This is a genomic window from Roseovarius marisflavi (assembly GCF_900142625.1).
GTDB classification, from domain to species: domain Bacteria; phylum Pseudomonadota; class Alphaproteobacteria; order Rhodobacterales; family Rhodobacteraceae; genus Roseovarius; species Roseovarius marisflavi.
On record NZ_FRBN01000016.1, the window covers coordinates 1 to 82154 of the forward strand.

An 82154-nucleotide genomic window follows, 5' to 3' on the forward strand; every position below is an offset into this window, starting at 1 on the left:
CTGGGCGTGCTGGACGTCACCCACAAGGGCCTGCATATCGAGGAGCTGGCCCCGGGCGTCACCCGCGAAGACATGATCGCCGCAACCGAGGCGACCATCGTCTGATCCGACACATTATATATAGGGACCTGTCAGGTGCCTTTGGCCGGACCGGGATTTTTCCTGGCCCGGCCTTTTTATGGCGATGGCACCGACCTAGTTCATCGCCAGATTAAGAGCGCAGGCATCGGTGATCAATTCGGGCCGTGTTTTGCACAGGCCCCGCGCCACCTCGTAAGCGGCCAGAACCTTAGGCACATAATCGCGGGTCTCGGCATAGGGCGGCACGCCTTTGTGGGTTTTGACCGCGTTCTCGCCGGCGTTGTATCCGGCGAGCGCCATCAGGGCGTCGCCCTCGAATTCGCCCAGCAACCAGTCAAGATAGGCCACACCGCCCTTGATGTTCTGATCCGGCAGCATGGCGTCGGTCACGCCAAAGCGGCTGGCGGTGGCCGGCATGAGCTGCATCAGGCCCTGGGCCCCGGCGCCACTGATCGCATCAACGCGCCCGCCTGATTCAACCGCAATCACCGCAAGCACCAAGGCGGGCGACACCCGCGTGCCAATGGTTTCGCGCAGGATATGCCCCCCCTCGGCCAGGGCGATATCCTGCAACACCTGAAGGCGCGGCGCAGTGATCCTCTGGCCACTGGGCGGATTGGTGAGTTGGTCAAAGGCCGCGCGCAAGCGTGCGGGGGCATCTGCACTTAACTCTGGCGGCACCAGATCCCAAAACCAGCTATATGTCGCCGTGCGCGGCACCGGGGCATCGCCATTCTTCGCGGGTGCCTCTTTGGGGGGAACTTCGCTTTGCGGTTCGATCTGAACATTGATTCGTCGCTTGACCCCAGCGGCGGGCGGCTTCTGACGTTTGAAGGTAAATTCGGGAAATGGCGGCGGATCACCGGCCTGCACCGATAAAGGCCAGACTAGAATCGCGGCGATTCCCAAAAACTTAATGATTTTCATTGCGGGCTCTGCTCTGCCTCTGATTTATTGGCCACAGTATCGCAAAAGTACCTAATTTAAGCCAGTATTGTATTCGAAAGATCAGCCCTCTTGGCGTTAATTTCGCCATAATCACTATCGTAAAAGTAGTTTTGCTATTTTTATGAGTTTTAAATTTTTTATATTTCAATGACTTAAATAATTTCTTTCCTATTTGTTAATCTTCACAAAAATCGCTTTAATGCTGCCCAAATCCCGCCCGATTTCACTGGCTATATTAACTCATACCACGACGGTAGCCGGCCATTAAAACACGACGGGCCCTACACCGAAGCGGTTGTTTAAACTGAGCAAACTGATCCTTTGGAGGGACACACAATGATTAAATTTTTCAAAAACTTCTCGAAAGACGAAGACGGTGCCGTAACAGTTGACTGGGTCGTTCTGACCGCAGCCGTTGTTGGTCTGGGTGTTGCTGGTGTGGCTTCGGTCAACAACGGTATCACCGGTCTGGCAAGTGCGATCGGTAGCGAAATGTCGGGCACGACGGTCACTGATCTGGGCACGCTGGGTCAGTAATTCGACCCAGGTCCGGCCCCGCCGGACCACCCCCAATACCAATGGCCACGGATGCAAATCCGTGGCCATTGGCGCATCTGACACTCACCCGGCAAGCCCATCCCAGTGAATGAGCGCGAGATCGCCGCCCTGCGTCCCTGTTTTTGACACAATCCCCCGATATTCAGAACTTTGATTTCGGTGACATCACCGGACAACAGGTTTCGACGGAAAGGAAACACCATGCGTTTGGTATTCGGATTGGTACTCATGCTCGGCCTTGGGCTTGCGGGCTTTGCCGTATACATGGCCAAATCATATATTCAGGGCTATCAGACCCAACTGGCGCTGGAACGCAAGCAACGCGCGCCAAACATTGAAACAGTTGACGTCTACGTTGTCACCCGCCCGGTAAAGTATGGCGAGCCACTGGATAAAACCGCTGTTCGCCTGGCCGCCTTCCCCAAGGAAACGCTTCCAGAGGGGGCGTTCACCTCGCCCGAAGACCTGTTCCCGCAAGGCGAAGACACGCCGCGCACCGTTCTTCGCGGTATGGAAACCAACGAGATTGTTCTCGCCGTCAAAGTAACCGAACCGGGCAAAGCAGTCGGCATCACATCACAGCTTGAACGCGGCATGCGTGCCTTTGCGATCAAAGTGGACGTGACAAGCGGCGTATCAGGGTTTTTGCGCCCCGGTGACACGGTCGACATCTACTGGACCGGCAGCGTCGGATCGAGCGATTTGCGGACCGCAGAGAATTCAAGAGGCGATGTGACCAAGCTGATTGAAACAGGTGTCAAGCTGATCGCTGTAGATCAGGTCACAAATAGCGACATGACCGAAACCACAATTGCGCGCACGGTCACGGCCGCGGTTCGCCCGCAACAGGTTGCCGCCCTTGCACAGGCCCAATCCTCGGGGCGCCTCTCTTTGTCGCTTGTCGGCGCGCTTGATGACACGGTCGCCGAAGCGGTCGAAGTTGACCAGACACGTCTCTTGGGCATCACCGCCAAAGCGGTGGAAAAGCAAGCCCCGGTCGAAGAGAGCTGCACCATTCGCACCCGCCGCGGCGCTGAGGTGATCGTAACCGCAATTCCCTGCACCAATTAAGCCAGGCAAATACGAATCAAAAAGGGCATCCCGGCAGGGGTGCCCTTTTTTGCTTGTCGCAGCTATTTCGTCACAGCGCGGATAAATCTGAATAAAAACGCATTGATTCTTGAAAAAAAAACCGAACTGCCGCAAAGTGTCTGGAAGCACGGGCATCAAGACCCGATTAATGAGGCGTGATCGGAAAGGCAGGTCACATGAAAATTACGAGCTACTTATGGGCGGCTGTCGCCGGGCTCTCCTTTGCAGTGGGCCCTGTTGTGCCCGCCGCACAGGCCGAGTCCCTCCGAGTGGTGCGCAACGGAACCGGCAGCAATCTGAGTGTACCGATGAACAGGGCCATCGTCGTGGAAAGCGACGTGCCCTTTGCCGAACTCAGCATTGCAAATCCGGCTATTGCCGATATTTCAACCTTGTCGGACCGCTCCATCTACGTGTTGGGCAAGTCGCCGGGGCGGACAACGCTTACTCTTCTGGACGGCACCGGGCGGCTAATCACCAATATCGACGTGCACGTCAGCGCCGATATTTCTGAATTCAAAGAACGTCTGCGCCAGATTTTGCCGGGCGAAGCGATCGAGGTGCGTACCGCCAATGACGGGATCGTCATGTCGGGCACCGTATCAAGCATCTCGCGCATGGAGCGCGCGCTTGATCTTGCCGAACGTTATGCCCCCGAACGGGTGTCGAACCTGATGGCGGTTTCGGGAAAACAGCAAGTCATGCTGAAGGTTCGGTTTGCCGAGATGCAGCGCAGCGTTTCAAAGGCGCTGTCAAGCTCGCTGTCGATTGATGCACGTGGTGGCGGGCTTGGGGTTATTGGCGGCACCAACACCACAAATACACAAGGCGGAATCCTTAACACACTGACCGGTGCCGTTCCGGGCGAAAGCGAGAAGAACGCCGCGTTTGCCTTTGGGTTTGATGTGGGGTCCGTCGAAGTCGGTATCTTGCTGGAAGCTCTGGAAACCAAGGGCATGGTGCGCACACTGGCCGAGCCGAACCTGACCGCATTGTCGGGCCAGGAAGCCACGTTTTTGGCCGGTGGCGAATTTCCCGTGCCAGTGCCACAGGATAGCGACACGACCACGATCGAATACAAGCCCTTTGGGGTCGAGCTGAACTTTGTGCCGCGCGTTGTTGAAGACGGGATCATCAATCTTGAGCTGGCCGCCGCAGTATCCTCGCTTGATACGGCCAATGGTCTTGTTGCCAACGATCTGATCGTGCCGGCCTTCCGACGCCGCGACACTTCGACGACAGTGGTGCTGCGTGACGGCGACAGCTTTGCAGTTGCCGGGCTGTTGCAGGACGATTTCCGCGATAATAACGGTCAGGTGCCGTGGTTGGGCGACATTCCCATTCTGGGCTCCCTGTTCCGCAGCGCCGATTATCAGCGCTCGCAAACCGAGCTTGTTATCATCGTATCGGCTCATTTGGTATCCCCGACACGTGGCGAGGCGCTTGCCCTGCCCACCGATCGGGTCCAGATTCCGAGCGAGAAAGACCTGTTTCTCAATGGCCGCGTCGCAAAGGACCAGAAATCTAAAGGACCGGCTGGCGAAGTTGCCAAGCAGGATTTCAGCGGCTCTTACGGCTATGTCATGGATTGATCGAAAGGCTGGGGCAATGAAACATCTTATAGCAATCGCAGGTCTCGTCGCCGCCTCTGCCTGTTCACAACAGGGCGACGTGTACCGCTCATACAGTGAAGCTGGCTCCTTGGTGGATGGCGGTAACTTTGGCGAAGCCAATATGAACAACCACTTGGTCATGACCGGCGAGAAAAGCTATGTCTACGACCTCTCGAACCGATTTTCCAATGAGGTGCTGAGCACTGTCAACTTTGCCTTCAACTCGGCACAGCTTGACAATGGTGCGCGTGACACCCTGCGCGAACAGGCCAATTGGATCCGCCAGTTTCCCGAAGTGCGTTTTCGGGTTTACGGCCACACCGACGCAGTGGGATCGAACCGGTATAACAAAACTCTTGGCATGCGCCGCGCGCAGGCGGTGGTGTCCTTCCTGTCGTCCCAGGGCATTAGCCGCTCTCGCCTAGAAGCTGTTGTATCCTTTGGCGAGACACAGCCGCTGATCGTGACGCAGGGCCGCGAACGTCGCAACCGGCGGACCGTAACCGAAGTGTCAGGTTTTGTCGGGTCGGATCCGATTATGATGGACGGTAAATATGCCGAGGTGGTTTACCGCGAATACATCAATAGCGCCGTACCCAAATCTGCCCTCACGGTGGTTAGCGACGGCGGCAGCAGCGAGTAACGGTATACCGCAATTCTCCCTGTTCGGCATAGCCGGGCCAACTGAAACCCGCCCGAATTGGGCGGGTTTTTTGTGTCTTAAGACCGCACAATTACGATCTTTTGGCCTAAATGTCGCCAAGATTTGCAGCCATCTTCAGTCAGTAATGAGCGTTCCCAGAAAGATGGGGCGCCACGCAGATCTCATGGCTTTGCCATGTCTCGCGGGCAATTCCGCGAGCCCTGCATGGCGATGGCAGTAACAGGACCGATTAAATGAGCAGCATTGTGCTAAAACAACCCGAACCCAGCCCGATCATCGCCTGCACAATCAGTCGCGACGTGCAGAATTTCGACCTTTTGATTGAAGATATGGAAACCACCCTTGGCGAAAACTGGGGTGACCTTGGATTTGCCGAGGCTTTGGCCTTTCTCAATCAACCCGAAGCCGATTCTCTGGAGTTTGTGGCCGTTGCCATCGACGAAACCGACGAGGATGACCTCGTCATGTTGGGCGAAATCATCAGCCTCGCCAAGAAAAAGGGCATTAAAGTCATCTTAATCGCCGAAGATGTCAGCCCGGCGGCCCTGCATCAGCTGCTGCGTCAGGGAGCCGATGAATTTGTGCCCTACCCGCTGCCGGAAAACGAATTGAAATCCGCTATCGAGCGCCTGCAGAAATCCGAACCGGCAGCGCCAAGCGCAGCCCCGGTTGCGATTGACCGCGCAACCGAGGGCACCGGCGTTCTTTTGGCCGTGCAGGGTCTGGCCGGGGGCACCGGGGCGACGACGCTTGCGGTCAATCTCGCTTGGGAGTTGGCGAATGTCGAAAAAGCGAATCCCCCCAAAGTTTGCCTGTTGGACTTCAGCCTGCAATTCGGATCGGCCGCGACCTTCCTTGATCTGCCGCGCCGCGAGGTTGTGTTTGACATGTGGTCGGACACGGACGCCATGGATGACGATGTCTTCCGTCAGGCGCTTGTGTGCTTTGAGGAAAAGCTTTGGGTGTTGACCGCGCCCAAGGACATAATTCCGCTGGACATGGTCACATCTGAGGATGTCAACAAAGTGCTTGAAGTCGCGCGGCGGCATTTCGATTATGTGATCGTCGACATGCCCACCACACTGGTGCAATGGACCGAAGCGGTGTTGAACGCCTCGCAAATCTATTTTTCAACCGTCGAGCTGGATATGCGCTCGGCGCAAAACGCGCTGCGAATGAAGCGCGCGCTGCAATCAGAAGAATTGCCGGTTGAAAAACTGCGGTTCTGCCTGAACCGGGCCCCGAAATTCACCGATCTGAACGGCAAAAGCCGGGTGAAACGCATGGCCGAGAGCCTCGAAATCAGTATTGACCTATTATTGCCAGATGGTGGGCGGGCGGTTTGCCAAAGCTCGGATCACGGCCTGCCACTTGCCTCTGCGGCGGCCAAGAATCCGTTACGTCGAGAAATTTCCAAACTGGCCAACTCTTTGCATGAGCTGGGTAAAAGCGACGCAGAAGCCGCATAGAAAAGGGTCTGAAACCAATGTTTTCCCGTTATAAAAAACCTGCGGCAACCAAGGCCGGCACCAATTTGAAACCCGTCGAAGAACCCAGGACCGCGCCAATCGAAGACGCGGCTTCGGTGATGTCGTTTCGCAAACCTTTGCCAGTGGCGCCCGCCGCCGCTGTCGGCGCGGATAAAGAACGCAAGCGCAAGGACCGGATCAGCGAGATCAAGATCGAACTGCACCGCGCGCTTCTCGACAACCTCAACCTTGCCGCGCTTGATACCGCGACAGAGGATGACCTGCGCGCCGAAATAAGCTCGATCGCGAGGGAAATTCTTGAGGAAAAAGGCATCGTCCTCAACCGCGAGGATCGCGTGACCCTCACGCAGGAGCTTTATGACGAGGTCAAAGGCCTTGGCCCGCTTGAAACGCTGCTGAAAGACGACACGGTCAACGATATTCTCGTCAATGGCCCGCATCAGATTTTCGTGGAACGCGCCGGCATCCTGAGCCTGAGCGATGTGACCTTCAAAGATGAAAAGCATCTGATGCGGATCATCGACAAGATCGTTTCGGCAGTGGGTCGGCGGGTGGATGAATCCAACCCCTACGTTGACGCCCGTCTTGCCGATGGATCGCGTTTCAACGCCATGGTGCCGCCGGTTGCGGTCGACGGAAGCCTGGTGTCGATTCGGAAATTCAAGAAGGACAAGCTTGGCATCGACGATCTGGTCAGATTCGGCGCCTTCTCGGAAGAGATGGCCGCCTATTTACAGGCCGCTGTTGCCACCCGCCTCAACGTGATCGTGTCCGGCGGGACCGGCTCTGGTAAAACGACCACGCTGAACGCCCTGTCGTCCTTCATCGACAATGACGAACGCATTCTGACCATCGAAGACACCGCCGAACTTCAACTGCAACAAATCCACGTAGGACGGATGGAAAGCCGCCCGCCCAACGTGGAAGGCAAAGGCGAGGTTTCGCCCCGCGACTGCTTGAAGAACGCCCTGCGGATGCGCCCGGACCGGATCATCGTGGGGGAAACGCGCGGCGAAGAGGTGATTGACATGTTGCAGGCCATGAACACCGGCCACGACGGATCAATGACCACGATCCACGCCAACAACCCCCGCGACGGCATCAGCCGCCTGGAAAACATGGTCGCCATGGCCGGGATCGAAATGCCGCTCAAGGCCGTGCGCTCTCAGATCGCCTCGGCTGTGAACCTGATCGTTCAGGCCAGCCGCCTTCAGGACGGCTCGCGCCGGATGACCTCGATCACCGAAATAACCGGGATGGAAGGCGATGTGATCTCGATGCAGGAAATCTTCCGTTTCCAGCGCGTCGGCCTGAGCCCGGACAACAAGATCATCGGCCATTTTACCGGCACTGGCGTGCGCTCGAACTTTACAGAGCGGTTCCGCCTGTGGGGTTATGACCTTCCGCCTCATATCTTTGAACCCATCGCAGCGGAGTAACGCAGATGACCATCAGCGCAGAACCAATTATTTACGGCCTGATTTTCATCGGTGTGCTGGTCCTTGTCGAGGGCCTGTACCTGACGGTGTTTGGCCGCTCGATCAGCCTTAACAACCGGGTCAACCGCCGACTTGAGATGCTGGACAAGACCGGCAACCGCGAAGAGGTAATGGAAAAACTGCGCAAAGAGATGCAGCAGCACCTCAAGGCGCGCAAAATTCCGCTCTACTCGATCCTGTCGGCCAAGGCCCAAAAGGCCGCGATCGCCTTTACGCCCAATCAGCTGATGATGCTGATGGTGGGGGTCAGCGTGCTTGCGTTTCTTGGCCTGACGATTGGCACCGAAACCGCCATTCCCGTGCGCATCGCGGCGTCGATCGGGATGGGTGTTGGTGGCATTTTCACATGGATCAACATGAAGGCGAACAAACGCATGGGCATGCTCGAAGAGCAACTGCCCGATGCGATCGAACTCATGGTGCGCTCGCTTCGGGTGGGCCATCCGTTTTCCGCCGCCATCGGGATCGTCGCGACCGAGGTGTCTGACCCTCTGGCCACCGAATTTGGCATCATCGCCGACGAGGCCGCCTATGGTCGCGACATGGGCGAGGCCCTCAAGGACATGGCCGAGCGCCTTGATATGCAGGATCTGCGCTTTCTGGCGGTCGCCGTGACCATCCAGCAGCAATCAGGTGGTAACCTTGCTGAAATCCTTGCCGGTCTTGCCAAGGTGATCCGCTCGCGCTTTCGTCTGTTCCGCCGCGTCAAGGCGATCACCGCCGAGGCGAAATGGTCGGGCAAATTCCTGTCGGGCTTTCCGATCCTGGCGCTGATCCTCATTCAGGTGATCAAGCCTGATTACTATGACGAAGCGATGCTTCACCCCTACTTTATTCCCGCCACGCTGATCGTGGGTGGCTTTCTCGTGCTCAACCTGATCGTCATGCGCGCGCTTGTGGACATCAAGGTCTGAAAAGGAACATCCCATGAAACTTCTGACCCTGTTCACTGACGTCCTGACCGGCGCGCTTGGCCCCTTTGGCCCGATCATCGCGGTCGGCGCGCTTGGTGTGATGCTTATCCTCGTGACCGTTCCGATCATGCTCAAGCAAAAGCAGGATCCGCTTAAGAAGCTGAAAAACGCAAATTCAAACAAGAGCGATACGCCTTCTTCTGCCAACCTGCGCAGCGGCACGCGCAGTGTGAAGCTTGATAGATACGCGAGCTTTCTTGAGCCGCAGGATGAAAAGCAGCTGTCGCAGATGCGCCTGACGCTGATGCAGGCAGGATATCGCCACAAGGATGCGGTGCGATATTTCCACTTTGCCCAATTTGCGCTTGGCATCGGCCTTTTGCTCGTGGGCGTGATATATTTCGTTCTGGTCAAATCCGATGATGACCTTTCAACCCAACAGACGCTGATGTACATTCTCGGGCCGGGCGGTGTTGGCTACATGCTGCCAAAATACTGGGTTACAAAACGCCAGCAACAGCGCCAGGAAGAAATCACCGACGGCTTTCCCGACAGCCTTGACATGATGCTTGTCTGTATCGAGGCGGGCCAGTCGATGGATCAGGCGATCATTCGCGTCTCAAACGAAATCCGCGCCTCTTATCCCGCCCTGGCCGATGAATTCCAGATCGTCTCGCTGCAAATCAAGGCCGGGCGCGACAAGGCCTCGGTTCTCAACGAGATGGCCGAACGCTGCGGTGTACAGGATATTTCAAGCTTTGTGACGGTTCTGGTGCAATCACAGACCTTTGGCACCTCGGTCGGTGAGGCGCTGCGCGTCTATGCGGCGGAAATGCGTGACAAACGGGTCATGCGCGCCGAAGAAAAAGCCAACAAGCTTCCGACAAAGATGACACTCGCCACGATGATGCTTACAGTACCACCATTGCTGATCATTCTGGTTGGACCGTCCGCTCTGGGTATTATGAAACTCTTCGAGATGGCGGGCAAATAAACGGGGCACGATGACATCACGGGCGGGGGTATTTCTGGCGTTTTTTCTGGCTTTGGTCGGCTGTTTCGAGCCTGAACCACCAGAGAGCCCTTATGCACCGGGCCTTGTGCCGGGTGGAGAGGCGGTCGACGCGGTGATCGTCGGCCACCGCCTTATGGATGCGGGCGAATTCGAGTTGGCCCAAAAGGCCTATACCCGCGCCGCCGTGACCCAGGGCATGACGGCCGATATTCTCGCCGGACTTGGCAGCGCCAATCTGGGGCTTGGTCGCCTTGCAACAGCAGAGAGATTACTGCGCAAGGCCGTCGCAAAAGACCAGGCCTCGCCTGAAATCTGGAATAACCTGGGCGTTGTTCTGGTGGAAAAGCGCGAATATGTCGAAGCTGAACAGGTTTTTCGTCGCGCTTACGCACTGGATGATGGCGAAAGTGACTCAATTCGCGACAATTTGCGCTTAGCGCTCGCAAAATCTGAAAATTCCGGCTATGCTGAAGTGCAAGAGCAAGACTATAAATTGGTACGGCGGGGCAGTGGCGACTATCTGGTCCGCAAGATACCATGACGAGGCAGCGGCAGTAAAAGGACGCAAAAATGCGCCACCCTATCCTGATTTCCCTTTGCGTGACGGGCGTATTCGCCCTGTCTGCGTGTGAGCAGTCCACCGAAAATGACGTTGATCGCGCCTTTCAGAGCATCAATGTCGTGGATGAATCCAACCTCAATGACGTGATGCTGGCAGCTGCCGACCCAAATGAGGCGGTGTCTTACTTTCAGCGCGCAATCGGCGAAAAACCCGACCGCGTCGATCTGTTGCGCGGACTTGGCAAATCCCTGATCCGCGCCAAGCGCCACACCGAGGCGGTGAGTGTCTGGACGAAAGTGGCCGAGCATAAAGATGCCACGAATGACGACCGCGTCGATCTGGCCGACGCCCTGATCCGCAACAACGAATGGGAGCGCGCCGACAAGGTTCTGGACGCCATCCCCCCCACATTCGAGACCTTCAAACGCTATCGCCTTGAAGCAATGATTGCCGATAGCAATCAGGAATGGAAAAAGGCCGACAGTTTCTATGAAATCGCCGCTGGCCTGACGACGCGGCCCGCTGGCGTGATGAACAACTGGGGCTATTCCAAGCTGACGCGCGGCGACTATCCCGGCGCAGAGCGGCTTTTCTCGGATGCGGTCCGTCAGGACCCGGCCCTGTTCACCGCCAAGAACAACCTTGTTCTGGCACGCGGTGCGCAGCAGAAATACTCGCTTCCGGTATTGTCCACCAATCAGTCAGAGCGCGCACAACTGCTTTACACGCTTGGACTTTCGGCGATCAAGCAGGGCGACACAGCGATTGGCAAAGGCCTGTTGCGTGACGCGATAGAGACCCATCCCCAGCACTTCGAGGAAGCCGTGCGAAGCCTGCGCGCTCTTGAAGCAAACGTGTCAAACTAGGCAGGGGTACCAAATGTCACTTCAGATCACGGCCCAGGCGGCGCTTTGGTTCCTGCCCTTCGTTTTGCCGGTCTGTGTCTGGGTCGCGCTTAGCGATCTGCGGGTTATGAAAATTCCCAACACAGCGGTGCTGACACTGGCGGGAATCTTTGTGGTGATCGGGCTGATTGCGCTGCCGATGTCAGTCTATCCCTGGAGATTCGCGCATCTGGCGGTAATGCTTGCGGTCGGGATCCTGGCCAATGCCGTCGGAGCCATGGGCGCGGGGGATGCCAAATTTATCGCCGCCGCCGCCCCCTTCGTGGCGCTTGGCGATCTCCCCATGTTGGGGGTCCTCTTTTCCGCCACGCTTCTGGCCGCTTTTGTCACGCATCGCATCGCCAAATACAGCCCCCTGCGGCGCCTTGCGCCAGACTGGCAAAGCTGGTCCGTGGGCAAAAAATTCCCGATGGGCTTTGCCCTCGGCGCCACTCTGGCGATTTATTTGGGGCTTGGCGCGCTCTACGGGGCGTAAAGCGTCGCCTCTGCCGCACCCCTGCCCGAGGCTTTCCTTAATTTTTGCACCTTTGCGCGGCATGCTTGTGCCAAGACCTGTCCGCTTTCGCGCGGGATGGGGGAAAACAGCATTCAGGCGCAGAACAGGTACATCACATGAACATGCAAGTCAGCACCGGCGTTCAGCCCCCCCCCCCCCCGAGCAGCATCGAGGATATGCAGCTTCCGGTGGTGATGATGCGGGATATCCTGCTCAAGACCATGTTCCGCAAGAACCTCGACCTTGTGTCGGAAGTGGCCGTCGCCATCTGTCTGCCGCGTGCGGTGACGCAGGAACTGATCGATATGGCGCGGGTCCAGAAGCTGCTTGAAGCGACGGGTACGTTGAATGCGAATTCCGGTGGTGAAATGGGCTATCAGCTAACCGATGCCGGCAAATCCCGCGCACTTGATGCGCTTAGTCAGTCGGAATATTTCGGCGCCATGCCGGTGCCTCTGGCGGTCTACCGCGAACAGGTCAAACGCCAGTCGATCCGCAACATCCAGATCACCCGCGATCAGTTGACCAACGCGATGGGCCATCTGATCCTGCCCAACAGCCTTCTGGATCACCTCGGGCCTGCGGTCAGCGCCGGGCGCTCGATCCTGATGTATGGTCCTCCGGGCAACGGGAAATCCAGTATTTCCAATGGCATACGTGACGCGATGGGGGATAAGATCTATGTGCCGCGCGCGATTGAATATTCCGGCCAGGTAATCACGGTTTATGACCCTATCGTGCATTCCTCGGCCGAGGTCGAGATTGATGACCCCAATAGCCTGCGCCGTCGCCGCACCTTTGACACGCGCTATGTGCGCTGTGAACGCCCGACCGTGATCACCGGTGGTGAACTGAGCCTCTCGATGCTTGATCTGGTCTATAACCCCACCGCGCGCACCTATCAGGCGCCGCTTCAGCTCAAGTCGACCGGCGGCATTTTCATCGTGGATGACCTTGGCCGTCAGGCCGAACCGCCGCAAAGCCTTGTGAACCGCTGGATTGTTCCGCTTGAGGAAAGCAAGGATATCCTGGCCCTGCAATCGGGCGAGAAATTCGAGGTGCCGTTTGATACGCTGGTGATTTTCTCGACCAACTTCCACCCGAATGAGATTTTCGATAAAGCCGCCCTGCGCCGGATTTTCTACAAGATCAAGATCGACGGGCCATGCCAGCAGGATTTCCTGAAAATCTTTGCCATGGTCGCGCGTAAAAAGGGAATGCCGCTTGACGAGGCGGCGCTGATCCATCTGATCAAGGAAAAATACCCGACGATCGACAATGTCTACGCCAACTATCAGCCGGTCTTTTTGATCGACCAGATGATCTCGATCTGTGAGTTCGAGGGCATCCCTTATCAGATGTCCCCCGACTTGCTTGATCGGGCCTGGGCCAACATGTTCGTCAAGGAAGAAGAGATCGCTCACTGAGATCACAACAAGAACGGCGCAACCACATCTGGATGCGCCGTTGTTTGCCGACTTAACAGTCAGAAATCCCATCGCAGACCAACACGCACGGCATGCTGCGTGACCTTGACCGGCATACTTACGGCCGGAAAAGCAGGGGCCAGAGTCCCCCTGGACTTGCCGTAATCGGTGTACCGATACTCGGTCCGCAGCGACAGGTTGGTGGCAATGCGCGTATCGATACCCGCTCCGATCGTCCATCCGTCCAATTTGTCGCTATAGCCGTTGGTCGGCGTTGCAGCAGGGCCACCGCGGAAATCAAAATCCCCGTAGGCGTAGCCGCCCGTCGCATAAAACAGAGCCGGATTGGGGCCCAGATTCCCAGCATAGCCGACAACGGCCCGCACGGACCCCTGCCAGTTCAACTCAGACCGCCCCGCCGATGTGGCACCGGTCAGATTAGTATAAGACCCCGACGCTTCGCTGCCCTCGAAATCCACCTCAGCGCCGTAAACCATCTGCCCTGACTGAACGGCATACCCGGCAAATGCACCATAAAGCGCGCCGTCCGGGCTGGAATTGCCAGAGGGCGCCCCATTGCTATAGCTGTGCTTCGCGTCAAGATCGGTATAACCAAGCGCAAGGCCACCATAAAATCCATCCCAAACCTGCGCCGAAGCCAAACAGGGCATGGCAGAGATGAACGCACTCAGAACCAACTGTTTAGGGGTCAGTTTCATGATAGTTCCTCCAGATAATTTGCGCTTTCATGCGTGATTTTTGGTCACAGCGCGACTCGACAACTCCTAAGCTCCCATAGCCGGGCATTTTAATATTTTGGGATCACAGCTTTTTGACATTAACCAATCCCGTATAAAACGATTTGGGTCTGCAATCGTTTGTATCCGGGGCATTTCCATCCACGACGATGCATTCTAATTTTCCGGAATGACTCACCTCCCCGATCTGTTTCAGTCCTGGTTCAACGCCCGTGGGTGGTCCATTCATCCGCACCAGCAAACCGTGCTGGCGCGCGCCGATGCGCCCGCGACCCTGCTGATTGCGCCGACCGGCGGGGGCAAGACGCTGGCCGGTTTCCTGCCGACACTGGTTGATCTGGCCGAGGGTCCGCATGCCGGGCTTCACACGCTTTATATCTCGCCGCTCAAGGCGCTTGCGGCCGACATCAAGCGCAACCTGACCGCGCCCGTCGAGGACATGGGCCTTGCCATCCGGGTTGAGGATCGCACCGGCGACACCTCGGCACACGCCAAACGCCGTCAGCGTGCTGACCCGCCGCATATCCTTTTGACCACCCCGGAAAGCCTTGCCTTGATGGTCTCTTACGAGGATGCACCGCGCATTTTTGCCGGACTCAAGCGGGTGGTGATTGATGAAATTCACGCCCTCGCAGAAAGCAAGCGCGGCGATCAGCTCATGCTGACGCTGTCACGGCTGGAGGCGCTTTGCCCCGGCCTGCGTCGCGTCGGCCTGTCGGCCACGGTCGAAGACCCGCCCGCGCTTGCGCGCTATCTTGCGCAGGGCGGAAATCGCTGCGACATCCTGTTGGCCGACCCCGGCCCTGCCCCGGATATTTCGATGCTGGAACTCGCCGATCCGCCGCCCTGGTCGGGCGGTGGGGCCGCCTATGCGATCCCGGCAGTGCTTGATCAGATCAAGCGGCACAAGACCACGCTGATCTTTCACAACACCCGCGCGCAGGCGGAAATTTTCTTTCACAATCTGTGGCTTGCCAATGAAGACGGCCTTCCCATCGCGATCCATCACGGCAGCCTTGACCGCGCGCAGCGCAGCCGCGTCGAAGAGGCGATGACCCGCGGCGAGCTGCGCGCGATTGTCTGCACCGGAAGCCTTGATCTCGGCATCGACTGGGGCGATGTCGATCTTGTCATTCAGGTCGGCGCGCCCAAGAACGTCAAGCGTCTGGTCCAGCGGATCGGACGCGCCAATCACCGCTATAACGCGCCGTCCAAGGCGCTTTTGGTGCCCGCCAACCGCTTTGAAGTGGTCGAATGTCTGGCCGCGCTTCAGGCGGTGCGCGACCATGATCTTGATGGCGAGGCGCGCAGGCCGGGGCCGCGCGACGTGCTGTGCCAGCATATCCTGATCCGGGCCTGTGCCGGGCCGTTTGACGCCGACGATCTGTTCACCGAGGTCACCGGCGTTGGTGCCTATGCGGGGCTGACGCGGGCCGAGTTTGACGCCTGCCTGGAGTTTTGCGCAAGCGGCGGTTATGCCCTGCGCGCCTATGATCAATGGCAGCGACTGTTGCAGCGTGCCGATGGGCAGTGGCAATTGCGTGATCCGCGCAGCGCGCGCCTGATCCGCATGAACGTCGGCACCATTCAGGATAGCGACACCCTCAAGGTTCGGATGAAGCGCGCGCGCGGCGGCAAGCCCCTTGGCGAGGTCGAAGAGGCGTTTGCCGCCACGCTCAGCCCCGGTGACACCTTCCTGATCGGCGGCCAGATCGTGCGCTTTGAGAGCCTGCGCGAGATGGTGGTCGAGGTCAGCCGCGACGCGGGCCGCAAACCAAAGATCGCGACCTTCACGGGCACCAAATTCGCCACATCGACCCAGCTTTCAGAGCGTATTCTTGCGCTTCTCGCACAGCCCGACTGGCCCGGTTTACCAGAGGTGATCCGCGACTGGCTGCACCTGCAGAGGCGCGTGTCAGAGATGCCGAAGGCGGGGCATCTGCTGGTTGAGAGTTTTGCCCATGACGGGCGCGAACAGACCTGTATTTACGGCTTTGCCGGGCGCAATGCGCAGCAAACGCTTGGCCTGCTGGTGACCAAACGGATGGAAGAGCTTGGCCTTGCGCCGCTTGGTTTTGTGGCAACGGATTATGCCACGCTGATCTGGGGTCTTGAGGCGGTGACCGACGCAGCGCCTTTGTTTGACGCCGCGAGCCTGCGCGTCGGCTTTGAGAGCTGGCTTGCCGGCAACGCCGTGATGAAACGCACGTTTCGGGCCTCGGCGACGATCGCGGGCCTTATTCAGCGCAACAGCCCGAGCGCGCGCAAGAGCGGGCGACAGGCGGTAATGTCGTCGGATATCCTCTATGATACGCTGGTGAAATATGACCCCGGTCACCTCTTGCTCGATATCACCCGGCAAGAGGCCATGCGCGGCCTGGTCGATTTTGGCCGCATCGAAGAGATGCTGGCGCGGATTGAGGGGCGCATCACCCACAGGCGGCTGGCGCGGGTAAGCCCGCTTGCAGCTCCGCTCTTCCTTGAGGCCGGACGCACCCCGGTCAAAGGCGCCGCGGAAGAGCGGCTTTTGGCCGAGGAAACCGCGCGGCTGATGCAGGCGGCGGGGCTGGCGGGGTGATCGCGGCGCTTTCGCGCGGCCGCCTGTCAGGGCGGACAAGCACGCCCGATGACGCGCCGCCCTTGCAATGACACGCACATCTCGCCACCAAGGGGGCATGGACGGTTATGCTTTCACTCTTGCCGGGGCCGAATTGACGGCGCTGGCCTCGGGTGCGCTCTATTGGGATGCGCGCAATTTGCTGTGCGTGTCTGATCTTCACCTCGGCAAGGCAGAACGGCGCGCGCGCTTGGGCGAGCCACCGCTGCCGCCCTATGAAACCCGCGATACGCTAAGCCGATTGGAAAGCGATCTGCGCCAGACCGGGGCCAGCACGCTGATCTGCCTTGGCGACAGTTTTGATGACAGCGCCGCGGCGGCGGCCCTGCCCGAGGCGGAAAAGCTATGGATCGCCAAGCTTCAGGCGGGGCGACGGTGGGTCTGGATCGAGGGCAACCATGATCCGGGGCCGGTCGATCTTGGCGGCGCGCATATGGCCGAATTGCCGGTGCCGCCGCTGGTCTTTCGCCATATCGCCCGTCCCGGCCAGTGCGGCGAGGTGTCGGGGCATTATCACCCCAAGGTCCGGCTTGCCCTGCGCGGGCGCAGCCTGAGCCGCCCGGCGTTTCTGCTGGACAGCAACCGCGTGATCCTGCCGGCCTATGGCACCTATACGGGCGGCCTTTACAGCCACGACGAGGTGTTGAGCACGCTCATGCGGCAAGAGGCCCTTGCGATTTTGACCGGGCCGATGGTGCATGCCACACCAATGCCGCGCCATAACACGCATCGGCCCTGACAGGCCGCCTCGTGTCATTCAAGCAGCCCTGCCTCGAGAAGGCGCGGACGGTATTTGCGGCTGACGGGGACGCGGTCACCGTTGCGCAGGATGACGAATGTCTTGTTTGCCCCGGCCTGCTCGACCCCGACAACCGCAGAGAGTGCCACCCAATGCGAGCGATGGGTGCAGATGCCTTCGATCGGGTCCATTTCATCAATCGCGTCCCCAAGCCGAAGGCGGAGCGTTTCGACCCCGCGATCGGTCGAGACCTCGACGAAATGATCATTGGCAGACAGGCGCATGATTTCGACATCCTCCAGATCAGAGAGCCGCCGATGCAGGCGCGAGATTGGCACCTCTTCCCGCGCATCGCGACGATATCCCGACGGCTGTTCCAGGCCGATCTGGCGGCGCAAGACGAAGATGCCCCAGGCAATCACTAAGATGTTGAGCGCAATACTTGGAAGGCGCAGCTGGTGCAGATCAAGAACCGGATCCATCCAGGCACGCAACCCCCAGATCAGCGGTGCCAGAATGACGCTCACCATCAGGCCCGCGCCGAGGTCAAACAGGATCGGGCGTCGCTTGCCGAACACTGTAGCCATGGTGGCGCGACTTAGGTAGGCGATCACCAGAGCGCTGAAAGTCGCCATGCTCCAATAGGCGGATCGCGTCACAAGAGGCATGGTTTCATAGGTGCCAAAGGGCCCGGCAATGACAGCAACAGCAATAGAGACCGCGACCGTGAACAGGGTCACGGAGGAACAGAATGTAGAAAACGTTTCCACCAAATGGTTTCGAAAGTCAGACCAGTTCAACTCATTCCCCTTATCACACATTACCACCTATGCATGTATCAGCCGTCACTTGCTTTTCCAATAAAGGACCGTGACATCCCGTCACTTTATCGTCATCGTAATAACGCAATGTAAGCAATGGGAATTAAAGCCAGAATGTCCCCTGACATCGCAGACAAAATTCGCAGCAGCTTTGCCGCGCAGAGCATGATGCAGACCCTGGGCGCAACGCTTGGCAGCCTCTCGGCGGGCCATGTCGAGATTGAAGCGCCGATTTTATCGACAAGCCGCCAGCAGCACGGATTTGGCCATGCCGGTCTGACCTTTGCCATCGGCGACAGCGCGGCGGGCTATGCCGCACTGTCCGTCATGCCAGAAGGGTTCGAGGTTCTGACCACCGAGATGAAGATCAACCTTTTGGCCCCGGCCAGGGGCGACGCCCTGATTGCGCGTGGCGCGGTGGTCAAGGCCGGGCGCCGCCTTGTGATCGTGCGCGCGGATGTCTTTGCGCTTGAAGGCGACAAGGAAACCCATATCGCGATGATGACCGGCACGATGATGCCAGTGCCGCGCAGCTAGCCATACCAACGCCCCCTTTCCCCTGTCAGTGCGATCCGCTAAGCCTGCGGGGACGCATCCAGCCAAAGGCCAGCCCATGAAACCCGTCCGCCTGCTTACCGGTATCCTGACCGTCGGCGGCTGGACGCTGCTTAGTCGTTTGTTGGGCTTTGTGCGCGATGTGATGATCGCAAGCTATCTTGGCCCCGGCGTGATGATGGACAGCTTTGTCGCCGCCTTCCGTCTTCCCAATATGTTTCGCCGCTTCTTTGCCGAGGGCGCGTTCAACGCGGCCTTCGTGCCGATGTTTTCCAAGCGGCTTGAGGCCGATGAGGATCCGCTTGGCTTTGCCTCACTGGCGATCTCGGGCCTTGGGCTTGTTCTTTTGGCGCTGACCGGGCTTGCGCTGGTGTTCATGCCGGCCCTTGTCTGGGCCACGGCAGAGGGGTTTGTCGGCGATCAACGCTTTGATATCACGGTTGATTTCGGGCGCATCGTCTTTCCCTACATCCTGTTCATCTCGCTGGCCGCGCTCTTGTCGGGGACGCTTAATGCGGCCGGGCGCTTTGCCGCCGCTGCCGCCGCACCGGTGCTTTTGAACGTGATGCTGATCGCGGCGATGACCGTCGCGGCGCTTGTGGGCGGCAAGGTTGCCACGGCGCTTGTCTGGGCCATTCCCTTTGCCGGCGTGGCGCAGCTTGTTCTGGTCTGGCAGGCCGCAAGCCGCGCGGGTTTGCATATCCGCCCGGTGCGCCCGCGCTGGACGCCCGCGATGTCGCAACTGGTGCGCGTCGCCGTGCCCGCCGCCCTTGCCGGGGGGGTGATGCAGGTCAACCTTCTGGTCGGCCAACAAGTCGCCTCGAATTACGACAAGGCGGTGAGCTGGCTTTATTCAGCGGACCGGCTCTATCAATTGCCGCTTGGGGTGGTCGGCATCGCGGTGGGCATCGTGTTGTTGCCCGATCTGTCGCGACGCCTGAAGTCGGGCGATGACCGCGGTGCGCGCATGGCCCTGTCGCGCGCGGGCGAGTTGTCGCTGGCCCTCACCGTGCCCTGTGCCCTGGCGCTTATGGTGATCCCGCTTCAGCTTGTGGCGGTGCTGTTTGAACGCGGCGCCTTTGGCAGCGATGACAGCGCGGCCACCGCCCTTGCCGTGGCGATTTACGGCCTCGGCCTGCCCGCCTTTGTGATGCAGAAAATCCTGCAACCGCTGTTTTTTGCCCGCGAAGACACCAAGAGCCCGTTTCGCTATGCGGTTGTGGCGATGATCGTGAATGCGGCCCTTGCCATCGGCCTTGCGATATGGATCGGCTGGATCGCGGCGGCCTTTGCCACCACGCTGGCCGGGTGGGTCATGGTCTGGCAGCTGATGCGCGGCGCGCGCGCCTTTGGCGATGTGGCCCGGTTTGATAGCCAGTTTTATCGCCGCCTTTGGCGGATCGTGCTGGCCTCTGCCCTGATGGGCGTGGTGCTTTGGGGCGGCGGCGTTCTGCTTGGGCCGCTGTTCGCGATCGGCGGCTGGCGGTGGCTGGCGCTTTTGGTGCTGCTGGTGGCAGGGGGGATCTCCTACGGTGCCTTCGGCCAGATGCTCGGCGCGTTCCGCCTGTCGGAAATCCGCAGCACCCTGCGCCGCTCTCCGCCCTAGTCGTGCCGGATCTTGGCGCGGATTTTCGACCAGCCGCCGGGGCTTAGGAAGAACGACGCCAGAAACCCGGCGCCAAAGCCCGAGACATCCGCGATCCATGTGCTGCTGCCGCCAAACAACAGGGCAAAGGTCAGTTGAAGCAGCATCAGAATGCCAATCAGGCTAAAGGCGCGCGATTGATTGGCGCCAAGCTGTCCCAGGCGAAGCCACATCAGATAGGTAAAGCCGCCGATCAGGCCATAGACCCCCGGAAAGGCGCCGATAAGCCAGGGCTGATCGCTGACGGTGAGACCATAAACCGCCGCGCCCGTGACCGAGCAGAGGACGAAGAGCACCAGAACCGCCCATTGGCGAAACACCTCGCCAATGAATTTGCCCATCGCCAGAAGCAGGACGCCGGAAAACAGCGCGTGGGTAAAGCTGCTATGGACAAAGACATAGCTGAAAAAGCGGCGAAGGTGCTCGGCGGGAAATATCTGATTTTGCAGCATCCACGCCATGATGTCGCTGTTAAAGCCGTAATCCTCGATCGCCGCAGAGCGCCAGCCGACGGCCTCGGGGCCGCCGACAAACCCGCGCGCACCAAGCGAAAAAATCGCCTCGACGCCGACGATAACAAGGAAAAGCGCCACTACAACCGGCGGAACCGGGTTGACGGGGCTTTCGTTTACGGGGTCTGACATGCCTGCTCTCCTTGACGGGGCTTTGACGCATGGGTAAGCGAGGCAGGCGAAGAAATCCAGACGGAGATGACATATGACCGAAGCAGGCTTCACACCGCGGGTCTTTTCGGGCATTCAGCCCTCGGGCAACCTGCATCTTGGCAATTATCTTGGCGCGCTCAAGCGCTTTGCCGATGCACAGAACAAGGGCATTCCGTCGATCTATTGCATGGTCGATCTGCATGCGGTCACCGTCTGGCAGGACCCGGCCGAACTGCGCCACTCCACGCGCGAGCTTGCGGTCGGCTTTATCGCCTCGGGGCTTGACCCGGAAAAATCCATCCTGTTCAACCAGAGCCAGGTCGCCGAACATTCACAGCTTGCCTGGATTTTCAATTGCGTGGCGCGCATGGGCTGGATGCAGCGCATGACCCAGTTCAAGGACAAGGCGGGCAAGAATGCGCAGAATGCCTCGCTTGGGCTGTTTGCCTATCCCGCGCTGATGGCGGCCGATATTCTGGCCTATCACGCCACCCATGTGCCGGTCGGCGAGGATCAGAAACAGCATCTCGAACTGACCCGCGACATCGCGGCCAAGTTCAACAATGATTTCGGCGTTGATTTCTTTCCGATCACCGAGCCGGTGATCGAGGGCACCGGCACGCGGGTGATGTCGCTGCGCGATGGCTCGAAGAAGATGTCGAAATCCGACCCTTCCGATATGAGCCGCATCAACCTGACCGATGATGCCGACACGATTGCCAAGAAAATCCGCAAGGCCAAGACCGACCCGGAGCCGCTTCCCTCCGAGGTGAAGGGGCTGGAAGAGCGCCCCGAGGCGCGCAATCTGGTGAATATCTATGCCGCTCTGGCCGATATGAGCGTCGATCAGGTGATGGCAGAGGCCGGCGGCAAGGCGTTTTCCGAGTTCAAGCCGATGCTCGCCGATCTTGCGGTTGAAAAGCTGGCGCCGATTTCTGGCGAAATGTCCCGGCTGATGACTGATGTGTCCGAGATCGACCGTATCCTTGGCAACGGCGCGGACCGCGCCCGCGCCATCGCCGCGCCGATCCTGCGCCAGACCTATGAGATCATGGGCATGGTCGGCCCGCGCGAGGTGTGACAGCCGCTCGTCAGCCCAGATCGGGCGCGGTCTTGGCAAATGTATCGTGCGCCTGCATGGCCCCCCACCACTCGGCGATGCCGGGCACCGACATGACCTCGCCCGCGTCCGGCGTGAGCGAGACATAAAACATGATCGGCCCAAGGAAATAATCCGCCAGCGTCGGTGCATCGCCCGCCAGCCATTTGGCCTCGCCCTTGTTCTCCATCAGCAGCTTCAAAAGCTTTTCCGACGCCGCAAGCGCGGCCTCGCGCGCCTCTCCGTTCTGCCCGCCGATGAAATCAGGAAACAGGTGATAGCCCGCCACGCCCACAAGCGCGCCATAGCCATAGCTGTCGATCAGGCCAATCGCCTCATTCATGCGCGCGCGCTCCTTGGCATCATTGGGGATCAGCGCCGGTTCCGGCGCGATATCCTCAAGATAGCGGCAGATCGCATCGGTCTCGCGGATGCGCAGCCCGTCGATATCCATCACCGGCACCTTGCCAAAAGGATGACGCGCCAGATGCTCGGGCTGGCGCGGCTCGCCCGCCAGAACATTGACCGGCACCTGATCGTATTGCATGCCCTTATCGGCCAGAACCATGCGCACGGTGCGCACATAGGTTGACCCGTCAAAGCCGTAGAGCGTTGGTTTATCTTTCATTTCTCCCTCCCTTTCACTGGACCATATTGCAGCGGGCGCATATCATATGCCTTGCCCTCTTCAGTCCCGGCCCAAAGATAGAAGGGGACCACGCCACGCGCAAATCAATCCGTCTTGAGGCCGGATTTCAAAGCGATCGACGCCCCGCGCCCGCCACCGCTTGACCTTGCCCGCGCCGCGCCGCACTCTGCTGCCAACCCTGTCCTCAAAAGGCCCGCCATGACCCCCGAAGAGATTGCCAGACTGCCCTATCGTCCCTGCGTCGGCGTCATGCTGACCAATGCCGAGGGCCATGTTTTTGTCGGCCAGCGGATCGACAATGAAACCGCCGCCTGGCAGATGCCGCAAGGCGGGGTTGATCCCGGAGAGGCAGCCCGCGACGCCGCTCTGCGCGAATTGTGGGAGGAAACCGGCGTTACGGCCGACAAGGTGCGGATCGAGGCGGAAACTGCGGATTGGATTCCCTACGAACTTCCGCATGACCTTGTGCCGCGCCTCTGGAAGGGACGCTATCGCGGGCAGGCGCAGAAATGGTTTCTACTGCGCTTTCTGGGCACCGACAGCGATGTGAATATCATCACCGATCACCCCGAGTTTTCAGAGTGGCGCTGGTTGCCACCCCAGGATCTTGAGGCCAATATCGTCCCCTTCAAACGCAAGGTTTACGCCCGCGTTCTGGCCGAGTTCGGCCCGTTGCTGTGATCCGCGCGGCGCTTATTGGCGCGCTGTGCCTGACGGCGGGACCGGGGCTTGCGCTGTCGTGCATGGCGCCGGATGTGGCGAAAACCTATGCCCGCGCGGCCGAGGCCGACGAGAGTTATGTGGTGGTGCGGGGTCGGCTGACCTTTGATGCCACGCAACTGCCCAAGACCGACTGGCAAAACCAGCAAGCCACGCCGCCTCATACCCCGATTGCGGCCCGGATCACCGGACAAGCCCTGTCACTAACGGGGTTCGATCTCCCGTTTGAACGCGACATCACCCTTGATGTGCAATGTTTCGGCCCCTGGTGCGCAGGCGCTGCCACTGAGACCGACTACCTCGGCTTTCTCGAACAACGCGAAACTGGCTACGTGCTGGTGCTTGATCCCTGTGGCGGCATGGGCTTTGCCAATCCGACGCCCGAGATGCTGGACCGGGTCAAAACCTGTTTCCAAGGCGGGCCTTGCGTGTTAGGTGACACTCATTATTACAGTGATACCGGAAGACCCAAGATGAAGCCGAATATAGGCGGATGGGCCTTGTAAATAAGGGGTATCGGCATGCAAACGGGCGGCGTGGACGGGCGCTGGTGAAGTTTACAGTGAATGATAAAAACGGGGCGAAAATGGCGATTGGGGCGATTTTCGGGGCGTGTGGGGACGCAGGGTGCAAAACGCGCGAAACCCTATCAAAATATGATTTAACGGGCTGTCAAAGGGGTGTTTTGGGGGCTGTTAAGGGGGCTGAGAGAGGTCCGGAACTGCGAAGTGAGCCGCGCAGTTCGCAGATGACTTCGCAGAAAGAGATTACCGTTTTAATATCAGAGGTATGGCATTTTCAGCCTGACGCATGATGACGCGCGAACTGCGAAGTGATTTTCAGCGTTGAAGGGCGCTATCGCCGGAAAGGTACTGGGCGAAGCGGCGCTGATGCCAGCGCAGCGGTTCGATGTCATCCGAGCCTATGGCGCGGGCAACCTGATTGTGGCAAATCAGGTCGAGATAGCGCATGATCGGCCGCTCTCTTGCCTCGATCGACAGGACCTCGGCGCGCATTTCGCGCAGGTCATCCGGCGTTGGATCGCCACGCATCGCGAGGATGCGTTCAAGCGAAAGAAACTCTCCGGCAAGACCGTTGTGCTGGCGCGCCTTCACTCCGAGACGCAGCACCTGGTCAAGGGCCTGCATCCCTGCCACGGCAGCGCCCGCCAGGAGCGGAACCCACGCCGACGATTGTGCCAGAAGCGCGACAACAACAGACGAGCCCGCCAGGAGGGAGAGCGCCGAAAAGGTGTTTGACCAAGCCTCAAAAAAACGCTCGCGCAGGCGATGATAGCGCACCGAGCGTTGCAGATGACAGCTCAGGTCGTGGCGTTCTTCGTCGACGGTCATGTGACCTATCCTTCTTCTTCGCCCTGCCCCCTGTCCGGCTTGCACGCGGGGGCGGGACGGGTGGGTGATACGTCGAACCCGCCACGCTTGCCCTCGCTGTAATCGAGGCTGTCGTTGCGCGTGTTGTTCGACGGTGTCTGGTGCTTGCCGTCATCGCGGGACGGTCTGGCCGGTGTCTTTCTGTCTACCATATCGGTGGGCTCTCTTTCATATGAAGTTAACGCGCCGCGCGGGGATCACCACGCATGCGCTGACCAGACAATCTCGCCGAGGATGCGCAGGCGGTTCATGTCGTCGCCACGGCGGGTCTCGGCGGGGTGGGTCGGGTTGTCCGAGGTCAGAACGATCAGCTCGTTCTCGACGAGATCGAGGCGTTTGACGCGGGCGCTTCCGTCGATATCGACCAGGGCATAGACATGACGGTTGCGGATGGCGGTGCGGCGCTCGTCGATCATGACGAGATCACCGTCGTGCAAGGTGGGCGCCATGCTGTCGCCGGTGACGGTGAGAAGGCAGACGCTGGCGGGTGAGATGTCACGCTCGCGCAGCCAGTCGCGGCGGAAGGCGAGCGCGCCTTGCAGGCTGACATCGCCATTCTCGGCCCCCGCTCCGGCGGCAAGGCGGGCGTCAACCCAGGGGATCGGGGCATAATCGGCCCCGTCGAGAGACACAATATATATAGGGCCGGTTTCGCGCGGCGGACCGATGTAGAATTCGAGGCCGAGGGCGCGGGCAAGATCCTTTAAACTGGAGTACGGCGTATCGCGACCTGATTGAATACTCCTTAGAACTCCAACAGAAACGCCCAAATCGCGGGCATAAGGCCTGAGCCCTTTCTCTTTGATGCCCTCCTTAATCATCGCAAAAAGAGGCTCTTCGTCAATGTGTGCTGCGAATCGTGTCATGATGAGCACGTCCGGCATAATTTGCACCCTAACAGAGGTGCTGGCGGCTCACACAAGTCGAGCGATCTCGACTGTGTCGCGCCTGAGCACCGGAAGTGGAGACACTTACCGGAGACTTAAATTGCGCGGACCAAACGGATCGCGCCGCCACAGGATATCAACTGAGAGGGTCGAGGCGTCGCTCGCATGGTTCGATGCGAACTGGCCCGAGGACCTTGCCTGGCCGACCGATATCCCCCGTCCCTCCAATAAGGAGGACGCGGCGTGATCCGGCCCCATGTGCGGGCGGAAATCGACGCGACGCGCGCCGCCCTGGCGCGGTTGCGGCTGGTGGCGCAGCGGGTGTGCCTGCCGCCCAGAAAGCCCGCAGCGAGTGCGAAGCAAGCGACGACGGGCGCAGCGATGATCGCGCTTGATGACGCCTATACGGCGGCGACGGGCACTGTCCTCACCCTGAATAACGCGCCGATGAGGCAGCTGCTTTGGTTCGGAAACTATCGAGCGGTTCACAAGACAGGCCCCGGAGTGAGGTGGACCGTCATCATGGCGCTTTACCGGCTCCGCTACGGTCAAAACGGATGCCGTCCGAACACGCTGGAAGCCGCAATCGTCTATTTCAGCGCGATTTGGCCGGAGGGGGCGATCTGGTCGGCCTCGGTCGCGCGTCCCACCTCAGTGAGAAGGAGTGTTTCGGCATGAGCGGTATCAATCACGAAAGCGACCAGCCCAGTCGTGAAGATCTTGGTTGGGAGGCCGTCGGGTTTGTCGATCCTGAGGCTGCGCGAGAGATTGCGCGCGAGTGGAAGGCGTCACGAAACCGGAAGCGCAAGGCGCGCACACCGCTGCGCCAACTGCCGCGCGTCATGATACCTTTCGAGGGGGTCAGGCGTTGTATTGATGCAGTGCGATTTCCCACGCTGATAGTGGGGCCGGAGCTGGAGAAATTGCTGTCGCGACATGTCGAGCGGCTTGACGGTATCGCTTGCCCCTCACGTCTGCAACGATGGCTGCTTGGCCGCCTTCATGGAGGCCCTCGATGCCGAGGGCGAAATCACCTTTTCCGAAGGCGAGGCCGAAGGCCGCACGCTGAGCTTCGCCGAGGAGGCGCGGGAAATCGAGCAATCAATGGAGATCGACAATGGCTAACCCCGGAATGTTCATCAAATCCTACACCGCAGAAGTCGCCATCCCCGGACGCACTATCGTCAAGTTCGGCGCATCGGGCGGCGTGGTGCCTGCAACAGTCGCCACCGACGCCGCCATCGGCATCACCGATCAGCTCGACGGGGCTGTGGTGACGTACGGTGCGTTCCTCGATTTGCAACAGTCCGTCTCGGGCCGTGAGGGCAGCAGCTACACTGCGGTCGTATCCACAAAGAAGAACCTGGCCTGCCGGATCAAGGGCCTGCCCGTCGAGATCAAATCCGTCTACGGGCTTGGATATAGGCTCCGAAAGTTGGAGCCGGAATGGGATTGGCGGCAGGAGGATTACAAGTGATGGGATCATGGCATTCAGTTGCCCCTTAAATGCACTTTGAACGCCTGCCTCAAAAAATCGGTTGCTGCAATCTTCGCTGTAATTCACTGCAAAATAGATTGTCACGCTACATTGCGCGCCTGCGACACCCTGAAGGCCGCTTTCCACACGGCAGGACTCGAAAAAGAACAAAACGTGAATATAATGCAGATCAGCCCACTGATCCCTGAAAGATTCGCGCGATCCCATGTCCTTTGCCGAACTCTCTGCCATTTCCAACTTTACCTTTCTCAACGGGGCCGCACACCCCGAGGAGTACATGCATCGCGCGGCGGCGCTTGGCCTCACGGCGCTTGCCATTGCCGACGAAAATTCGGTGGCCGGGATCGTGCGGGCCCATAGCGCGGCGCGCGAAATTGCACGGCAGGTCGGCGAGCGCCACAAGATCGAGACCCGCGATGGTCCGATCGGCCCGGCCCCGCCCGTGGCCCCCGCCGCGCCTCCGGCATGGGCCACCACCCCGCGCCTTGTGCCCGCCGCGCGGCTGGTGCTCGTCGAGGGGCTTGTGCTGACTGCCCTGCCCTATGATCGTGCGGGCTGGGCCAATCTCTGCCGCCTGCTCAGCCTCGGGCGGTTGCGCTGCAAAAAGGGCCGGTGCGAGTTGCGCCTTGATGACCTGCTGGCGGGGGCCTCGGGGCTTCACCTTTTGCTACATGCGCCACAAACGCAGCAGATGCCGCGCGGCGCGGATGACTGGCAGCAACAGGCGAAACGGCTGACGCGCCGCCTTGGCGGGGATATGCACCTTGTCCTCGCCCCGCTTTATGACGGGCAGGATTGCGCCCGCTTTGACCGGCTCGCAAGGCTGGCGCAGCGGTTGAACCTGCCCACGCTCGCCTCTGGGGTGCCGCTCATGCATCGCGGGCAGCGGCGCAGGCTTGCGGATGTGCTGAGCGCAATCCGGCTCGGCACACGGGTGGATGATCTTGGCCACGACGCCCTGAGCAATGCCGAGCGGCGCTTGCGCTCGGGCGCTGAAATGCGCCGTCTTTTCAAGGGGCACACCGAGGCCGTCGCGCGTGCAGGCGCGCTTGCCGCGCGGCTGACCTTTTCGCTGGATGAGCTGCGCCATGAGTATCCCAGCGAGGTCGCAGAGGGCGAAACACCAACAGGCCGCCTGCGCCGTCTGGCGCTTGAGGGATTGGACTGGCGCTATCCTTGCGGCGCGCCAGAGCGCGTGCGCGCCTTGCTCGAGCACGAATTGCGCCTGATCGGCAAGCTGCGGTACGAGCCCTATTTCCTGACCGTGAATGACGTCGTCGCCTTTGCCCGCTCGCGCGGCATCCTGTGTCAGGGACGTGGTTCGGCGGCGAATTCGGTGGTGTGCTATTGCCTTGGCGTGACCTCGGTCAGCCCCGAAATCGGCACCATGGTGTTCGAGCGTTTCGTCTCCGAGGCGCGCGACGAGCCGCCCGATATCGACGTCGATTTTGAACATGAGCGCCGCGAAGAGGTGATCCAGTGGATTTATCAGCGTTACGGTCGCCACCGCGCCGGGCTGTGCGCCACCGTGATCCATTACCGCGGCAAACGTGCGATCCGCGAGGTCGGGCGCGCGATGGGCCTGTCGGGCGATCTGATTGCCGCGCTCTCCTCGCAAGTCTGGGGTTTTGGCAGCGATGGCGCGCTGACGCCGGACCGGCTGCGCGAGATCGGCCTTGACCCCGAGGACCGCCGCCTCGCGCTCACCCTGACCCTGGTGCAGGAGATCATCGGCTTTCCCCGCCACCTGAGCCAGCATGTCGGCGGTTTTGTCATCACCCAGGGGCGGCTGGATGAGCTGGTGCCGATTGAAAACGCCAGCATGGAGGACCGCACCGTCATTTGCTGGGACAAGGATGATATCGACGCGCTTGGCATTCTCAAGGTCGATGTGCTGGCGCTTGGCATGCTGACCTGTATCCGTAAGGCGTTTGATCTTTTGGCCGAACATCACGGCGCGCGCTATACGCTGGCCAGCCTGCCGCAAGAGGACAGGCCGGTCTATAACATGCTGTGCCGCGCCGACAGTCTTGGGGTGTTTCAGGTGGAAAGCCGCGCGCAGATGAATTTCCTGCCGCGCATGCGCCCGCGCTGTTTTTACGATCTGGTGATCCAGGTGGCGATCATCCGTCCGGGCCCGATCCAGGGCGATATGGTGCATCCCTTCATCCGGCGGCGCAATGGCGAAGAGGCGACCAGCTTTCCCTCGGATGCGCTTGGCAAAGTTCTGGGCAAGACACTTGGGGTGCCGCTGTTTCAGGAACAGGCGATGCAGATCGCCATCATCGGCGCGGGCTTTACCCCCGAAGAGGCCGACCGCCTGCGCCGCTCGCTCGCCACCTTCAAGCGCCACGGCAATGTGTCCGAGTTTCGCACGCGGTTTTTGCGCGGGATGCTGGCCAATGGCCATGACATGGATTTCGCCGAGCGCTGTTTTTCGCAAATCGAGGGCTTTGGCAGCTATGGTTTCCCCGAAAGCCATGCCGCCAGTTTCGCGCTTCTGGTCTATGCCAGTGCCTGGTTGAAATGCCACCATCCGGGGCTGTTTGCCTGCGCCTTGCTGAATTCTCAGCCGATGGGGTTTTATGCCCCGGCCCAGATCGTGCGGGATGCGCGCGAACACGGGGTGAGCGTGCGCCCGGTCTGTGTGCAGGCGAGTTACTGGGACAATGTGATGGAACCCGACGGGCGCGGCGGGCTGGCGCTTCGGCTTGGGTTTCGCCAGATCCGGCGGCTGGCGCAGGACGATGCCAGTTGGCTTATCGCGGCGCGCGGCAATGGCTATATCACGGTCGAGGACGTCTGGCGGCGCGCCGGGCTGGCGCCGAGTGCGCTGGCGCGGCTGGCCGAGGCCGATGCCTTTGCCGCCCTCGGGTTGAGCCGCCGCGAGGCGCTCTGGCAGGCCAAGGCGCTGCAGGGGGATGCGCCGTTGCCGCTCTTTGCCCGCGACATCGACGGCGAGGCAATTGACGAGCCGCTGGCGCATCTGCCCCGGATGTCGGAGGGCGAAGAGGTGATCGAGGATTACGTCGCCCTGCGCCTGACGCTTCGGGCGCATCCGGTGGCCCTGTTGCGTGACATCCTGACCCCGCCGGGCGGGTGAAGGCAAAAGCGGGGCACTGCCCCCATCCAGGAAAATTCGGCGAATTTTCCTGGACTCCCCCGGAGTATTTTTTCCAAGAAGAAGGCAGACCCGCAAAAAGCCGCGTAATTCGCCCTCGCACCTTATGGCCAAGTCTCATATAACCCCTGCAAACATTCATAGGAGTCGCCCCATGACCGGAGAATTGTCGCCCATCGACAAGGCAAAATTCGTCGCTGCCAAGCGGTCTGTCGATTATGTTGAAGACGGCATGCGGGTCGGTCTTGGGACCGGCTCGACGGCGGCCTGGATGGTTCGATGCCTGGGTGAAATGGTGCGTAATGACGGGCTCCGCATCAAAGGTGTGCCGACCTCGACACGCACCGCCGAGCTGGCGCGCGATGTCGGCATCGAGGTGATCAGCCTTGACGAGGCGAAATGGCTTGATGTGACGATTGACGGCGCGGATGAGTTTGACGGCAATCTCAACCTGATCAAGGGCGGCGGCGGCGCGCTTTTACAGGAAAAGATCGTGGCCACCGCCAGCGATCAGATGATCGTGATCGCGGATGTCGGCAAGGAGGTGGAAAGCCTTGGGTCTTTCCCGCTGCCGGTCGAGGTGATCCCGTTTGGCTGGCAAACCACCAAATCGCTGGTCGAAGAGCTGCTGATTTCGATGGATGTGCTGGGCCGCGATGCGACCCTCAGGATGAACGGCGAGCGCCCGTTCATCACCGATGAGGGCAATTACATTATCGATCTGCATCTTGGGAGGATCGGCAATCCGCATCAATTGTCGATGGCGATGAATCAAATGCCGGGGGTGGTTGAAAACGGGCTGTTTCTGGATATCTGCGATGTGGTGATCCTTGGGTTTGGCGATGGCCGGGTGGAAACGCGCGACATCAACGAGGGCACCGTTGAAGAGGACCGGCTCGATTTCGTCGAAACCGACAACCTTTTCACCGATATGAACGACTAACATCCGGGGGCGGCATGACATTCGACTATGATCTTTTCGTGATCGGCGGCGGCTCGGGCGGGGTTCGCGCGGCGCGCGTGGCCGCACAGGGCGGCGCAAAAGTGGCCCTGGCCGAAGAAGACCGCTATGGCGGCACCTGCGTGATCCGCGGTTGCGTGCCCAAAAAGCTGATGGTGTTTGCCTCGGAATATCCCGCAGCGATTGCCGATGCGCAGGCCTATGGCTGGACCGTGCACGCCGGGGGCTTTGACTGGTCGGTGTTTCAAGGCAAGTTGCATGCCGAGTTGGACCGGCTTGAAAATGTCTATCACGGCATTCTCAAGACCAACGGCGTCGAGAGTTTCGATGCGCGTGCGCGCCTCGTCGATCCGCATACGGTCGAACTCTCGGATGGCAGCCGCAAAAGCGCCAAGCACATCCTGATCGCCACCGGCGGGCGCCCGGTAAAGCTCGACCTTCCGGGGGCAGAGCACGCCATCACAAGCAACGATATTTTCCATCTTGAGAGCCTGCCGAAATCCATTCTGATCATCGGCGGCGGCTATATCGCCTGTGAATTCGCCTGTATTCTCAACGGATTGGGCGTAAAGGTGACGCAATTTTACCGCGGTGCACAAATCTTGCGGGGCTTTGATGAAGAGGCGCGCGGGCTTGTGTCCGAGGAGATGATCCAGTCGGGTGTGAACCTGCACCTCGGCACCAATATCGTCGATATGGTCGAGGAGGAGGGCGGCTATCGCGTGACCTCGACCAACGGGAGCGAAGAGGTGTTCGAGCAGGTCATGTTCGCCACAGGGCGCGCGCCAAACACCGAGGATCTCGGCCTTGAGGCGGCGGGCGTGAAAACCGGGCGCAAGGGCGAAATCCTGGTCGATGAGTATAGCCAGACCGGCGTGCCGTCGATCTATGCGATTGGCGATGTGACCGACCGGGTCAACCTGACGCCGGTCGCGATCCGCGAGGGCATGGCCTTTGTCGAGACCGTGTTCAACGGCAATCCTACGCCGGTCGATCATGACCTGATCCCGACCGCGATTTTCACCCAGCCCGAGATGGGCACCGTCGGCCTTTCCGAAGAGACCGCGCGCGAGCAGGAACCGATCGAGGTCTATGCGACCTCGTTCCGCCCGATGCAGACCGCCTTTGCCGAGCGCCCCGACCGGGTGTTGATGAAACTCATCGTCAGCCAGAAAACCCGCAAGGTTCTGGGCTGTCATATTGTCGCGCCGGGCGCAGGTGAAATGATCCAGCTGGCCGGCATCGCGGTCAAGATGGGTGCCACCAAAGAAGATTTCGATCGCACCGTTGCGGTGCATCCGACCATGTCGGAAGAGCTTGTCACAATGAAAACACCGGTCCGAACGGGTTGATTTTTCGCCTTTACTGCACAGGTAGATAACAACGTCGTCTAAGACGGAACAAAAAGGGAAGAGATGCATGGCTGGAAATTCTGGCGGCCCATGGGGCGGCGGCGGAAACTCGGGCGGGAACGGCGGCAATGATGACCGCAACCGCAACAGTGGTGGCGGGCGGCGCCCGCCAGAAGGCGGACCGCAATTGCCCGAGATTGACGACCTTGTCCGCAAAGGCCAGGATCAGCTGCGCGTTTTGATGGGCGGGCGCGGTGGCGGCGGCACCGGGGGTGGCTCTGGTGGCGGCGATGGCGGCCCGCAATTGGGCAAGGGCACGATTGGCCTTGCGGTGCTTGGCGCGGTGGCGCTCTGGGTGTTTGCCAGCGTTTACACCGTGAAGCCCGAAGAACAGTCGGTCGAGCTTTTCCTTGGGGAATATTACAAGACCGGCAATCCCGGTCTTAACTTTGCCCCCTGGCCATTTGTCAGTGCCGAAGTGATCAATGTCACCTCGGAACGCACCGAAGAGATCGGTCGCGGACAAGGCGCACGCAATGACGGTCTTATGCTGACCACGGATGCCAATATTGTCGATATCGATTTCCAGGTGGTCTGGAACATTTCTGACCCCTCCAAGTTGCTGTTCAACATCCGCGACCCACAACAAACCGTTCAGGCGGTGTCTGAATCGGTGATGCGTGAAATCATCGCCGCCTCGAATCTGGCGCCGATCCTCAACCGTGATCGTGGTGTCATCGCCGATACGGCGATGGAGAACATCCAGGCCACGATGGACGAGTATGATAGCGGTATCCGGGTCGTCCGGGTCAACCTTGAAAAGGCCGACCCGCCCCGCGACGTGATCGACAGCTTCCGTGAAGTGCAGGCCGCTGAACAGGAACGTGATCGCCTGCAGCGTCAGGCCGATGCCTATGCCAACCGCGTTCTCGCCGAAGCCCGCGGTGAAGCGGCGCAGACACTGGAGCAATCCGAGGGCTATCGCGCCCGCGTTGTCAACGAGGCCTCTGGTGACGCCAGCCGCTTTACCTCGGTTCTGACCGAATACAGCAAGGCTCCCGAGGTAACGCGCAAGCGGCTTTATCTTGAGACCATGGAACGTGTTCTTGGCGGCATCGACAAGACCATTCTCGACAGTTCGATCGTCGGCAGCGACGGCGGCAACAATGTGGTGCCGTATCTGCCGCTGAATGAACTGCGTCGCAATACCTCGACCACCGGACAGGGGAACTGAGATCATGAGTAAAACGAAATTCCTTATTCCGATCCTGGCCATTGCGGGCTTTCTTGGTCTGTCATCGGTCTTTGTGGTGGACGAGCGCGAAAAGGCGCTGGTGCTTCAATTCGGCCAGATCCGGTCGGTGAAAGAAGAGCCGGGCCTGTCGTTCAAAATCCCGTTCATCCAGGAGGTCGTGCGCTATGACGACCGCATCCTGTCGCTGGATACCGACACCATCGAGGTGACGCCGTCGGATGATCGCCGCCTTGTGGTCGATGCCTTTGCACGGTTCCGCATCGCCGATGTGGTACAGTTCCGTCAGGCGGTTGGCGTTGGCGGTCTGCGGGTTGCCGAGGACCGGCTGTCGTCGATCCTGAACGCGCAAATCCGCGAGGTTCTGGGTGCTGATCAGGTCACATCTGACACGATCCTGTCCGAGGACCGTCGCGGCCTCATGCGTCGTATTCAGGCCGCTGCACAGCGCAGTGCCGCAGGTCTTGGCCTTGACGTGATCGACGTACGCCTTAAGCAAACCAACCTGCCAGAGCAGAACCTTGAGGCCACCTTTGCCCGGATGCGCGCAGAGCGCGAGCGCGAAGCCACCGACGAGATCGCCCGCGGTAACGAGGCCGCACAGCGCGTGCGCGCCCTCGCCGACAGAACCGTGACCGAGACCCTCTCGGATGCGGAACGTCAGGCCCAGGTGATCCGAGGCGAGGCCGATGCAGAGCGCAACGCGATCTTTGCCGAGGCCTTTGGCGCCGATCCCGAGTTCTTTGCCTTCTACCGCTCGCTCGAAGCCTATGAGAAATCGCTGAAAGGCGACAATTCCTCGATGGTCATGACCCCGGATAGCGAATTTTTCGACTATCTGCGGTCGGGCTCAGCGCCGGAATGATCGAGACCGCGCTTCTGGCCATCGGCCTGGTGCTTATTGTCGAGGGGCTGGTGTACGCACTGGCCCCTTCGCTTATTGACCAGCTGTTGATTGCGCTCTCTGCCCTGCCCCCGGATGCCCGCCGCCTTTTGGGCCTGACTGCCATCGTGATCGGGGTGCTGTTTGTTTGGGCCGCCAAGACGCTTGGCGCTTGAATTATCCCGCGCAAAGCGGTTCACATAAGTGTGACATGATGTTGCACCCTTTGCGATCCGCGCAGGCGTACCTACATCTACATTCAAGGCAGGTGCCGAGCGCGCCATACCGATTCAAAAAACCAAAGGAGATATTGGTGTGAACGTCCAGACCATTTCCGCAACCCGACAACAGGCCGGACCGTTGCGCAGCCTCTGGCTGATCACGCTGATGGTGGCCATGCTTTTGGCACAGGCCATCGCAGCGCAGGCGCGCCCCGACAGCTTTGCCGATCTTGCCGAAAAGATCAGCCCCGCCGTGGTGAACATCACTACCTCAACCACGGTTGCACAGGGCGCTGGCCCCGGTCCGATCGTCCCCGAAGGGTCGCCCTTCGAGGATTTCTTTCGCCAGTTCCGCGAGCGTCAGGGTGACGGCGAACAACGCCCCCGCCGCTCTTCGGCGCTTGGCTCGGGGTTTGTGATCTCCGAGGACGGCTATGTCGTGACCAACAACCACGTCATCGAAAGCGCTGATGAGATCATCATCGAGTTTTTCTCGGGCGAAGAACTTCCGGCAAAGGTGATTGGCACCGACCCGAAGACCGATATTGCCCTGCTTAAAGTGCAGACCGACAAATCGCTTCCCTTCGTCAGCTTTGGCGACAGCGATACCGCGCGCGTCGGCGAATGGGTTCTGGCCATGGGCAACCCGCTTGGTCAGGGTTTTTCGCTCTCGGCCGGGATTGTCTCGGCCCGCAACCGTGCCCTTTCGGGCACCTATGACGACTATATCCAGACCGATGCCGCCATCAACCGCGGCAACTCCGGCGGGCCGCTGTTCAATCTCGACGGCGAAGTTGTCGGCGTCAACACCGCGATCCTGAGCCCCACCGGCGGCTCGATCGGGATCGGCTTTTCGATGGCCTCGAATGTCGTCAAGCGCGTGGTCGATCAGTTGCAGGAGTTCGGTGAAACCCGTCGCGGCTGGCTTGGGGTGCGCATTCAGGACGTGACCCCGGATGTGGCCGAGGCCATCGGGCTTGAGAAAGCCGCCGGGGCGCTTGTCACCGACGTGCCCGAAGGCCCTGCCGCCGAAGGTGGTATGCTGGCGGGTGATGTGATCATGTCGTTTGACGGCAAAGAGGTTGCCGATACGCGCGGGCTCGTGCGTCAGGTTGGAAACACGCAGGTCGGCAAGACCGTCCGTGTGATGGTTTACCGTGAAGGCAAGACCCAGACCCTCAAGATCACCCTTGGTCGGCGCGAAGAAGCCGAAGGCGCGATCCCCGTGGTCCAGCCGGGCCCGGATGAAAGCGCAGCACCGGTCGAGAAATCCATGCTCGGCCTCACCTTCAGCCCGCTGAACGACGAGTTGCGCGCCACGCTGGACCTTGACGGCAAGGCCACCGGACTGGTGGTGACCGATGTTGATGAGATGTCTGAAGCTTATGAAAAAGGTATGCGAGCGGGAGATCTTATCACCGAAGCAGGCCAGCAAAAGCTGACCTCGATCAGCGATCTTGATGAGCGTATCGCCGAGGCAAAAGACGCAGGGCGAAAGTCGCTTCTGCTGCTTGTGCGCCGCGCCGGCGAGCCACGTTTTGTGGCACTTCCGCTGGAAGAGAGCAAGTAAGCCTCCAGGCCTTGAACAGGATAATAAAAGGGGCGCTCAGGTTGAGCGCCCCTTTTTCGTGTCACCCGCATTTTCTGAGCCTGCCTCACAGCCCGGGATAGTCCATCAGCGGTGTGTCTTTACGCAGGTAAAGCGGATGTTTGGCCGATCCATCCTTGTTCAGCCCCAGACATTTCAGCGGTCGCCCCGAGTCTGCAATCGCGCTTAGCGCTGCCCTCACCACCGGCTGATAGCGCGCATGCAACTTGCCATAGGCCAGCACGACAAACTCGGCCTCTTGCGCCATATCGACCAGCGCCGGAATGTTGAGCGCGCTACAGGCCTCGGCAGGATCACGCGGGATATCCTTGGGCGAGGTCGCCCGCCAATCCAGCACATTTCCCTTGAGATAGCGCGTAAATTTCCAATCGCGCGCAAAGCCAAGCTCGCGATGACAGGTCGGGTCAGAGACCTCGGCGCTTGCAACCGACGGGTTCATGCCCACAAACAGCACCGTGCGCGGCGCGCTGCCCTCGGGCGTCCAGTCGCGCGACAGCATTTGGCGATAGCGCCCGCACTCCGAATAAGCCGCCCCGCCAATCACCCCGTCCGGCAGACGCAGGCGCACCTTGCCGCCCGGATCGTGCAGGTGCTCGGGGGCTGCCCCGACGCTCACAGGTTGAAGACCCGGCTAGGGTGCAATTCCCCGGCTTTATAGCGCCCAACCGCCACCGCATGCCCGTCAAAAGCGGCCCAGCATTCATCGCCATATTCAATGCCCTGTGCGATCACCATGCCGGGATTGCCGTTGCGCAGCCGCGCCGCACCTTCTGCTGTGGCACTCACCATCGGCAGATCGGCCAGGCCTTCTTCCAGCGGGCGAATACAGGCATCAAGGTCGGGGCTATGGGCCATCTCGTTGATCTGCTCGATGCTCAACCCATCCCTGGCCTCGAACGGCCCTGACCACACCCGCCGCAACCAGGCCACATGACCGAAACACCCCAAAGCCTCGCCCAGGTCCCGTGCGATGCTGCGGACATAACCGCCTTTGCCACAGATCATTTCAAGCAGCACGTGATCGGCGTCGGGGCGGCCTGTCATGACAAGCTCCTCAACCCATAAGGGCCGCGCCTCGACCTCAAAGTCTTCGCCATCGCGCGCCAGCTTATAGGCGCGCTGACCGTCGATCTTGACGGCGGAATACTTCGGCGGCACCTGCATGATATCGCCGACAAAGGCGCCCAGGGCCGCCTTGATCGCCGTGTCATCCGGGCGCAGGTCACTTTGTGCGATCACCTCGCCTTCGGTATCGTCGGTGTTGGTGGCCTGCCCAAGACGCACGCAAAACTCATAGGCCTTCAGCGCGTCGGTGATATAGGGCACGGTCTTGGTGGCCTCGCCAAGGGCCACGGCCAAAACGCCGGTCGCCTCGGGGTCAAGGGTACCCGCATGCCCGGCCTTCTTCGCCTGAAGCGCCCATTTCACCTTGTTCACGACACTGGTCGAGGTCATGCCTGCGGGCTTGTCCACCACCAACCAGCCTGAAATGTCGCGTCCTTTGCGTTTGCGTGCCATGCCCGGCCCTTTTTTATGCGTCCAAGGCGCTAGCCCCTAGTAGACCCGCGCGCGCGCGTCAATCATTGCGCCGCGCGCGGGGCCGCAACCCCGACCATCGGCCCGAGCGGAAAGCCAAGATCGAACCGCTCCAGCCCCGGCGCATAGAGCCGCGAGACCTTGCCATCGAAATAAAGCGCCTGCGACAGCTTGAGGTGATCGCGAAAGAACAGCCCAAAGGTGTAAAAATTGACCGGGCTGTCGGAAATCACGAACCATGCCCTGCGCCCATCCGCCGAGGTGCCCACGCCGTTGCGGATATAGCGGCTGTCGCTGTCCTTCAAAAAGCGTGGATGAAGCGCGCCGTTAATCACCAGCATCGGCCCCGATTGGCTTGCGTCGCGACAGGCGGGGGCCTCGCGCTCAAACCGCAGGCTCTCGATGACGTCGGCACGCCCCTCCCGGATGCAAAACACACCGTTGGGCAGCAAGCCGAAATTGCCCGGCCCTTCTCGCGTGACCAGAGGCGTGATCCCCTTCGAATCCTCGACATACAACCCGACCGGGCGACGATCCGCGTGATACATGCCCGCATTCATGCCAAAGACGAGCGCGCGGTTCTCGGCGTCCAACAGCCTGTCGACATTTGCAAAACTGCCAAGCGGCTTGCCAGTCTCGGCATCATTCAGAAACAGCCGAAGATCGTCCTCGGCCAGATCAACCACGCAAACGGTATAGGCCCGCCCGGCATAACGTTCGGCCCCGCATGTCGCCGCGAATCCCGTCTGGCCAATCACCAGCAAGGCCAGCGCCGCAAGACAGGATTTAATCCCCGACATCCCGGCGTACTTTTTCTTGCGCAAACAGACGACGTGTCTCATCCATCTGATCAAAGGTTTCATCCAGACGGAACCGCAGGTCTGGCGCGTATTTCAACTCAAGCCGCTTACCGATCAGACGGCGCAACTCACCCTTGTTGCGCGCCAGAATCGCGATCAGGTCCTTCTGGCCCTCACCGCCCAAAGGCATCACATAAGCGGTCGCGATCTTGAGATCGGAAGACATACGCACCTCTCCCACCGTGACCGAAATCCGGTTCAGGTCGGGATCATGAACGTCACCGCGTGCAAGCACCTCGGACAAAGTCCGCCGAATAAGCTCGCCCACGCGAAGCTGCCGTTGCGACGGGCCGGACCCGTCATGAGACTTGTTCTTTGCCATGCCCCGCACTTAATCCCTCGGGCAGCGTTTTCCAAGCATAGAAATCCAATCTCGGCGCTCTTTCATCTTTCCGGCAAATACTCCGGGGGTTTGGGGGCAGGCCCCCAATCGGGCACTTGGGCAACCGCACGGCGCCGCCACTTGCTGTGCCCCCCACCCCACGCTAAGAACAATCCCACGTGAAAAGGAGAGCTGACATGACCGACCTGCCGGGTATCGTGATCACCGGGGCCTCGGGCCGGATGGGCCAGATGCTGATCAACACCGTGCTGAACAGCAGCAACGCCCGGCTTGTCGGCGCGCTCGAGCGGCCCGGTCATGACTGGATCGGTCGCGATCTTGGCGCGGCCATGGGTGGTGCCGAGATCGGTCTGAACGTCAGCGACGACCCGCTTGAAATGATCGCCCGCGCCCATGCGGTGATTGATTTCACGGCCCCCGCCGCGACCGTTGAGTTCGCCACGCTTTGCGCCCAGGCGCGCTGTGTCCATGTGATCGGCACAACCGGGTTAAGCGAGGCCGACCTCAAGCACCTCAACGCCGCCGCGCGTCATGCGGTGGTGGTGCGGGCCGGCAACATGAGCCTCGGGGTCAACCTTTTGACGCAGCTCACAAAACGGGTGGCCGCCGCCCTGGACGAGGATTTCGACATCGAGATCGTCGAGGCCCACCACAACCAAAAGGTCGATGCCCCCTCGGGCACGGCCCTCATGCTTGGCGAGGCCGCCGCCGAGGGGCGCGGCGTGGCGCTTGATAATGTGTCTGACCGGGGCCGCGATGGGATCACCGGCAAGCGCGAGCGTGGTCATATCGGATTTTCGGCCATTCGCGGCGGCGACATCGTGGGCGAACATGACGTCATCTTTGCCGCCACCGGCGAGCGGATCGTGCTGCGCCATATCGCCACCGACCGCGCCGTGTTTGCCCGCGGCGCGCTCAAGGCCGCGCTTTGGGGACAGGGGCGCAGGCCCGGCGAATATGACATGCTTGATGTGCTTGGCCTGAGCGAAAACTGATCCAAAGGGGTCGGAGGGCCGTAACCCTGAGCATACGTTCACTCATGACAGGGAACCGTCCGATGCGTGCCATTCTTGCCCTTATCCTAAGCTTTTTCATCAGCACCCCGGCGATGGCCGAAGGGTTTGATCCGGTTACCCGGCGCGACAGCTTTGTGTCCCTCATTCAGGGGCGCGATCTGACCCGCTTTGGCATTACCCTGACTGTCCGGCCAGACGGCCAGATTACCGGCCGCGCCTTTGGCCGCGACGTGACCGGCGCCTGGCGCTGGAAAAAGGGGTATTTCTGCCGCGATCTTTACTGGGGCGCGCGCGATCTCGGGCCGAATTGTCAGGCGGTCAAGGTCCAGGGGAACACCCTGCGCTTTATCTCGGATCAGGGCAGCGGCCAGTTTGCCGATCTTTATCTGCGCTAACAGGCCACGCCAAAGGCTCGTCAGGCCTTGCGAGGCCGCCTGCAAGGGCCGATTAGCCCGCCCGCGACACCCGATTGCGATCAGAAATCGACCGCGATTCCCTTTTTCTCCCAATCGCCATAACGCACCGGCTCGGGGCCTTTACGCCCGCCAAGCTCTTTGGGCAACTGCATCTTTTCGGCCTGCTTGCGGCGCTCTTCGGCCTCGGCGAGGGCGCGTTGCGCGGCAGGTGGCAGGTCTTGCGTGTCTTCGGTCATGCTCGGGCTTCCTTTGTCGTCTTGCCCTTGATATACGCCGCGCCTAGCCCGCCGCCAAGGACATGCAATGAAAAATCCCCCCTCTTCTGCCCGCCGAAGCGCGGTTTACCTGCTGGATCAGGTTCTGGGCGAGGGCCGCCTGATGTCGGATCTTATCGCGGGCGGCGTTCTGGATCATCTCGCGCCGCCCGATCGCGCCCGCGCACAGCGTCTGGCCAGCGACACGCTGCGCGGGCTCGATCGCGCCGACCGCCTGTTGGGCCGTCATTTGCGCAAGGCCCCGCCGCTGGCGGTTCACAACATCCTGCGCCTTGCCACGGTCGAGCTGGCGCAAGGCGGCGAGCCGCATGGCGTGGTGAACGAGGCCGTCGCCATCATCTCCAACCACCCGCGCTATGGCCGCCACAAGGGTCTGGTCAACGCGGTGCTGCGCAAAACCGCCGAAGAGGCGCCGCGCTCGTGGAATGACCTGCGCCTGCCGCGCCTGCCGAAATGGCTGCGCGATCCGCTGGTCGAGGCCTGGGGCGGGGCCGCTGTCGGACAGATGGAAAAGGCGCATTTCGCCGGGGCGCCGCTTGACCTGACGCTCAAATCCGATGCCGAAGACTGCGTCAAAGACCTCAACGGCACGCTCCTGCCGACCGGCACCCTGCGCCTTGGCGATCAGGGCCAGGTCTCGGCCCTGCCCGGCTTTGCCGAAGGGGCGTGGTGGGTGCAGGATGCCGCCGCCGCCCTGCCCGTCAAGGTGCTTGCGCCACAGCCGGGTGAGCGGGTGCTTGATCTTTGCGCCGCTCCGGGGGGCAAAACCCTGCAAATGGCGGCGGCGGGCGCCGATGTCACGGCCCTTGATCTGTCGGAAAAGCGGATGGCGAGGGTGCATGAAAACCTCACCCGCACCGGTCTTTCGGCCAAATGCGTCGTGGGCGATGCGCTTGAGTTCGAGGGCGGGCCCTATGACGCCATCCTGCTGGATGCGCCCTGTTCGGCCACCGGCACGATCCGGCGTCACCCGGACCTGCCCCATGCCAAGGACGGCTCGGAATTTGGCGCGCTGATCGAATTGCAGGCGGCGATGATCGACCATGCGCTGACCCTGCTCAAACCCGGCGGGCGGCTGGTGTTTTGTACCTGTTCGCTGTTGCCCGATGAGGGCGAATGCCAGGTCGACGAGGCGCTTGCGCGCCATCCCGGCCTTGTGACCGACCGCGACGCCCTTTCGCGGCCCGGCATTGATCCGGCCTGGATCACGCCCGAGGGCGGATTGCGGCTGCGGCCTGATTACTGGCCTGATCTGGGCAGCATGGACGGGTTTTATATCGCCTGCCTGCGCCGATAAACGCCACAAGGACCGCGCGCTGCAATCAGGCGGTGACTTGCGCGCGCGCCCGGTCTATATTGCCCGCATCAACGCCGCAAAGAGCGTCCAGAGGCACGGCATATGTCGAAACCCGAGAACCTGTCGGCGCGCTGGACGCGCCTTTTGAACCGTGTCGCGGCACGGCGTGCGGCGCTGAGCCGCCCGGCAACGGCTTTCCTGTCACAACCCGAACCCCGCACCATCGGCAGCTTTGCCCGAGGCCGCCAGCTTTGCGCCGGTAATTTCGTCTTTGCCGGTCGGCTTGTCCCTGCCCCCGAGACATCGATCTGGGATCTTGAGGCCGATGATCCGGCCTTTGCCGACGAGCAGCACGGCTTTGGCTGGCTTGACGATCTGGCGGCGGTCGGCGACGCCGCCGCGCGGACGCGGGCGCAGGACTGGCTCTGGGATTGGATCACGCGCTATGGCAATGGGCGCGGTCCCGGCTGGACGCCGGACCTGACCGGGCGGCGGCTTATCCGCTGGATCAACCACGCGCTCTTTATGCTGAGCGGATCGCCCAATGATGCCTCGGTGCCGTTTCTGCGCTCGCTGGCGCAGCAAACCACCTTTCTGGCGCGGCGCTGGCAGAGTGCAAGCCCCGGCCTGCCCCGGTTCGAGGCGCTGACCGGATTGATTTACGCAGGCCTTTCGCTTGAGGGGATGCAGGCGCATGTCGCCCCGGCGATGGCGGCACTGGCGCGCGAATGCGACAGCCAGATTGATGAGATGGGCGGCTTGCCGACACGCAACCCCGAAGACCTGCTCGAGGTGTTCACCCTGCTGACCTGGGCCGCCGTTGCACTCAGCGAATCGGGTCAAAGCGCCGGCGAGGCCCATTGGCGCGCGATTGAACGGATTGCCCCCACCCTGCGCACGCTGCGCCACGCCGATGGCGGGCTGGCGCGGTTTCATGGTGGCGGGCGCGGGCTTGAGGGGCGGCTTGACAGCGCGCTTGCCACCAGTGGCGTCAAGGGGCGGCACGCCGACGGGCTTGCCATGGGATTTGCGCGGCTCAGCGCCGGGCGCACCAGTGTGATCATCGACGCAAGCCCGCCGCCCACAGGGGCCGCCTCGGCCGGGGCGCATGCATCGACACTGGCGTTCGAGCTGACTTCGGGGCGCAGGCCCCTGATCGTGAATTGCGGCTCGGGGCAGAGCTTTGGCCCCGAATGGCGGCGCGCCGGGCGCGCCACGCCGTCGCATTCCACCCTTGTGCTTGCGGCCGGGTCAAGCGCGCGGCTCAGCAATGATCCACGCCATAGCGACTGGCTTATCGAGGCGCCGCGCAAGGTGCCGGTTGAACTCTCGAAGGCCCCGGACGGGGTGCGGTTCGAGGGCGCGCATGACGGCTATCTGCGCAGTCATGGCCTTACCCATGTGCGGCGGCTTGAGCTTACCACCGACGGGCGCGGTCTTGCCGGTGAGGACATGCTTTTGGCGGTCGCGACCAGCGACCGGCGCCGGTTTGATCAGGCTATGGATCAGGTCCGCCTGCATGGCATCGATTTTGATATCCGCTTTCATTTGCACCCGGATGTCGACGCCTCGGTCGATATGGGGGGCGCGGCGGTCTCGCTTGCGTTGCGCAGCGGAGAAATATGGATCTTCCGCAATGACGGACGGGCCGCTTTGTCCTTGCAACCCAGTGTGTATCTTGAAAAAACGCGCCTCAAACCGCGTGCGACCAAACAGATCGTTCTCTCTGGCCGCGCGATGGAGTATGCGACCCCTATTAGATGGTCACTGGCCAAGGCGCAGGACACCCCGATTGGTATCCGCGATCTGACAGAAGATGCGCTTGAGCCCGCGACTGACGACTAACGTAGCAAAAGCCAAACGCAGGACTGCCCTATCATGACCGATCTCGCGCCCGTCACCCGCGCCCTTCTTTCTGTTTCCGACAAGACCGGACTGGTCGATCTTGGACGTGCCCTTGCGGCGCGCGGGATCGAACTCTTGTCCACTGGCGGAAGCGCCAAGACCCTGCGCGAGGCGGGCCTCGCGGTGCGCGATGTGGCCGAGGTGACCGGCTTTCCCGAGATGATGGATGGCCGGGTCAAGACCCTGCACCCGATGGTGCATGGCGGCCTGTTGGCGCTGCGCGACAATGACAATCACACCGCGGCGATGCAGGAGCACGGCATTAGCGCAATTGATCTGCTGGTGGTGAACCTCTATCCGTTCGAGGAAACCGTCGCCAGGGGCGCTGATTACGAGACCTGCATCGAGAACATCGACATTGGCGGGCCCGCGATGATCCGCGCGGCGGCCAAGAACCACGGTTTTGTCAACGTCGTGGTTGATGTCGAGGATTACGCGCCGCTTCTGGCAGAACTTGAGGCCCATGACGGGCAGACCTCCTATGGCTTCCGCCAGCGTCTGGCGCTGACCGCCTATGCGCGCACCGGGGCCTATGACGCCGCCGTGTCGACCTGGATGGCCGATGCCCTGGCCGAGGCCGCGCCGCGCCGTCGCGCCGTGGCCGGAAAGCTGGCGCAGACCCTGCGCTATGGCGAGAACCCGCATCAGGCAGCGGCATTCTATACCGATGGCAGCCTGCGCCCCGGTGTTGCCACCGCGACCCAGATCCAGGGCAAGGAACTGAGCTATAACAACATCAACGACACCGATGCGGCGTTCGAGCTGGTCAGTGAATTCGCCCCCGAAGCGGGCCCGGCCTGTGCGATCATCAAACATGCCAATCCCTGCGGCGTGGCGCGCGGCGAGACCCTGACGCAGGCCTATGGCCGCGCGTTTGATTGTGACCGCACCTCGGCCTTTGGCGGGATTATCGCCCTCAACCAGCCGCTTGACGGGGCCACCGCCGAGGAGATCAGCCAGATTTTCACAGAGGTGGTGATCGCGCCCGGGGCCGATGCCGATGCTATGAGTATTTTTGCCAAGAAGAAGAACCTGCGGCTCTTGATCACCGATGGTCTGGCCGATCCGCGACAGGCGGCACGGACCTGGAGGCAGGTCTCGGGCGGGTATCTTGTGCAGGACAAGGACAACGGGCATATCACGGCGGATGACCTTAAGGTCGTCACCAAGCGCGCGCCGAGCGATCAGGAAATGGCGGATATGCTGTTTGCCTGGAAAGTCGCCAAGCACGTGAAATCCAATGCCATCGTTTACGTCAAGGATGGCGCCACCGTCGGCGTGGGCGCCGGCCAGATGAGCCGCGTTGACAGTTGCCGCATTGCCGCGCGCAAGGCGCAGGACATGGCCGAGGCGCTTGGCCTGCCCGCGCCGCTGACCAAGGGCAGTGTCGTGGCTTCGGATGCGTTCTTTCCCTTTGCCGATGGCCTTTTGACCGCCGCAGAGGCCGGGGCGACCGCCGTGATCCATCCCGGTGGCTCGATGCGCGATGACGAGGTGATTGCCGCGGCCGACGAAGCGGGTCTTGCCATGGTGTTGACCGGCATGCGCCATTTCCGTCACTAGGGGCCCCGCCATGCGCATCGTCTTTTGGACCGGGTTTTGGGTTTTCCTGCTTGATCAGGCCAGCAAGTACCTTGTTGTCCATAGCCTGAACCTGCGCCAGCTGGGTGCGATTGACGTGTGGCCGCCGTTCTTCAACCTGCGCATGGCGTGGAATTACGGGATCAATTTCGGCCTGATGGCGGGGGATAACCCGCTGACGCGATGGGTTTTGATCGCGGTGGCCCTGGTGATTTCGGGGGCGGTCTTGTGGTGGGTCCATACCGACCCGGCAGGCCGCTTGCAGAAAATCGCCGCCGGTCTTCTGGTCGGCGGGGCGGTTGGCAATGTGATTGACCGGCTGATCTATGGCGCGGTGGCGGATTTCATCAACGTGTCGTGCTGTGGCATCGACAATCCGTTTGCCTTCAATATCGCCGATATCGCGGTTTTCATCGGCGCTTTTGGCATGGTACTGTTGCCTTCAGGGAAAAACCCCTCGTGACCTTGGCGCAGCTATGCGATAAGGCTGATCGAAAGTTGCAGGAGAGTGGCGATGGCGATGCCGCATAAAACAGTTTTGGCGCTTCTTGTGGCAACCGTGCTTGCGGGCTGCGGCGGTCGCGATGATGTGACGTTGACCCGTATTCGCCATACCGGCAACGGGCCGGACGAATTTTCGATCATGCCGGGCAAGCCCTTGCAGGCACCCGAAGATTACGCCAGCCTGCCAAGCCCCACCCCGGGTGGCGCCAACCGCACCGATCAGAACCCGCTGGCCGATGGCGTTGCAGCCCTTGGTGGCAACCCCGCCGCACTGACGGCCGGTGCGCCGAGCGCCCGGGATGGTGCCCTGGTCAATCACGCCACTCGCTATGGGGCCACGGCAAATATCCGCCAGACCCTCTCCGAAGAAGACAGTGAGATACGCCGCCGCCATGGCCGCGTGAACATCCTGCGCCTTGGGCCGAAGGATGATTATACCAACGCCTATAAGCGCCAGTGGCTTGATGCCTACGCCGAAGAGCGCCGCCTGCGCCGCAATGGCACGGTTACCCCGTCAAGCCCGCCGCCCCCGAAATAAACTCCCCGGGGCGCTGACGATCCCGTCAGGATGCTTGAAACATCACAGCTAAAGCGTATCTATTGTCAGACGCCCAGCATGGACCGGAGACACTATATGCGTAGCCTTTTTGCCAGTTTTCTACTTGCAATCGCCCCCCTTGCGCCCGCCTTGGCCGAGGATCAGGTGACGAGTTTTGCCCTTGAAAACGGACTGGAGGTGGTGGTGATCGAAGATCATCGCGCGCCGGTCGTCACGCAGATGGTCTGGTATCGCGCCGGATCAGCGGATGAACCGCCGGGCGCCTCGGGCGTGGCGCATTTTCTGGAGCATCTGTTGTTCAAAGGCACCGAGACGATGGAGCCGGGCGAGTTTTCGGCCACCGTGGCGCGCAATGGCGGCTCTGACAACGCCTTTACCAGCTATGATTACACCGCCTATTATCAGCGCATCGCGGCCGATCGCCTTGAATTGATGATGCGGATGGAAAGCGACCGGATGGTCAATCTGCAACTGGGAGAAGGCGACATCGCCACCGAGCGTGACGTGATCATCGAGGAACGCAATCAACGGGTGGAAAACAATCCCTCGGCCCTGTTTCGCGAGCAAAAGAATGCGGTGCAGTATCTCAACCACCGCTACGGCGTGCCGATCATTGGCTGGCAGCATGAAATGCATGATCTGGGGCTTGAGGATACGCTTGCCTATTATCGCACCTTTTACGCGCCCAATAATGCCATTCTGGTGGTAGCAGGCGATGTTACCCCCGAGGATGTGCGCCAGCTCGCCGAGACCTATTATGGCCCGATCCCGGCCAATCCCGACCTGCCCGAGCGGGTGCGCCCCCAAGAACCGCGCCAGATGGCCGAACGGCGCATGACCTTTCGCGACGACCGGGTGGCACAACCCTATGTGAGCCGCTCTTATATTGCGCCGGAACGCGACAGCGGCGCACAGGAAGAGGCGGCCGCGCTTACCCTTCTGGCCGAAATCCTTGGCGGCGGAAGCACCTCCGTGCTGACCCAGAAACTTCAGTTTGACAGCCGTATCGCGGTTCAGACCGGGGTATATTATTCGGGGCTTTCGCTGGATGACACCACCTTTAGCCTTGTGGTCGTGCCCGCGGCGGGTGTGACCCTTGACCAGGCCGAGGCGGCGATGGATGACGTTTTGACCACCTTCCTTGAAACCGGCATCGATGCCGATCAGCTTGAGCGGATCAAGATGCAGGTGCGCGCCTCGGAAATCTATGCGCGCGACGATGCCGGCGGGCTTGCCAATCGCTATGGCCGCGCCCTGGCCCAGGGGTTGAACATCGCCGATGTTCAGGCCTGGCCCGAGATTCTGCAAAATACCACAGAGGACGATATCATGGCCGCTGCTCGCAAGGTCTTTGATCGCAACACATCCGTCACCGGATGGCTTATGGCACCGGAGGTGACGCAATGATCCGCCTTGTTCTTGGCTTTGTGATGCTTCTCGCCGCCCTGCCCGCACGGGCCGGGGTCGAAGTGCAGGAGCTGACAACCCCCGGCGGGCTCGAGGCCTGGCTGGTCGAGGATCATTCGATTCCCTTCGTGGCGCTTGAGCTTCGCTTTCGCGGGGGCGGATCACTGGATGCGCCGGGCAAACGCGGCGCGACGAACCTTATGGTCGGGCTGCTTGAAGAAGGCGCCGGAAATCTGGATGCGCAGGGCTTCGCCCGCGCGACCGAATCTCTTGCCGCCAATTTCAGCTATGGCGTGAGCGATGACACCATCAGCATCTCGGCCCGTTTTCTGACCGAGAACCGCGACGAGGCGATGGCACTTTTGCGCGCGAGCCTGCTTGAGACCCGCTTTGACCCCGATGCGATTGAACGGGTGCGCGCGCAGATCACCTCGATCATTCAATCAAGCCAGAAAAACCCGCGCGATCTTGTGGGGATGTCGTTTGACGCATTGGTGTACGGCGATCACCCCTATGCAACCTCGCTTAACGGCACGCTTGAAAGTGTCGCGGCGCTGACCCGCGAGGATATCCTTGCCGCACAGCGCGCGGCCATGGCCCGCGACCGGCTTTATATCAGCGCGGTGGGCGATATCACCGGCGATGAGCTGTCGGCGCTGCTTGACGACCTGCTGGGCGATCTGCCCGCCACTGGCGCGCCGCTCGCGGGCGAGGCCACGCTTAACCTGCCCGGTGGGGTCAAGGTTGTCGACTTTGACACGCCGCAATCCATCGCCGCCTTTGCCCAGCCGGGCATTGATCGCGAGCATCCCGATTTCTTTGCTGCCTATCTGCTGAATCACATCCTTGGGGGCGGGTCGTTTGAAAGTCGGCTGATGAACGAGGTGCGCGAAAAACGCGGGCTGACCTATGGGGTTTATTCCTACCTGTTGGACAAGGACGGTGCCGCGCTCTGGATGGGGTCTGTGGCCTCGGCCAATGACCGCGTCGCCGAGGCCATGTCGGTCATTCGCGATGAATGGGCCAAGATCCGCGAAGAGGGCGTCACCGAGGCCGAGTTGCAGGATGCCAAGACCTATCTGACGGGGGCCTATCCGCTTCGGTTCGAGGGCAACGGCCCGATTGCCGATATCGCCGTGGGGATGCAGATGGAAGGCCTGCCGACCGATTACATCACCACCCGCAACGACAAGGTGAACGCCGTCACGCTTGCGGATGTGAACCGCGTCGCGCGCGATCTTCTGGATCCGGCCAAGCTTACATTCGTGGTGGTGGGCAAGCCCGAGGGCATTGAGAGCACGATCAATTGATGCGGGGGCGGATGTCGGAGCGCGTGGGTTTCACCCACCCTACGAGGCCCCTCTGAGCCCCGCCTTGCGATTCACATAAAAAGGGCCGGTGCATCACGCACCGGCCCTTTCCTATTGCTCAAATCCAAAGGTCGACCCAATGGTTACTCGAACTTCTTGATCTCACCCGATTTCAAACGGCTGACATAGCTGTTCAGCTCGCGCTTGACGATCGGCATCAGGGCATACAGCCCGATGATATTGACCACCGCCATCGCAAAGATCGCCGCATCCGAGAAGTCGATCACCGGCCCAAGATTGGCCGCCGCACCGATCACCACGAAGACGCAGAAGATCACCTTGAACACCAGCTCTGTCGTCTCACCTTCGCCGAACAGATAGGTCCAGGCCTTGAGGCCATAATAGGACCAGCTGATCATGGTCGAGAAGGCAAACAGAACCACCGCAATCGCCAGAACGAAGGGGAACCAGCTGATTGCGCTGCCAAAGGCCGCCGAGGTCAGGCCAACACCCGAGGTGCCGCCAACGGTCTGAATCGCCGTACCTGCCTCATTCAGCAGGTAATTGCCATCCGGGCCCGCCACCAGCTGACCGGTGATGATGATCACAAGCGCCGTCATGGTACAGATCACAACGGTGTCGATGAACGGCTCAAGAAGCGACACATAGCCCTCGGTGATCGGCTCTTTGGTACGAACCGCAGAGTGCGCAATTGCCGCCGAACCAACGCCGGCCTCGTTCGAGAAGGCCGCCCGCTTGAACCCCTGGATCAGCGCGCCAACCATACCGCCGGCAACGCCAAGCCCGGTAAAGGCGCCGGCAAAGATCTGGCCAAAGGCCCAACCAATTTGATCCGCATTCATCAGGATGATGATCAAAGCGGTACCAACGTAAAGGATGCCCATGAACGGCACGACCTTTTCGGTGACCCGCGCGATGGACTTGAGGCCACCGACGATCACGGCAAAGACCACAACGGCAAAGATGATGCCGGTGATCCACCCCGGATACGCGCCCACGATGCCCGAAATCTGCTGATGCGCCTGGTTGGCCTGGAACATGTTGCCCCCACCAAGTGCGCCCAGAATACAGAAGATCGAGAACAGGACCGCAAGTACCTTGCCCCCCGGAAGACCGCGCTCGGCAAAGCCCTTGGTCAGGTAATACATCGGACCACCCGACACCCGGCCATCGGGATATTCATTGCGGTATTTCACGCCAAGCGTACATTCGGTGAATTTTGACGCCATGCCCATCAGACCCGCAAGGATCATCCAGAACGTCGCCCCCGGCCCGCCGATGCTTACGGCAACCGCCACACCGGCGATGTTGCCAAGACCCACCGTGCCCGAAAGCGCGGTCGCAAGCGCCTGAAAGTGGCTGACCTCGCCGGCATCATCGGGATCGGAGTAATCGCCTTTCACAAGAGCGATCGAATGCCCGATGGCGCGAAACTGGACAAAGCCAAAGTAGAGCGTGAACACCGTCGCGCCAACCACAAGCCAGGCCACGATCCACGGAAAGGAGGTGCCCGGAAAGTTCGAGAAGATAAGATTCACAAACCAGCCCGTCGAGCTGGCGAAGATCTGATTGACCTTTTCGTCAACCGATTGCGCATAAGCCGGCGCGCTGGCCATCAATAGCCCGGCTGCGGCGATTGCCGCATGGAAATTCTTTCGATGCATATGATTCATCCCTGTCCGAATTTTTATTTATGGAACAATGGTGCATGGCACCGGCGCCGACTGAACAAGCGCCCCGGCAACCGACCCGAACACCCGCGCGCCAAGATTGGAATGGCCGCTGCGCCCGATCACGATCTGGATCGCACCGCAATCCTTTGCGATCTTCGCCAGAAGTTCCGGGATATTACCGTATTTGATCACGGTCTCGACCGTCACACCCTTGTCGCGCAGGTCTTTTACGACGGTCGTCATGATCGCTGTTTCCGCACGGTGAAGCTCTTCTTCGCGGCGCTTATGACGCTCTTCAAGCTCGTTTGGCGTCAGAAACGAATATGGCGACCATTCCAGCACGTGAGCCAGAACAATCGTCCCGCCCTGCGCTTGCGAGCGGTCCACCGCAAACTCAAGCGCGCGCTGCGACGACTCGCTGCCGTCGTAGCCGACGACGAATTTTCCAGACATGTTGGGTTCTCCCTCTTCCTTGAAAAACGGGCCCTCTTGGCGGGACCCGATATGTTACTCTACCAGAGGTTCCTTTTTTATTTTTCCCGAAATCTTGATATTCTCGACCCAATCGCCCCAAAATTCCCCGTAATTCGGTGATAAATGCAAAAATCTTCGCATCTCACAGACCACACCCCAGGCATCTCACCCGCAGCCGCCTACGGCACAGCGCGCGCTCGGCCCATTGAACTTGGTGGCATTTACGCGCATATGCTGGGCAAAACAGCGGCAAGGAGGGCCCGATGGACCTGCGCAAGATCACCGATGATTTCTCTGTCTCCCCGCAAATCGAATGCGAGGATGTGGCCGCGATCGCCGCGGCCGGGTTTCGCTCGATCCTGTGCAACCGGCCCGATGGCGAGGAATTCGGCCAATGCGCCTATGATGCGGTGGCCGAAGTGGCACAGGCGGCGGGCCTTGCCGTGCGCTCGGTGCCGATTGTCTCCGGCATGCTGTCAGAGGCCGATCTTGCGGCGTTTCGCGCGGCTCTTGATGAGCTGCCCAAACCGATCCTCGCCTATTGCCGAAGCGGCACGCGCTGCACCATGCTCTGGAGCATGACGAGTTTTGACGATCTGGGCGCGGATGAGATCGTCAAGGCAACCTCGGCGGCGGGCTATGACATGTCCGGCCTCATGCGCCAGATGCAACAGACCCGATGACCGATTGGGCCGTTATCGGCCATGACGGCCAGCGCCACCGGGCCTTTGCCCTGTCCGGCCCCAGGGTGACGCATCAAAGCTCCGGCGCGGATGAGGCGGCGGCCCTTGCCGGGTTTGGCGCCACACAGCGGCTCTACCGAATTGGCGAGGGGCGGCCCGACACCCTGCCCTGCCCGCTTTTGCCCGGCCACGGCCCCGGCCTTGCCGGGCTGACGCAGGATCACCCTGCGGATGTGATCGACGGCTGGGTGCGGCTTATCCTGCTGGGCTTTGCCGCGCGTCACCCAAATTGGGATGGGGTCGTTTGCGTTCTCTGCGACACCCTAAGCCATTGGGTCCACCTGAGCGCAGATGAGGCCGTGAGCTGTCAAAGCTTTCTGACCCCGACGCTGGCCTCGGCCCTTGGCGCCACGATGCCACCCGACAGCGCCGCGATTTCCGATAGTCTAAGCCGCCCTGAACGTCTGGCCGCCCATCTGCGCAGCGCGCAGGTCACCGGCACTCCGGGCGCCCTGAGCGGGCACCTTCTCGGTGCCGAGCTTGCCGCCGCGCGGCCCTATTGGCTCGGTCAGAGCGTGGCCCTCATCGCCCCTGACGGGGGTGCCTTGGGGTATGGCGACGCGCTCGCGGCACAGGGCGTGCCACTAGCCCGGCATGACCCCGAAAGCCTCTTGCCCGACGCCCTTGCGGCCCTCGCACAGGTCTTGGGCTTTAGCGACTAACCGCTTTCATCTTTCCAAAAATACTCAACTCAGCCCTGACCTCAACCTCTGGCCCCGGCGGGTGGCTCGGCCCTGCCCGCCTCAGGACCGCTTCAACAGCGCCAAAAGCTCTTGCGACGGAAAGCCATCCGGCGTCGCCCCGACCGTTTCCTGAAAGCTGCGGATCGCCTCAACCGTATTGGGGCCGATGATCCCGTCGATCTTTTCGATGCCAAAGCCCTTGCGCTGCAGGCGCCGCTGCATTTCCATTCTCTGATCAAACGACAGCGGCTTGTACCCGCGCGGCCAGCTGGCCTGAATTTCCGGCCCGCCTTTCAGACGATCCGACAGATGCCCGACCCCGATCACATAGGCATCGGCCTTGTTATAGCGCTCGATCACCGCGAAATTATTGAAGATCATAAAGGCCGCGCCCTGCGCACCCGCAGGCAAGAGGATCGAGGCCTTGCCATAATTCGGCACCGGCTTGCCATCAAGGCCGACAACCCCCTGCGCCGCCCATTGCGCCGGTGACTTCATATTCCTCCGGCTCGCCGCGGAATGATTGAACCCGCGCGGCAGGCGCACCTCAACCCCCCAGGGCTGGCCCTTGGTCCAGCCGAACCGCTTGAGATAGGCGGCGGTCGAGGCAAGCGCATCGCTTGGGTCATCCGACCAGATATCGCGCTTGCCATCGCCGGTGAAATCAACCGCATAGGCCAGGTAAGAGGTCGGGATAAACTGGGTATGCCCCATTGCCCCGGCCCAGGAGCCCTTCATGTCGGCGGGGCTTACATCCCCGGCCTGCAAGATCTTGAGGGCGGCGATCAGCTGGCTTTCAAAGAATTTCCCGCGCCTCCCGTCAAAGGACAGCGTTGCAAGCGCCTCGATAAGCGGTATGTTCCCGAGCCGCTCGCCGTAGGTGCTTTCAAGGCCCCAGACGGCCGCGACGACCTCTTTTTCAACGCCATATTTCTGTTCGATCCGTGTCAAAGTGCGGCGATGCTTGCGCAGGGCCGCCTGCCCGTTCTTGACCCGCACCGGCGAGGCGGCGCTGTCAAGGTAATCCCAGATTTGACTTTTGAATTCCGACTGGTTGCGGTCTTTCTGAATGACCGAGGTGTTATATTGCACGCCGCGAAAGGCGCGGTCAAAAACGGCTGTGCGAATGCCTTGCTGTGCCGCGCGGCCCCGAAACCCTGAAATCCAGCGGTCAAACGCCTTGTTGGCGCTTGCCGGAATGATCCGCGCCTCGCCAGCGGCAAGGTCGTTGGGCCGCATCTGGGGTCGCAAGGATCGGATCGGCACGTCGATCGACATCACCGCCGCAGCGGCGATCACCCCTGATCCGGGGCGCATTTGCGGTCTTAACGACACCTCGACAGCGCCCGCCAAAGCGGTGCTGACCATCAGGAAAACGCTTGTAAGTCCAACGATCGACGCCTGCATGCCCTAGCCCTTTTTTGAATTCGGCTTTAGTTAATCATAGCGTGATTGTCGCCGAATCAAAAGCAATCTTGCAGGACGCGGGCAAACCGTTGCCATGATTTGGGCAATCTACCGCTGGCCGCGTGCCGTTTTGCGTTTCACCTTGGCCGCCTTGCGTTTGGCGCTGCCCAGTTTGCGATGCCCCGTCTTGCCGCGCGCGCCGCCCCTAGCGCCCCTTGGGCCGCGCGGCACGGTGTTCCCCTCGATGCTGATCAGTTCAAGCGCGATCCCGCCGGTGACCGGCGCCGCCTCGGAAAGTTTGACGGACACCCGCTGACCAAGCCCGATCGTAAGACCGGTGTCAGAGCCCATCAAGGTGCCCGCCTCGCGGTCAAAGTGGAAAAATTCGCGCCCCAGACTGCGCACCGGAATAAGGCCGTCGGCCCCGGTCTCATCAAGCCGCACGAAGACGCCGAACTTGGCCACGCCGCTGATACGGCCAGTGAATTCCTCGCCCAAGCGCTCTGACAAAAAGGCCGCGAGATAGCGGTCATTGGTATCACGCTCGGCCACCATCGAGCGCCGCTCGGTTTCGGAAATATGCTGGCCGGTAGCGTCAAGGCGGGCCTCTTCCTCGTGGCTTAGCCCGTCATCGCCCCAGCCATGCGCCGAGATCAGCGCGCGGTGCACCACAAGGTCGGCATAGCGCCGGATCGGCGAGGTGAAATGCGCATAGGCCTGAAGCGCAAGGCCGAAATGCCCGAAATTCTGCGGCCCGTAATAGGCCTGCGTCATCGAGCGCAGGGTCGACATGTTGATCACCTCGGCATGATCGGTGTCGCGCGCGGCATGCAAAAGCGCGTTGAGATGCGCGGTCTTGAGGACCTGCCCCTTGGCAAGCACAAGCCCCGCCGCCTCGGCCACATCGCGCAGGGATTCAAGCTTTTCGGGCGCGGGTTCTTCGTGGACCCGGAAGAGCAGCGGCGATTTGCGCGAAATCAGCGCCTCGGCGGCGGCCACGTTGGCCAGCACCATGAACTCTTCGATCAGTTTATGCGCCTCGAGCCGCTCGGTGAAATTGACCGACAGAACCTTGCCCTCGTCGCTCAGCACCACCTTGCGTTCGGGCAGCTCAAGATCAAGCGGCTGGCGCCGGTGGCGGGCCTTCTTGAGGGCGTCATGCGCCGCGTAAAGCGGCTTGATCACCTCTTCCATCAGGGGGGCGCATTGATCATCTGGCGCGCCATCCATGGCGGCCTGCACCTGCTGATAGGTCAGCGAGGCGACCGAGCGCATCAGGCCACGCTCAAAGCGGTGGCCGATCTTGTCGCCCTGGGCGTTGATCTGTATGCGCACGGCGATACAGGCGCGCGGCACGCCCTCATGCAGGCTGCACAGATCGCCGGACAAACGATCCGGCAACATCGGCACCACGCGGTCGGGGAAATAGCTTGAATTGCCGCGCTTGCGGGCCTCGGCATCAAGCGCGGTGCCGGGGCGCACGTAATGCGCCACATCGGCAATCGCGACCCAGATCACATGCCCGCCGTCGTTCTTGGGGTCGTCATCGGCATGCGCCCAACACGCGTCATCGTGATCGCGCGCATCGGCCGGGTCGATGGTGATCAGGGGCATGTCACGCATGTCCTTGCGCGCGCCAAGACCGGCAGGCGTCATCGCGTCGGCCTCGGCGATCACCTCGTCGGGGAAATCATCGGGAATGCCGTGCTGGTGAATGGCAATCAGCGACACCGCCTTGGGTGCCGAAGGATCGCCAAGACGCGCCACCACGCGGGCGCGCGGCAGCCCCATGCGCCCGGCAGGCCCGGCCTGCTCGGCCTCGACCAACTCGCCATCCTTGGCACCGCCCGTAGCGTCGTTGGCCACCAGCCACTCCTTGCCATCGCCCTTGTCGATCGGCACGATCCGGGCGGAATCCGAGCCTTGGCGGAAAACCCCCAAGACCTTGTGCGGGTTGGTGCCGATGCGCCGGATCAGGCGGGCCTCGTAATGATGCGCCTCGCCCTTGACCTCTTGCAGACGGGCCAGAATGCGGTCGCCTTCGCCGAGAGCCGGATCACTGGCGCGCGGAATCAAGAGAACAACCGGCTCGACGCCTTTGCCCTGCCATTCCATCGGCTTGGCCAAAAGCTCGCCATCGCCGGTCTGGCCCTGAACCTGAAGCACACTTACCGGCGGCAGACGGTCGGGGTCGCTATAAGTCTTGCGGCGCTTTTCAAGATGGCCCTCGTCGGCAAGCTCCTTGAGGATGCGTTTAAGGTCAATCCGCGCCGCGCCCTTGATGCCAAAAGCCTTGGCAATATCGCGCTTCGAGGTGAGGGTCGGGTTATCCGAAATCCATTGCAGGATTTCTTTTTTATCTGGCAATTGGCTCATGAGGGTGCCCTAGCACGAAGCAAGCCCGCCGTCATCCGGGAAAACCGCTCTTCCGGCCTCTCGGCCGACCTCGCGAGGCGCGAAGGCAAGGGCGCGACGCGCCGCCCCCAGATCCGCGATGGTATCGACATCGCGCAAGCGATCCACAAGCGCCACCCTCGCGCCACCAAGGCTCTGGATGGTGTCGGCAAGGGCGTGCTCGCTTGACCAGCGCACCCCCTGAAACAGCGTTGCGGGCACCTGCACCCGCTTGAGCCCGACAAGCCAATACCCGCCATCAGGCGCCGGGCCAAACACCGCCTCATTACGACCAAGCGCCGTAAAGGCGCGCGCGATATGCGCCGCCCTGATCCCCGGAATATCGCCTCCGATGATACAGACCGGCCCCGGCGGGCGCGAGCGCATGACCCGCCCCATCCGGTCGCCAAGATCGCCCGCGCCCTGCGCCACGCGGGCAAAGCGCGCGGGCCAGACCCGGCTTTGCAGGCCCTGCGCATCGGGGCTGACGGCCAGTGTCACCTGCCAGCGGGGATCGTCGATCTCGCGCAAAAGCCGCGTCACCTGATGGCGAAACCACCAGGCCGCACCGACCATGCCCATATCGCGCCCAAGCCGGGTCTTTACCCGGCCGGGGCGCGGCTCTTTGAGCATGACAATCAGCTGGCCGCGCATGATCAGGCGAAATAATCGCGAAGGATACGGCCATAAATCGCCTTGAGCGCATGAATTTGCGCCACTTCTGCACGTTCATCGACCTGATGCATGTTCTGCCCGACGAGGCCGAACTCCACGACCGGGCAATGGCTTTTGACAAACCGCGCATCAGAGGTGCCGCCGGTGGTCGAAAGCTCCGGCACGCGCCCGGTTTCGGCCTCGACAGCCCTGGCAACCAGATCGGACAACTCCCCCGGCGGGGTGATAAAGCTCTCGCCCGAGACTTTGACCGTCATCTCGCCGGCCACTTCGAATTCTTGCGCAACGCGGTCAAGCTCGCCCTGCAACCAGTCGATCAGAGACGCGCTGTCATGGGCATCGTTAAAGCGGAGGTTCACGGTTGCGCGGCACGTGGCCGGGATCACGTTGGTCGCCGGGTTGCCGGTGTCGATGGTCACAACCGCGAGGGTCGAGGCATCAAAATGCTCGGTGCCCTGGTCAAGCTCGTGACTGGCCAGCCGGTCCATCAGCCGCGCCATCGCAGGCAACGGATTTTTCGCGCGATGCGGATAGGCCGCATGCCCCTGCACTCCGGTGAGGGTGAACCAGGCCGAAAGCGATCCGCGCCGCCCGATCTTGATCATGTCGCCAAGGCGCTCGGGGCAGGTCGGCTCGCCCACAAGGCAGACGCGCATCGCCTCGCCCTCGCGCTCCATCCAGTCAAGGATCGCCACGGTGCCATCGACAGCGTCGCCCTCTTCATCGCCGGTGATGGTGATGATCACGGCGCCCTCGGGTGGCGTCGTGCGCACGAAATCGACCGCAGCCGCGACAAAGGCCGCGACGCCCGATTTCATATCGGTGGCGCCACGCCCCCAAAGCCAGCCGTCCTTTTGCACCGCACCAAAGGGCGGCACGCTCCAGGCCTCGGCGTCGCCTACGGGCACCACATCGGTATGCCCGTTAAAGCCAAAGGCGCGCGTCGCACCCTTGTCGCCCCAGCGGGCAAAGAGGTTGCAGACCCCGCCGCGATCAATCCGGGTACAAGCAAAACCCGCCTCGCTCAACACACCTTCGAGCAGAGTCAGAGCGCCGCCTTCCTCGGGCGTCACCGAGGCGCAGCGCACCAGATCGGCGGTCAGGTTTACGGGATCGACAGGGCTATGCGGCATCGGAGTCTCATCCTGGTTCCAGCGTGGTTTCAAGCGGCCTAGCGCGGATTCGGCCCAAGCGCAAACCTCGCGCGCGATCACACATCCAAAGATACCTCGGGTAAAACAGATTAAACCTTAACAAGAACGATTTATTTTGATATCCGGTACCTAATAAAAAGACACCCGAGGCAGGGCAAAACAAACCAGGGCCAGCAGATCCGCAAAGGACAATACCGGCCCCGATACGAGCAGCAAGGCGCCGATAGGCACATCACAACGCGTCTTTGCAAGTCAAGACCGACGGGGGCACCCCCAAGGTTGGTTTATTCATTGCGCTGCCTCTGACAATGGGTCGAGGCAAAGATGGTTTCAGGCGTAGAAATTCCGATTGATCGCGGCGCGACCGAGATGGCCGAGACCATCTTTGGCGATGGCGCTCAGGTGATCAGCGCGTCCTATTCCGGCGACCAGGAATCCTCGGACATCTATACCAACAGCGACACCATTGCGCCCGGTGGTGAGGCGGTGCAATTCGCCTTTTTGTCAGAGGAGCACTCCGAATACGCCACCGTCGCTTTTCTGGATTTCGTCGGCGTTTGGATCAATGGCAGCCCTGTGCGGCTTGGCGTGGGCGACGGCGACACCGAGGTGTTCGACTGTACCTGTGACGTGCAAAGCAGCACCGGCGAGACCGACGTCGGTATCGTCACCGTCGACTCCGTGCCCTGTTTCATTGCCGACACCCTAGTCCTTACGCCGGGCGGCGAGGTCGCGGCTGAAACGCAGGCGCGCGGTGGCTTGATGATAACGCAGGATGACGGGGCCCAGCCGCTGCGCTGGATCGGTCAGCGCAGGGTGGCGGCGCAGGGTGAGTTTGCGCCGATACGGATCGCCGCCGACGCTTTCGGCAGCCACCGTGAATGGCCGTTGTCGCCGCTGCACCGGGTTTTGATCCGCGACAACCGTGCAGAGCTTTTGTCTGACGAGAGCGAGGGTCTCGTGTCGGCACCCGGCACGGTCGATTATATCCGTATCCTGTCAGCCCGCCATCCGGTGGTGTTCTCCGAGGGCCTCGCGACCGAAAGCTTTCTGCCGGGGCCGCAGGTCAACCACAGTTTCGAGGCCGATATCGTGCGTGAAATCTGCACCCTCTTCCCAGAGATCGACCCCGAAACCGGCCAGGGCTATAGCGGGGCGGCACGGCGCACCCTGAAACGCTATGAGGCGCGGCTTTTGATGGCACAGGGGCGCGCGGCCTAGGATGGGGTGGATCGGCATCTCTGATCAGACCGAAGGTCGCTTTGCCCTTGGCGGGCTTGACGCGATTGGCGGGCACAGGCCGGATGCCACGCAGCCGGATGAATGCGCGCTGATGCCGCGCGGCACCCTGATGATTGAAACGCGCCTGTCCTCGATCGGACAGGTTCAGACCCTGCTCGCCTTTAGCCGCAGTCACCCCTGGAGCGGAAGTTTCTCGCTTCAGGCGCTGCCCGATGGCGGCATCGTCCTTGTTGAGACTCAGGCCGGGGATGTGCGTCACGCCACCCTGCCCTATCAACCTGGAGACCGCACTGATACGCTGCGGCTGACCTATTGCTGGGATGCGCCTGCGAAATGGGGGCGGCTGTCGCTTGAGCGGCCCGAAAATGACCGGGTGCATGCGATTTCCCTGCCGCCGCCGCACCCGATGCCGCTTGCGGATCTGCACACCACCATCACCGACCCGCGCCAGCGTCAGCTTGACCCGGATGTGATCTTTATCGCCATCTCGGACCAGATCGAGCCGATCGGCCCGATGCCGGGCCTCAGTGCCAATGTGCCGGTTTGCACGCCAACCGGGTTTATAGCGGCGAGCGAGCTTCGGCGCGGGGATTGCGTGGATACGGATGACGGGCAGATCGTGCCGGTGCTGCAAAACGTAAGCCGCAGCGTGCCCGCCTTCGGAAGCTTTCGCCCAGTGCGCCTGCGGGCGCCCTATTTCGGCCTGCGCCGCGATATCGTCGTGGCCCCGCAACAGCGGCTGGTGATCCGCGGATCAGAGGTGGAATACCTGTTCGGCTCGGAGGCGGTTCTTGTGCCCGCGCGCCACCTTGTGAACGGGTTCTCGGCGCTTTACGCCGACTCCCCTGACGTGGTGACCTATCACCACCTGTTGTTGCCGGGACATGAGGCGATCATCGCCGCCGGCACCTCGACCGAGAGCCTTTATATCGGCCGGTTGCGGCGCAATCCTGAGCTCTTTGGCGCGAGTATCCTGTCGGGCTGTGACCGTGCGCGTCTGCCTGAACACCCCAAGCCGATCTGGCCGGTTCTCAAACCCTTCGAGGCGATCACGCTGGCCCTCAACCGGGCTGCATAGCGCATTCGTTCGCCTATCCGGATTGCCCCTGAAGCAAACCACCCAGGGCCGGGTGGGGGAATTTGCGGGGCAATGTCACGGCAAAAAACGGCTCTGAGATACCCAGATCGAAGGACGCCGTTGCGAGCAGGCCGCTGGCAATTTCGTCCGCGACCACGACGGTCGGCGCAATGGCCAGACCGACGCCCTCTCTTGCGAGCAGGCGGACCATCGCCATATCGTCAACATTCGCAACCACGCGCGGCTGAATCCCCAGGTTCGCGACAAGGTTTTCAAAGCCTCTGCGAATGACGCTTTCGGTGGGCAGGATCAAAGGCTCGCTCTCAAGAAGGCCCCTCAGGCTGGCGTGTCCAAGCTGTTGCGGCCTGCCGTGGATGCCAACCGGCTGTTCTGAAATCCGCTGTGCCGCGAAAACGGTGGCCGACCCGTTATCCGGCACCTGAGTGGTCAAAACCACGTCAAGCGCCAGACTTTCCAGATCATCCAACAGCATCGTGATATTGCCCGACTTCAGCCAAAAGGTGGTGGCACCGGACGTCAGAAGCGGGCGCAGAAACTGAAGCTGAAAGTTGCGCGACAGCGTTGAAAGGGCCCCGATCCGCAGCGGCGGCTGACGGGTGCTGTTTTGCTGAAGCGTTGCAAGCAACTCGTCACCTGTCTCGAATATCCGGTCCGCGTGATCGAGAGCAATACGGCCCGCCTCTGTCAACACAAGGGTGCGCCCGACGCGATCGAACAGGGCAAAGCCAAGCCGGTCCTCAAGCTGCTTGATCTGAACCGACAAAGCCGATTGTGCCACGTTAAGGCGTTCAGCGGCGCGGCCCAGATGGCCCTCAAGCGCGACTTCGCGGAAATACCGCAGGTGATGATAGTTCAGGCGTGAATTCATTCTTTTTTATAGAACGAAAATTCATAAAAGATATATTTTTATATTTAACCCAAGTTCCGTAGGTCGTCGGCTACATCCAAAAGGAGCCCGACCATGGATAGTATTCTGACGATCAGCAGCACCGTTTTCGAGCAGCTACAAAAGCCGACCCTCGCCTTTCTGATCGCGGGGATGCTGCTGGCTGCGCTTGGCAGCAAATTCGAGATCCCCGATCCCGTCTACAAGTTCATCGTCATTGTACTTTTGCTAAAGGTCGGCATGAGCGCGGGCATCTCGATCCGCGACGCCGATCTGATGTCCTTGGTCGTGCCTGCACTCGGGGCTGCGATCGTGGGCATTGCCATCGTTCTGCTTGGAAGTCGCACGCTTGCACGCTTACGGGGCGTCTCGACGGTAGATGGCCTTGCCACGGCCGGTCTGTTCGGTGCGGTTTCGGCTTCGACCCTTGCCGCTGGCATGGCAATTCTCGACGATGGCGGGATCGCCTATGAGGGCTTTATCGGGGCGCTTTATCCCTTCATGGATATCGCGGCACTTGTGACGGCCATCGTCATGGCAAAACTCTCTTCCGCGCGCCGTGCCGCGCCCGAGGTTTCCATCAACAGCGATGGCACCCTTGCCGCCGGTGGCCCCCGGACCGGGGCGGCACCCTGCGAGGATACGGATAACGCAAGTCTCGTGCGCGGCATCCTGGTCGATACCTTCCGCAGCCCGGCCATCTCGGCCTTGCTTGCCGGCCTCGCGCTTGGTGTGCTGGCGGAGCCTGACAGCGTTTACAAAAGCTTTTACGAGCCGCTGTTTCGGGGGTTGCTGTCGATCCTGATGTTGATCATGGGCATGGAAGCCTGGAGCCGCTTTGCAGAGCTTCGCAAAGTGGCGCATGCCTATATTCTCTATGGAATGATCGCGCCCCTTATCCATGGCCTTTTGGGGTTCGGCGTTGGCCTTATTGCCCATGAGCTGACCGGATTTTCGGCGGGCGGGGTCGTTTTGCTGGCGGTGATGGCCGCTTCCAGCTCTGATATCTCAGGGCCACCCACTTTGCGCGGCGCTCTGCCAGAGGCCAATCCATCGGCCTATGTGGGCACCTCGACCGGATTGGGCACTCCCGTTGCGATCTTCAGTATTCCCCTGTTCATCGCCTTGTCTGAGGTGCTGATCTGATGGCCCGCGCCCTTGCCTGACGACCCCGTCGGCACAGGGCGTACGGGGCGCACTGGCGGACCGTCACAAGACCAGCGTGACGGTTCGCCAAATCCATCTGCGTCCGTGACAGGATGAGTGCCGCAAGACCCTTGACCTGCCGCCTGCTAGTCGAAGAACGGGGTGACCTGGGCGACGATAACCGCGTTTTCATCGCGGGCGCGCTGCATCAGGTGGCGTTCTTCGTCGGTGATGTCGTGGCCTTCTTCTTCGCGCTCGGCCAGCGTGCCATAGCCCGACACATCAAGCGGCGCGGTATCGGCCTGTTTCAGGATCGCCACCGTTTCGCGCACCGCCTCGGCCTCGTCCACGCCACTGGCATAGACCATAAGCGCCGCCCCGGTCGCCTTGTCAGGCAGGCCGTCGCCCTCTTTGCGGCCGATTTCAACCAACAGGGTATAGACTTGCTGGCGCGATGGTTTTTGCTCTTTGCTCATCCGCCCGCCGTACCCCGCCCCACGCCTTTTGACAAGCCAAAGCACGCAGGCCGCCCCCCAAATCGTTCAGCGTAAAGCCAGACCTATGGTCCACAGCGGTCCGGTCTTTCCAATCCGCGCTCTGGCACATACCCTGTGCCAAAGCGGACTGACAAAAGGACTGCCCAAATGAAACGCATCAAGGATATGGTGGCCGAGGCCAACAAGCTGGTAAATCACGGCCCCGCAACCGAACTGCTTGACCTCCACGGTCAAAGCGGGGTGACATTCGTCGACCTGCGCGATCCGCGCGAACTTGAGCGCGAGGGCATGATCCCCGGCGCCTTTCACTGTCCGCGTGGCATGCTTGAATTCTGGATCGACCCCGAGAGCCCCTATGCCAAGCCACAGTTCCAAACGGGCAACCAGTTTGTGTTCTACTGCGCCTCTGGCTGGCGCTCGGCGTTGTCGGCGCGCACCGCACAAGAGATGGGATTGCAAAACGTCACCCATGTCGAGGATGGATTTTCAGGCTGGAAAAAGGCCGGTGGCCCGGTCGGCGACAAGCCGCAGAAAGCCGCCGGTTAAGCCCTGCGGCGCGCGATCATTCGAACCGCTCATAATCCAGCAAGACAGTCCCCTCAACGATCTGGCCGACAAATCCGCAGGGATCTTCGCGCTGCGTAAAATGCAGCCAGGATTTGCGCGCAAAGATGTCGGGCGCCATGAAATATATCATCTGGTTCAACTCGTCCCGCGAGATTTTGCGGTCAAGATCGGCCCCTTGTAGAAACTGAAGCTGCGCCTCGGGGGACAGTGACCTGATCTGCATGACATAGGCCAGGTATTCATTCGCAATCAGGCAATTGTCGAACGGGCATGGCACATCCTTGATCGCCGCATGGGTCAGCTCATGCACGAGGATGCTCTGGAAAAAGGCGTCATCGGGCAGATCTGCGTAAATACTTCCGGGCAAATGCTTTGCCTGCATTGCAGAGGGCGACAACAGCTCGATCCAGTCTTCGCCGCAATGATATTGCCCAAAGCAATTGGCCTTCAGGGTCTCGACAATGTCGATGCGCAGGGGCCGCGTGATCGGCGGAACATTGCAGCTTTCAAACGTCTGTTTTGCCCGTGCCACTGCCGCGCAGACAAGCTGCGCGTCTTGCGGGCGTGCGCCATACACCGTGACGTCAGAGCCGTCGCAGGAAACAGGCTCGGCCTGTGCAGGCCAGGACAGCAGCATCAGAACCGCGGTCGCCGCTTTTAGCGCATGCATTGATTTCCCCCTCTGTCAGAGCCAGCAAATCACATCGTTTGCCCCCGGACTTGAGATTTATCAGCCCCGCCCGATTTGGGCAAACGCCCCGTCACAAAAAAACGCCCCTCATGAAAGGGGCGCTTTGGTTCGCGAAAATCCTGAAGGCTTCAGTCGCGCAACAGCTCGTTGATCGAGGTTTTCGAGCGGGTCTGCGCATCGACCCTCTTGACGATCACGGCGCAATAGAGGTTGATACCGTTCTTGCTCGGCATCGAGCCGGCCACCACGACCGAGCCTGCCGGGACTTCGCCATAGCTGACTTCGCCGGTTTCGCGATCGACGATCTTGGTCGACTTGCCGATGAACACGCCCATGCCCAGAACCGAACCTTCGCGCACGATACAGCCCTCGACCACCTCGGAGCGCGCGCCGATAAAACAGTTGTCCTCGATGATCGTCGGCCCCGCCTGCATCGGTTCAAGCACGCCGCCGATACCGACGCCGCCCGACAGGTGCACGTTCTTGCCGATCTGCGCGCAAGAGCCGACAGTGGCCCATGTATCCACCATGGTGCCCTCATCCACATAGGCGCCGAGGTTCACAAAGGACGGCATCAGCACCACGCCCGGCGCGATAAAGGCCGATTTGCGCACGATACAGTTCGGAACGGCACGAAAGCCGGCCGTTTTCCACTGGTTGTCGCCCCAGCCCTTGAACTTGCTGTCGACCTTGTCCCACCAGCCGCCGCCCTGCGGGCCGTTGTCATGCTGCTCCATATCCTTGATGCGGAAGCCAAGCAGAACGGCCTTCTTGGCCCATTGATTGACATGCCAGTTGCCACTTGCCTGGCGCTCGGCGACGCGCAGCGTGCCACTATCGAGCGCGTTCAGCGTGGCCTCGATGGCCTCGCGGGTTTCGCCGCCGGTGCTCGGGGTGATGGTGTCGCGCGCCTCCCAGGCGGCTTCGATGGCAGTTTCGAGTTGTGCGTTCGACATGATCTGATCCTCGGGTTTCACAAACAGGTTGTCCCGGCTATATGCGCAAGCCGGAACAGGATCAATGCAACTGCTCACAAATACGCACCCTGCATCGCCCCTTTCATCTTTCTCAAAATACTCCCGCCGGAGGCATCTTGCCTTTTCCCTGAGCGCTCCGGCCTGCGGCTCAGACCTTCACGCGCTCGGATTTGGGGTCATACATCGGCTTGAGGCTGGCCTCGGCGCGCACCCGTGTGCCCGCCACGTCAATCTCGTAGCTTGACGCCAGCACATCCGCCGCGCTTTCGCCCGCGCAGGGCACATAGCCAAGCCCCATAGCCCCGCCAAGGTGATGGCCATAGGCACCAGAGCTGAGAAAGCCGACGATCCGACCATCGCGCAACACCGGCTCGTTGTGGTAAAGCATCGGGTCGGGGTCGCTCAGGCGGAATTGCACAAGGCGGCGATCAAGCCCGCTCTCGCGCTTGCGCAACACTGCGTCTCGGCCAATGAAATCGGGCTTGTCGGTCTTGACCGCAAAGCCAAGCCCGGCCTCAAGCACATGATCCTCGCAGGTGATGTCATGGCCGAAATGGCGAAAGCCTTTTTCGATCCTGCAACTGTCCATCATATGCATGCCGCAGAGCCTGACACCATGATCCTGCCCGGCCTCGTAAAGCGTTTCAAAGGCATGCGCGGCCATGTCGGCGCTGACGTAGATTTCCCAGCCAAGCTCGCCCACATAAGACACCCGGTGCACCCGCGCGAGGCCGAGGCCAAGCTCGATGTCCTGTGCGGTGCCAAAGGGGTTGGTGGCATTGCTGAAATCATTGGGCGACACCGACGCGAGCAGATCGCGCGCCCTGGGCCCCATCACCGCCAAAACGCCCTCGCCCGCCGTAACGTCGGTGATCACCACCGCGCGCTCGCCAAGATGACGGCGCAGCCATGTTTCGTCCGCCAGCCGCGTGGCCGCCGGGGTGACCACAAGATAGGCGGTTTCCGTGAGCCGGGTCACGGTCACATCGGCCTCGATCCCGCCGCGCGCATTCAGGAATTGGGTATAGACAATCCGCCCCACCGGCACCGACATCTCGGCGCCGCAGACATGGTTGAGAAATCCTTCCGCGTCGCGCCCCTCAACCCGCAGCTTGCCGAAAGACGACATGTCATACATCCCCACCCCGGTGCGGATCGCGCGGTGCTCGGCGGCGGCGTTGTCAAACCAGTTCTGGCGCTTCCAGGAATAGGCGTACTCGCGCTCCTGACCGGGATTGGCGAACCAGTTGGCGCGCTCCCATCCCGCAAGCTCGCCCATCACCGCGCCATGATCCAGAAGCTGGGCGTGAAACGGCGTGCGCCGCACACCGCGCGCTGTGGCCTTCTGGCGATAAGGGAAGTGATCGGCATAAAGCAGCCCCAGCGTTTCTTTTGAGCGTTCAAAGAGATAGCGCTTGTTGCCCTGAAAGGGCTGCATCCGGGAAATATCGACATCGCCAAGATCAAAGGGTTTCGCGCCATCCTCCATCCATTGGGCAAGCGCCATGCCCGCGCCGCCCGCCGATTGGATGCCGATCGAGTTGAACCCGGCCGCGACCCAGACGTTATCCATCTCGGGCGCGAGGCCAAGGTGATAGGCATCGTCGGGGGTAAAGCTTTCGGGGCCGTTGAAGAACGTGTGAATCCCCGCCTCGCCCAGCATCGGCATGCGATTGACGGCCCATTCCAGGATCGGCTCGAAGTGGTCGAAATCCTCGGGCAGCTGATCGAATTCAAAGCTGTCGGGAATGCCCGCCATGCCCCAGGGTTTGGCGTTCGGCTCGAAGGCGCCAAGCATCATCTTGCCCGCGTCTTCCTTGTAATAGGCACATTCATCGGGCACCCGCAGGACCGGCAATTGGGTCAGGCCGGCAATCGGTTCGCTGACGATATAAAAATGCTCGCAGGCCTGAAGCGGCACGTTGATGCCTGCCATGCGCCCCACTTCGTGGCCCCACATGCCCGCGCAATTGACGATCATGTCCGCCTCGATATGGCCCGCGTTGCCGTCTTCCGCAGCCCAGTCTACGCCGGTCACCCGGCGGCCCTTGCGCGCAAGCCCGGTGACCTTGACACGCTCCTTGATCAGGGCGCCACGCATCCGCGCGCCCTTGGCCAGAGCGAGCGCGATATTGGCCGGGTCGCCCTGGCCATCCTTGTCGAGATAGACCCCGGCCACCACGTCATCGGTGTTGAGATGGGGGTATTTCGCCTTGACCTCGGCGGGGGTGATCTCTTCGACATAGACACCAAAGGCGCGGGCCATGGCGGCGGAGCGAAAGATTTCCTCGCGCCGCTCTTCGGTCAGGGCAACGGTGATCGAGCCGACCCGCTTGAAGCCGGTGGCGACGCCGGTTTCCTCTTCCAGCGCGCCGTAGAGTTCCTGACTGTACTTCGCCAGCCGGGTCATGTTCGCCGTCGCGCGCAGCTGTGCGATCAGGCCGGCCGCGTGCCACGTGGTGCCCGAGGTCAACTGTTTGCGTTCCAGCAGGACAACATCCTGCCAGCCCAGCTTGGTCAGGTGATAGGCCACCGAACAGCCCACCACGCCGCCACCGATAATGACCACACGGGCCTTTTGGGGAATGTCATTCATAATCAGCCTCGCGTTCTGGAGTGTCTGGGTATCGGATGCTGACGCGTCCGACCGGCGCGAGGGGCTGCGCCCCTCGCGCTTGAGTATTTGGGCCAAGAAGAAGGGCGCAGGTCAGACAATCGTGTGGCCCGCCCCGGTGATGCGTCGCGCCAGTTCGGCGATGTGATCGGGGCCAATCTCGCAGCAGCCACCCAGGATCGTGGCCCCCTGATCAAGCCAGCCCATGGCGATATCGGCGTAGGCGGCGGGGGGCATGTCGACCCGCTGTTCGAGGGCATCGACGGTCGGGGCGTCTTGCAGGAAGCCATCGGTGATACGGGTGAAGCCGTTGGAATAGGCGCCGAAAGGTTTGCCCAAGCCCGCGATGATCTCGAGGCCGGGGGCAACCGCCTCGGGGCGGGTGCAGTTGATCAGCACCGCATCCGGCGCATGACGCGCCACCACCGGGGCAAGATCGCCAAGCGGCTCGCCCGAGCGCAGGCGGGTGCCGTCCTCGTCCATAACCGACACCGCAAGCCAGACCGGCACGCCCTGGCCCATAGCCGCGCGCAAAGCACCTTCGGCCTGATCGACAGAGGACATCGTTTCAATCAGCAAGAGATCGACCCGCCCGGCCAGCATCTGCACCGGCTCGGCGTAGAGCACTGCGGCTTGTTCGGCGGGGGGGCAGATGTCCGGGCGGTAAGAGGCAATGAGCGGCCCAAGCGCACCCGCGACACGGCCACTGCCATGGGCGTCGCGCGCCGCGCAGGCGGCGGTGATCGCGGCATCCATCAGCTCGCCGACCTTGTCTTGCAGGCCAACCCGCGCCAGCCGGTCGCGCAGCACCGCATAGGTATTGGTCGTAGCGACGCTGGCGCCGACGGCAAAGTAATTGTCATGCACTTCGCGCACCAGACCGGGGTGTTCGATCATCACCTGCGTCGACCAGAGCGGTGTCGCCCGGTCGCCTGAGCGTTTGACGAGTTCCTGTCCGATAGAGCCGTCCAGAAGGGTGATTGCGGTCATGGGTAAATCTCCGAGAATTTCTGTTTGTAGAGCGCGATCATGTCGGCCTCGCTTACCCCGTCGTCATAGGGCGGTGTCGTCATTGGCTTTACATGCTCTGCGCGGATCAGGACCAGCGCATTTATCCGCTCCGCCAAATCACCCCAGACCGCGCGCCATTTGCCGATAAGCGCGTCAAATTCGCCCCCCGGCGTAACGACCCGTGTGGTGCCGCGCACCCGGATGCCCTTGCGCGTCCACTGGTCGATGAAATTCACCTCGGTCTGTGCCAGCTGTGCCAGATTGCGCATCGTCCCCGGCGAGCGGATTTCACCAAAGCCGATGGTGTCGTCGTCCAGCACCAGAAAGGTGCCCTTGGGCGAGACTGCGGGCCAGCCCTCGGGCGTGACCGTGGCCACGAAACCGAGTGGAAAGCGGGCGATCAGCGCCTTGGCGGTGTCATTCAGTGGCATCGGATACCTCCTTGGGGGGCAGCAGAACCAGCTTGCCGGCATAGCGTTTGCTCTGAAAATCGGCCTGCGCCTCCCTGATCTCGGTCATCGGATAAGTCTTTGATATCAAAGGGCGAAGCTGACCGGCATTGACGCGGGCCATCAGGTCGGCAAAGACGGTGGGCGGTTGAAAGGTACAGCCGTGGATCGTGATGTCGCGCAGGTAGATGCGGCGCAGGTCGGCCGTCACCATCGGGCCGCCGATCGCCCCCGCCACGGCGTAATGCCCGCCAGGTTTGAGTGCCTCGATCAGCGCGGGCCAGATATCGCCCGCGACCACGTCGATCACGCAATCGAACCGGTTTTCAGGCAGCGCCGCGCCGCGCTCGATCACCGCCGTGGCCCCCTGAGAGCGAACCGTGTCGGCCTTGGCCGCTGAGGCGATGCCGGTCACCTCTGCGCCCATTTTCGCCGCGAGTTGCACGGCCGCCAGACCGACCCCGCCCGAGGCGCCGGTAATCAGCACCTCCATGCCGGGCGCAAGCCCCGCGCGGTGCAATAGCCCCGCAGCGGTACCAAAGGCGCAGGGGATGGCGGCGATTTCGACATCGCTCAGCGGCGAGCCCGTCACGTCGTAAAGATCACGCGCGAAGACCAGACAGTATTCGGCAAAAGCACCGTCATACTCCGACCCCAAAGCGATGAAGCCAAAGGGGTTTTCCGCCGTGGGGCGCGGCTGGTTGATCGGACAGGTCACCCGCTGGCCGGGTTTGAATTCACGCACATCCGGGCCAACGGCCACAACACGTCCACAGAGATCACCGCCTTGTATCAGCGGAAAGTTGAGCGCCCCGGACCAACCACCAGCCTCGACCTCATCGCCGGTCTCGCGGGTGGCGCCGGTCACCTCGGGCGCGTACCAGCCGACGCGGGTGTTGATATCGGTATTATTGACCCCCGCCGCCAGCACCTTGACCAAAACCTGCCCCGCCCCCGGCACCGGCACCGGCACCGGCAAGTCGTCGCGCCAGTCCAGCGCCTCTGGCCCGCCGTGGCGGGTCAGGGTCACGCCAGACATGGTGGCGGGCACAGTCATGCCCTGAGCCGCGCGTTTTCCGGATCCCAGAGCGGCGCGTCGGCCTGCACCACGGCGCGGCAGCGTTCGCCATAGATTTCCACCTCGATCTCGGTGCCCGGCACAGCGAGATCGGCACGGATCATTCCCAAGGCCACAGAGGCATTCACCCGATATCCCCAGGCGCCGCTGGTGGTTTCGCCGACAATTGCGCCGTCATGCCAGAGCGTCGACATATAGGGCGCGTCGGCCTCTTTGGCGTCAACGATCAGCGTGACAAAGGCCTTTTTGCGGCCCGCCTGTTTCTCGGCCAGAAGCGCCGCCTTGCCGTTGAACTCCTGTGGTTTGTCGAATTTCACAAAGCGTTCAAGCCCGGCCTCCAGCATCGAATAATCGGTGCTGAGGTCGCCTTTCCACGCGCGATAGCCTTTTTCCATGCGCAGGGAATTGAGCGCATACATCCCGAAGGGTTTTGCGCCCGCCCCAAGCAGGGCGTCATAAATCGCCGGGATCGCGGCATTTTCGGCATGCACTTCCCAGCCAAGTTCGCCGGTGAAACTGACCCTGACCAGAAACGCCTTTTGCCCGGCCACCATGCAATGCTGATGGCTCAGCCAGGGCGCGCCAAGGTCTGCATCAGTCAAACCGCTCAGAATGTCGCGTGACATCGGTCCGGCCACCAAAAGCGCGTCGCGCTCGGTGGTCGTTTCGCGCAGGCTCAGCCCCTCGGGCAAGGCGTTGCGCACCAATTCGCCGTCATGCCATTGCGCCGTGGCGGCAGTGATCAGAACGAAACTATCCTCGGCGAGGCGGATGCAGGAAAACTCGGTCAGAACCCGACCGCGCGTGTCGGCCACATAGACAAGGTTCATCCGCCCGACGCGCGGCAAGCCACCAGTCACAAAGCCGCGCAGCCAGTCGTCGGCGCCAGTCCCCTCGATCCAAAGCCTCGTAAAGCCGGGCAGATCAAGCACGCCACAGCCGTCGCGCACCGCCTCGCATTCTTCGCGAATGCGCGCCGACCAGGGCCCCTCGCGGTTCCAAGTATGGGTGCTTTCCTCGGAGGTATCATCGCCGGGTTTGGCAAACCAATTCGCCCGCTCCCAGCCGTTATAGGCGCCCATCACGCCGCCCAACTCCTTGACGCGCGCATGCACCGGCGAGAGCTTCTTGTCACGGCCAGCGGGCCATTCGTGCCAGGGGAAATGCATGGCATATTCGTGGCCGTAAACCTCCATCCCCTTCTGGATGCAGTAATCAGCGTCGGTATAATCGGTATAGCGGCGCGGGTCACAGCTCCACATATCCCACTCGGTCTGGCCTTCGGTGATCCACTCGGCCAGCACCTTGCCGGCCCCGCCGCCCTGAGCGATGCCAAAAGTGAAAACGCAGGCCTCGAAGGCATTCGGAACCCCCGGCATCGGCCCAAGCAGAGGCATCCCATCAGGCGCGTAAGGAATAGGCCCGTTGATCACCTTGTTGACGCCGCCTGTGCCGAGCAAAGGCACGCGTGCCATGGCATCCTCGATATACCATTCCAGCCGCTCCAGATCGTCAGGGTAAAGCTGAAAGCTGAAATCCTCGGGCATCGGATCACTTGGCTGTACCCAATGGGCCTTGCAGTTCCGCTCGTAAGGACCAAGGTTAAGACCGTATTTTTCCTGGCGCAGATAATAAGAGCTGTCCACATCGCGCAGCAGTGGAAGCTTGTGACCGGCCTCGCGGCTCCAGGCCTCAAGCTCGGGGATTTCATCGGTCAGCATGTATTGATGGCTCATCACCATCATCGGCACGGTGCGCCCGCCGTAAGGCTTGAACCATTCGCCGACGCGCTGCGCGTAATAGCCCGCGGCATTAACCACGTATTCACAGCGGATCTCGCCCTTTTCGGTCTCGACCACCCATTCGCCCTTTTCGCGCCGAACGCCGGTGGCGGGCGTAAAGCGCAGGATTTGCGCCCCCATGTCGCGCGCGCCCTTGGCCAATGCCTGCGTCAGCTGGGCGGGGTCGATGTCGCCATCATTGGGATCATAGAGGGCGCCCTGCAAATCGTGGGTCTCGATAAAGGGATAGCGCGCCTTGATCTCGTCGGCGGCCATGATCTCCAGGTCCATGCCCTGATAAAGACCCATGCCCTTGGCGCGCTCAAACTCCTGCATCCGCTCCTTTGAATGCGCAAGGCGGATCGATCCGGACTGGTGGTAATTCATCGGATAATCGACCTCGGCCCCAAGGCGGGCATAAAGTTCGGTCGAATAGCGCTGCATGTTCATCACCGACCACGAGGTCGAAAACGTCGGCACATTGCCCGCCGCATGCCAGGTGCTGCCGGCGGTCAGCTCGTTCTTTTCAAGCAGAACGCAATCGCTCCAGCCGACCTTGGCCAGATGATAAAGCGCCGAGGTGCCCACCGCCCCACCGCCAATGATGACAACCCGCGCCGTCGTTGGAAAATCCGCCATTTGTCTCTCCCTCTCAGTCTTTTTGCGGCACGCCGTCCGCGATGTCGTAATAGTCGCCCTTGTCGGCGACAAAGATATGCTTCTCGACCGTGATGCCGGTGGGGCCATCAAGCGCACCCAGGGCAAAGCTCATGGTGTCCTCGGCATGCGCCTTCCAGAACAGGAACGAGCCACAGCTTGGACAAAAGCCGCGCTTGGCCGTCGCGCTCGCCGCATACCATTTCACCGTTCCGGAAATACTCAAATCCGCCATGGCCACATAGGCCGAGGCCCACAGATGCCCCGATTGCTTGCGGCATTGCCCGCAGTGACAGACCGACGGGCCTTGGGGCGCCGCAGTCACGGCAAAGCTGACCGCTCCGCAGAGGCATGATCCGTGGTGCATTTACACTCTCCCCGGTGTGGCGGCACTTCCCAGAAGGACACCGTAGATGATGAAACAGGCCGCAAGGCTGCGGCGCAGCCAGACGTTGAACACCGCGCCAAGTGCGGCCCGGCCAATCCCGGTGCCCAGCGCGGTGTAGGTGACATAGCTCAGACAGGTCAGCGTCAGCGCGGTGGGGAATATCACCCACATCTGGCCTGCGATCGGTACATCTGTCTGCACGAACTGGCTAAAGGCGGCAAGATATCCGGCCACCGATTTGGGGTTGATCGTGGCAATCGCAAAGGCGCGCCAAAAGACCGATCCGCCCGGGCGCTCGTCAGCCCTGACAGGCCGCCTGGCCATGATCCAGCCGCGAAGCCCGAGATAGATCAGCACCCCTGCCCCGGCCAGTTTGGCCAGATGAAACGCCTCGGGCGAGGCAACAATGAGCGCCGTGATCCCCGCCGCCGAAAGGCTCAGGAACAGCACCGCCTGCGTCAGGATCGCCAGCACCCCCCAAAGGGCGCGGCGAAACCCGATCGTCATACCGTTGGTGATGCAATTCACCGCATTCGGCCCCGGCGTGGTGACAAACACCGCCCAGAACAGCGCGAAAACCGTCCAGCTTTCCCAATTCATCTTGGCCCCCTCAATACACCGGCGGGGCGATGACCCAGATCGCCACAACCGGTTCATCATAAGGATTGGCCCAGGCATAGGGCTCGCCGCGAAAGCGGAAACTGTCGCCCGGGCCGACCGTAAACCGCCGCCCTGCGATCTCAAGCTCCAGCCGCCCCGAGATGATATAGCCAACCTCCTGCGTCGGGCGCTTTGCCGGGGTTTGCATCTTCGAGCGGGGGCGAAAGGTTGAGTGGATGACCTCGAAATCGTCGGTCAGGTCGGGCGACAGCAATTCTTCGATCAAGCCCTCTTCGCCCGATCCCATTGGGCGGCGCGCGCCTGCGCGCACGACATATCCCTGCTCTTCGGCCGGCGCGCTTGCATGGCCGAACAAGAGCGACATCGGCACGCCAAGGGCCTCTGCAATCTGGCGCAGGTCGCTGATCGAGGGTTCGGAAAGATCACGTTCCACCTGGCTGAGCCAGCCAACCGAACGGCCAAGCGTTTCAGCCAGATCGACAAGCGTAAGCCCCCGCGCCTTGCGCAGCGCCCGAAGATCGGCCCCAAGGCTTTGCGCCTGCCTGATATCGCTTTGGTGCATGGCCGCCCGCTCATGAAAAAAATTCGTCTAATTTCACGCTGCGCCGATTCCGTGAAATAATCAAGTGAAATTTCACACGCCCTGCACTCTCATCTTTCCATAAATACTCCCGCGCGGAGCGCATCCCGCACGTTCCCCCGGCTCAAGCCTCGCCAAAAGGATCAGGTGCGATATTGCCGCCACAGACAAGCACCGCCACCCGCTCGCCGGGCGCGGGGCGATAGGCGCCCGACATCAGCGCCGCCAAGGCCGTGGCCCCCGCCGGTTCCACCAGTTGCCGCATCTCGCGCCAAAGCGCCACCTGCGCCTCGGTGATGGCCGCATCGCTGACCAGAACGCTTTCAATCCCTTCGGCCCGCGCCAGATCGAAACAAATCTGCCCGATCCGGCGCGCGCCAAGCGCATTGGCCGCCACGCCCGACACCTCGACATCCACCGGCGCCCCCGCCGTCAGCGCGGCGTGCAGCGCGCAGGATGTGTCCGGCTCGACCGCGACCACCTTGCGCCCTTTTCCAAGCCAGGCCAGGGCGCCGGCAATCAACCCGCCGCCGCCCACGGCAATCAGGACCGTATCGGCCACAAGCCCCTGCTCTTCCCATTCAGCCATTACCGTGGCCTGCCCGATCACCGTGGTTTCGGCGTCGTAAGGGTGCACCTGCATCGCGCCGGTTTCGGCCTGATAGAGCGCGGCGCGCTCTGCGGCCTCGCCGTAAGCGCCGGGCACCACCACAAGGTCGGCGCCCTGCTCGCGGATAAGCCCGATCTTGGCCGGGCCCGCGATGTCCGGCACATAAATCCGCGCCCTATGGCCAAGACGCGCCGCGCCATAGGCCACCGCCGCGCCGTGATTGCCCCCCGAGGCCGCAACAAGCCCGGCCTTTGGCACCTCGGCACTCAGCAAGGTGTTGAACGCCCCGCGCGCCTTGAAGCTGCCGGAGTGCTGCATCTGCTCAAGTTTCATCTCGATGGGATAGGCCAGGCCAAAGCCGTTTATCTCGCCCACGGGTGTGCGCCGCACATGGGGCCTGATCCGCATCACGGCTTTTGAAATTTCGTCCCGTCGTGTCATGCGTCACACCTCTGTCACTTCCCTTGATCGCGCAAACCCTATACGCCTGAAATGAAAGACCCAAGCAAGGATCTCACCTGATGAAAGACGACCGCCTCAGCCAGTTCCGCGATGCCGGCTCTGATCGTAACACCGCCGAAAAGGTGCCGGATACCGCACAGACCCGCGCGCCCGCCTATCGCCTGGCTTTTGCCGACGAAGACTTCATGTGTCGCGACGAATTGCGCCCGGTGCGGCTTCAGCTTGAGTTGCTCAAGCCCGAGATGATCCTGAACGAACGCGGGATCGAAAGCACCGTCGTCCTGTTTGGCGGCTCGCGCATTCCCGAGCCGAGCGACAAGGCCAATGCGCGCACAAAAACCCTCGCGGGTCTATCGCGCTATTACGATGAGGCGCGAAAATTCGCCCGGCTGGTCACCGAGAAATCCATGGCCAGCTACGGGCGCGAATATGTGGTGGCCACGGGCGGCGGCCCGGGCGTGATGGAGGCCGGCAATCGCGGCGCGGCGGATGCCGGCGGCTCGTCCATCGGGCTGAATATCGTGCTGCCGCATGAGCAGGCGCCTAATGAGTATGTCACGCCGGGCCTGTGCTTCAACTTTCACTATTTCGCCATCCGCAAGATGCACTTCCTGATGCGCGCCAAGGCGATCTGTGTCTTTCCCGGCGGCTTTGGCACGCTGGACGAGACATTCGAGGCGCTGACCCTTATTCAGACCGATCGGATGAACAGGGTGCCCTTCCTGCTGTTTGGCGAGGAGTTCTGGCGTTCGATCATCAATTGGGAAGCCCTTTCAGAGGCCGGCACGATAAGCGCCGAAGATCTCGAGCTTTTCCGCTTTGTCGAAACCGCAGAAGAGGCGATCGAGGCGATCAATACCTGGCCCGCCGCCTGAGCAGCATGGAACGCACGGCGATGACCCCCGGCACTATCGACCGCATGCTTATGGCCCTGATCGCCACGACGCTGGCGGCCAGCGTGGTGATCGCTGTGGTGGACCCGACCTATTTCCACAGGGTCTTTGCCGCCGAGGATCACCTTGTTGAAAACGCCACCGCGCTGTTCTTGCTGATCGCAGGCCTTGTTCTGGCGCGCAACGCGCTCAGCCTGCGCAAGCGCGGGCAATGGCGGGCGATGGCGCTGACCGGGCTTTATGCGGCCATGTTCGTCTTTGCGGCGGGCGAAGAGATATCCTGGGGGCAACGAATTTTTGGCTGGCAGAGCGGTGCATTTTTCACCCAGAACAATTATCAGGGTGAAACCAACCTGCATAACCTGATGATCGGCGATTTGCGGCTGGCACAGGCGGTATTTGGTGGGCCGCTCACGGTTGCGATATTGCTTTATCTGGTGGTGTTTCCGCTGTTGTACCCGCGCGTGCGCTTTATCCGTGCCCTGGCCGACCGGCTTGCCGCGCCGGTGCCGGGGATGCGCCATGCAGGATTTGCCGTGCTCGGCAGCGTGATCATCGGCCTGCTCGACGTGCCCCGCAAGTGGGAGGTCTATGAGCTTGTCTTCGCGCTCATGGCGACCTCGACCTTTCTGTTGCCGCAAAACCCGGACAAGACCCGCCAGCCATGACCGCCCATGCCTTTCATTCTGCGACGCACGCATGGCCCGCTCCGGCCGACTGTCACCCTCTTCAGCCAAAAAGAGGTTGCCCATGGTCCGCCTGAACGCGCCCTCGCGCCTTAGCGTTGCCGACAGTTTTCTCTTTGGCATGGCCAATGCCACCCTGCTTTTCACGGTGATTTATTATGTCACCGGATTGCACGAGCCGTTCCGCTTGGGCTTTGCCACCGAGGACGGGCCGGTGGAATGGGGTACGGCAATTTGCCTGTTCCTGTCGTCTCTGGTGCTGTTTCGCAATGCCTTTGCTCTCTGGGGCAGGCGCGGGGTGACGGCGGCGCTTTTGACCGGATTTTACGGCTTGCTGTTCTTTTTCGCCTCCGGCGAGGAAATCTCGTGGGGCTTTCGGCTGTTTCACAGGCAGGCGAGCGAATTTTTCCTCCAACACAACGCGCAGCAGGAAACCAACCTGCACAATCTGGTGGTGGGCGATGTCAAACTGGTGAAAACCGTGTTCGGCAGCGGCCTTACGGTGATGATCATGCTGTACCTTCTGGTGCTGCCGCTTGTTTACACCCGCCTTGACGCGGTGCGCCGGATCGCCGATGCGCTTGCCGTTCCGGTGCCCGAGAGCCGCCACATGCTGATGACCGTTGCAGCAACACTCGTGATCCTGAGCGTGCAGATGATGACCAAATGGGAACCCTATGAGTTCATCTTCAGCCTGATGGCCCTGTCGATCTTTCTTAACCCACGCAATGCCGATCAGGTCACAAACAGGTGATGCTCACCGCGATCTCATCGACGCTCTCCCCCAGGATCCTGCAAACCCGAGACGCTTCGGTCGGCGCTTTGATCGCAAACCGACACCTATTTATCCAGCGGTTGCCCGGACAAGCTAAAGCTGGGCCGCAAACAGTGTCCAGACGATCTTGGGCCTGAGGTTGGGGGGCTTCTGACATTCTTGCCGGTTTGGGATCATCCGGACCTCTTCACGGATGCCAGTGCTGCGCAGCGTGTCGCGTCCAAACCCGACGGAAAAGGTAAAAAGCGATGCCAGGTAGCGGTATCTGGTCGCGAAAGTGATCCCGCCCGCGCGTCTCAATGCCCTGTGAACCGGCATTCGGCGCACCGACGGCTCTAGCCGCAACGCACAATCCCCATGGCTCAGAAATTGGTCCGGCATCGCCAGGCAGATATTCAGGCCGCGCACAGCCCTTCAGAAAGTCGTCCAGCAGTTCCCTGGTAATCGCTATCGTCCTTGCTCCTCTCAGGACGCAGGGACCACATCACAGATACACAGTAGATCGGACATTCTCGATTTCCCCGGACGTGTCGTTCAGTCACGCCAAACCCGTCCAAACGAACAGGAAACTTCATAATCCAGCCATGACAGACCCAGCCCGTTCTGAGAGATCAAAATATCGGACAACCGCGAGGCTGTCACGAATGCAACCTTTACCGTCTTTTCGCAGAGCGTCGCCCCGACAGAACGCCTGATTCCAGGATGATGCTGGAAACCAGATGCTCGCGGCGATAAGCCATGATGTGCACACCCGCTACACCCTCAATCTCGCGCAACTGCTGCATGAGCTCAATGCAGATCTTCTTGCCCTCTTCCGATTGGTTCGCGGCCCCCTCCATGCGCGCGATAACATGATCAGGGATGTGAATACCCGGAACGTTGCTGCGCATCCATCGCGCGGCCTTGGCTGACGCAAGCGGGCCAACACCGGCAATGATGAACACGCGCTTGTCCGCGCCCTCGTCGCGCACCCGTGCCATGAACTTTTCGAACAAGGGAATGTCAAAGATGTAATTCGTCTGAATGAACTCGGCGCCCGCCTCAATCTTCTTGATCAGCCGGTCAGGCCGCCACTCATAGGGTTGAATGCAAGGATTTTCAGCCGCGCCCAGAAACAGCAACGGCGGACGGGTAATCTTGCGTCCGGACAGGAACACACCTTTGTCGCGCATGGTTCGGATCGTGCGCAAAAGCGTGAGAGAATCGAAATCGAAGACCGGTTTCGCCCCCGGTTGATCCCCGACGCCCACACCATCCCCCGTCAGGCACAAGACGTTGGACACACCCAAGGCCGCCGCTCCCAATACATCACCCTGAATCGCGATCCGGTTCCGGTCGCGGCAGGAGATCTGGTAGACGGGCGAATAGCCTGCGCGCGTCAGCAGGGCGCATATCCCGATTGATGACATGTGGCAGTTCGCGCCAGAAGCATCGGTCGCGTTAATCGCATCCGCCACCTCGCCCAAGGGCTGCGCAGCCTCAAAGACATCCGCAGCATCAGCGCTGTCGGGCGGATTGAGCTCGGCCGTTACAGCAAAGCGGCCCGAGCGCAACACCCGCTCCAGCCTGCTGTGCGAGACGTGACCCTCGGGTGGCTTGGAATAGGCAAGGAGATCGGCCCCGTGCGCGCCAGAATCAATCATTGCTCGCCCTCCGCCTGTGTGGCCTTGGGCGGCTCAACGCTCAGAGGGGCCGCCGCCGGTTCCTGCAAGCGCGCCTCGGGGAAAGCCTCGGCGAGCGCGGCACGCGCCGCATCACGGCTCTGGCGAATTTGCGTGGCCTTTTCACGACTCACTCGCAGCCAAGAGGACGATCCCTTGAGTGTGTGCTCTACCGGAGGCAGAACCTCGCGTATCTTATCCCTACCCTCTTTCATGCGGCTGGCCCCGTTCCATGCCAACGTCCAGACGCATTTCATATCGGGTTTGACCTCGCAATACCCGCCATCGCGCACCCCGCCGCAGGGGCCGTTGCGCAATTGCTTTGGGCAATTCATCGGGCAGGACATACCGGTAGACGACAAAACGCATTGCCCACACATTTTGCAATCGAACAGCAAGGTTTTTACGCCCTTTTCGATCAGAGCAACGGGCCGCTCGACCCTGTTGTACCCGATCCGGGAAAACAGCGGATCAAGGGCAACCATCACCCGTTCAACGCATTTGTAGATCCATTCAAAACTGCGGGCGTGGCGAACAGCGAATAACCGGATGCTATACATTTTTGTTCCCTTAACTGCGTCAGGCACAGGTTACGTTATATATTGGCGCCGTCCACCCGCATCCGCAAAGCTTTTGGATGACGATAAAGAAAGGCCCTCAAAGCGCCTCAGCAATACTTAGGCGTCGTGCATTCTGTCTGCGTTGCTTCGGCGTCTCGCCATACCTGCGTGAGAAATTCTTGGTCAGTGCCCCGGAAGAGCCAAACCCCGAGGCCACAGCCACCTCGATAACGGTCATGTTTGTCTGCATCGTCAGATTATGCGCGTGCTCCAGCCTCAGCTGCGTATAATACTGCATTGGCGATGTGCTCAGGTGGTTTTGAAACGACCGCTCAAGCTGGCGTACAGACACGCCGCATATCTCAGCAAGCTCAGTTGCCTGCAAAGGATACTCGATGTTGTACGCCATCACCCGCACCGCATCCGAGAGGATCTGGGGCACATCCCGCAAGCGATGCGCCTGCGATCCGGGTTGGCTGGTATTCCCGCGCCGCGGTAACGAAACCAGCAATTGATTTGCCGTGGCCTCCGCCGCCTGCGGCGAAATCGAGCCAATCATATCCAGCACCATGTCGAGAGTGGCCAGTTCCCCGGCGCAAGTTACCGCCGAGCCATTTGAGACAAACAGCGCATCTTCAGTACAGACTTCACTGTATTGTTCCGCGAAAGCCGCAAGCGATTTCCAGTGAACTGTGCCCTTGCCGCCTTTGAGGATGCCAGTTTCGGCCATTAACCAGGTCGCAGCGCCTACGCCGTAGATTGACACGCCATTTCGGCCTGCAAGACGCAAGAGCGACAGAAGGCGGTTCTTCTCGGCGATACGTGCCTCGGTATCGCTGCAAATGATGATCGACGCAGGTGTACGCCCACGGCCAAGGCGCTCAATCAGGGCCTCTGCGTCCTCGTCACATTCGATAGTCACTCCGCTTTTTGACCGCACAGACCTTCCGTCCAGCCCAGCAAGGATCAACCTCGGTGCAATCTCTGGAAACGATCTTGCCAGATGGGAAAACGGCTCAATTATCGAACCCAGACTCAAAGTTGAGAACCCGTCCAGAACGACAACTGCGACATAACCATTTGGATCGATAGAATGAAACATGATCAGAAAGCCTCCGTCGGCAAAGATCTGGGTCTAGGAGCGGCTTGATTAAAGTGCGGGCATGGCGCGTCTGCCTGATGTCACTTTGCGCCAAGATCGCGTGCCTGTTCGCGCAGGACGAATTTCTGGATTTTTCCGGTCGAGGTGCGCGGGATGGGCATGAAGACGAACTTGCCCGGAA

The 82154-nt window shown here is 61.1% G+C and carries 81 protein-coding genes; 47 read left to right on the plus strand and 34 right to left on the minus strand.

Annotated elements, in window-relative coordinates; genetic code table 11:
* Window positions 1–195: 195 nt before the first annotated feature.
* Window positions 196–1008: a lytic transglycosylase domain-containing protein gene (locus BUB78_RS13540; protein ID WP_073198799.1), complete on the minus strand. Its 813-nt coding sequence runs from the start codon at window positions 1006–1008 to the stop codon at window positions 196–198.
* A gap of 357 nt (window positions 1009–1365) precedes the next feature.
* Between BUB78_RS13540 and BUB78_RS13545 the strand changes: the two genes are divergently transcribed.
* From BUB78_RS13545 to BUB78_RS13600, 12 genes are all read left to right on the plus strand, one after another.
* Window positions 1366–1566: a Flp family type IVb pilin gene (locus BUB78_RS13545; protein ID WP_073198801.1), complete on the plus strand. Its 201-nt coding sequence runs from the start codon at window positions 1366–1368 to the stop codon at window positions 1564–1566.
* Window positions 1567–1788: 222 nt separating this feature from the next.
* On the plus strand, window positions 1789–2658 hold the full coding sequence (gene cpaB / locus BUB78_RS13550) for a Flp pilus assembly protein CpaB (RefSeq protein WP_073198802.1): 870 nt from the start codon (window positions 1789–1791) through the stop codon (window positions 2656–2658).
* 197 nt (window positions 2659–2855) lie between these two features.
* Window positions 2856–4271: a type II and III secretion system protein family protein gene (locus tag BUB78_RS13555; protein WP_073198804.1), complete on the plus strand. Its 1416-nt coding sequence runs from the start codon at window positions 2856–2858 to the stop codon at window positions 4269–4271.
* Window positions 4272–4287: 16 nt separating this feature from the next.
* A complete protein-coding gene (locus BUB78_RS13560; RefSeq protein ID WP_139279348.1) occupies window positions 4288–4935 on the plus strand; it encodes an OmpA family protein in 648 nt (215 codons plus the stop codon).
* Between the two features lie 254 nt (window positions 4936–5189).
* Entirely contained in the window at window positions 5190–6425 is a 1236-nt protein-coding gene (locus BUB78_RS13565) for a CpaE/TadZ family protein (protein WP_073198808.1), read from the plus strand.
* Window positions 6426–6442: 17 nt separating this feature from the next.
* A complete protein-coding gene (locus BUB78_RS13570; protein WP_139279349.1) occupies window positions 6443–7885 on the plus strand; it encodes a TadA family conjugal transfer-associated ATPase in 1443 nt (480 codons plus the stop codon).
* Window positions 7886–7890: 5 nt separating this feature from the next.
* Window positions 7891–8859, plus strand: coding sequence for a type II secretion system F family protein (locus BUB78_RS13575; protein WP_073198810.1), 969 nt, complete (start codon window positions 7891–7893; stop codon window positions 8857–8859).
* Window positions 8860–8872: 13 nt separating this feature from the next.
* A complete protein-coding gene (locus tag BUB78_RS13580; RefSeq protein ID WP_073198812.1) occupies window positions 8873–9853 on the plus strand; it encodes a type II secretion system F family protein in 981 nt (326 codons plus the stop codon).
* 10 nt (window positions 9854–9863) lie between these two features.
* Window positions 9864–10415, plus strand: a complete 552-nt coding sequence (locus BUB78_RS13585; RefSeq protein ID WP_073198815.1) for a tetratricopeptide repeat protein — start codon at window positions 9864–9866, stop codon at window positions 10413–10415.
* Window positions 10416–10444: 29 nt separating this feature from the next.
* Window positions 10445–11302: a tetratricopeptide repeat protein gene (locus BUB78_RS13590; RefSeq protein ID WP_073198817.1), complete on the plus strand. Its 858-nt coding sequence runs from the start codon at window positions 10445–10447 to the stop codon at window positions 11300–11302.
* A gap of 13 nt (window positions 11303–11315) precedes the next feature.
* A complete protein-coding gene (locus BUB78_RS13595) occupies window positions 11316–11816 on the plus strand; it encodes a prepilin peptidase (protein ID WP_073198820.1) in 501 nt (166 codons plus the stop codon).
* A gap of 137 nt (window positions 11817–11953) precedes the next feature.
* Window positions 11954–13264: a P-loop NTPase family protein gene (locus BUB78_RS13600; RefSeq protein ID WP_073198822.1), complete on the plus strand. Its 1311-nt coding sequence runs from the start codon at window positions 11954–11956 to the stop codon at window positions 13262–13264.
* 59 nt (window positions 13265–13323) lie between these two features.
* On the opposite strand, the gene BUB78_RS13605 is transcribed toward BUB78_RS13600, so the two are convergent.
* Window positions 13324–13983, minus strand: a complete 660-nt coding sequence (locus BUB78_RS13605; RefSeq protein WP_073198824.1) for an outer membrane protein — start codon at window positions 13981–13983, stop codon at window positions 13324–13326.
* 208 nt (window positions 13984–14191) lie between these two features.
* On the opposite strand from BUB78_RS13605, the gene BUB78_RS13610 reads away from it, so the two are divergent.
* Window positions 14192–16600 (plus strand): ligase-associated DNA damage response DEXH box helicase, encoded by a 2409-nt coding sequence (locus BUB78_RS13610; protein WP_073198826.1) that lies wholly within the window; start codon window positions 14192–14194, stop codon window positions 16598–16600.
* A 97-nt stretch (window positions 16601–16697) separates the two neighbouring features.
* A complete protein-coding gene (gene pdeM, locus BUB78_RS13615) occupies window positions 16698–17378 on the plus strand; it encodes a ligase-associated DNA damage response endonuclease PdeM (protein WP_073198829.1) in 681 nt (226 codons plus the stop codon).
* 14 nt (window positions 17379–17392) lie between these two features.
* Here the strand turns inward: pdeM and BUB78_RS13620 are convergent, their stop codons facing one another.
* Window positions 17393–18148, minus strand: a complete 756-nt coding sequence (locus BUB78_RS13620; protein WP_073198831.1) for a LytTR family DNA-binding domain-containing protein — start codon at window positions 18146–18148, stop codon at window positions 17393–17395.
* Window positions 18149–18313: 165 nt separating this feature from the next.
* On the opposite strand from BUB78_RS13620, the gene BUB78_RS13625 reads away from it, so the two are divergent.
* A complete protein-coding gene (locus tag BUB78_RS13625; RefSeq protein ID WP_073198833.1) occupies window positions 18314–18736 on the plus strand; it encodes a PaaI family thioesterase in 423 nt (140 codons plus the stop codon).
* A gap of 76 nt (window positions 18737–18812) precedes the next feature.
* The gene (gene murJ / locus BUB78_RS13630; RefSeq protein ID WP_073198835.1) at window positions 18813–20360 is read left to right on the plus strand and encodes a murein biosynthesis integral membrane protein MurJ; all 1548 of its coding nucleotides are present in this window, start codon (window positions 18813–18815) and stop codon (window positions 20358–20360) included.
* Here murJ and BUB78_RS13635 read toward each other — a convergent pair.
* Entirely contained in the window at window positions 20357–21043 is a 687-nt protein-coding gene (locus BUB78_RS13635; protein WP_073198837.1) for a rhomboid family intramembrane serine protease, read from the minus strand. The two genes, murJ and BUB78_RS13635, sit on opposite strands and share 4 nt — an antisense overlap.
* 73 nt (window positions 21044–21116) lie before the next feature.
* Between BUB78_RS13635 and trpS the strand changes: the two genes are divergently transcribed.
* Window positions 21117–22145: a tryptophan--tRNA ligase gene (gene trpS, locus BUB78_RS13640; protein WP_073198839.1), complete on the plus strand. Its 1029-nt coding sequence runs from the start codon at window positions 21117–21119 to the stop codon at window positions 22143–22145.
* A gap of 10 nt (window positions 22146–22155) precedes the next feature.
* On the opposite strand, the gene BUB78_RS13645 is transcribed toward trpS, so the two are convergent.
* Complete coding sequence (locus tag BUB78_RS13645; protein WP_073198841.1) at window positions 22156–22791, minus strand: glutathione S-transferase family protein; 636 nt, start codon at window positions 22789–22791, stop codon at window positions 22156–22158.
* A 219-nt stretch (window positions 22792–23010) separates the two neighbouring features.
* Here BUB78_RS13645 and BUB78_RS13650 point away from each other — a divergent pair, with 219 nt between their 5' ends.
* Together BUB78_RS13650 and BUB78_RS13655 are read left to right on the plus strand one after the other, a co-directional pair.
* Window positions 23011–23493 (plus strand): RNA pyrophosphohydrolase, encoded by a 483-nt coding sequence (locus BUB78_RS13650; protein ID WP_073198956.1) that lies wholly within the window; start codon window positions 23011–23013, stop codon window positions 23491–23493.
* A complete protein-coding gene (locus BUB78_RS13655) occupies window positions 23490–24038 on the plus strand; it encodes a hypothetical protein (RefSeq protein WP_073198842.1) in 549 nt (182 codons plus the stop codon). The genes BUB78_RS13650 and BUB78_RS13655 overlap by 4 nt, the downstream gene beginning before the upstream one ends.
* Window positions 24039–24371: 333 nt before the next feature.
* Here the strand turns inward: BUB78_RS13655 and BUB78_RS13660 are convergent, their stop codons facing one another.
* Both BUB78_RS13660 and BUB78_RS13670 read right to left on the minus strand, forming a co-directional pair.
* Complete coding sequence (locus tag BUB78_RS13660; RefSeq protein ID WP_073198844.1) at window positions 24372–24884, minus strand: hypothetical protein; 513 nt, start codon at window positions 24882–24884, stop codon at window positions 24372–24374.
* A 236-nt stretch (window positions 24885–25120) separates the two neighbouring features.
* A complete protein-coding gene (locus BUB78_RS13670) occupies window positions 25121–25807 on the minus strand; it encodes a S24 family peptidase (protein ID WP_084732876.1) in 687 nt (228 codons plus the stop codon).
* A gap of 246 nt (window positions 25808–26053) precedes the next feature.
* On the opposite strand from BUB78_RS13670, the gene BUB78_RS13675 reads away from it, so the two are divergent.
* From BUB78_RS13675 to BUB78_RS13720, 10 genes are all read left to right on the plus strand, one after another.
* On the plus strand, window positions 26054–26488 hold the full coding sequence (locus BUB78_RS13675) for a hypothetical protein (RefSeq protein WP_073198847.1): 435 nt from the start codon (window positions 26054–26056) through the stop codon (window positions 26486–26488).
* Between the two features lie 258 nt (window positions 26489–26746).
* On the plus strand, window positions 26747–26935 hold the full coding sequence (locus BUB78_RS20935; protein WP_073198849.1) for a hypothetical protein: 189 nt from the start codon (window positions 26747–26749) through the stop codon (window positions 26933–26935).
* The gene (locus BUB78_RS13685; protein WP_073198851.1) at window positions 26928–27287 is read left to right on the plus strand and encodes a hypothetical protein; all 360 of its coding nucleotides are present in this window, start codon (window positions 26928–26930) and stop codon (window positions 27285–27287) included. Before BUB78_RS20935 ends, BUB78_RS13685 begins: the two co-directional genes overlap by 8 nt.
* Before the next feature lie 226 nt (window positions 27288–27513).
* Window positions 27514–30411, plus strand: a complete 2898-nt coding sequence (locus BUB78_RS13690; protein ID WP_073198853.1) for an error-prone DNA polymerase — start codon at window positions 27514–27516, stop codon at window positions 30409–30411.
* A 172-nt stretch (window positions 30412–30583) separates the two neighbouring features.
* The gene (gene rpiA / locus BUB78_RS13695) at window positions 30584–31372 is read left to right on the plus strand and encodes a ribose-5-phosphate isomerase RpiA (RefSeq protein WP_073198855.1); all 789 of its coding nucleotides are present in this window, start codon (window positions 30584–30586) and stop codon (window positions 31370–31372) included.
* A 14-nt stretch (window positions 31373–31386) separates the two neighbouring features.
* The gene (gene gor / locus BUB78_RS13700; protein ID WP_073198856.1) at window positions 31387–32742 is read left to right on the plus strand and encodes a glutathione-disulfide reductase; all 1356 of its coding nucleotides are present in this window, start codon (window positions 31387–31389) and stop codon (window positions 32740–32742) included.
* Window positions 32743–32809: 67 nt separating this feature from the next.
* A complete protein-coding gene (hflK, locus tag BUB78_RS13705) occupies window positions 32810–33976 on the plus strand; it encodes an FtsH protease activity modulator HflK (protein ID WP_073198858.1) in 1167 nt (388 codons plus the stop codon).
* 4 nt (window positions 33977–33980) lie between these two features.
* A complete protein-coding gene (gene hflC / locus BUB78_RS13710) occupies window positions 33981–34859 on the plus strand; it encodes a protease modulator HflC (protein ID WP_073198861.1) in 879 nt (292 codons plus the stop codon).
* Complete coding sequence (locus BUB78_RS13715; RefSeq protein ID WP_073198863.1) at window positions 34856–35053, plus strand: DUF2065 domain-containing protein; 198 nt, start codon at window positions 34856–34858, stop codon at window positions 35051–35053. The genes hflC and BUB78_RS13715 overlap by 4 nt, the downstream gene beginning before the upstream one ends.
* A 211-nt stretch (window positions 35054–35264) precedes the next feature.
* A complete protein-coding gene (locus BUB78_RS13720) occupies window positions 35265–36668 on the plus strand; it encodes a DegQ family serine endoprotease (protein ID WP_084732878.1) in 1404 nt (467 codons plus the stop codon).
* An 85-nt stretch (window positions 36669–36753) separates the two neighbouring features.
* Here the strand turns inward: BUB78_RS13720 and BUB78_RS13725 are convergent, their stop codons facing one another.
* From BUB78_RS13725 to rbfA, 4 genes are all read right to left on the minus strand, one after another.
* Window positions 36754–37323, minus strand: coding sequence for a DUF1643 domain-containing protein (locus BUB78_RS13725; RefSeq protein WP_073198867.1), 570 nt, complete (start codon window positions 37321–37323; stop codon window positions 36754–36756).
* Complete coding sequence (gene truB, locus BUB78_RS13730) at window positions 37320–38225, minus strand: tRNA pseudouridine(55) synthase TruB (protein ID WP_073198869.1); 906 nt, start codon at window positions 38223–38225, stop codon at window positions 37320–37322. The genes BUB78_RS13725 and truB overlap by 4 nt, the downstream gene beginning before the upstream one ends.
* A 62-nt stretch (window positions 38226–38287) precedes the next feature.
* Complete coding sequence (locus BUB78_RS13735; RefSeq protein WP_073198871.1) at window positions 38288–39043, minus strand: phosphodiester glycosidase family protein; 756 nt, start codon at window positions 39041–39043, stop codon at window positions 38288–38290.
* Complete coding sequence (gene rbfA / locus BUB78_RS13740) at window positions 39030–39425, minus strand: 30S ribosome-binding factor RbfA (protein WP_073198873.1); 396 nt, start codon at window positions 39423–39425, stop codon at window positions 39030–39032. Before rbfA ends, BUB78_RS13735 begins: the two co-directional genes overlap by 14 nt.
* Before the next feature lie 197 nt (window positions 39426–39622).
* On the opposite strand from rbfA, the gene dapB reads away from it, so the two are divergent.
* Both dapB and BUB78_RS13750 read left to right on the plus strand, forming a co-directional pair.
* Window positions 39623–40441 carry a 4-hydroxy-tetrahydrodipicolinate reductase gene (dapB, locus tag BUB78_RS13745; RefSeq protein ID WP_073198875.1) on the plus strand — a complete coding sequence of 273 codons (819 nt, stop codon included), beginning with the start codon at window positions 39623–39625 and terminating at the stop codon, window positions 40439–40441.
* 62 nt (window positions 40442–40503) lie between these two features.
* Window positions 40504–40857, plus strand: coding sequence for a dihydrodipicolinate reductase (locus tag BUB78_RS13750; RefSeq protein ID WP_073198877.1), 354 nt, complete (start codon window positions 40504–40506; stop codon window positions 40855–40857).
* Between the two features lie 80 nt (window positions 40858–40937).
* Here BUB78_RS13750 and BUB78_RS13755 read toward each other — a convergent pair whose 3' ends face one another.
* A complete protein-coding gene (locus tag BUB78_RS13755; RefSeq protein WP_073198879.1) occupies window positions 40938–41114 on the minus strand; it encodes a DUF1674 domain-containing protein in 177 nt (58 codons plus the stop codon).
* A 67-nt stretch (window positions 41115–41181) separates the two neighbouring features.
* Here BUB78_RS13755 and BUB78_RS13760 point away from each other — a divergent pair, with 67 nt between their 5' ends.
* From BUB78_RS13760 to BUB78_RS13790, 7 genes are all read left to right on the plus strand, one after another.
* A complete protein-coding gene (locus BUB78_RS13760) occupies window positions 41182–42450 on the plus strand; it encodes an RsmB/NOP family class I SAM-dependent RNA methyltransferase (RefSeq protein WP_073198880.1) in 1269 nt (422 codons plus the stop codon).
* Window positions 42451–42552: 102 nt separating this feature from the next.
* Complete coding sequence (locus BUB78_RS13765) at window positions 42553–44295, plus strand: heparinase II/III family protein (RefSeq protein WP_073198882.1); 1743 nt, start codon at window positions 42553–42555, stop codon at window positions 44293–44295.
* Between the two features lie 33 nt (window positions 44296–44328).
* On the plus strand, window positions 44329–45918 hold the full coding sequence (gene purH / locus BUB78_RS13770) for a bifunctional phosphoribosylaminoimidazolecarboxamide formyltransferase/IMP cyclohydrolase (protein WP_073198884.1): 1590 nt from the start codon (window positions 44329–44331) through the stop codon (window positions 45916–45918).
* A 10-nt stretch (window positions 45919–45928) separates the two neighbouring features.
* Entirely contained in the window at window positions 45929–46399 is a 471-nt protein-coding gene (gene lspA, locus BUB78_RS13775) for a signal peptidase II (protein WP_073198886.1), read from the plus strand.
* A 51-nt stretch (window positions 46400–46450) separates the two neighbouring features.
* Window positions 46451–46978: a DUF3035 domain-containing protein gene (locus BUB78_RS13780; protein ID WP_073198888.1), complete on the plus strand. Its 528-nt coding sequence runs from the start codon at window positions 46451–46453 to the stop codon at window positions 46976–46978.
* A 96-nt stretch (window positions 46979–47074) separates the two neighbouring features.
* Entirely contained in the window at window positions 47075–48406 is a 1332-nt protein-coding gene (locus tag BUB78_RS13785; RefSeq protein ID WP_073198890.1) for a M16 family metallopeptidase, read from the plus strand.
* Window positions 48403–49716, plus strand: a complete 1314-nt coding sequence (locus BUB78_RS13790) for a M16 family metallopeptidase (protein WP_139279350.1) — start codon at window positions 48403–48405, stop codon at window positions 49714–49716. Before BUB78_RS13785 ends, BUB78_RS13790 begins: the two co-directional genes overlap by 4 nt.
* Window positions 49717–49859: 143 nt before the next feature.
* Here the strand turns inward: BUB78_RS13790 and BUB78_RS13795 are convergent, their stop codons facing one another.
* Window positions 49860–51401, minus strand: coding sequence for an alanine/glycine:cation symporter family protein (locus BUB78_RS13795; protein ID WP_073198962.1), 1542 nt, complete (start codon window positions 51399–51401; stop codon window positions 49860–49862).
* A 27-nt stretch (window positions 51402–51428) separates the two neighbouring features.
* Window positions 51429–51863 (minus strand): universal stress protein, encoded by a 435-nt coding sequence (locus BUB78_RS13800; protein WP_073198892.1) that lies wholly within the window; start codon window positions 51861–51863, stop codon window positions 51429–51431.
* A 284-nt stretch (window positions 51864–52147) separates the two neighbouring features.
* Between BUB78_RS13800 and BUB78_RS13805 the strand changes: the two genes are divergently transcribed.
* Together BUB78_RS13805 and BUB78_RS13810 are read left to right on the plus strand one after the other, a co-directional pair.
* Complete coding sequence (locus tag BUB78_RS13805) at window positions 52148–52567, plus strand: protein tyrosine phosphatase family protein (RefSeq protein WP_073198894.1); 420 nt, start codon at window positions 52148–52150, stop codon at window positions 52565–52567.
* Entirely contained in the window at window positions 52564–53289 is a 726-nt protein-coding gene (locus tag BUB78_RS13810; protein WP_073198895.1) for a 2-dehydro-3-deoxygalactonokinase, read from the plus strand. The genes BUB78_RS13805 and BUB78_RS13810 overlap by 4 nt, the downstream gene beginning before the upstream one ends.
* 81 nt (window positions 53290–53370) lie before the next feature.
* Here BUB78_RS13810 and BUB78_RS13815 read toward each other — a convergent pair whose 3' ends face one another.
* From BUB78_RS13815 to dapE, 4 genes are all read right to left on the minus strand, one after another.
* Window positions 53371–54717, minus strand: a complete 1347-nt coding sequence (locus tag BUB78_RS13815) for a lytic murein transglycosylase (RefSeq protein ID WP_073198904.1) — start codon at window positions 54715–54717, stop codon at window positions 53371–53373.
* A gap of 108 nt (window positions 54718–54825) precedes the next feature.
* On the minus strand, window positions 54826–57093 hold the full coding sequence (gene rnr, locus BUB78_RS13820) for a ribonuclease R (protein WP_073198906.1): 2268 nt from the start codon (window positions 57091–57093) through the stop codon (window positions 54826–54828).
* Window positions 57094–57102: 9 nt separating this feature from the next.
* A complete protein-coding gene (locus BUB78_RS13825) occupies window positions 57103–57765 on the minus strand; it encodes a TIGR04282 family arsenosugar biosynthesis glycosyltransferase (RefSeq protein ID WP_084732877.1) in 663 nt (220 codons plus the stop codon).
* Window positions 57766–57767: 2 nt separating this feature from the next.
* Complete coding sequence (dapE, locus tag BUB78_RS13830; RefSeq protein ID WP_073198908.1) at window positions 57768–58919, minus strand: succinyl-diaminopimelate desuccinylase; 1152 nt, start codon at window positions 58917–58919, stop codon at window positions 57768–57770.
* Window positions 58920–59264: 345 nt separating this feature from the next.
* On the opposite strand from dapE, the gene BUB78_RS13835 reads away from it, so the two are divergent.
* Window positions 59265–60161, plus strand: coding sequence for a Hint domain-containing protein (locus BUB78_RS13835; protein WP_073198910.1), 897 nt, complete (start codon window positions 59265–59267; stop codon window positions 60159–60161).
* 1 nt (window position 60162) lies between these two features.
* The gene (locus tag BUB78_RS13840; RefSeq protein ID WP_073198912.1) at window positions 60163–61260 is read left to right on the plus strand and encodes a Hint domain-containing protein; all 1098 of its coding nucleotides are present in this window, start codon (window positions 60163–60165) and stop codon (window positions 61258–61260) included.
* A gap of 13 nt (window positions 61261–61273) precedes the next feature.
* Here BUB78_RS13840 and BUB78_RS13845 read toward each other — a convergent pair whose 3' ends face one another.
* Complete coding sequence (locus tag BUB78_RS13845; RefSeq protein WP_073198914.1) at window positions 61274–62149, minus strand: LysR family transcriptional regulator; 876 nt, start codon at window positions 62147–62149, stop codon at window positions 61274–61276.
* Window positions 62150–62242: 93 nt separating this feature from the next.
* Between BUB78_RS13845 and BUB78_RS13850 the strand changes: the two genes are divergently transcribed.
* Window positions 62243–63313, plus strand: a complete 1071-nt coding sequence (locus tag BUB78_RS13850; RefSeq protein WP_073198917.1) for a sodium-dependent bicarbonate transport family permease — start codon at window positions 62243–62245, stop codon at window positions 63311–63313.
* A gap of 146 nt (window positions 63314–63459) precedes the next feature.
* On the opposite strand, the gene BUB78_RS13855 is transcribed toward BUB78_RS13850, so the two are convergent.
* Window positions 63460–63789 (minus strand): hypothetical protein, encoded by a 330-nt coding sequence (locus BUB78_RS13855; RefSeq protein WP_073198967.1) that lies wholly within the window; start codon window positions 63787–63789, stop codon window positions 63460–63462.
* 168 nt (window positions 63790–63957) lie between these two features.
* Here BUB78_RS13855 and BUB78_RS13860 point away from each other — a divergent pair, with 168 nt between their 5' ends.
* Complete coding sequence (locus BUB78_RS13860; protein ID WP_073198919.1) at window positions 63958–64356, plus strand: rhodanese-like domain-containing protein; 399 nt, start codon at window positions 63958–63960, stop codon at window positions 64354–64356.
* 16 nt (window positions 64357–64372) lie between these two features.
* On the opposite strand, the gene BUB78_RS13865 is transcribed toward BUB78_RS13860, so the two are convergent.
* The 11 genes from BUB78_RS13865 to BUB78_RS13915 all read right to left on the minus strand — a co-directional run bounded on the left by BUB78_RS13865 (window position 64373) and on the right by BUB78_RS13915 (window position 76275).
* Window positions 64373–65047 carry a DUF6639 family protein gene (locus BUB78_RS13865; RefSeq protein WP_073198921.1) on the minus strand — a complete coding sequence of 225 codons (675 nt, stop codon included), beginning with the start codon at window positions 65045–65047 and terminating at the stop codon, window positions 64373–64375.
* Window positions 65048–65196: 149 nt separating this feature from the next.
* On the minus strand, window positions 65197–66024 hold the full coding sequence (gene dapD / locus BUB78_RS13870; RefSeq protein ID WP_073198969.1) for a 2,3,4,5-tetrahydropyridine-2,6-dicarboxylate N-succinyltransferase: 828 nt from the start codon (window positions 66022–66024) through the stop codon (window positions 65197–65199).
* 169 nt (window positions 66025–66193) lie between these two features.
* Complete coding sequence (locus BUB78_RS13875) at window positions 66194–68641, minus strand: GcvT family protein (protein WP_073198923.1); 2448 nt, start codon at window positions 68639–68641, stop codon at window positions 66194–66196.
* A gap of 111 nt (window positions 68642–68752) precedes the next feature.
* Window positions 68753–69649 (minus strand): homocysteine S-methyltransferase family protein, encoded by an 897-nt coding sequence (locus tag BUB78_RS13880; RefSeq protein ID WP_073198925.1) that lies wholly within the window; start codon window positions 69647–69649, stop codon window positions 68753–68755.
* Window positions 69646–70101, minus strand: coding sequence for a pyridoxamine 5'-phosphate oxidase family protein (locus tag BUB78_RS13885; protein ID WP_073198927.1), 456 nt, complete (start codon window positions 70099–70101; stop codon window positions 69646–69648). The genes BUB78_RS13880 and BUB78_RS13885 overlap by 4 nt, the downstream gene beginning before the upstream one ends.
* Entirely contained in the window at window positions 70088–71176 is a 1089-nt protein-coding gene (locus tag BUB78_RS13890) for an alcohol dehydrogenase catalytic domain-containing protein (RefSeq protein WP_073198929.1), read from the minus strand. Before BUB78_RS13890 ends, BUB78_RS13885 begins: the two co-directional genes overlap by 14 nt.
* On the minus strand, window positions 71173–73617 hold the full coding sequence (locus BUB78_RS13895; protein WP_073198931.1) for a GcvT family protein: 2445 nt from the start codon (window positions 73615–73617) through the stop codon (window positions 71173–71175). Before BUB78_RS13895 ends, BUB78_RS13890 begins: the two co-directional genes overlap by 4 nt.
* A gap of 13 nt (window positions 73618–73630) precedes the next feature.
* The gene (locus BUB78_RS13900) at window positions 73631–74002 is read right to left on the minus strand and encodes a GFA family protein (protein WP_073198933.1); all 372 of its coding nucleotides are present in this window, start codon (window positions 74000–74002) and stop codon (window positions 73631–73633) included.
* Window positions 74003–74623: a LysE family translocator gene (locus tag BUB78_RS13905; RefSeq protein WP_073198935.1), complete on the minus strand. Its 621-nt coding sequence runs from the start codon at window positions 74621–74623 to the stop codon at window positions 74003–74005.
* A 10-nt stretch (window positions 74624–74633) separates the two neighbouring features.
* Window positions 74634–75206, minus strand: coding sequence for a helix-turn-helix domain-containing protein (locus tag BUB78_RS13910; protein WP_073198936.1), 573 nt, complete (start codon window positions 75204–75206; stop codon window positions 74634–74636).
* A gap of 142 nt (window positions 75207–75348) precedes the next feature.
* On the minus strand, window positions 75349–76275 hold the full coding sequence (locus BUB78_RS13915) for a threonine/serine dehydratase (protein ID WP_073198938.1): 927 nt from the start codon (window positions 76273–76275) through the stop codon (window positions 75349–75351).
* A gap of 80 nt (window positions 76276–76355) precedes the next feature.
* Between BUB78_RS13915 and BUB78_RS13920 the strand changes: the two genes are divergently transcribed.
* The 3 genes from BUB78_RS13920 to BUB78_RS13930 all read left to right on the plus strand — a co-directional run bounded on the left by BUB78_RS13920 (window position 76356) and on the right by BUB78_RS13930 (window position 78629).
* Window positions 76356–77171: an LOG family protein gene (locus BUB78_RS13920; protein WP_073198940.1), complete on the plus strand. Its 816-nt coding sequence runs from the start codon at window positions 76356–76358 to the stop codon at window positions 77169–77171.
* Window positions 77172–77176: 5 nt separating this feature from the next.
* Window positions 77177–77857, plus strand: coding sequence for a hypothetical protein (locus BUB78_RS13925; RefSeq protein ID WP_073198942.1), 681 nt, complete (start codon window positions 77177–77179; stop codon window positions 77855–77857).
* Between the two features lie 82 nt (window positions 77858–77939).
* Window positions 77940–78629 (plus strand): hypothetical protein, encoded by a 690-nt coding sequence (locus tag BUB78_RS13930; protein ID WP_073198944.1) that lies wholly within the window; start codon window positions 77940–77942, stop codon window positions 78627–78629.
* Window positions 78630–79303: 674 nt separating this feature from the next.
* On the opposite strand, the gene BUB78_RS13940 is transcribed toward BUB78_RS13930, so the two are convergent.
* The 3 genes from BUB78_RS13940 to BUB78_RS13950 all read right to left on the minus strand — a co-directional run bounded on the left by BUB78_RS13940 (window position 79304) and on the right by BUB78_RS13950 (window position 81973).
* The gene (locus BUB78_RS13940; protein WP_073198948.1) at window positions 79304–80293 is read right to left on the minus strand and encodes a methylenetetrahydrofolate reductase; all 990 of its coding nucleotides are present in this window, start codon (window positions 80291–80293) and stop codon (window positions 79304–79306) included.
* On the minus strand, window positions 80290–80871 hold the full coding sequence (locus BUB78_RS13945; protein ID WP_073198950.1) for a methylenetetrahydrofolate reductase C-terminal domain-containing protein: 582 nt from the start codon (window positions 80869–80871) through the stop codon (window positions 80290–80292). The genes BUB78_RS13940 and BUB78_RS13945 overlap by 4 nt, the downstream gene beginning before the upstream one ends.
* Before the next feature lie 97 nt (window positions 80872–80968).
* Entirely contained in the window at window positions 80969–81973 is a 1005-nt protein-coding gene (locus BUB78_RS13950) for a GlxA family transcriptional regulator (protein ID WP_073198952.1), read from the minus strand.
* Window positions 81974–82154: the final 181 nt, after the last annotated feature.

Excerpts from the sequence above, each read along its gene's own strand:
- BUB78_RS13735 (WP_073198871.1), bottom strand. The coding sequence starts at position 39,043 with ATGTCGGGGATTAAATCCTGTCTTGCGGCGCTGGCCTTGCTGGTGATT.
- BUB78_RS13865 (WP_073198921.1), bottom strand. The coding sequence starts at position 65,047 with ATGCATGCGCTAAAAGCGGCGACCGCGGTTCTGATGCTGCTGTCCTGG.
- purH (WP_073198884.1), top strand. The coding sequence starts at position 44,329 with ATGACCGATCTCGCGCCCGTCACCCGCGCCCTTCTTTCTGTTTCCGAC.
- gor (WP_073198856.1), top strand. The coding sequence starts at position 31,387 with ATGACATTCGACTATGATCTTTTCGTGATCGGCGGCGGCTCGGGCGGG.
- hflC (WP_073198861.1), top strand. The coding sequence starts at position 33,981 with ATGAGTAAAACGAAATTCCTTATTCCGATCCTGGCCATTGCGGGCTTT.
- BUB78_RS13790 (WP_139279350.1), top strand. The coding sequence starts at position 48,403 with ATGATCCGCCTTGTTCTTGGCTTTGTGATGCTTCTCGCCGCCCTGCCC.
- BUB78_RS13645 (WP_073198841.1), bottom strand. The coding sequence starts at position 22,791 with ATGAAAGATAAACCAACGCTCTACGGCTTTGACGGGTCAACCTATGTG.
- BUB78_RS13585 (WP_073198815.1), top strand. The coding sequence starts at position 9,864 with ATGACATCACGGGCGGGGGTATTTCTGGCGTTTTTTCTGGCTTTGGTC.
- BUB78_RS13920 (WP_073198940.1), top strand. The coding sequence starts at position 76,356 with ATGAAAGACGACCGCCTCAGCCAGTTCCGCGATGCCGGCTCTGATCGT.
- BUB78_RS13565 (WP_073198808.1), top strand. The coding sequence starts at position 5,190 with ATGAGCAGCATTGTGCTAAAACAACCCGAACCCAGCCCGATCATCGCC.
- truB (WP_073198869.1), bottom strand. The coding sequence starts at position 38,225 with ATGGCACGCAAACGCAAAGGACGCGACATTTCAGGCTGGTTGGTGGTG.
- rpiA (WP_073198855.1), top strand. The coding sequence starts at position 30,584 with ATGACCGGAGAATTGTCGCCCATCGACAAGGCAAAATTCGTCGCTGCC.
- BUB78_RS13600 (WP_073198822.1), top strand. The coding sequence starts at position 11,954 with ATGAACATGCAAGTCAGCACCGGCGTTCAGCCCCCCCCCCCCCCGAGC.
- BUB78_RS13545 (WP_073198801.1), top strand. The coding sequence starts at position 1,366 with ATGATTAAATTTTTCAAAAACTTCTCGAAAGACGAAGACGGTGCCGTA.
- BUB78_RS20935 (WP_073198849.1), top strand. The coding sequence starts at position 26,747 with ATGTCGAGCGGCTTGACGGTATCGCTTGCCCCTCACGTCTGCAACGAT.
- BUB78_RS13715 (WP_073198863.1), top strand. The coding sequence starts at position 34,856 with ATGATCGAGACCGCGCTTCTGGCCATCGGCCTGGTGCTTATTGTCGAG.
- BUB78_RS13720 (WP_084732878.1), top strand. The coding sequence starts at position 35,265 with ATGGTGGCCATGCTTTTGGCACAGGCCATCGCAGCGCAGGCGCGCCCC.
- BUB78_RS13880 (WP_073198925.1), bottom strand. The coding sequence starts at position 69,649 with ATGACCGCAATCACCCTTCTGGACGGCTCTATCGGACAGGAACTCGTC.
- BUB78_RS13605 (WP_073198824.1), bottom strand. The coding sequence starts at position 13,983 with ATGAAACTGACCCCTAAACAGTTGGTTCTGAGTGCGTTCATCTCTGCC.
- trpS (WP_073198839.1), top strand. The coding sequence starts at position 21,117 with ATGACCGAAGCAGGCTTCACACCGCGGGTCTTTTCGGGCATTCAGCCC.
- BUB78_RS13765 (WP_073198882.1), top strand. The coding sequence starts at position 42,553 with ATGTCGAAACCCGAGAACCTGTCGGCGCGCTGGACGCGCCTTTTGAAC.
- pdeM (WP_073198829.1), top strand. The coding sequence starts at position 16,698 with ATGGACGGTTATGCTTTCACTCTTGCCGGGGCCGAATTGACGGCGCTG.
- BUB78_RS13805 (WP_073198894.1), top strand. The coding sequence starts at position 52,148 with ATGGACCTGCGCAAGATCACCGATGATTTCTCTGTCTCCCCGCAAATC.
- BUB78_RS13875 (WP_073198923.1), bottom strand. The coding sequence starts at position 68,641 with ATGAATGACATTCCCCAAAAGGCCCGTGTGGTCATTATCGGTGGCGGC.
- BUB78_RS13575 (WP_073198810.1), top strand. The coding sequence starts at position 7,891 with ATGACCATCAGCGCAGAACCAATTATTTACGGCCTGATTTTCATCGGT.
- BUB78_RS13690 (WP_073198853.1), top strand. The coding sequence starts at position 27,514 with ATGTCCTTTGCCGAACTCTCTGCCATTTCCAACTTTACCTTTCTCAAC.
- BUB78_RS13910 (WP_073198936.1), bottom strand. The coding sequence starts at position 75,206 with ATGCACCAAAGCGATATCAGGCAGGCGCAAAGCCTTGGGGCCGATCTT.
- BUB78_RS13570 (WP_139279349.1), top strand. The coding sequence starts at position 6,443 with ATGTTTTCCCGTTATAAAAAACCTGCGGCAACCAAGGCCGGCACCAAT.
- BUB78_RS13760 (WP_073198880.1), top strand. The coding sequence starts at position 41,182 with ATGAAAAATCCCCCCTCTTCTGCCCGCCGAAGCGCGGTTTACCTGCTG.
- BUB78_RS13610 (WP_073198826.1), top strand. The coding sequence starts at position 14,192 with ATGACTCACCTCCCCGATCTGTTTCAGTCCTGGTTCAACGCCCGTGGG.
- BUB78_RS13930 (WP_073198944.1), top strand. The coding sequence starts at position 77,940 with ATGGTCCGCCTGAACGCGCCCTCGCGCCTTAGCGTTGCCGACAGTTTT.
- BUB78_RS13940 (WP_073198948.1), bottom strand. The coding sequence starts at position 80,293 with ATGATTGATTCTGGCGCGCACGGGGCCGATCTCCTTGCCTATTCCAAG.
- BUB78_RS13670 (WP_084732876.1), bottom strand. The coding sequence starts at position 25,807 with ATGCCGGACGTGCTCATCATGACACGATTCGCAGCACACATTGACGAA.
- BUB78_RS13795 (WP_073198962.1), bottom strand. The coding sequence starts at position 51,401 with ATGCATCGAAAGAATTTCCATGCGGCAATCGCCGCAGCCGGGCTATTG.
- lspA (WP_073198886.1), top strand. The coding sequence starts at position 45,929 with ATGCGCATCGTCTTTTGGACCGGGTTTTGGGTTTTCCTGCTTGATCAG.
- BUB78_RS13825 (WP_084732877.1), bottom strand. The coding sequence starts at position 57,765 with ATGCGCGGCCAGCTGATTGTCATGCTCAAAGAGCCGCGCCCCGGCCGG.
- BUB78_RS13750 (WP_073198877.1), top strand. The coding sequence starts at position 40,504 with ATGCGTGCCATTCTTGCCCTTATCCTAAGCTTTTTCATCAGCACCCCG.
- BUB78_RS13560 (WP_139279348.1), top strand. The coding sequence starts at position 4,288 with ATGAAACATCTTATAGCAATCGCAGGTCTCGTCGCCGCCTCTGCCTGT.
- BUB78_RS13635 (WP_073198837.1), bottom strand. The coding sequence starts at position 21,043 with ATGTCAGACCCCGTAAACGAAAGCCCCGTCAACCCGGTTCCGCCGGTT.
- BUB78_RS13885 (WP_073198927.1), bottom strand. The coding sequence starts at position 70,101 with ATGCCACTGAATGACACCGCCAAGGCGCTGATCGCCCGCTTTCCACTC.
- murJ (WP_073198835.1), top strand. The coding sequence starts at position 18,813 with ATGAAACCCGTCCGCCTGCTTACCGGTATCCTGACCGTCGGCGGCTGG.
- BUB78_RS13905 (WP_073198935.1), bottom strand. The coding sequence starts at position 74,623 with ATGAATTGGGAAAGCTGGACGGTTTTCGCGCTGTTCTGGGCGGTGTTT.
- BUB78_RS13685 (WP_073198851.1), top strand. The coding sequence starts at position 26,928 with ATGGCTAACCCCGGAATGTTCATCAAATCCTACACCGCAGAAGTCGCC.
- BUB78_RS13555 (WP_073198804.1), top strand. The coding sequence starts at position 2,856 with ATGAAAATTACGAGCTACTTATGGGCGGCTGTCGCCGGGCTCTCCTTT.
- dapE (WP_073198908.1), bottom strand. The coding sequence starts at position 58,919 with ATGCCGCATAGCCCTGTCGATCCCGTAAACCTGACCGCCGATCTGGTG.
- BUB78_RS13590 (WP_073198817.1), top strand. The coding sequence starts at position 10,445 with ATGCGCCACCCTATCCTGATTTCCCTTTGCGTGACGGGCGTATTCGCC.
- BUB78_RS13925 (WP_073198942.1), top strand. The coding sequence starts at position 77,177 with ATGGAACGCACGGCGATGACCCCCGGCACTATCGACCGCATGCTTATG.
- BUB78_RS13840 (WP_073198912.1), top strand. The coding sequence starts at position 60,163 with ATGGGGTGGATCGGCATCTCTGATCAGACCGAAGGTCGCTTTGCCCTT.
- hflK (WP_073198858.1), top strand. The coding sequence starts at position 32,810 with ATGGCTGGAAATTCTGGCGGCCCATGGGGCGGCGGCGGAAACTCGGGC.
- BUB78_RS13950 (WP_073198952.1), bottom strand. The coding sequence starts at position 81,973 with ATGTTTCATTCTATCGATCCAAATGGTTATGTCGCAGTTGTCGTTCTG.
- BUB78_RS13660 (WP_073198844.1), bottom strand. The coding sequence starts at position 24,884 with ATGACCGTCGACGAAGAACGCCACGACCTGAGCTGTCATCTGCAACGC.
- BUB78_RS13650 (WP_073198956.1), top strand. The coding sequence starts at position 23,011 with ATGACCCCCGAAGAGATTGCCAGACTGCCCTATCGTCCCTGCGTCGGC.
- BUB78_RS13780 (WP_073198888.1), top strand. The coding sequence starts at position 46,451 with ATGGCGATGCCGCATAAAACAGTTTTGGCGCTTCTTGTGGCAACCGTG.
- dapD (WP_073198969.1), bottom strand. The coding sequence starts at position 66,024 with ATGTCGAACGCACAACTCGAAACTGCCATCGAAGCCGCCTGGGAGGCG.
- BUB78_RS13890 (WP_073198929.1), bottom strand. The coding sequence starts at position 71,176 with ATGACTGTGCCCGCCACCATGTCTGGCGTGACCCTGACCCGCCACGGC.
- rnr (WP_073198906.1), bottom strand. The coding sequence starts at position 57,093 with ATGAGCCAATTGCCAGATAAAAAAGAAATCCTGCAATGGATTTCGGAT.
- BUB78_RS13850 (WP_073198917.1), top strand. The coding sequence starts at position 62,243 with ATGGATAGTATTCTGACGATCAGCAGCACCGTTTTCGAGCAGCTACAA.
- rbfA (WP_073198873.1), bottom strand. The coding sequence starts at position 39,425 with ATGGCAAAGAACAAGTCTCATGACGGGTCCGGCCCGTCGCAACGGCAG.
- BUB78_RS13915 (WP_073198938.1), bottom strand. The coding sequence starts at position 76,275 with ATGACACGACGGGACGAAATTTCAAAAGCCGTGATGCGGATCAGGCCC.
- BUB78_RS13945 (WP_073198950.1), bottom strand. The coding sequence starts at position 80,871 with ATGTATAGCATCCGGTTATTCGCTGTTCGCCACGCCCGCAGTTTTGAA.
- cpaB (WP_073198802.1), top strand. The coding sequence starts at position 1,789 with ATGCGTTTGGTATTCGGATTGGTACTCATGCTCGGCCTTGGGCTTGCG.
- BUB78_RS13540 (WP_073198799.1), bottom strand. The coding sequence starts at position 1,008 with ATGAAAATCATTAAGTTTTTGGGAATCGCCGCGATTCTAGTCTGGCCT.
- BUB78_RS13800 (WP_073198892.1), bottom strand. The coding sequence starts at position 51,863 with ATGTCTGGAAAATTCGTCGTCGGCTACGACGGCAGCGAGTCGTCGCAG.
- BUB78_RS13625 (WP_073198833.1), top strand. The coding sequence starts at position 18,314 with ATGTCCCCTGACATCGCAGACAAAATTCGCAGCAGCTTTGCCGCGCAG.
- BUB78_RS13855 (WP_073198967.1), bottom strand. The coding sequence starts at position 63,789 with ATGAGCAAAGAGCAAAAACCATCGCGCCAGCAAGTCTATACCCTGTTG.
- BUB78_RS13900 (WP_073198933.1), bottom strand. The coding sequence starts at position 74,002 with ATGCACCACGGATCATGCCTCTGCGGAGCGGTCAGCTTTGCCGTGACT.
- BUB78_RS13835 (WP_073198910.1), top strand. The coding sequence starts at position 59,265 with ATGGTTTCAGGCGTAGAAATTCCGATTGATCGCGGCGCGACCGAGATG.
- BUB78_RS13755 (WP_073198879.1), bottom strand. The coding sequence starts at position 41,114 with ATGACCGAAGACACGCAAGACCTGCCACCTGCCGCGCAACGCGCCCTC.
- BUB78_RS13785 (WP_073198890.1), top strand. The coding sequence starts at position 47,075 with ATGCGTAGCCTTTTTGCCAGTTTTCTACTTGCAATCGCCCCCCTTGCG.
- BUB78_RS13815 (WP_073198904.1), bottom strand. The coding sequence starts at position 54,717 with ATGCAGGCGTCGATCGTTGGACTTACAAGCGTTTTCCTGATGGTCAGC.
- BUB78_RS13895 (WP_073198931.1), bottom strand. The coding sequence starts at position 73,617 with ATGGCGGATTTTCCAACGACGGCGCGGGTTGTCATCATTGGCGGTGGG.
- dapB (WP_073198875.1), top strand. The coding sequence starts at position 39,623 with ATGACCGACCTGCCGGGTATCGTGATCACCGGGGCCTCGGGCCGGATG.
- BUB78_RS13845 (WP_073198914.1), bottom strand. The coding sequence starts at position 62,149 with ATGAATTCACGCCTGAACTATCATCACCTGCGGTATTTCCGCGAAGTC.
- BUB78_RS13860 (WP_073198919.1), top strand. The coding sequence starts at position 63,958 with ATGAAACGCATCAAGGATATGGTGGCCGAGGCCAACAAGCTGGTAAAT.
- BUB78_RS13595 (WP_073198820.1), top strand. The coding sequence starts at position 11,316 with ATGTCACTTCAGATCACGGCCCAGGCGGCGCTTTGGTTCCTGCCCTTC.
- BUB78_RS13810 (WP_073198895.1), top strand. The coding sequence starts at position 52,564 with ATGACCGATTGGGCCGTTATCGGCCATGACGGCCAGCGCCACCGGGCC.
- BUB78_RS13580 (WP_073198812.1), top strand. The coding sequence starts at position 8,873 with ATGAAACTTCTGACCCTGTTCACTGACGTCCTGACCGGCGCGCTTGGC.